Source organism: Catalinimonas alkaloidigena (assembly GCF_029504655.1).
GTDB lineage: Bacteria > Bacteroidota > Bacteroidia > Cytophagales > Cyclobacteriaceae > Catalinimonas > Catalinimonas alkaloidigena.
Window position 1 is genome coordinate 3,349,947 of the sequence record NZ_JAQFIL010000001.1, and the last position, 115,343, is coordinate 3,465,289.

79 protein-coding genes, 1 tRNA gene and 1 pseudogene (2 of these 81 cut by a window edge) are annotated in these 115,343 nt (G+C 41.9%); 30 read left to right on the forward strand and 51 right to left on the reverse strand.

The features are described from left to right. Positions 1 to 1,300: the 3' portion of an IS4 family transposase gene (locus tag OKW21_RS13705; protein WP_277478160.1), read on the forward strand. 50 nt of this gene lie to the left of the window's left edge; only the last 1,300 of its 1,350 coding nucleotides appear in the window; the start codon falls outside the window, past its left edge; its stop codon occupies positions 1,298 to 1,300. Between the two features lie 71 nt (positions 1,301 to 1,371). Here OKW21_RS13705 and pta read toward each other — a convergent pair whose 3' ends face one another. Next, on the reverse strand, positions 1,372 to 3,501 hold the full coding sequence (pta, locus tag OKW21_RS13710) for a phosphate acetyltransferase (protein WP_277480137.1): 2,130 nt from the start codon (positions 3,499 to 3,501) through the stop codon (positions 1,372 to 1,374). Between the two features lie 303 nt (positions 3,502 to 3,804). Between pta and OKW21_RS13715 the strand changes: the two genes are divergently transcribed. Further along, entirely contained in the window at positions 3,805 to 5,199 is a 1,395-nt protein-coding gene (locus tag OKW21_RS13715) for a Gfo/Idh/MocA family protein (protein ID WP_277480138.1), read from the forward strand. 11 nt (positions 5,200 to 5,210) lie between these two features. Further along, the gene (locus tag OKW21_RS13720; RefSeq protein ID WP_277480139.1) at positions 5,211 to 6,539 is read left to right on the forward strand and encodes a Gfo/Idh/MocA family protein; all 1,329 of its coding nucleotides are present in this window, start codon (positions 5,211 to 5,213) and stop codon (positions 6,537 to 6,539) included. Positions 6,540 to 6,634: 95 nt separating this feature from the next. Here the strand turns inward: OKW21_RS13720 and OKW21_RS13725 are convergent, their stop codons facing one another. The 10 genes and pseudogenes from OKW21_RS13725 to OKW21_RS13770 all read right to left on the reverse strand — a co-directional run bounded on the left by OKW21_RS13725 (position 6,635) and on the right by OKW21_RS13770 (position 20,983). Further along, positions 6,635 to 8,629 carry an FG-GAP-like repeat-containing protein gene (locus tag OKW21_RS13725; RefSeq protein ID WP_277480141.1) on the reverse strand — a complete coding sequence of 665 codons (1,995 nt, stop codon included), beginning with the start codon at positions 8,627 to 8,629 and terminating at the stop codon, positions 6,635 to 6,637. A gap of 42 nt (positions 8,630 to 8,671) precedes the next feature. Next, the gene (locus tag OKW21_RS13730) at positions 8,672 to 9,424 is read right to left on the reverse strand and encodes a glucosamine-6-phosphate deaminase (protein ID WP_338130050.1); all 753 of its coding nucleotides are present in this window, start codon (positions 9,422 to 9,424) and stop codon (positions 8,672 to 8,674) included. Positions 9,425 to 9,442: 18 nt separating this feature from the next. Next, positions 9,443 to 10,669, reverse strand: coding sequence for an Nramp family divalent metal transporter (locus OKW21_RS13735; protein ID WP_277480143.1), 1,227 nt, complete (start codon positions 10,667 to 10,669; stop codon positions 9,443 to 9,445). A 66-nt stretch (positions 10,670 to 10,735) separates the two neighbouring features. Then, entirely contained in the window at positions 10,736 to 11,887 is a 1,152-nt protein-coding gene (locus OKW21_RS13740; RefSeq protein ID WP_277480144.1) for an amidohydrolase family protein, read from the reverse strand. 74 nt (positions 11,888 to 11,961) lie between these two features. Continuing rightward, entirely contained in the window at positions 11,962 to 13,272 is a 1,311-nt protein-coding gene (locus OKW21_RS13745; protein ID WP_277480145.1) for an alpha/beta hydrolase family protein, read from the reverse strand. A gap of 138 nt (positions 13,273 to 13,410) precedes the next feature. Then, positions 13,411 to 15,552: an outer membrane protein assembly factor BamB family protein gene (locus tag OKW21_RS13750; protein ID WP_277480146.1), complete on the reverse strand. Its 2,142-nt coding sequence runs from the start codon at positions 15,550 to 15,552 to the stop codon at positions 13,411 to 13,413. A gap of 117 nt (positions 15,553 to 15,669) precedes the next feature. Continuing rightward, positions 15,670 to 16,776: an ISAs1 family transposase gene (locus OKW21_RS13755; protein ID WP_277478228.1), complete on the reverse strand. Its 1,107-nt coding sequence runs from the start codon at positions 16,774 to 16,776 to the stop codon at positions 15,670 to 15,672. A gap of 170 nt (positions 16,777 to 16,946) precedes the next feature. Continuing rightward, a pseudogene (locus tag OKW21_RS13760) lies at positions 16,947 to 18,207 on the reverse strand (asparagine synthetase B). Positions 18,208 to 18,533: 326 nt separating this feature from the next. Next, positions 18,534 to 20,120 (reverse strand): aldehyde dehydrogenase (NADP(+)), encoded by a 1,587-nt coding sequence (locus OKW21_RS13765; protein WP_277480147.1) that lies wholly within the window; start codon positions 20,118 to 20,120, stop codon positions 18,534 to 18,536. A gap of 26 nt (positions 20,121 to 20,146) precedes the next feature. Further along, positions 20,147 to 20,983, reverse strand: coding sequence for a fumarylacetoacetate hydrolase family protein (locus OKW21_RS13770; RefSeq protein ID WP_277480148.1), 837 nt, complete (start codon positions 20,981 to 20,983; stop codon positions 20,147 to 20,149). A gap of 136 nt (positions 20,984 to 21,119) precedes the next feature. Between OKW21_RS13770 and OKW21_RS13775 the strand changes: the two genes are divergently transcribed. Then, positions 21,120 to 22,844 (forward strand): IlvD/Edd family dehydratase, encoded by a 1,725-nt coding sequence (locus tag OKW21_RS13775; RefSeq protein ID WP_277480150.1) that lies wholly within the window; start codon positions 21,120 to 21,122, stop codon positions 22,842 to 22,844. A 77-nt stretch (positions 22,845 to 22,921) separates the two neighbouring features. On the opposite strand, the gene OKW21_RS13780 is transcribed toward OKW21_RS13775, so the two are convergent. Beyond that, positions 22,922 to 26,221 (reverse strand): PAS domain S-box protein, encoded by a 3,300-nt coding sequence (locus OKW21_RS13780; RefSeq protein ID WP_277480151.1) that lies wholly within the window; start codon positions 26,219 to 26,221, stop codon positions 22,922 to 22,924. Positions 26,222 to 26,869: 648 nt separating this feature from the next. On the opposite strand from OKW21_RS13780, the gene OKW21_RS13785 reads away from it, so the two are divergent. The 6 genes from OKW21_RS13785 (at position 26,870) to OKW21_RS13810 (ending at position 38,216) form a co-directional block, all read left to right on the forward strand. Further along, on the forward strand, positions 26,870 to 29,023 hold the full coding sequence (locus OKW21_RS13785) for a hypothetical protein (RefSeq protein ID WP_277480152.1): 2,154 nt from the start codon (positions 26,870 to 26,872) through the stop codon (positions 29,021 to 29,023). A 43-nt stretch (positions 29,024 to 29,066) separates the two neighbouring features. Beyond that, positions 29,067 to 30,257 (forward strand): n-acyl-d-glucosamine 2-epimerase, encoded by a 1,191-nt coding sequence (locus tag OKW21_RS13790; RefSeq protein ID WP_277480154.1) that lies wholly within the window; start codon positions 29,067 to 29,069, stop codon positions 30,255 to 30,257. A 9-nt stretch (positions 30,258 to 30,266) separates the two neighbouring features. Then, positions 30,267 to 31,538 carry a sugar MFS transporter gene (locus OKW21_RS13795; protein ID WP_277480156.1) on the forward strand — a complete coding sequence of 424 codons (1,272 nt, stop codon included), beginning with the start codon at positions 30,267 to 30,269 and terminating at the stop codon, positions 31,536 to 31,538. Positions 31,539 to 31,618: 80 nt separating this feature from the next. Then, positions 31,619 to 34,684: a SusC/RagA family TonB-linked outer membrane protein gene (locus tag OKW21_RS13800; protein WP_277480157.1), complete on the forward strand. Its 3,066-nt coding sequence runs from the start codon at positions 31,619 to 31,621 to the stop codon at positions 34,682 to 34,684. Between the two features lie 4 nt (positions 34,685 to 34,688). Then, a complete protein-coding gene (locus OKW21_RS13805; RefSeq protein WP_277480158.1) occupies positions 34,689 to 36,386 on the forward strand; it encodes a RagB/SusD family nutrient uptake outer membrane protein in 1,698 nt (565 codons plus the stop codon). A 102-nt stretch (positions 36,387 to 36,488) separates the two neighbouring features. Beyond that, positions 36,489 to 38,216, forward strand: coding sequence for an FAD-dependent oxidoreductase (locus OKW21_RS13810; protein WP_338130052.1), 1,728 nt, complete (start codon positions 36,489 to 36,491; stop codon positions 38,214 to 38,216). A gap of 63 nt (positions 38,217 to 38,279) precedes the next feature. Here the strand turns inward: OKW21_RS13810 and OKW21_RS13815 are convergent, their stop codons facing one another. Further along, positions 38,280 to 39,500: an ROK family transcriptional regulator gene (locus tag OKW21_RS13815; protein ID WP_277480159.1), complete on the reverse strand. Its 1,221-nt coding sequence runs from the start codon at positions 39,498 to 39,500 to the stop codon at positions 38,280 to 38,282. 357 nt (positions 39,501 to 39,857) lie between these two features. Here OKW21_RS13815 and OKW21_RS13820 point away from each other — a divergent pair, with 357 nt between their 5' ends. Further along, entirely contained in the window at positions 39,858 to 40,853 is a 996-nt protein-coding gene (locus OKW21_RS13820) for an alpha/beta fold hydrolase (protein WP_277480160.1), read from the forward strand. Here OKW21_RS13820 and ypfJ read toward each other — a convergent pair whose 3' ends face one another. Then, complete coding sequence (gene ypfJ, locus OKW21_RS13825; RefSeq protein ID WP_277480162.1) at positions 40,854 to 41,696, reverse strand: KPN_02809 family neutral zinc metallopeptidase; 843 nt, start codon at positions 41,694 to 41,696, stop codon at positions 40,854 to 40,856. A 120-nt stretch (positions 41,697 to 41,816) separates the two neighbouring features. Next, on the reverse strand, positions 41,817 to 42,713 hold the full coding sequence (locus tag OKW21_RS13830) for an alpha/beta hydrolase (protein ID WP_277480163.1): 897 nt from the start codon (positions 42,711 to 42,713) through the stop codon (positions 41,817 to 41,819). Positions 42,714 to 42,889: 176 nt separating this feature from the next. Between OKW21_RS13830 and OKW21_RS13835 the strand changes: the two genes are divergently transcribed. Next, positions 42,890 to 45,160, forward strand: coding sequence for an aconitate hydratase (locus OKW21_RS13835; RefSeq protein ID WP_277480164.1), 2,271 nt, complete (start codon positions 42,890 to 42,892; stop codon positions 45,158 to 45,160). A 109-nt stretch (positions 45,161 to 45,269) separates the two neighbouring features. Here the strand turns inward: OKW21_RS13835 and scpA are convergent, their stop codons facing one another. Together scpA and OKW21_RS13845 are read right to left on the reverse strand one after the other, a co-directional pair. Then, complete coding sequence (gene scpA, locus OKW21_RS13840; protein ID WP_277480165.1) at positions 45,270 to 47,408, reverse strand: methylmalonyl-CoA mutase; 2,139 nt, start codon at positions 47,406 to 47,408, stop codon at positions 45,270 to 45,272. A gap of 1 nt (position 47,409) precedes the next feature. Next, positions 47,410 to 49,230: a methylmalonyl-CoA mutase family protein gene (locus OKW21_RS13845; protein ID WP_277480166.1), complete on the reverse strand. Its 1,821-nt coding sequence runs from the start codon at positions 49,228 to 49,230 to the stop codon at positions 47,410 to 47,412. A 629-nt stretch (positions 49,231 to 49,859) separates the two neighbouring features. On the opposite strand from OKW21_RS13845, the gene dnaA reads away from it, so the two are divergent. Next, the gene (gene dnaA / locus OKW21_RS13850; protein ID WP_277480168.1) at positions 49,860 to 51,314 is read left to right on the forward strand and encodes a chromosomal replication initiator protein DnaA; all 1,455 of its coding nucleotides are present in this window, start codon (positions 49,860 to 49,862) and stop codon (positions 51,312 to 51,314) included. A gap of 110 nt (positions 51,315 to 51,424) precedes the next feature. On the opposite strand, the gene OKW21_RS13855 is transcribed toward dnaA, so the two are convergent. The 5 genes from OKW21_RS13855 to OKW21_RS13875 all read right to left on the reverse strand — a co-directional run bounded on the left by OKW21_RS13855 (position 51,425) and on the right by OKW21_RS13875 (position 59,429). Further along, positions 51,425 to 52,678 carry a metallophosphoesterase gene (locus tag OKW21_RS13855; RefSeq protein ID WP_277480169.1) on the reverse strand — a complete coding sequence of 418 codons (1,254 nt, stop codon included), beginning with the start codon at positions 52,676 to 52,678 and terminating at the stop codon, positions 51,425 to 51,427. Between the two features lie 75 nt (positions 52,679 to 52,753). Continuing rightward, positions 52,754 to 56,170 (reverse strand): efflux RND transporter permease subunit, encoded by a 3,417-nt coding sequence (locus tag OKW21_RS13860; protein ID WP_277480170.1) that lies wholly within the window; start codon positions 56,168 to 56,170, stop codon positions 52,754 to 52,756. Between the two features lie 17 nt (positions 56,171 to 56,187). After that, the gene (locus OKW21_RS13865) at positions 56,188 to 57,387 is read right to left on the reverse strand and encodes an efflux RND transporter periplasmic adaptor subunit (RefSeq protein ID WP_277480172.1); all 1,200 of its coding nucleotides are present in this window, start codon (positions 57,385 to 57,387) and stop codon (positions 56,188 to 56,190) included. A gap of 22 nt (positions 57,388 to 57,409) precedes the next feature. Further along, the gene (locus OKW21_RS13870; RefSeq protein WP_277480174.1) at positions 57,410 to 58,819 is read right to left on the reverse strand and encodes a TolC family protein; all 1,410 of its coding nucleotides are present in this window, start codon (positions 58,817 to 58,819) and stop codon (positions 57,410 to 57,412) included. Then, positions 58,809 to 59,429 carry a TetR/AcrR family transcriptional regulator gene (locus OKW21_RS13875; protein ID WP_277480175.1) on the reverse strand — a complete coding sequence of 207 codons (621 nt, stop codon included), beginning with the start codon at positions 59,427 to 59,429 and terminating at the stop codon, positions 58,809 to 58,811. The genes OKW21_RS13870 and OKW21_RS13875 overlap by 11 nt, the downstream gene beginning before the upstream one ends. Positions 59,430 to 59,612: 183 nt before the next feature. Between OKW21_RS13875 and OKW21_RS13880 the strand changes: the two genes are divergently transcribed. Then, entirely contained in the window at positions 59,613 to 60,416 is an 804-nt protein-coding gene (locus tag OKW21_RS13880; protein WP_277480176.1) for an alpha/beta fold hydrolase, read from the forward strand. Here OKW21_RS13880 and OKW21_RS13885 read toward each other — a convergent pair whose 3' ends face one another. After that, a complete protein-coding gene (locus tag OKW21_RS13885) occupies positions 60,417 to 61,214 on the reverse strand; it encodes a porin family protein (protein ID WP_277480178.1) in 798 nt (265 codons plus the stop codon). It abuts the gene before it with no gap. 263 nt (positions 61,215 to 61,477) lie between these two features. Between OKW21_RS13885 and OKW21_RS13890 the strand changes: the two genes are divergently transcribed. Beyond that, positions 61,478 to 70,516 carry a T9SS type B sorting domain-containing protein gene (locus tag OKW21_RS13890; protein ID WP_277480180.1) on the forward strand — a complete coding sequence of 3,013 codons (9,039 nt, stop codon included), beginning with the start codon at positions 61,478 to 61,480 and terminating at the stop codon, positions 70,514 to 70,516. Between the two features lie 56 nt (positions 70,517 to 70,572). Beyond that, positions 70,573 to 71,502 (forward strand): PorP/SprF family type IX secretion system membrane protein, encoded by a 930-nt coding sequence (locus OKW21_RS13895; protein WP_277480182.1) that lies wholly within the window; start codon positions 70,573 to 70,575, stop codon positions 71,500 to 71,502. A gap of 3 nt (positions 71,503 to 71,505) precedes the next feature. Here the strand turns inward: OKW21_RS13895 and OKW21_RS13900 are convergent, their stop codons facing one another. From OKW21_RS13900 to OKW21_RS13910, 3 genes are all read right to left on the reverse strand, one after another. Beyond that, positions 71,506 to 72,783 (reverse strand): adenylosuccinate synthase, encoded by a 1,278-nt coding sequence (locus OKW21_RS13900; protein WP_277480184.1) that lies wholly within the window; start codon positions 72,781 to 72,783, stop codon positions 71,506 to 71,508. 90 nt (positions 72,784 to 72,873) lie between these two features. After that, complete coding sequence (locus OKW21_RS13905) at positions 72,874 to 73,374, reverse strand: Fur family transcriptional regulator (protein ID WP_277480185.1); 501 nt, start codon at positions 73,372 to 73,374, stop codon at positions 72,874 to 72,876. An 85-nt stretch (positions 73,375 to 73,459) separates the two neighbouring features. Beyond that, positions 73,460 to 75,688 (reverse strand): RelA/SpoT family protein, encoded by a 2,229-nt coding sequence (locus OKW21_RS13910; RefSeq protein WP_277487683.1) that lies wholly within the window; start codon positions 75,686 to 75,688, stop codon positions 73,460 to 73,462. A gap of 193 nt (positions 75,689 to 75,881) precedes the next feature. Between OKW21_RS13910 and OKW21_RS13915 the strand changes: the two genes are divergently transcribed. From OKW21_RS13915 to OKW21_RS13935, 5 genes are all read left to right on the forward strand, one after another. Further along, positions 75,882 to 75,963: transfer RNA gene (locus tag OKW21_RS13915), tRNA-Leu, on the forward strand. A gap of 89 nt (positions 75,964 to 76,052) precedes the next feature. Further along, complete coding sequence (gene tig, locus OKW21_RS13920) at positions 76,053 to 77,387, forward strand: trigger factor (RefSeq protein WP_277480186.1); 1,335 nt, start codon at positions 76,053 to 76,055, stop codon at positions 77,385 to 77,387. Positions 77,388 to 77,472: 85 nt separating this feature from the next. Then, complete coding sequence (locus OKW21_RS13925) at positions 77,473 to 78,162, forward strand: ClpP family protease (RefSeq protein WP_277480187.1); 690 nt, start codon at positions 77,473 to 77,475, stop codon at positions 78,160 to 78,162. A gap of 87 nt (positions 78,163 to 78,249) precedes the next feature. Continuing rightward, the gene (clpX, locus tag OKW21_RS13930) at positions 78,250 to 79,485 is read left to right on the forward strand and encodes an ATP-dependent Clp protease ATP-binding subunit ClpX (RefSeq protein WP_277480188.1); all 1,236 of its coding nucleotides are present in this window, start codon (positions 78,250 to 78,252) and stop codon (positions 79,483 to 79,485) included. Positions 79,486 to 80,009: 524 nt separating this feature from the next. Continuing rightward, positions 80,010 to 80,666, forward strand: a complete 657-nt coding sequence (locus tag OKW21_RS13935) for a carbohydrate-binding family 9-like protein (protein WP_277480189.1) — start codon at positions 80,010 to 80,012, stop codon at positions 80,664 to 80,666. 10 nt (positions 80,667 to 80,676) lie between these two features. Here OKW21_RS13935 and OKW21_RS13940 read toward each other — a convergent pair whose 3' ends face one another. Both OKW21_RS13940 and trxA read right to left on the reverse strand, forming a co-directional pair. After that, a complete protein-coding gene (locus tag OKW21_RS13940; protein ID WP_277480190.1) occupies positions 80,677 to 81,567 on the reverse strand; it encodes a metallophosphoesterase family protein in 891 nt (296 codons plus the stop codon). A gap of 11 nt (positions 81,568 to 81,578) precedes the next feature. Then, on the reverse strand, positions 81,579 to 82,358 hold the full coding sequence (gene trxA / locus OKW21_RS13945; RefSeq protein ID WP_277480191.1) for a thioredoxin: 780 nt from the start codon (positions 82,356 to 82,358) through the stop codon (positions 81,579 to 81,581). Positions 82,359 to 82,562: 204 nt separating this feature from the next. On the opposite strand from trxA, the gene OKW21_RS13950 reads away from it, so the two are divergent. Then, a complete protein-coding gene (locus tag OKW21_RS13950) occupies positions 82,563 to 83,966 on the forward strand; it encodes a Gfo/Idh/MocA family protein (RefSeq protein WP_277480192.1) in 1,404 nt (467 codons plus the stop codon). Between the two features lie 70 nt (positions 83,967 to 84,036). Here OKW21_RS13950 and OKW21_RS13955 read toward each other — a convergent pair whose 3' ends face one another. From OKW21_RS13955 to OKW21_RS14020, 14 genes are all read right to left on the reverse strand, one after another. Continuing rightward, a complete protein-coding gene (locus OKW21_RS13955) occupies positions 84,037 to 85,134 on the reverse strand; it encodes a Gfo/Idh/MocA family protein (RefSeq protein ID WP_277480193.1) in 1,098 nt (365 codons plus the stop codon). Between the two features lie 63 nt (positions 85,135 to 85,197). Beyond that, entirely contained in the window at positions 85,198 to 85,746 is a 549-nt protein-coding gene (locus tag OKW21_RS13960; RefSeq protein ID WP_277480194.1) for a nitroreductase family protein, read from the reverse strand. Positions 85,747 to 85,841: 95 nt separating this feature from the next. Next, on the reverse strand, positions 85,842 to 86,189 hold the full coding sequence (locus tag OKW21_RS13965) for a translation initiation factor (protein ID WP_277480195.1): 348 nt from the start codon (positions 86,187 to 86,189) through the stop codon (positions 85,842 to 85,844). A 51-nt stretch (positions 86,190 to 86,240) separates the two neighbouring features. Next, complete coding sequence (locus OKW21_RS13970) at positions 86,241 to 86,936, reverse strand: pseudouridine synthase (protein WP_277480197.1); 696 nt, start codon at positions 86,934 to 86,936, stop codon at positions 86,241 to 86,243. A 3-nt stretch (positions 86,937 to 86,939) separates the two neighbouring features. Beyond that, on the reverse strand, positions 86,940 to 88,373 hold the full coding sequence (locus tag OKW21_RS13975; RefSeq protein ID WP_277480198.1) for a pyridoxal phosphate-dependent decarboxylase family protein: 1,434 nt from the start codon (positions 88,371 to 88,373) through the stop codon (positions 86,940 to 86,942). A gap of 54 nt (positions 88,374 to 88,427) precedes the next feature. Next, positions 88,428 to 88,880 (reverse strand): MarR family winged helix-turn-helix transcriptional regulator, encoded by a 453-nt coding sequence (locus OKW21_RS13980; RefSeq protein ID WP_277480200.1) that lies wholly within the window; start codon positions 88,878 to 88,880, stop codon positions 88,428 to 88,430. Continuing rightward, positions 88,870 to 89,361: a glutathione peroxidase gene (locus OKW21_RS13985; RefSeq protein WP_277480201.1), complete on the reverse strand. Its 492-nt coding sequence runs from the start codon at positions 89,359 to 89,361 to the stop codon at positions 88,870 to 88,872. Before OKW21_RS13985 ends, OKW21_RS13980 begins: the two co-directional genes overlap by 11 nt. A 5-nt stretch (positions 89,362 to 89,366) precedes the next feature. After that, positions 89,367 to 89,729 (reverse strand): DoxX family protein, encoded by a 363-nt coding sequence (locus OKW21_RS13990; protein ID WP_277480204.1) that lies wholly within the window; start codon positions 89,727 to 89,729, stop codon positions 89,367 to 89,369. A 154-nt stretch (positions 89,730 to 89,883) separates the two neighbouring features. Next, positions 89,884 to 90,801 carry a bestrophin family protein gene (locus OKW21_RS13995; RefSeq protein WP_277480205.1) on the reverse strand — a complete coding sequence of 306 codons (918 nt, stop codon included), beginning with the start codon at positions 90,799 to 90,801 and terminating at the stop codon, positions 89,884 to 89,886. Between the two features lie 130 nt (positions 90,802 to 90,931). Then, positions 90,932 to 91,723 carry an alpha/beta hydrolase gene (locus tag OKW21_RS14000; protein ID WP_277480206.1) on the reverse strand — a complete coding sequence of 264 codons (792 nt, stop codon included), beginning with the start codon at positions 91,721 to 91,723 and terminating at the stop codon, positions 90,932 to 90,934. A gap of 1,036 nt (positions 91,724 to 92,759) precedes the next feature. Beyond that, on the reverse strand, positions 92,760 to 93,587 hold the full coding sequence (locus OKW21_RS14005; protein WP_277480209.1) for a methyltransferase domain-containing protein: 828 nt from the start codon (positions 93,585 to 93,587) through the stop codon (positions 92,760 to 92,762). Between the two features lie 18 nt (positions 93,588 to 93,605). Continuing rightward, on the reverse strand, positions 93,606 to 94,403 hold the full coding sequence (locus OKW21_RS14010; protein ID WP_277480210.1) for a glycine/sarcosine N-methyltransferase: 798 nt from the start codon (positions 94,401 to 94,403) through the stop codon (positions 93,606 to 93,608). Positions 94,404 to 95,398: 995 nt separating this feature from the next. Beyond that, positions 95,399 to 96,766 carry a M28 family peptidase gene (locus OKW21_RS14015; RefSeq protein ID WP_277480212.1) on the reverse strand — a complete coding sequence of 456 codons (1,368 nt, stop codon included), beginning with the start codon at positions 96,764 to 96,766 and terminating at the stop codon, positions 95,399 to 95,401. Between the two features lie 96 nt (positions 96,767 to 96,862). Then, entirely contained in the window at positions 96,863 to 97,234 is a 372-nt protein-coding gene (locus tag OKW21_RS14020) for a response regulator (RefSeq protein ID WP_277480213.1), read from the reverse strand. A gap of 152 nt (positions 97,235 to 97,386) precedes the next feature. On the opposite strand from OKW21_RS14020, the gene OKW21_RS14025 reads away from it, so the two are divergent. Both OKW21_RS14025 and OKW21_RS14030 read left to right on the forward strand, forming a co-directional pair. Further along, positions 97,387 to 98,904, forward strand: a complete 1,518-nt coding sequence (locus tag OKW21_RS14025; protein ID WP_277480214.1) for a sensor histidine kinase — start codon at positions 97,387 to 97,389, stop codon at positions 98,902 to 98,904. A 143-nt stretch (positions 98,905 to 99,047) separates the two neighbouring features. After that, positions 99,048 to 99,365, forward strand: coding sequence for a DUF3817 domain-containing protein (locus tag OKW21_RS14030; protein WP_277480215.1), 318 nt, complete (start codon positions 99,048 to 99,050; stop codon positions 99,363 to 99,365). 585 nt (positions 99,366 to 99,950) lie between these two features. Here the strand turns inward: OKW21_RS14030 and zwf are convergent. The 5 genes from zwf to OKW21_RS14045 are packed head-to-tail and all read right to left on the reverse strand — an operon-like array spanning position 99,951 to position 104,156. Beyond that, positions 99,951 to 102,245 (reverse strand): glucose-6-phosphate dehydrogenase, encoded by a 2,295-nt coding sequence (zwf, locus tag OKW21_RS14035; protein ID WP_277480216.1) that lies wholly within the window; start codon positions 102,243 to 102,245, stop codon positions 99,951 to 99,953. 20 nt (positions 102,246 to 102,265) lie between these two features. After that, positions 102,266 to 102,511: a hypothetical protein gene (locus OKW21_RS32535; RefSeq protein ID WP_338130054.1), complete on the reverse strand. Its 246-nt coding sequence runs from the start codon at positions 102,509 to 102,511 to the stop codon at positions 102,266 to 102,268. Positions 102,512 to 102,524: 13 nt separating this feature from the next. After that, positions 102,525 to 103,508, reverse strand: coding sequence for an NADP-dependent phosphogluconate dehydrogenase (gene gndA / locus OKW21_RS14040; RefSeq protein ID WP_338130117.1), 984 nt, complete (start codon positions 103,506 to 103,508; stop codon positions 102,525 to 102,527). Between the two features lie 23 nt (positions 103,509 to 103,531). Beyond that, complete coding sequence (locus OKW21_RS32540; RefSeq protein WP_338130055.1) at positions 103,532 to 103,687, reverse strand: NAD(P)-binding domain-containing protein; 156 nt, start codon at positions 103,685 to 103,687, stop codon at positions 103,532 to 103,534. 16 nt (positions 103,688 to 103,703) lie between these two features. Beyond that, positions 103,704 to 104,156, reverse strand: coding sequence for an RpiB/LacA/LacB family sugar-phosphate isomerase (locus OKW21_RS14045; protein ID WP_277480220.1), 453 nt, complete (start codon positions 104,154 to 104,156; stop codon positions 103,704 to 103,706). Between the two features lie 254 nt (positions 104,157 to 104,410). Here OKW21_RS14045 and OKW21_RS14050 point away from each other — a divergent pair, with 254 nt between their 5' ends. Beyond that, positions 104,411 to 104,920 carry a Dps family protein gene (locus tag OKW21_RS14050; protein WP_277480221.1) on the forward strand — a complete coding sequence of 170 codons (510 nt, stop codon included), beginning with the start codon at positions 104,411 to 104,413 and terminating at the stop codon, positions 104,918 to 104,920. Positions 104,921 to 104,998: 78 nt separating this feature from the next. Here the strand turns inward: OKW21_RS14050 and OKW21_RS14055 are convergent, their stop codons facing one another. The 3 genes from OKW21_RS14055 to OKW21_RS14065 form a co-directional block, all read right to left on the reverse strand. Then, positions 104,999 to 107,659 carry a cation-translocating P-type ATPase gene (locus tag OKW21_RS14055; protein WP_277480223.1) on the reverse strand — a complete coding sequence of 887 codons (2,661 nt, stop codon included), beginning with the start codon at positions 107,657 to 107,659 and terminating at the stop codon, positions 104,999 to 105,001. An 87-nt stretch (positions 107,660 to 107,746) separates the two neighbouring features. Then, positions 107,747 to 109,771, reverse strand: coding sequence for a CocE/NonD family hydrolase (locus tag OKW21_RS14060; RefSeq protein WP_277480224.1), 2,025 nt, complete (start codon positions 109,769 to 109,771; stop codon positions 107,747 to 107,749). Positions 109,772 to 109,774: 3 nt separating this feature from the next. After that, positions 109,775 to 111,061: an ATP-grasp domain-containing protein gene (locus OKW21_RS14065; RefSeq protein WP_277480225.1), complete on the reverse strand. Its 1,287-nt coding sequence runs from the start codon at positions 111,059 to 111,061 to the stop codon at positions 109,775 to 109,777. A 213-nt stretch (positions 111,062 to 111,274) separates the two neighbouring features. Here OKW21_RS14065 and OKW21_RS14070 point away from each other — a divergent pair, with 213 nt between their 5' ends. The 4 genes from OKW21_RS14070 (at position 111,275) to OKW21_RS14085 (ending at position 114,002) form a co-directional block, all read left to right on the forward strand. After that, positions 111,275 to 111,958: a peptidoglycan DD-metalloendopeptidase family protein gene (locus OKW21_RS14070; protein WP_277480226.1), complete on the forward strand. Its 684-nt coding sequence runs from the start codon at positions 111,275 to 111,277 to the stop codon at positions 111,956 to 111,958. Between the two features lie 39 nt (positions 111,959 to 111,997). Then, positions 111,998 to 112,603: a J domain-containing protein gene (locus OKW21_RS14075; protein WP_277480227.1), complete on the forward strand. Its 606-nt coding sequence runs from the start codon at positions 111,998 to 112,000 to the stop codon at positions 112,601 to 112,603. Positions 112,604 to 113,109: 506 nt separating this feature from the next. Then, a complete protein-coding gene (locus tag OKW21_RS14080) occupies positions 113,110 to 113,733 on the forward strand; it encodes a deoxynucleoside kinase (RefSeq protein WP_277480228.1) in 624 nt (207 codons plus the stop codon). Beyond that, positions 113,721 to 114,002, forward strand: coding sequence for a hypothetical protein (locus OKW21_RS14085; protein ID WP_277480230.1), 282 nt, complete (start codon positions 113,721 to 113,723; stop codon positions 114,000 to 114,002). The genes OKW21_RS14080 and OKW21_RS14085 overlap by 13 nt, the downstream gene beginning before the upstream one ends. Position 114,003: 1 nt before the next feature. Here OKW21_RS14085 and OKW21_RS14090 read toward each other — a convergent pair whose 3' ends face one another. Further along, positions 114,004 to 114,243 (reverse strand): hypothetical protein, encoded by a 240-nt coding sequence (locus tag OKW21_RS14090; protein WP_277480231.1) that lies wholly within the window; start codon positions 114,241 to 114,243, stop codon positions 114,004 to 114,006. 204 nt (positions 114,244 to 114,447) lie between these two features. Between OKW21_RS14090 and OKW21_RS14095 the strand changes: the two genes are divergently transcribed. Continuing rightward, positions 114,448 to 115,343: the 5' portion of a Tex family protein gene (locus tag OKW21_RS14095; protein WP_277480232.1), read on the forward strand. The gene runs 1,351 nt beyond the window's last position; 896 of the gene's 2,247 nt are visible here — the first part of the coding sequence; the start codon lies at positions 114,448 to 114,450; the stop codon falls past the right edge of the window.

The window sequence follows — 115,343 nt, forward strand, 5'->3', positions numbered from 1 at the left end:
TAAACGCGAGGCAAAGAGTTTGTCACTGATGGCTGATCGTCTTTTAGCTAACCCTGAGCTTTCCTTTAGTAGTGCAGTAGGAGAGAATTTCCGTAAATCAGCCTGGCGGATATTTTCCAAACAGGAAGTAGACGTCAGCTACGGCCACTATAGGCAAACGAGCAAGCGCTGTGCCGACCAGGATGTGGTTTTGGTGAGTCAGGATACAACAGACTTGAATTATGCCAGTCATGTCGCTACTGAAGGTCTGGGCGACTTAGGCGGCAGTCATGTAAATCCAGGGCTTTGCCTGCATACGGCCATGGCTCTGAGTGAGCAGGGAACGGCTTTGGGCCTGGTAGGACAAAAGCTGTGGCCTCCCCAATCCACAGGACGTACAAAGCAGGTGCAGTTTTATCCTTTAGAAGAAAAAGAGAGTTATCGGTGGGTAGAAGCCCTACAGTGGGTGGATCAGCATTTAGCTAAAGCCAAGAAGGTGATCGTAATCTCCGACAGAGAATCTGATTTTTATGAGTACATGACTGCTCGCCGCTCCAAACATGTAGAATTACTCTTCAGGGCACATCATCTCAACCGAAAGGTGCATTATGAGCAAGAAAAGATGCTTCTTAAAGAAGTGGTTTTTCCCAATACTACTAAAGTAGAAGTTTACCTGCCCAGGACCAGCAAGAGAAAAGAGCGTAATGCTAAGCTGCAGGTAAGCTGGGGTAAGATCACATGCCCTGTCCCTACTTATAAAAAAGGAGAAGATATTGACTTATGGGTGGTAGTAGCTCAAGAAACACATACTCCGGCAGGAGAAGAACCGCGCAGCGAACCGCCTCTGCTATGGTATTTACTCACTACCATCAATATAGAAGATCAAGCTGCTGCTTTGCTGATGATAGATTATTACCGGAAACGATGGGTGATTGAACGCTGGCATATGGTGCTGAAGAGTGGTATGCAGATAGAAAAGCTACAGTTTGATACTTTCACACGACTATCTCATGCCATTGCTATGCTCTGTATTGTAGCCTGGCAATTGATCTGGCTTAAGCATCTGGCAGCAGAAAGTGCCCAATTAGCTGCAGAGAAAATATTTGAACCGCTACAAATAGAAGTCTTAGAAAAGCATAGTGGCAGAAAAGAACTCAGTGTACAGCAGGCATTGATCATCATCGCTGCCCTGGCCGGGTTTACGCCTACTAAAAAGCAGCCCTTCCCTGGAGAAAAAACCATGTGGAGAGGGTGGGCCATCTTCTCTCAACTCTGCCATGGATACCTTCTCGCTTCGCAGATAAATTATGAGACAGGATAAGGTTTAAAACTTGCGCTTATTATAAGCCTTAAGTTAAATTAAACTTAAGTCAGTAAGGGTTTAACTGTATCCTATTTCACCTTCTCTTTCTCTTTAGTTGGCACGCTCATCTTTTGCGACTGTATCGCCGTAATGACGACCGTATTCACTATGTCTGCAACTGTACAGCCACGACTTAGGTCATTCACCGGCTTGCGTAAACCCTGCAGTATTGGACCAATGGCAAGTGCTCCGGTTTCTCTTTGTACCGCTTTATAGGTATTATTTCCGGTGTTTAGATCGGGGAAGATCAGTACGCTGGCATTTCCGGCCACTTCAGAATCGGGCATCTTCTTAGTACCGACTTCTTTATCTACCGCGGCATCGTATTGTATGGGACCTTCTACTTTCAGGTCAGGCCTTTTATCCTTCACAATTTTAGTAGCTTTTCTCACCTTCTCTACCTCTTCTCCCTTACCCGATTCACCGGATGAGTAAGACAGCATCGCTACTTTAGGTTCTATGTCAAAAGCCTGACTGGTATCTGCTGAGGATATCGCGATTTCCGCCAGCTGCTCCGCATTTGGGTTGGGATTTATCGCACAGTCGCCGTAGACCAATACCCTGTCTTCCAATGCCATGAAGAACACGGAAGAGACAATGGATACACCGGGCTTGGTTTTGATCAGTTGAAATGCCGGACGAATGGTGTGCTGGGTCGTGTGAGCGGCACCGGAAACCATGCCGTCGGCCAAACCCTCCAGCACCATCATGGTACCAAAGTAAGACACATCTACCAGGGCATCGCGGGCATTGTCACGCGTAGCGCCTTTGCTTTTTCTGATCTCTACATAACGGTCAATAAAGCCTTCCAGATAATCAGATTCCGCCGGATTAATGATAGGCACCTGTTCAGTATCTATTCTGACACCGTGCCGGGCAATTTGATTTTTTACTTCTTCCGGTTTACCCAGGATCGTCAGTTTAACAATATCCTGTTCAATCAGTATTTCTGCGGCTTTGAGTATGCGTTCATCATTACCTTCGGGCAAAACAATATGCTTCTTGGCATCTCTGGCTTTTTGTACCAGATTGTACTGAAACATTTTTGGCGTAATACCCCGGGCACGCACACTGCTGATCTTTTGCTGAAGCGCAGTTGTGTCCACATACTTTTCAAAAAGCTTCTTACTGATGGTGATTTTGGTATGATTATCCGGGGTGATGTAAGATGTCAGTGTACCTAGTTTAGCCACTGTATTGTATGTATTATAGCCTACCGAGAGAATGGGCACCAGGCTGGGAAGCCCATCCAGCAGTCTTTTGATAGACTCTTCGGGTAAGAGTTTGGTGGTCATCAGTATACCGCTGATGGGCGGGTAGTTCTGTGACTGATGGGCTTGCAGCGCACTTAAGATAATATCGCCACGATCTCCCGGTGTGATGACCAGGCAGTTTTCCGTAATGTGCGGAAGATAGTTTTGCAATTGCATGGCCGCCACCGAGTAGCGATACGACTGCTTTTCCATCAGATCTTCTCCATATAGTACATCAGCGTCCAGATGCTCTGCCACTTCCCGAATGGTGGGGCTTTGCAATACTATATTTTCAGGAATCACCGATACCAGCAGCTCTTTGTCCTTGATAGTATTGCGAATCTCCAGCAAAAGTTCATGCGCCAGGGCAGACCTCACACGGTTGATGATCACCCCCAGAATATCACACTCTTTGTCAGCGAACAATTCATAGGTAAGTCTTACCGGACTGATGACTTCCTCCAGTTCACGGTCCATATCCCCTCTTCCCAGTATCAATACCGGACAGCCCAGGTTTTTCGCTATATCCACATTGATGTCAAAATCAAAAGAGGAGCTTTCGTCGCTAAAGTCTGTACCCTCACAAAGCACAAAGTCACACTTTTTCTCCAGCGCTTTGTACTCTTCAATGACCTGGTTTAGCAGTTTGTTGTATTGTCCCTCCAGGATAAGATTTCTTGCTTCTTTGCGGGTAAAAGAAAAAGTCTCTTCGTACGAAATATCCAGGTTAAAGTGGCGAATAAGCAGGTCAATATTTTTATCTCTACCGTTTCTTTTTCCGCTAATAACCGGACGAAATACACCCACCCTTTTGGTCTTGCGCAGCACCATTTCCATGATGCCCAGACATACCAGTGATTTTCCACAATGCGCCTCTGAAGTTGCCAGATAAATTGAGCTTGCCATATTTATGTATAATAAAAAAACTTGTTAACTGTTGTAATAAAGCATTTTACTGAAAAGTGTTTAGCAATATGCCTCTTTGATGAATTACATTCCAAGCAAATATTTAGCGGTCTATAAATCAACTTTATGAAGATGGTTTTTTTAGTGGCTAAATCAATACAATTCTGCATCAAAACTTTTTTTATAAAGTATATTTTCATCCTTAGGCATATACATATATCGCTTAAAAGTGCTTTTTAGGATGAGATTGATTAGATTGAAATATTTCACGATTACTTACAAGCTCCTAAACTTCAACATCTTATGTCAATCAAAAACAGAAGGGAATTTCTCAAACTATCTGCCCTGAGCAGTACATTTTTGGGCTTATCCCCAGCCACAGCATATACAAAGGATAACATCACAGAAAAGCTTAGGGCACTTACCGAAGCTAAAGCCTCAAGCGGCACATCGGTAATGGGACTTAAGGTAGCCCCCATTGAGCAGGTGAAAGTAGCGATCCTAGGATTGGGAAACCGAGGTACAGGCCATATCAGGCAGATGCAGGCAGTCTACCCCAAAGCCAGGATTACAGCTATCTGTGATATCAGGGCGCAGCAGACGGATGCTGCCATGGCTTTTTTGAAAGAGCACAATCAAAAGCCTGAAGTCTTTACGGATACTGAAGATGCCTGGAAAGACATGGTCAAAAGGGATGACATTGACCTGGTACTAATCGCTACCCCCTGGGATCTGCATGTACCCATGTCCGTGTATGCCATGCAGCAGGGCAAGCATGTAGCGCTTGAAGTGCCTGCTGCCACCTCACTGGATGGCTGTTGGGCCTTGGTCAATACCGCTGAAGAAACTCAGCGCAACTGTATGATGCTGGAGAATGTGTGCTACGGTGATGAAGAACTCTGGATATTGAATATGGTATCTCAAGGGGTATTTGGAACGCTCACCTACGGAGAAGCGGCTTACATTCATAATCTGGCAGATAAACTGCTCAATAAAGACGCTTATTATCAGCAATGGAGAGGGCATCAGCACCTCAACAATGACGGAAACCTATACCCTACCCATGGCCTGGGGCCGGTAGCACAATATATGGACATCGGCAGAGGCGACAGCTTTGCACATCTGGTATCCATGAGCAGTATACAGGAAGCATTGCATGAAGAAAGCCTTACGCTGGAAAAAGACAATGTCTTCTACGAGCGTGATGATTTTGCTCACGGAGATATGAATAATTCCCTCATTAAAACCGCTAAAGGCAGAACCATTCTGGTACAGCATGATGTGGTAACGCCCCGTCCCTACAGCAGAATTAATGCCCTGGCAGGTACTAAAGCTTATCATGAAGGCTACCCCAGCCGACTGTCTATTAAAGGGGAAGGACATGAGTGGATATCAGAAGCCCGCTACAATGAGATGAGAGAACGCTACAAGCACCCGATCTGGAATAGCCTGAAAAGCGAAATAGAGAAAAATGGAGGGCATGGAGGTATGGATTTCCTCCAGACATACCGCCTGATAGATTGCCTGAACAAAGGGCTGCCCCTGGATATGGATGTATATGATGGTGTCAACTGGTCGGTGGTGACCCCGCTTTCCAAAGTCTCAGTTGAGCTGGGAAGTGTGCCCGTAAAATTTCCTGATTTTACCAGGGGCAAGTGGAAGGAAAAAAGAAGTTATGGAATCATGACCAACATATAGCGCAAACTAAAATGAAAAGTGATACAAATATGACTAATAGCTATGCTTCCGGTCGTCGTCAATTTATAAAAGCCTCTTCAGCGGCTTTGGGAGGCACACTCTTGTACCAGCTGCCAGTAGAGAGCGGTGCCTATGCGACGGGTGATGATACTTTGAAAATAGCCCTTATTGGCTGTGGCAAACGAGGAGCAGGTGCTGCAGTACAGGCATTGAGTGCCGATGAAAATGTAAAACTGGTGGCTATGGCCGACGCTTTTCGCGACAGGCTGGATGAGACTTACGGTAATCTTAAGAAGATAGGAAATGTCAAAGAGAAAGTAGAAGTACCTGAGGAACATAAATTTGTAGGTTTTGATGCCTACAAAGATGCCATTGCACTCGCGGATGTTGTGCTCCTGGCCACTCCTCCTGCTTTTCGTCCCATGCATTTTGAACAAGCCATCAATGCCGGCAAACATGTTTTTATGGAGAAACCGCTGGCTTCTGATGCGCCCGGTATTCGCAAAATACTGGCTGCCGGAAAGGAAGCTAAAAAGAAAAACCTGAGTGTGGTTGTTGGCTTACAGAATCGCTATGATCCCGTTTACCAGGAATTTGTAGGTCGCCTAAAAGATGGAGCCATTGGTGAGATCATTTCGTCTACCTGCTACTACATGATAGGGCATGTCACATTGTTGCCCCGGCAGGCTGGTCAGTCGGAGATGGAGTATCAGATGCGCAACTGGCGTTATTTCTGTTGGTTATGGGCAGGCTCACCGGCAGGCTTGCAGATACATAATACCGATGTAGTCAATTGGGTGAAAGGCGCTTATCCTGTCAAAGCACAAGGTGTAGGAGGTCGTGCAGCCTATCAAGGACCCGACAAAGGAGATATTTTTGATCACTTTTATATTGAGTATGAATATGCGGATGGCAGTAAACTCCATAGCCAGATACGTACCATTGACGGGACCTATAATCAGGGAGGTTCATTCTTTCAGGGTACAAAAGGCTCAGGTGATATGAAGAAGGGATTAGTAGATATGCAGGGTAAATCTCTCTGGAGGACCAGAGGAATAAAAGAAATTAATCCCTACCAGCAGGAACATGATGAACTGTTTGCCGCGATAAGAAAAGGAAAATCTATCAATGATACGGAATGGGCTGCAAAAAGCAGTATGATGACCATCATGGGACGTATGGCCGCCCATTCAGGCCAAATGATACAGTGGGAGGATGCTATCAACTCAGAGCTGAGCCTGCTCCCTGAAAGATTCGCATGGGATGCTGAGCCTCCCGTGCTACCCGGCCCGGATGGCAATTATCCCATTCCGATTCCCGGACAAACTCAAGTGCTGTAATGACTTTAGCGTATGTGTAGATCAATGTTCAGGGAGGTCTTTTACTCACTCCCTGAATATTCCATGCCTAAACCTTGTCAGTAGTGTACTTCTCTTTACTCATTGTTCAGATAATACAGATGACCATCTTCTGCTCCTATCAGCAATGCTGGTTTACCGTCTTTATCCCAATCTACTATGGTGGGGCTGGTCGTATGTCCCGCCAGTTTTACTCCTGAAAGTGCCCCTTTATTCCTGAAGTTCACCATTCCATCTTCGGTACCTAGATTTTCCATCAAAGAAACATTTAAGCTATTGACCAGTAAGTCTTTATCGTCGTCTCCGTCCCAGTCCGCCACTGCTATTTTTCTCCGGCCACTACTTCCATAAAGATTCACATTAAGCTGTAGTATGCCTGCTGTACTGTCCTTCACTCCATGCTTTGCATCAAAACCTGATCCATTGACACCATAAAAAATTCTTTTGCCGGGTAGCAACAGTAATTCATCTCCTTCTTCAAAGCGTTCAAAAAATACCAGGTAGCCTTCATGATCCAGCATAAGAAGGTCCATCAGCCCATCATCATTCCAGTCGGTGGTCACGGGTGTGGTGCGCCACTGCGTGGAAAGTTGATTACTTTCAGGATTCCACCAGTTCCATTCGGGCTTGGGCGGGTTTTGTTCCCATTTTACTTTAACAGGCTGAGCCTTAGCAAGTACAGGATTGTTACTGCTGCCCACATTCTGATACCAAGCTACTTTTCCCCAGATAGAGTTAACGATAATATCCTTTAAGCCATCACCATCCCAGTCATTTACTGTCAATGTGGTATAACCCCATTTGGCTTCCGCCGGCCCCTGTATAGAGCCATTCTCACCCGCCACGATCCGTATTACTTCCCCTTCAGCTTCCAGTAGTTTTGGTGCATCCCACTGCGGTGGATTTCCCCCATCCAGATTTTCAATAAAACCGATATAACCTGCTGAATTTCCACAGATCAGGTCTTCATCTCCATCATCATCCCAATCTACACTGTAGGGAGTTACCAAAGCTCCAAACTTTACATTTTCTGCCTGCTGCTTGAAGTAATGCGGTGAAGCAAAAACTGGCATATTGTCCTTTGTAGCGCCAGTGTTTTCTACCAAAGCCACCCTGCCATCTTCATCGCCAATGACTAAATCCATATCTCCGTCATTGTCCCAATCCACACCTACGGGAATAATCATCTCCAGGTCCATTTTGATGATGCCTTCGCTATTTGTTAAAATTCTTCCTTCGGCATAAACTGGTTTTACCCTTGTTCCGGTATTTTCAAACCAGCTCAGCTTGTCCAAAAATTCGCCACAGATGAGGTCAAGGTCGCCATCCCCATCAAAGTCATACATATTGGGAGAGGGGGCGCCATATACTTCCAGCGGCTTACCACCGGCTAAGAGCTTACCTCGGTTTTCATATTGCCCCTCTACATTTTCCAGCAGATAGACATAGCCATGTAAAGGTCCATTTGTCCAGTTACCATTTTCATCAAATGCATTGTCCCAGCCGTATTCTTCCCACTCATCAATGCCTACGATGATATCCAGATCCCCATCATTCTCATAGTCGACATACTTCCACTGGTTGAACCTGATCTTATCATGCAGCCCTTCCAGTAACTCAGCATCAAAAAGACTATCTACCTCATTCAGCTTGGCGTCTCTGAAGTTCCGATATTCTATACCCGGGGCCATGACTTTGGGTTCGTCATTTATATATGAGAGTTGTATGTTTTTTACACTGGTCTCTATTTTGACAGGAGGTTTAAAGCTGGTGATTCCCTCATAGGTAGTGCCATCATTTTCAAAAAAATACAAACCCCGGAAGGGAGTGTCTGGGCAGGATACCAGCATATCCATATCCCCATCTTGATCATAATCCATGGGCAAAGGCCAGGCCCATAAGCCTACCCCCAAATCTACATTTAGATCAGGGTTATTGTAAGTTAGCAGTTCTAATTCCACAGTAGATTTTTGTGCATCTTCACTGGATTCTATACTTCCCTGACTGCTGCACGCCATATAAAGAAAAGGCAATGAAAGATGAAGGAGGTAGTGTAGAGGTTTTCTTAGCATTTTGTTTTTTACTTATTATTTCTGATAGGTTGTGTTCATAGTCTATTTTTGACTGCTTGAAAGCAATGAAGCGGATGCAGTGTCCAGGTATAATGTACAATCAGAATGCTTCTGTAAAATTGAAGCAGGGTACATATTGGATACTTCTTTTTCCAGGCAGTTACTGACCGCCACTGCTTTTCGCTGGTCAGGCACGGAACAGATAATGCTTTTGGATTTCATAATCTGCATTACCGACATGCTTATTGCTTTTTTGGGCACATCTTCCAGACTGGCAAACCAGCCTTCGCCCATCTGTTGCCTGCGGCAAGCTTCATCCAGGTCTACAATGATGTAAGGTTCTTTCTCTTCAAAATTCGCAGGAGGATCATTAAAAGCAAGGTGCGCGTTTTCTCCGATACCTACCAATGCCACATCTATAGGATGCTGATTGATAATAGTATTCAGTCTTCTGCACTCTTCCGTTAAGTCTTCTCTGTCTCCATCTATAAAATAAACTGCTTCCAGGGCAGGAACTTTGTCTACAAAACGCTCTCGTAAATACCTCCTGAAACTGGCAGGATGATTTTCCTCCATGCCAGCATATTCATCTAGATGAAACATGACAACTTTTGACCAGTCTATTTCAGTGTTTTCAACCAGATGATGTAAAGTATCAAACTGACTTGCGCCGGTAGCCAAAATGATATTGGCATTCCCCTTTTTCTGAATGGCATACTCAATTTTCTGAGCAGCATTAAGGGCTGCCTTCTTTCCTAATTCGTTTTTAGTCGTAGAAATTTCAATTTTGATCATATTCGTATAGTAGTGTATTTAGAAAAAGTCAATAATAGCGAAATAAGTAGTGATAAAGGCAAAAATGATGACAGCAGCGAGCCCAAGATTCATCTTATGCGAAGCGAGGTTTTGGACCATAACATTTTTTTTATTCAATAAAATAAAAACAGGAATGGCTACTGCCGGTAAAATCGCTGCCTGAAAAGCCTGAGAAAATATAAGTAAAAGAGGAGGACTCTGATCCATAAAAATTGAACCGAACGCAAATAGCAAACCCAGTAGTATCAATATTCTGAACATAGGGGAACGGATATTTCTCGGCCTGCCGCTAAAGTCTGAAATCAGCCAGGGAGCTATCAGTACAATGGGAAAGACAGTGGAAAGCCCGGCACCTACAATGCCCAGAATCAGCAGAAAAGCAGCCAATTTTCCACCCAGAGGCTCAAAGAGACTGATCATCTCAAGTGTGTTATCCAGTTTGAGTCCCATCAGGTGTAAAGTTCCTGCTGACACAGCCATGATAATACCACTTAGGAATAGCATCATTAAAGCAGAAACGAATGCATCTCTTTTCTCGCTTTTCAAATGTTGGATGGTCCAGCCTTTCTCAGCCACTACTGTACTGCGCATAATAAAAACAGCCGCTGAGCAGGTGGTTCCTGCCATGGCTGCCACCAGGCCAAAAGCTCCGGGAGTATCAGGTATGCCGGGAACTATGCCGGCAAGGATTGAGGGAAAAGAGGGCTTTACCATAAAAAAAACCATCATGAAACAGAGCGCCATCAGGATGACGAATATGGTCAGTATTCTTTCAAAAATCTTATATCTCCCAAACCAGAGTAAGAGGTATAACAGCAACACAAAGATCATTATTATCCAGCTGGTATCCAGTAAAAAGCCATTGGTAAGTAACCTTATTCCTTCCTGCACCAGTTCAGCCACTATTCCCATGATGCCTATCAATGCCAGCATTTCTCCGATAATTAAAGTCGTCATGATGTAGAGTGCCAGCAGTTTCCCACCCTTAATCTCTGTTTTGATATTAAAAAGCGCAGTTTTTCCTGATACCAAGGTAAGTTGACCATAGGCTACCATTAAGATATAAGTAAACAGACAGGAAAGGATGAGTGCCCAGAATAAGGTCATGCCATACTCTGCACCTGCCTTGGCCATGGTAGTAACGCTCCCGGTCCCAATGTTATAGCCTATCAAAAATAAGCCCGGCCCTATTGCACTCAGAGCCAACAGGATTTTATGCTTCATTTTTTCTGACATACATTAGTGAGTAGCAGACAGTTTTCTTTTTCATGATGGATTTTTTCGAGCAGCCTATTCATTGAGGATTTCAGGAAACCATTTTACCGCATTATGATAGTATATTTTATCCACCACCTCACGCGGTAATTTTAAGCCTTTGAATTCACCATCAACTTTGGGCACCCGCATCTTTTCATCCGTGGTGAAGAACTTCCAATGCCTGAGCCAGACGGTATGCGCATGCTTTTTTATCCCTTCAGGATCTGTAATTCCATTATTAACGATATCCATGGCAGTACTTCTCAGATCAGTAGCATAGATCAGCCGGTCCTGGTATTTGATAAAGAAGTCTCTTACTTTTTGCCATTCTGTTAAGGTTTGATACTGAACATGGGAAATTCTTTCTGCCATATCTACCGCCATATTTGGAAATTTATCCAGGCGTTTTGCCAACTCATCTACACTCCATTCCAGACTACCCAGATGGGCACCGATAAAATGTAAATCAGGATGCTTTTCCAGCATATGGTCTCTTACCGCAATATAATCTTCATATGAGGGTCGCTCAGGGTGTAAGTACATATGTTCATCAGGATGGGCGGCCGCATAATCTCTGTTGCCTTTCACTGTCATTTCTTCCAGGGGCAACCAGGAATTTCGGTGTTCTCCCAAATGCCCGATTAACGGAATGTTATTATCCGCCAGAAAATCCAGTATAGGATCAAAACGAGGATTGTCAATCATCACCAGTTCTCCATTTTTGTCCTTCAGAAAGAAACCAATATTCTTCCACACCTTCACAGCTATAGCCCCCTTGGCGAAAGAGTCTTGCAGATATGAAATCACCTCATCATGCCAGCCGTCTTCATTGAAGTTTTCTAATGAAAAAGTGGTAGCCCAGGCAATGCGCTCAGGAAATGCGTTGACCTGCTGTACCGCAAAGGCTTGTTGTTCTTCAATAGGTATCCCTGAAGCAGCGTAATAATTTACGGTTAACAAACGAAAATTGTCCTCAGCTGCCTGAGAGAGAATTGCCGTATCGCTATCCATGCTAATGTGCACATGGGCATCTATCTTCTTTACAGATTGAAAATCATTTAGCGAATAGAATTCAGATTCAGTTTTTTCATTTCCCTGGACAGCTTCGCTAGTAGGTGAACAGCTTTGAAATAGTGGTACTGAGATCAACAGACCAAGGTAAAACACCTTAATGATGGATTTCATACTGAAGTTTAGGTTAAGGTTGTAGTAGTAGTTTCTAGGCTATAGTATGATCAGAATGATAAAAAGCAATGGGTTTAATTTTTTAGCCAACGGTCAAACCAATCAAATGCCTCTTCCTGCATTTTAGCGTCAAACTTATGAAGTCCGGGATAATAAGAACATTGATAATGATCGGCAGCATCTGCTTTTTCATATACATCCTTTAATATCTTGTCTGCTTTTTTCATCTCGGGGAGGGTATAGAGTTGATCATCCTCATCATTCAATACCAGGGTCGGAAGAGGAACACGTAGCCCCAAAATCTCGGGAAACTCCAGTTCGTTAGGCAGCAGGGGTACGTAGGTCATCCAGGTATGGGTATAAGATTTGTTCAGTACAAAATCATTCCAGGTCGTCATAAAACCCACACATACCGCGCATTTGATTCTGGGATCAAAGCCTCCTAAAAATACGGTGCGCATGCCGCCTCCTGAAAGACCACCACAGCCAACCTGCTGCTCATCTACATCATCACGTGCACATAATATATCTAGAGCCTTCAGATCTTCTGCCAGAAAGACGGCAGGCCAGGTTGTACCTGCACTAAATAAAGATTTGGCCATGATATGTTCATGTTCACCTGCCCAGCGATTATAGGCTTCAATATGATCAGGCTTTTCAGGGGTTGTGTCATCTAGTCCTTTTCTTAAATGCTCAGGCACATCCTGCATCATCACCCTGCGGCTGGCAAATGGAAAAGCATCCGGTACCAATACCACATATCCCCTTTTGGCGATTTCATTTGCCCAGGCTAAATTTTCGTAATAATGCTGCTGATGATCCTCCATCAGGGGATGCTGCTGATCAGAGGTTCGGGTAATTTTTCTTTTACCAAAATACTTATTCCCCCCATGGTCATGTAGTGCCAGAATTGCGGGCAAGGGGCCTTTTGCATCCTGAGGTTTAAGTAGTATTGCCTCAGTTGGCCTTCCATAAGGCAACTGCCAGCTTAACTCTTCTATCTGTAAACCGTCGTAAGAATATGTCTTGCTAACTTTTACTTCTGGAAGTCCTCCCAGATCTGGCATCGCCAAACGTTCTGTAAACCTTGCTTTGGCAGACTTATGCCACGTTTTCAGCTCAGACCACTCTTTTCTTCTGAATGAAAAAGCGGGCAAATTATTTTGTTGAAGTGAGGCGGCCCAGGGGCCATATAAGCCAATAAGACTGACATCCCCTTCCTCTGCTTTTGATTGTTTGCTTGAATGTTCAGGGTTAATATTTATGGGAATAGAGGATGACATATCTTGTTTTCCAGGGGGTGAAGCAAAACTATTTAGTAGGGTACCTCCGGCTAAGCCGGCTAAACCGCTAATTCTTAAAAATCTTCTGCGATTTTTTTTCATAGGTTGAGTGTATTAGCTTTTAATGAATAGGTTAGTTCTTGACTTGCTTAAAATACAGATTCTAAATTAGAAAAACTGCCTGTAATTGGCACTCAATCAATTTTTTTAGAGCTTCTGTTAGCTTTTTTACTGAACTGATCAGTCGGGAAGCGCAAAGGCGAGAATGTAACCGCTGGGTTCTTCTCTGCCGCCCGTTACTGAAAGAGCAATGTATTGTTTTCCATCCAGCATATAAGTTGCCGGTGTGGCATAGCCCCCTCCGGGCAAAGTATATTCCCAGAGTAGCTCCCCATTCTCTTTGTTGAAAGCCCGGAATTTATTATCGCGCGTAGCGGCAATAAAAACCAGTCCTCCTGCCGTTACCACTGCCCCACCCCAGTTATCGGTACCCGTGGGTGGTTCACCTTCTCTCTGCCATTCAGGAAAGTTTCCCAGAGGAATTTTCCATACATATTCTCCGCTATTAAGGTCAATGGCATTGAGGGTACCCCAGGGTGGTTTGATCGCCGGACTACCATCAGGAGCTTTAAAATAGCTATATGCGGTTACGTTCATATAATTGGCAGTTGAATCATGGTCTTCCACTATCGCTTCTATCTTTTTATCTTTTTGTATGTCAAATAAAAAAGCGATGATTTCTTCTTCTCTACCTTTGATGAGTTCTCCGAAAGCAGGCATTCTACCACTGCCTAACTTAATCTTACTAATTACTTCTTCTCTGCCCATTCTTTCTTTGAGTCCTAGCAAAGATGGAGTACCAGGGGTTTTTCCCTGCCGGTTTTCTCCATGACAGCTTGTACAATAATTCTGATAGAGACTTTGACCAGTTTCATAAACTGTCTGGTTTTGACTTTCTGGATTCTGGCCAACATCCTGAACTTTTGCAATCTCAGGAGATTCATTGCTATTGACATACAAAATTGATGTGCTAGGATCATAAGCAGCACCTCCCCATTCTGAGCCCCCACGTGTACCCGGCATCAGTAATGTTCCCTGTGGATCGGGTGGCGTATAGATGCCTTCAAAACGATAATGCTCAAACATAGTCGTCAGACTATCATGCATTTCCGCTGAGAAATTCGCCAGATCGTTCGCTGATAATTCTTGCTTCGCATAGGGTGCGGGTTTCAGCGGAAAAGGTTGGGTTGGCCAGGCTTCTTCACCAGCTACATATGAAGGAGGGACCGGTCTTTCTTCTACCGGAAACAGGGGTTCACCTGTTTCACGGTCCAGCACAAACAGAAAACCGGTCTTGGTAGTCTGAGCAAGTGCATCAATTTTTTTACCATCCCGTGTAATGCTCACAAGGTTAGGGGGAGCGGGCAGGTCATAATCCCAGAGGTCATGGTGTACCGTCTGAAAGTACCAGACCAAATCACCTGTTTCAGCTTTAAGTGCTACTATGCAGTTACCAAAGAGGTTCTTACCTTTCCGATTAGCCCCATAAAAATCATAAGTAGGCGATCCCAGTGGAACGAACACCATTCCTCTTTCCTGATCCAGGCTCATGCCGCCCCAGTTATTGGCGCCTCCGGTATAGGTCCATGCATCTTCCGGCCAGGTATCATACCCTGTCTCTCCCGGCTGTGGGATTGTATGAAAGGTCCATTCCAGCTTACCATGCCGCATATTGTAAGCCCTGATATGCCCGGGAGCCGCACCATATACTTCAGACACTTCAGAACCTAAAATGATAAGATCTTCGTAGATAATGCCCGGAGAAGTGGGAACCACCCAGGCCTCTTCTCCACGATGCTCTTCAAAGTTAAGATTGACCCTACCCTCATCACCGAAACTTGTAATAAGTTTTCCACTGAGCGCATCAAGCGCAAAAAGCTCGTTACCCGCGGTGAACAATATACGTTTATCCTCTCCATCTTCCCAGTAAGTAACTCCCCGTTTCAGCCCCCCGCCCCGTTCGCCATCAAAGGGATCAAAAGTCCAGACTTTCTCTCCGGAGACTGCATCAATTGCATAGACATAATGGCGGACTGAGGTAGCGTACATGAGCCCTCCGACCACAATGGGATTACATTCATACTTGCCAAACCTTGTTCCCTCCGGTGCGTCTTTCGGACTAAAGGTCCAGGCGGGTTGCAGTTGGTTTACATTTTTCTGATTGATCTGTTCAAGCGAGGAATAGCTACTGCTTTCATGATCACCACGATAAACTTCCCAATTTTGATAGGGTGTATGATGGTATTGACAGGCAAGACAAAAAACACAGATAATGATAATGAGAAAAAAGAGCTTTGTTGAAGGTCGTTTTAATTGAATCATCTATCGGACAATACATTTTTTGTAAAATGTAGCACGATTTAATTCATTTTACAATGTATTGCTGAGCACTTACTTTGAATTGTTATGATTTTTTTAAACCCATCAGGTTAAACGCATTTAATTTTGATTTAATCTCTGGAGGATTCGAATTAGGTAATGGTCATCCCACCCTGCTATTTTCCTTCTGTTCTTAATACTTTCTTTATCTTTGATCTGATGGAGAAGTTGCAAGGCTAGCTTACGGGCGGTAGTCAAATTTTCGGCCGCATTCCCCGATTTAGTTCTGCTACTGTCCTCTCGGAAGATAACATCTAACTTCCAATGAAGCTGGTTTTCGATACTCCAGTGATTTCTGACTAATTGGTTAAACTCTTTAGTAGAGGCTTTCAGGCTACTCAAATAGAAACGTTTCTCTAAGGTCGTTTTGCCATTTTTTTCTCTGTGGGCTTCTATCATTACGATTGACTTTAGGTGCTTCCATGCTGACAAGTCATCAAGTAATTTAAGGTTAGATTCAACATAGCAGTTTCTGCGCTCTATCCTGCCACTGCCAAAATCTACCCACTCATCCACTGGCAAATATATCTTTCTTCTATCCATCCAATCTGTGATCTGCTCATAAATATGCTTATGATCTTTTTTGATGGCTATCAAATAATCTCCACCCTTTTCAACAATCAGGTCGGCATTCTTTACTTGACAGCCTGCCGCATCACTACTCACTAAACAGCCTTCCAGAGCTAAGGACTTCAACAGTTCGGGAATAGCCATTTTTTCATTACTTTTAGTATCTACCTTCTCTTGTCCTAGAACCAGATGCTGTTCAGCCACCCAAGCACTAATAATACAGATGCCACTTTTCTTGAACCCTGCCTTGGCCGTACCTCGGAGCACTTTACCATCCACATTTATTTGGGTGATATGACTGTAAATAAACCTCAACAATTCTTTAGACCAACTATACAAACATTCACCAAAGGCATTTTTGTCCATGTATTTGAACACCCGATTAAAAGTGTCATGAGATGGAATACCATTGGGTAAATCTAAAAACCCCTTTAAGAATGACTCCTTACGTTTCCCATAAGCCTCAATCTCTTCAAAATCGTCAGCCCCGCTTACAATAGCACATAAGGCTATCACTAAAATATCCACCAATTGGTGCTTCTTACGCCGATTTATCCTGAAATCAGGCACACTATCAAAAAACTTTTGCCAATTCATCCGGCAAAGCTACGCTTTACATGTTATTCTTGTACTTTTAATGCGTTTAACCTGTAAACCCATCAACGTAAATGATCGCTATACATCAAAATTGTATATTGTGAACCAGGATGAAAGTGTGGGCTTATGAATTAGGCAACTCCTTAATAGCTATGCTATAGTACTTATCCTCATGTTTTCTGCTTCTTCTTTTTTGCTGCCGGAAACAATACATTGTTGAGTATCAGGCGATAGCCTGGAGAATTGGGATAAAGATTGAGATCGGTGGGGGGGCTCACCAATATTATGCTGATAGTCTTCCGGATCATGTCCGCCATAGAACGTCCAGAATCCCTTGCCGAAAACTCCGTGAAGGTATTTTACTTCCTGATCAACTTTATTTTCTCCCATAATAACGGCTTCAGAGCGAATAAAACTCTTACGGAAGGCGGTGGTCGCTCCCAGAAAGCCTTTAATGTTCCGCTCGTGGTTTTGCGTAAGCATGGTAGGGATGGGATCCCATTTGGCGGAAAACTCAAAAAGCTGGAAATAGTCATTTTCCTGGCCAACACTCCGCTGGCTGATATTGATATCTATATCCGAAAACTCAATTTCCCATGGGCTTTTCACAATGGTAAAGTCCTGGAAGGCAAAGGTTTTACTGTAATCAAGTTTCTCCTGAGCCTTAGGATCAATGCCATCACCATCATATACTTCACCCACGATATCAAGGCCATCTGCCGCAAGTGTAATGTCGTATGTATCTGTAGCCAGACACATGGCAAACATAAAGCCTCCTCCCGATACAAATTCACTGATTTTTTTTGCTACCGCCATTTTCATTTCAGAGACTTTTGTAAACCCATGTTTTCTGGCAGTTTCTTCATATTCCTTTTGTTTCTCCTGATACCAGCTGTACATATGAAAAGCGACATAAAATTTACTGTACTGCCCTGTAAAATCTTCGTGATGCAGGTGAAGCCAATCATACTTAGGAAGTTCACCCATCAGTACTTCGTCATCAAACACGATCTCATAAGGTATTTCAGCATAGTCAAGCGCCAGCATCACAGCATCGTCCCAGGGATTGGCTGTCTTGGGAGAATAAACCGCTATTTTAGGATATTGCTCCAATCGCATAAGGTCCTGATTAGAAGAAGGACTGGCAATGGTATTGGTAATTTGATTAGCTTCAGCATCAGAAATCACTTCATAGCTTATTCCCCTTACTACCAATTCATTCTCTACTAGCTGATCATAAGGACACAAAAAGCTTCCTCCCCTGTAGTTGAGTAACCAGTCTACCGGAAGTTCTTTACTTAATGTCCAGTAAATGATCCCGTATGCCTTAAGATGATTGGCCTGCCTGTGGTCCATGGGGATAAATAGAGAAGAAGCAAAACCCGATAAGGCATTGAAAGCAATTATGCATATTATGATCAGAACCCTCATTTCTCACAATTTTGATAATATTAAACCGAGAAAAGCCTAAAATCTGATCATCCTGAATGATCTAAAAAGCTTCAATGAACTGTTAACCATTGATCATAATGAAACAGGAAATATAGATTTCAAGAATTTCAAGACAAGAATAAGTTAAAAAAAAAGAAGAACTTAATTAAGTATTTTTTAAAAAATTTATCAAGGGATTGAATAATACTTAATGATTAGCCTTAAAAAGTGAAAATATAATAATACATACCTATAAATTACAATTTTAATAAGAATGATAGCTGCCCGGGGAAACAGGCGCGCCATCATTCTTATTAATCCTGAAGTCAGATACTTTCCTGGGTCCTGTTGCCATTCAGGAGACGCCAGATGCCCAGTGGATTATCATCTTTGAGTTCATCCGGCAGAAGAAATTGCGGAAAGCCCTGATAGCTTACTGGGCGACTGAAACGGTTTATAGCCGCTGTACCCACTGAAGTAGTTTTTGAATCGGTAGTTGCGGGAAAAGGTCCACCATGTACCATAGAATGACATACTTCCACACCTGTCGGGAAGCCATTCACAATTAAACGGCCCACTTTACGTTCCAATATCTCCACCAGATCCTGATATTCTTCCAGATCTTCTTCAGTAGCTTGCAATGTAGCCGTAAGATGTCCTTCCAGGCTAACTGCGAGTTTCATGAGTTCACTCTTAGTACCCGCACTTACATGTATGGTAGATGGCCCGAACACTTCTTCAGAAAGATCAGGATTTTTCATAAATGTATTTGCATCTGTCTGAAAAACATGCCCCACGGCCGGAGCACTGACTACTGCGGCTTTGCTCTTGCCCAATATCTTCACCCCATCAATAGCAGTGAATTTGCTGATCCGATCCTCGTATCCATCTTTAATTTTGTCTGTCAACATGGCACCGGTATTAATTTCTTGCAATAGCTCTCCACTTCGGGTGGCAAATTCTTCGCTTTGCTTAGATTTCAAAGAGATTACAACACCAGGATTAGTACAAAACTGCCCCACTCCCAAAGTCACAGAGTTTACCAATCCCTGAGCGATCTGTTCGGATTTCTCTTTTAATGCACCGGGTAGCACAAAAACCGGATTTGTACTTCCCATTTCAGCATACACAGGAATGGGCTCTTCACGTTTGGCTGCGGCGTCAAACAGTGCCTTTCCTCCATTGAAAGAACCTGTAAAGCCTACTGCTTTGATGAGCGGATGGTTTACGATAGCCATTCCCACATAGGGCGTGCGGCCTTGTACCATAGAGAATACTCCTTTAGGTAAATTACATGCCTTAGCTGCCTGCATGATCGCCCTGCCCACCATCTCAGATGTACCAGGATGAGCAGGGTGGGCTTTCACTACTATACTACAGCCTGCTGCCAATGCGGAAGCTGTATCACCTCCGGCCACAGAGAACGCCAGGGGAAAATTACTCGCCCCAAATATGCCTACCGGCCCCAGGGCGATCTGCATCATGCGGAGATCGGGCTTGGGGAGAGGCTGACGGTCTGGAATTGCTGTATCAATGCGTGCGTCAACCCAGGAACCTTCGCGAAGAAGCTCAGCAAACATTTTCAGTTGGTTGACAGTTCGTGCACGCTCACCCTGAAGCCGGCCTTGGGGCAGGCCTGTCTCCTGCTCACACCTTTGCAGTAAATCATCACCCAAAGCCATGATTTCTTCTCCAATTTTATCCAGAAACGCTGCTTTCTTCTTCCCTGAAGCTTTGCGGTAATGTTGAAAAGCCACCTCCGCCTGCTGTATCGCACGTTCAATTTCTTCGTGTGTCGCTTCACAAAAATCAACGGCCAGAGATTCGCCATTAACAGGATTTACGCCCTGAAAACCATCAGATCCTTCTTTTGAAAAATTTCCAGCAATGATATGCTTGCCATTTAGTTGCATAGCTAAATTTTAGTTTGATAAAAAAATTATTGTACAAAGTTCGTCAGTGTGCCAATCGGTTGAGATGTAATACGGATTTCATCACCTGAGGCCAGCGTAAAATCATTGGAAGGAATGATGCCCGTTCCCGTCATCAGAAATACACCTTGGGGAAAGTCACACTCCCTGAACAGAAACTCAACCAGTTCCGTAAACTTTCTCTTGATCTGATCCAGGGCGGTATTATCTTTAAAAACAATTTCACCTTCCCTAAAGATTTCTAGGCTAATTGCTGTTTCATTGGGTATAGGCTCGCTGGGTACATATAAACAGGGGCCCAGAGCAGCACTGCCGGTATAACTTTTGGCTTGTGGCAAGTAGAGCGGATTCTCCCCTTCAATACTCCTGGAGCTCATATCGTTACCCATGGTATAGCCCTGAATCTGACCACTAGAAGCACAGAATAATGTCATCTCCGGCTCCGGAACATCCCAACTAGAATCTCTACGGATACGTACATGATCACGGTTTCCTACAATACGATAATGGGGTGCTTTAAAAAATAGCTCAGGACGTTCGGCATCGTATACCCTATCGTAAAAATCGCCGCCTCCGGCATCTTTTGACTCTTCCATCCTGGCGTCACGGCTGCGATAGTAGGTTACGCCTGCTCCCCATAACTCTTGTGTGCCTACCGGAGGCAGCAAAGTTTCATCCAGAATTTTACTGGCATCCTCAATGGGCTTGTAATCTTTAAGTTCGTCGGTAAGCTGCTGATACAAATGATCACGGTTGATCAGCGCATCAAATGACTTATTTTCATTTTGGTAATATTTACCTTCATGTTCAATAAATATTCCTGATTGGCTGTGATAAATTTTCATGTGTTTAGGTTGCTTAGCGAAAAAAATATAATTGTAATTTAAAAACCTCCGCCCAAATTATCATAATTGTGACGAAAAGTTTAGTTTGTACTCCAACAATATTATACAAATAAAAACCTAGAACTATTTTTTAGACATGTCTGAAAATAAGAAAAAGCTAAGAAGTCAGGAATGGTTTGGCAAAACCGACAAAATGGGATTTATCTACCGCAGCTGGATGCGAAATCAGGGCCTTCCTGATCATGCTTTTGATGGCAGGCCGGTCATCGGTATCTGCAACACCTGGTCTGAATATACTCCCTGTAATGCCCACTTCAGAGAAATTGCCGAACATGTAAAGAGAGGTGTATTTGAAGCCGGAGGCTATCCATTCGAGTTTCCGGTGATGTCTTTGGGGGAAACACTTCTTAAGCCAACCGCGATGTTATTTCGTAATCTTGCCAGCATGGATGCGGAAGAATCAATCCGGGGCAACCCGATGGATGGCGTAATCCTCCTGGCGGGATGTGATAAAACTACCCCCTCTATTCTGATGGGAGCTGCCAGCGTGGACCTTCCTTCTATTGTGATCTCCGGAGGCCCTATGCTTAATGGTAAGTACAAAGGACAGGATATTGGTTCGGGTACATCCGTCTGGCGCTTTACCGACGATGTAAGGGCGGGAAGAATTACCCAGGAAGAATATTACTATGCCGAGAGCTGTATGTCGCGCAGCCGGGGCCACTGCATGACGATGGGAACCGCCTCCACCATGGCTTCTATGGTAGAGGCGCTGGGGATGGGCATGCCCAATAATGCTGCGATCCCCGCCGTGGATGCCCGTCGTAAAGTACTGGCACATATGGCAGGTAGCCGTATTGTAGAAATGGTTAAGGAAGATGTAAAAATTTCTGATATTCTGACACGCAAAGCTTTTGAGAATGCCATAGTTACCAACGCTGCCATCGGAGGCTCCACCAATGCCATCGTGCACTTGCTGGCAATCGCTGGACGGGTGGGTGTAGATCTTAATTTAGATGATTTTGATAAATTGGGCCATGATGTACCTCTCCTGCTCAATCTGATGCCCTCGGGAAAATACCTGATGGAGGACTTCTATTATGCGGGCGGTTTACCTGCAATTATTAAAGAGTTGGGTGATCTTATTCATAAAGATGCCCTAACGGTAAATGGCAAGACCATAGGAGAAAATACCAAAGAAGCGCCCTGCTACGACCGCGAAGTGATCGCTACCCTGGATACGCCCCTTAAAGAGCGTTCCGGAATAGCAGTACTCAAAGGAAACCTGTCTGAGCACGGGGCAGTGATCAAACCTTCAGCAGCAACACCAAAACTCATGAAACACCGGGGCAAAGCTGTAGTTTTTGAGGATATAGAAGATTATCATGCCCGCGTAGATGATCCGGATCTGGAGATTGACGAAAACAGCATTATGGTTCTCAAGGAGGTAGGTCCTCGTGGATATCCCGGTATGCCGGAAGTAGGAAATATGGGACTACCTAAAAAACTCCTGGAAAAAGGAATTGATGATTTAGTACGTATTTCAGATGGGCGGATGAGCGGCACTGCCTTTGGCACTGTGGTGTTACATGTGTCTCCCGAGTCAGCCATAGGAGGAACTTTGGCTTTGGTGCAAAATGGTGACTACATAGAAATAGACGTTGAAGCCAGAAAGCTTCACCTTGAAGTGTCTGATGAAGAACTAGGTAAAAGAAAAGCCAATTGGAAAGCGGTTAATCTAGGCTATGACCGTGGCTATGCCCAACTCTACATCAACCATGTACAGCAGTCACATCTGGGTGCTGACTTTGATTTCCTGAGAGGTAAATCCGGCTCAGAAGTAAAGCGGGATTCACATTAATCGCTGATTTAATTCTGAAAATCACAGGTTGAATAAATATGATTTGTGATTTTCATTTTTTATCTGTTGTTCTACTATCAAGAATTCACCTTGTATTTGGTAAGATTTACCAGGTTTGGTAATTGTATACTTATACTTGTCCCCTCTCCTACTTTTGAGGTTAAGTCAATTGAACCCTGCATTTTATCCAGTGCTTCTTTTACAATGTAAAGTCCAAGACCAGAGCCATTACTACGATTGGTAGCACGATAAAACATGTCGAAAACCAACTTTTGATGCTTGTCGGGAATTCCTATTCCATTGTCCTTGATGGTAATGATGGTGTTTTCATCATTAATTGAGGCAGAGATTTGTACGTGGGGTTTTTCTTGGAAAAAACTATACTTAAATGCATTCGCTATTAAATTATTAAGAACCATTTGCAGGCGCATGCTATCACAAACCAGTTTCCCTTCACCAGAAAGTTTAAATGAACAGTGGGTATTCCTGTAATCATGGCTAAGGCTACTTATGATTTCATCAATCAACTGCCGGAGATTAACTTCATCAGGTTCTACCTTTTTACGCGTGTTACGAGAATAATCCAGTATATCATGGATGAATTTATCTTGCTTAGAAAGGCTCTTTTCCTGCATTTTCATGAATTCCCTGATCTGGTCTTGATCTTCTTCCTGAAGCGCCAGGTCAATCAGTGCCAGGCAGGATGCTACCGGAGAACGTAAATCATGGGAAACACGATAGACAAAATTATCCAACTCCTGATTGGCCTTCTGCAGTTCTTGATTAATCTGCTTTATTTTGGCATTGCTTTCTGACAGTTCCTGATTTGTATCGACATACACTTGATTCTGCTGTGCAATCCGTTCATTTTTCTCTTTAAGCTCCCTTTCTTTCTGTTCAGCGATTTCTTTTGCCTTGATCAGTTCTTTTTCGTATTCTTTCAGTTTGGTAATATCCGTTTGCGTACCCCAGAACCTGGTTAGCCGATTATTTTTATCAATAATACCTACTGTATTATTTGAGAAATGATGAAGATTACCTTCTTTATCCGGCTCTACGGTTTCCTCCTGGGCTACTCTATAACCTGAAAGGATAAACTTTTTTACTGCTGCAACATTCTCCGGAATGTCATCTCCTCCATGAAAGTCTGCCAGGGACATCCCTAACATATCTTCTTCTTTTAAACCATAAACTTTGAGAAACTCTTCATTGCACTCCTCCAGATAGGCATTATGGTAAAGGTGCTTAATTTGTTGGTCAATTGGCATCCGGATATCCATCGGAATTGTAAAGTCAAACCGATATACTCCTTCACTCACTGAATTAATGAATGTTCTGTACCTGAGTTCAGCTTCTTTTAATGCTTTTTCAGTTTTTATCTTATCGGTAATGTCAGTAAAGGTTACAGCAAAATAACCATACTTGGGGCAATATGCTTTGGTTGCAAAGTATCGGTCAAATTCAACAGAATAATCTGTGAATTCAATAGGCTTACCTTCCAAAGCTACTTTTCCAAATTTTTCTATCCAATAGGCTTCAGTGTCTGGCAATAGTTCCTTCACCCTTTTACCCAATACATCTTCTCTTTTTAGGCCTAATACTTTTTCAAAATATGGGTTAATTTCCGTGAAAATGTAGTCTCTTGGTTTTCCATTTTTATCAGTAATAATTTTATTAAGGGCAAATGCCTCGTTCATGTTATCAAATAATTGCCGAAACTTTTTCTCGCTTTCCTTCAGGGAATGCTCAGCTTCTTTTCTTTGGGTAATATCATTAGAAGTGGAAAGAATGTTAATCATTTCTTGTTTATCATTCCTGATCACTCGGGATCTGGTTTGTAACCATATTACTTCTCCTGATTTCTTATAAATCCTATACTCGGCAACAAACTTATCTCTGGATATTTCCGCTCCCTGATTAATCTCCCGCATAATATCTTCCACTATTTTTCTGTCTTCAGGAAGGATATTTTCAAAGGACCCCATTTTGTAATGCTCTTCTACACTAAAGCCTGTTAATTCAGCGATATTAGGAGGGATATAAGTGAAAGCGCCTTGCGCGTTCATCAGAATTACAAAATCAGATGTATTTTCAGCCAGAAAACGATATTTTTCTTCATTCTCCTTAAGGGCGAGCTCAGCTTTTATTCTTTCAGAAATGTCCCTTGATGTAGTCGTAAGGTATTTAGTTTCTCCTGCCTGGTCTGTAATAGCATCTGAAGTAGTTTCAAACCATATATACTTGCCATTTTTACGTCTTATCCTATATTCAGTATCACGTGAACCCTTGCCTTCTAAATTTAGTCTGTGACTATTTTGTCGTATTCTTTCCTGATCATCAGGATGAAATAGACTATATGGATTGGTACCTACAAGCTCTTCCGGATCATACCCTAACAAATTCTTGACCGCCGGAGAAACATAGCGATATGTACCATCAGGTTCATGCAGACAAACCATTTCTGAAGAGTACTCAGTCATAAAGCGATAGTGCTCTTCACTTTCTCTCAGTCGCTTCTCTGTCTCTTTTCTTTTACTGATATCTCTGCCTATGCAGTATATGTACTTTTTCCCACCCTGGATAAATGAAATACCATTGATTTCTAAAGGTATGAGCGTTCCGTTCTTGTGTCTATGTACCGTTTCAAATAATTTGGTTTGGTAACCATCATATTTAGACCAGAATTGAATGAAATTTAACTTGTTGTTATGTACATCACAATCCGTGATATTCGTATTGATACGTTCTTTTTTACTAAAGCCTAACATCTCACAGGCAGTGTTATTTACTTCAAGAATGGTCCCATCTTCCTCCAAGAGGTAAATACCATCAATGCTGTGGTCTACCAGTACTTTATATCTTTCTTCGATCCGATTTAGCCTGTGCTGGCTTTTTCTAAGTTCAAATAACTTAACTACCTGTTTTGCCAACCCCTTCAGTGCACTGATCTGTTTTTTGCTTATTGTTCTGGGCTGATGATCAATTACACACAATGTCCCTAATGGAAATCCTTCAGAACTTATTAGCGTAACTCCTACATAAAAGACAATATGGGGGTCAGCCGTTACTAAAGGATTATCCTTAAACCGTGGGTCTTTTCTGGAATCAGGTACGACGAATATCTCCTCTTTACTTACAATAGCATGTGCACAAAATGAGTGTTCTTTCGGGCTTTGGCAGATGTCAAGTCCATGATGCGATTTGAACCATTGTCTGTTTTGATCAACCAAACTAATCAGAGAGACAGGCATGCCGCATATCTCGGAAGCTATTTGCGTGATAAAATCGTACTCTTCTTCAGCTATGGAATCAAGAATGTGATACGAATAAAGGTTTTTTATCCTTGCATTTTCATTTTCAGAGCCTTTCGTTTTCATTATGTATTGGGAGGTTACGTCAGCCTGTTAAGTAATCCTTTGATCACGGTATAATTGAAAATAATTAAATATATTTAATAATACTGCATAGACTCTCCAGCTAGGCTTATCTTGTATTTAGTATGCTAAATACAAACAAAAAAGTCTTCCAGCAAAAACTGAGAGACATGGCTGAATGTTCCCAATCTAATTTATATTTCATGAAACAGGATTGTAAATTAAGTGGATAATCCTAAATAGTTATAGGGGCAGCTAGCTGCTCTTATCAACCATCAACTTGCTGTTCCTGTTTATATGGTAGCGCTTTCCTATGTTCATGCCCTGCATTTGAGATCATGAGATAGCCACAGCTTTAATGTACTACCCGTACCAGTTCATAGATTTTTAAATAGTACCAGTCTCGAGGCCTCTCCCTTCGGCTCACTGGCTGACTTCCCCCTTAACGTTCCGCATGTATGGCTGGCTTCTTCGTCAAGTTCAGATTCTTTTCAAAAGACCAGATTATGTCCTCTAACTTAAATTCAACATCAAGCTATTTACCTTATATAAATAAAAATATTCACTTACTATAAATTAGTTAATAATATATTTTAATTAATATCTGTTTATTTTTTAAAATAATTATTAAGTTGGTAAAAATTCTTATCTATGCTAATACAACGGCTTTTCCTGATCCTGCTCTGCTACTTTACTTTACAAACCGCAATGGGCGCGGACACATTACCCCTCATATTTTGTGGCAGTCCCGACAATGACCTTTATATGCTACTTGAAAAGGAAGGTGCCAGCATGATTCGCTACAACCATCCTGCCACGGCCATTGCGGCAGCGCCTTCCGGTTCTGCAGTTTTCCTGATAGCTGATGGCTATCCCGAAACAAAAAACGAGCTTACTCCTGCTCTGCTGCAGACTGCTCGCGAAAAGAAGCTAAAAATCTACCTGGAATACCCTGCACAACTGCCTGGCTTCGAACTTCCTCAGCAGCCGGTGGCTACTCAGCTAGAACGGGGCATAGTAAGTAGTGAAGTATTTGGCTCCTCCCTGCCACCTATGACCATTCTTGGGGTAAATGATTGTCATGTACTTCCGATAAAAGTCAGTGACCCACTGATAGTGCTGGGCAAGGTCGCAGGGCTGGACAAGGCCGTATATGGAATAGACGACATCCAAACCTATCCGCTGCTCTTTAAACAGGAGGAGATGTGGGTAGCTATGACACAGCTCAGCAATTTTGTGAAAGGTCGTTTCGCCCCTCATGCAGCCTGGAAGCAGGTTTGGCGTACCATACTCACACAGATGACAGGAAAAAACCTCATTCCTGATGAAGACTGGCCTTCAGAAGTATCTCCCATGTATGGCAAAGACGAAAAGCTTCCTCAGCAGGCCAAAGAGCACAGCATTGCCAAAGGGGTAGAATGGTTCTTCAATGGCCGCTTTTTTGTGCATCCCTCCTGGAAAGAAATGTGGCTGCAATACCAGGGAGACGGCACAGCTCCTTTCGGACCGCCGGTCAGCCAAAACTTACCCAATGGAGATGGTTCGCTGGGATTACTGGAGGGGCATGCCTCCAAAATCTACCATGACGGCTCTCAGCAATACCGCTACTGGATACGAGCTGATGTACAGGGGGAAGGCGCATATGCGCTGGCCGCAGCAGGCAAACTGCTTAACCATCCTACCTATCATGCCTATGCCCGGGAGCTGATCAATTATATTTTTGAGGGCTCCAACCTGCGGGCTGAGGCCAGAGATGAGAAAGGAAGTGCTTCTTATGGACTTATTGGCTGGTCGGTCACTCATCCCTGGGTCTTTTATGGAGACGATAATGCCCGTACCATCCTCGGTATTATGGGTGCCTCAGCCTATATGGATACGAATGAATGGGATCAGGAATTGGCAGAAGCCATCCTGGCCAATTTCAGGACCACAGGAAAGCAGGGATTTAGGGGCAGCCGACTGGAAGAAAAGGATCTGCAACAATATGGATGGAAGCATTTCTGGCAAAGAGACATTACGAACCCTGCTCCTCACTTTGAGTCCTGGATGTGGGCCTGCTACTTATGGTTGTACGACAAAAGTGGCTATGAACCTTTGCTCGCCAAAACAAAGGCCGCCATTGGTGAGATGATGGAGCGTTATCCTGAAGGCTGGCACTGGACCAACGGCATACAGCAGGAAAGAGCCCGCATGATACTGCCCCTCGCCTGGCTGGTAAGAGTAGAAGACACGCCCCTGCACCGGCAGTGGCTGGATAGGATTGTTAGTAAGCTACTGGAAAACCAGGTAGCCAGCGGTGCCATAAGGGAGGAATTAGGGGCAGGAAAAGGTAAGTATGGCAGAACAGCCTCCAACCAGGAATACGGCCTCCATGAAGCCCCTCTGATTTTTGAAAATGGGGATCCGGTGGCTGATATGCTGTATACCAGTAATTTCGCTTTTTTCAGCCTGAATGAAGCTGCTCATGCCACCGGTAATCCTGAGTACCGGCAGGCCGTAGCGAAACTTTCTGACTTTCTGACGAGGATACAGGTAAAGAGCAATACCCACAACGATCTGGATGGCGCCTGGTTCAGGGCCTTTGAGTTTGACCGTTGGGAATACTGGGCTTCCAATGCCGATGCGGGCTGGGGAGCCTGGGGTACCCTTTCCGGCTGGACACAAAGCTGGATTGTAAGTACCCAGGCGCTGACCGTCAGGGAACAGAGCTTCTGGGAACTGACCCGTGCCTCAGAGATTAATGCTCATATGCCCGAAACGCTGGAATTGATGTTTGAAGGCAGCGCTCCACCCAGTTACCGCTAACATTAGTCGCCCATAACAGGACCAAACAACAACCACTTTACTCATGAATGAACAAGCTTATGCCTCATTATATGCTAACACCTTGCTACAGGATGTCATCCCTTTCTGGATGCAGCATTCCGGAGATGCATCGTATGGAGGATACCTCACCTGCCTGGACAGAAAAGGAAAAACCTTTGACACCGATAAATTTATCTGGCTTCAGTGCCGGCAGGTCTGGTGCTTTTCCATGCTCTACAATCGGGTGGAACAAAAACAGGAGTGGCTGGACTTTGCCCTGCAAGGGGCAGAGTTTCTGAAAAAGTTTGGCAGGGATGCTCAGGGCAACTGGTATTTCTCCCTTACCCGAGAAGGCAAACCGCTGGTCCAGCCTTACAACATTTTTTCAGACTGCTTTGCCGCCATGGCATTCGGCCAGTTGTCGCAGGCCACGCAGGATAAAGCCCACAGTGAGATCGCCATCCATACGTATCACAATATCCTGAAAAGGCAGGAAAACCCTAAGGGAAGTTACAACAAAGCTTTTCCCGGCACCCGACCACTACAAAGCTTTGCCCTGCCCATGATAATGTGCAACCTCATCCTAGAGATGGAGCACCTACTGGCACCGGAAGAGGTAGATCGTATTATACAGCATGGCAGTCGAACCGTTATGGACACCTTTTACCAACCGGATAGCGGGCAGATTCTGGAAAATGTAAACGAAGATGGCAGCTTTTCCGATACCTTTGAAGGAAGACTTCTCAATCCCGGTCACGCTCTGGAGGCAATGTGGTTCATCATAGATCTGGCCGCCCGCACTTCCGATCAGCCTCTTATCCGTAAAGCAGTGGACATCAGCCTCAACACACTGGAGTATAGCTGGGACAGACGGTATGGAGGTATATTTTATTTTATGGATATCAAGGGGCATCCTCCTCAGGCACTGGAGTGGGACCAGAAGTTGTGGTGGGTCCACATGGAAACACTGATCAGCCTGCTTAAAGGCTTTCTGCAAACCGGTGATCAGCGGTGCTGGCAGTGGTTTGAGAAAGTACATGATTACTGCTGGACGCATTTTGCTGATCCCGAATACGGAGAATGGTACGGCTATCTTAACCGCCGGGGAGAAGTCCTAATCCCGCAAAAAGGGGGCAAGTGGAAAGGCTGTTTTCATGTACCGCGCGGACTTTATCAATGTTGGCAAACCCTGGATTCCATCGCTGAAAAGTCTTCAACTGTAACTCCTCAATAAAACCACCCTATGGCACAAGCACCAGCACAACAGGTAGTCAGCACAGAAACTACCAACTTTGAAAAGCAAAACTACACCCCTGCCCTGATCACCCTGGCAGTACTATATTTTATGATGGGTTTCATTACCTGTCTGAATGACACCCTGGTCCCTTTTTTCAAAAAAGGCTTTGATCTTACTTATTCCCAATCCTCACTGGTACAATTTTATTTTTTCCTGACCTACGGAGTGATGTCCATTCCGGCTGGGAAACTGGTAGGCCGCATAGGCTACAAGCAGGGAATGGTCTGGGGTTTTTCCGTTGCTGCTTTCGGCGCACTGCTGTTTTTCCCTGCTTCCCTCATGCATCAGTACGTATTATTTCTGGCGGCCTTATTCATTGTAGCGGCTGGCATCGTATTGCTGCAGGTGGCGGCCAACCCCTATATCACGGTACTCGGTCCCGCCCGTACTGCTTCCGCACGCCTTACCCTCATACAGGGTGTAGGCTCCATAGGTACCACCGTTGCTCCTATCTTCGGAGCTTACCTTATTCTTTCTCGCCTCCCCGAATCTGAAGCATCCAGTGAAGCTGTCAAATATCCATACCTGGGCATCACCGCATTACTAGTCTGTATCGCCTTGGTGGTATCCAGGCTCAGACTCCCCGAGATTCGCACTTCCTCTGGAGACAGTGCTGAACATAAACCCCAAAAAAGTAGCAGTATCTTTTCCTTCAGAAACCTGAATTTCGGTATCTGGGCTATCTTTTTTTATGTAGGGGCAGAGGTTTCTATTGGCAGTTTTCTGACTAATTACATTGCCGATGCCCTCATAATCGCAGAAGAGACTGCCAACAGCTATGTAGCTTTTTTCTGGGGAAGTATGCTGATAGGCCGACTGATAGGTGCCTATCTGCTCAAAGCAGTCAGACCGGCCAAGGTACTGACATTTTGTGCTGCACTGGCCATCGCTCTGATAATCATCTCAGTCAGTAGCACCGGCCTTATAGCCGTATGGACCATGATAGCCGTTGGATTGTCCAATTCAGTCATGTTTGCCATCATTTTCTCGCTTTCTGTTCAGGGGCTGGGCAAATATACCACACAGGCTTCGGGGCTGCTGTCAACCGCCATAGTGGGGGGAGCCATTATCTCCCTCAGCCAGGGCCTGGTAAAAGATCATGCCAGCTGGGCTGTATCCTTTATGATACCCCTGGCCTGCTATGTCTACATACTGTTTTATGGCCTCTATGGCTACCAGTCCAAATTCAGAAAAGAGGAGCATGATGTAGCACACTGAAGTACATTGCCTCATACAGCAGGACAAGGCTTTGCCTGTTCTCCATTCAATTTTATCACTAATACAAAACCAAAACTACTATGCAAAAACAACACACGAAAAAATGGCTTTTCAGCCTGTTGATGTCGTGCTTATGCCTAGTTTGGCAACCGCACTATGCCCTTGCCCAACAGCAAAGCATACAGGGCAAGGTGAGCGATGTAAACGGACAAGCCCTACCCGGTGCGACGGTGCTGATCAAAGGTACGCAGAACGGCACCATCACCAATGCTGAAGGACGGTTTCGGCTGAGTACAGCTCAGGATCGGGTTACGCTAGCCATCACTTTCATTGGTTTTGAGACTCAGGAAGTGGAGGCCAGCAGCTCGGAAGAAGTGCAGGTCACCCTTCAGGAATCGTCCAAGCAACTCAATGAAGTAGTGGTAGTGGGCTATGGTACTCAGAAAAAGGTAAACCTGACTGGTGCCGTATCAGTAGTGGAAGGCGAAAAGCTAAGTAAAAGACAGGTCGGCTCCACTTCCCTGGCGTTGCAAGGGTTAGCGCCGGGTGTTACCGTTACCCAGCAGTCGGGCGCTCCCGGAGGAGATGCCGGAACAATCCGTATCCGAGGTATAGGGTCCATCAATGCCGGTCAGAACCCTCTTATATTGGTAGACAATGTGGAGATGAGCCTCAACGCCATTGACCCCAATAACATAGAGAGCATTTCTATCCTGAAAGACGCAGCCGCGGCAGCCATTTACGGCTCCAGGGCAGCCAACGGTGTGGTCCTGATTACCACCAAAAGAGGAAAGGAGGGCATCAGTATCAATTACAACACCTACCTTGCCCAGCAGAAACCTACGAACCTGCCTGAAAAAGTAAATGCACTGGACCACATGAAATTGTGGGATGTAGCTCAGGTCAACAGTGGCTTGCCGCCTGCATTTACTGATCAGATACAGGCTTATGAAAGCCAGGGACCAGATAACTTCACCCGCTTCAATACCGACTGGAAAGACCTGGTACTGACCAATAATGGCCTGATGCATAACCATAACCTGAGTATTTCTGCCGGAACAGAAAAGCTTAAGGTATTTGCATCGGGCAGCTTTCTGGATCAAAATGGTTTGACGGCCAATACGAATTATACCCGGGCGGATATGCGTTTTAATACCGACCTGACCATTACCGATAAACTTTCGGCCAGCATGGACCTGGTATTAAACAGAACCGACCGCAACTGGCCCGGCCAGTTGTCTCCCAATACCATCATCAATCGTATGCTGGGTTACCCTGCCACTGCTCCCGGTCAGTTTGATGGCGGACAGTGGGGTGAGGGCTGGTCCAATACCAATCCTGCGGCGGCGGCAGAAGATGGTGGCTTCAACCGTTTGACAAACGATTCGCGCATCATCAAAGGAACCCTGAACTATCGTCCTTTTGAAGCGCTGGAACTACTGGCCTCCTACAGCTCAGACAACTGGGTTTCTCACAACAAGCGTATGACCAGGCAATATGAGATCTATGAGGCCGACCCGGCCAATAACACCCTCAATATGGCACGCCTGTGGCCCAGCCAGAATGGGCTGGCAGAAAACACTACTGATAACTACCGAAATATTTTCCGTGCTCAGGCCACTTACGATAAATCTTTCGGCCGCCACAATATCACTTTATTGGGCGGCTTCAGTACCGAAGAGTATCAGGCAGAATTCATCCATACTTATCGACAGAATCTGCTTTCTGCCGACAGACCCTATCTTGACAGCGGTGACCCTATCGGACAGGTACTGAGTGGTGGCGCAAGGCGTTATACGATGGTCTCCGCGTTTAGCAGAGTCAACTACAATTACGACGAAAGGTATTTACTGGAGTTGAACGGACGCTGGGACGCTTCATCACGCTTCAGAGAAGAAAACTGGTGGGCGCTTTTTCCCTCCGTTTCAGCAGGCTGGAGAATTTCCGAAGAAGGGTTCTGGCAGGGACTGGATAACATCATCAACGACGCCAAGATCAGGGCATCCTACGGGGCACTGGGTAATCAGAACCTGTCCGACTTTTACCCTACTTACTCTCCCTTTAGCTCAGGACCAGCCTACAACTATTATTTTAATGATGTCATCAATGCCGGCTATGCTTTAACTACTGCGGCTAACCCCAACATCAGGTGGGAGACCTCCAAAAACCTGGATATAGGTGCGGATCTGGGTTTCTTCAATAATCGCCTCAATATCACAGCAGATTACTTTCGTCGTGACATTGAAGACATGCTCATGATCAACCCTATTCCTGACTATGTAGGGTTATCAGCTCCTTACGTCAATGTGGGTTCTATGCGGAATACCGGCTGGGAACTTGCCGCAGGCTGGAGAGATAAGGTGAAGGATTTTTCCTATCAGGTAAATGTGAACGTATCCGACGTAAAGAATGAAGTTCTTGACATAGGAGGCAGCGATATCATTGGAGGGTCAAGAATTATCAGAGAAGGGCATCCTTTGCATTCTTATTACGGCTACGTTGCCGACGGCTTGTTTCAGAGCCAGGAAGAAATAGACAATGCCCCATTTCATTACGGCAATACGGCTCCCGGCGATATTCGCTACCGGGATATCAGCGGTCCTGAAGGTGTTCCCGATGATAAAATAGACAATTTTGACCGAACTATTCTGGGCAATTACTTTCCCCGCTACGAATACAGCATGAACCTGGAAGCGCAATATAAGGGCTTTGACCTGACTCTTTTCTTCCAGGGAGTGGGCAAAAAAGACAATTACATGTCAGGTACTGGTTCTCAGCCCTTCTATTCAAGAAGTTATCAGGGGTCCATGTTTGAGCATCAGAAAGATTACTGGTCGCCGGAAAACCCTGACGCTGCCTACCCTCGCCTTACCAATAATAGTATCACTAATAATTATGTTACCTCATCTTATTGGCTGAAATCAGGAGCTTACCTGCGCCTCAAAAACCTTGTTGTAGGCTATACACTCCCTAAAACACTGACTGAAAAGATGAAACTTGGCTCCGCCAGGATTTATGTCAGCGGCCAGAACCTGCTTACCTGGGATGATTACTTTCCCGGCTTTGACCCTGAGCAGCAGGACACCGCCGGAATTTTTTATCCCATCATGAAGACATATACTGTTGGTCTAAACATTAACTTCTAGAAGTATGAAAAACAACTTAATATTCCTCATAAGCATTTTATTTACACTAGCCCTGATGCCAGGCTGTAAGGACTTTCTGGAAGAAGTTCCACTGGATGCCCCGGCTACCGGGCAGTTTTTTAATAACGAAGCTGAAATGAATGTAGCCCTAAACGGGGTGTACAAATCCATTTACTGGAATTACGGCAATACTGCCTACCAGTCATACATGGACGGATGGACAGACCTCGGCCTGCATCGTGCGGTAGAGTTGGGTGAAGGCAATTTTGATGTTTTTAATAGCCACTCCTCCCTGATCTGGAACAAGGCATATACTTCCATTCAACGGGCCAATACCATGCTGGAGGGCATGGAAAGAGGTAAAGACAATGTGTCTGCCGATGCCTATGAGCGGTTTCGTGCCGAAGTGAAGGGGCTTCGTGCCTATGCTTACTTCTACCTGACTTATATGTTTGGAGATGTTCCCCTGATCACCGAGCCCCTGCATCCTGACGATTTTTATAACCAGACCCGTACGCCCCGGGCAGAGGTGATCAATTTTATCTACAATGAGCTCGACGCTGTGGCGCAGGTACTGGACTGGGCCCCTCAAGACAGAGGACGTATGAGCAAAGCTATTGCGCTGGGGCTTAAGGCAAGAACTGCCCTTTACAACCAGGAATACGCCTTGGCAGCTGAGTCAGCGAAACTGGTAATGGACAATGCCGGACTAAGTCTTAACCCTCATTTTGGAGACCTGTTTACCCGTTCAGGACAGGAGCCTAATGCTGGTAAAGAGATCATGTTTGAAGTATTGTATTCTGATGCCGACCCTTCCAACAACAATTGGCTACCGCTGGGCAGTATATCCAGAGCCGCCGGAGGGCAGTCAGGAAGATTTCCCCAACAGCGCCTGGTAGACATGTTTGAGGCCAATGATGGCAAGAGGATAGATGAGTCTAATGTATATGATCCCGAAAATCCGCGTTTAAACCGCGACCAGCGTCTGAAGTATACAGTAGCCATGCCGGGAGACACTATTTTTATGAACCTGAATACTGTGGTATACGACATCTACCATGACACCACATCCTTCAAAAACCCTGATGGCAGCTGGACTACCAAGTACAATGCTGACTTTGACAACCCTTTTGGTCCAGCCAAGAGCGGTGTAGGGCTACTATGGGCCAAGTACACCATGAACGACGAAAATGCCTTTGCAGCCAGGGTCAATTTCATCCTGATGCGCTATGCGGAAATACTGCTGACCTATGCTGAGGCTAAAATTGAGCTTAACGAACTTGATGCCTCGGTTATTGAAGCCATCGACCAGCTACGCAGAAGAGCCGGGCAGCCAGAGGTAGCTGGTGCCATATATGATGACCAGTATGCTCTCAGGCAGCTGATTCGCAGGGAAAGAGTAGCGGAACTGGCCATGGAAGGTTTTCGCTGGTTTGACATCCGGCGCTGGGACATCGCTGATATCGTCATGCCCCAGCCAGTAGTAGGCATTGCCAAAACACAGGAAACCATGCCGCCTGTCCCTAACTTTACCCTTACCCCTGAGCATAACCTGAACAGTATTCCCAATTATAGCGGACAACTGGACATGCGATTTACCCGGGAAGCTCGTTACTGGTATCCACGTCTGGAACTACTGCCTGTTCCTCAGGCCGAGCGGGACATCAACCCACAGCTCACCCAAAATCCGGGCTGGGAATAAGTAGCAAAATAAGTACTTTACTGTATTTTAGCGTGGCCATTGTGGGGAGCTTATGCTTTTACCAGTAATGGTCACGGCTTGAGTTAATACTATAAAAGCAACATGATGAAAAGAAGAGATTTTATGGGTATGGTAACTGCCGGGGGCGCTGCAGTTGCCTCTGCCCCCTTGTCAGGCCTTGCCGCATCACCCCTGGGGAGATCATCTTACCACCGGGTACAAAAAGGTGAGCAAGCGCTTAAAGCAGATGTGATAATTGCCGGTGGAGGCCTGGGTGGCTGCGCTGCCGCTCTGGCTGCTTTACGTAACGGACTGAGCGTTATCCTCACAGAAGAAACTGACTGGATAGGTGGACAGCTGACGCAGCAGGGAGTTCCTCCCGACGAGCATCAGTGGATTGAAAGTCACGGAGCCACCCAATTGTACCGCGATTTCAGGTCCGCCATCCGCAACTATTACAAACAGCACTACCCACTGACAGAAGAAGCCAGAGCGCGGGAAAACCTGAATCCCGGAGATGGGTCAGTCTCCCGTCTATGTCACGAACCCCGGGTAGCCCTGGCGGTATTAAACAATATGTTTGCCCCATATATCAGCAGCGGAAAGTGTGCGTTGCTCCTAGAACACCAGGTGAAAAAGGCAGAGGTCCAGGGCGACAGGGTACAGGCCCTGCATGCAGTCAGCAAGCGTAGCGATAAAGCAACAGTGCTCACTGCACCATATTTTGTGGATGCTACTGAGTTGGGCGACCTATTGCCACTGACCGGTACCGAGTTTGTGACAGGTGCCGAAGCTAAAAGTGATACCCGTGAGCTGCATGCCTCAGAAACAGCCCGACCCGATAACCACCAGGCTTTTACGGTTTGCTTTGCCATGGATTATGTGCCTGGCTCCGATCAGGTCATTGATAAACCCCGTGAATATAATTTCTGGCGCAATTTTGTGCCGGAAATGACACCTCCCTGGCCGGGCAGGCTGCTGGACCTCACCTACAGCAGTCCCAGCACCCTAAAACCCAAAGCACTGGCCTTCCATCCCGAAGGCGTCTCTTACGGCGATACCCTTAATCTCTGGAATTACCGTAGGATTATCAATCAGCATAACTTCAGACCAGGTTTTTATCCGGGGGATGTAACCATCGTCAACTGGCCACAGAACGATTATGTGCTGGGTAACCTCACGGGTGGAGAGCATAACTTTCACGAAAATTTTGAAAGAGGTAAGCAGCTAAGCCTTTCGCTTTTCTACTGGCTGCAAACGGAAGTACCTCGCGAAGATGGAAAGCAGGGCTGGCCGGGGCTGCGCCTGAGAGGTGACCTGATGGGCACTGAAGATGGCTTGGCCAAGTACCCTTACGTTCGGGAGTCCAGAAGAATCAAAGCTATGTTCAGAATACTGGAAGAACATGTTGGACGTGAAAACCGCGCAATGGTAAGCGGGAAATCACCTGGAAACGTTAGTGCTGCCGACTTTTACGACAGTGTGGGCATAGGGTACTATCACATTGACCTCCATCCCAGCAGCGGTGGTGACAACTATATCGATTTTGGTTCCTTACCCTTCCAGATCCCATTGGGAGCCTTGCTGCCACAACGCATGGAGAATCTACTGCCTGCCAATAAAAATATTGGCACCACCCATATTACCAATGGATGTTATCGCTTGCATCCGGTAGAATGGAGCATTGGGGAAGCTGCTGGACTGCTGGTAGCTCAGGCACTTCGCCAAAAAACGTTACCGAGAGCTATTCGGGAGCAACAAGACAAACTGCAGGACTTTCAGCGATTTGTCAGGGCACAGGGGATAGAAACCCACTGGCCATCTTCCTAAATATCACTGTCGGTATTGTCAGAAATAAAGAAAGAGCCGCAGGACATTTTTCTGTGGCTTTTTTTAGGCAAGTAGTCTTTTCCATACCAGCAGACAGGCGCCGATCACCCCAGCCTGCTCCCCCAGCCTGGACATTTTCAATTCAGTAGCATTATTGAGCATGCTCAGCGAATATTTGTTCATGGCACTCCTGATGGGCAGTCTTATATAATCCTCAGTTTCAGCCAGACTCCCCCCCAGTATCACCAGTTCAGGATTGAATATATTGATTAGGAGGGCTATCCCTTTTCCCAGGTGCTCTCCTATTGTACCCAGCAGTTCAATGGCCAGCACATCATCGTGGTTGGCGGCATCTATGATGTGCTGCAGTTGTACTTCATTGGGAAGAATATTTTTGCGGGTAATGATGGAAGTAGATCCTTCGGTGAGCCGCTCCCTGAACATGCGGATCAGGGCAGAGCCTGATGCCTCAGTTTCCAGGCAACCTTTTTTGCCGCAATGGCAAATGATTTCGTTGTCAAAAAGAGGAATATGGCCAATCTCTCCGGAAAAACCTGACTTACCATAATACAACTCACCGTTAATCAAAATACCCATCCCTATGCCATAGTCAAGGTTCAGGAACAATACATCTTTCTCACCTTTCACATTACCTACACAAAATTCGCCATAGGCCATGGCCCGGGAGTCATTTTCTATAAACACACGTATGCCTACTTTCGCTTCTATGATACGGCTTAGGGGTTCTTCATTAAAGTAAAAAAAACTGTAGCTATATCCGGTAGCATAGTTGATACGTCCTGTGAGGTTCACTCCTACCCCCAGGATCTTGTCTTTGGGCACTGAAAGCTCACTGATAAACCGGTTGATGATCTGGCAAAGGCTTTCCAACGACTCCTGATTGTTTTTGAGCTGATAGGGCATGCCTGTTTCAACCTTGATCAGGTTTTTCTGTAAATCAGATACTCCGATATTGATATGGTTGTGTTTAACGTCTACGCCAATAAAAAAAGCTGAGTTTGGTACCAGACCATACAGATTGGGCTTACGTCCGCCAGTAGATTCTACTTTGCCATAATCCTGCACCAGTCCATCCTGTATCAGATCATTGATCAGCGTGGTAACTTTAGGAATGCTTAAATTGAGTTCTTTGCAGAGGTCAGAAATGGTAGCGTTGCCCACATTAGAAAAGTATCCCAGCACTATCTTCTTTAGATTCACATTTTTGTAGGCTACTCCGCTAACATTATCACTATTCAGTTCTTCCAGAAAAGGTTTATCCATAGAGGGTTTTCATTTCACTTTGCCCCTAAATATAAGCGATTTATCAGCAAATGGGCAGATGTTTTGTAAGTATCCATGATTAAGGCAGCAACTTCAGAGTGATGAACTGCATTGCCTGTCAGGGGTCGCCCATGCCATCGCTGAACTTTTGATGACTGTCTGAAGTGGGAAGGTAGACCGCTATATTTCTTATGAGAACATAGCACACATATTACTTTTGAAGCTGCCTTCAGCTAACAAATGGTGGTTTAGAATTCTAAACAATTCCCTGTGATTTTCAGAAATACACAGTATCCCGAATCACAGGAAAAAACTTAACCATTCCATGCATCTGTTGTTATTATGGAAAACTGAACTATGATACGTAAATTACTTTTTCTTCTATTATTCTTTTTACCTTTTTTATCTCTTCATGCACAGGATGTAAAACCTCTGGGCATTGCCCTGGAAAACTATGACTATCCTTTTCCTGTGAATTATATACAATTGGAACTTCAGGATGAAAGCCTGAAAATGGCTTATATGGATGTACAAGCTGAAGAAGCCAATGGTAAGACCGTAATGCTGATGCATGGCAAAAACTTCTGCGGAGCCTACTGGAGACAAGCCGCTCAGGATTTAAGTGAAGCCGGTTTCAGGGTCATCATTCCCGATCAGATTGGTTTTGGCAAGTCCTCCAAACCAGTAGATCTGCAGTATACTTTTCATCTGTTAGCACAAAACACCAAAAAGCTTCTGGATAGTCTGGGCATAGAAAATATTTCTGTTCTGGGTCACTCAATGGGCGGTATGGTAGCCACCCGCTTTGTGTTGATGTATCCTGAGATGGTAGATAAGTTGATTTTAGAAAACCCCATCGGATTGGAAGACTGGAAAGTAAAAGTACCTTATCATGCTGTGGATTACTGGTATGAACAGGAGCTTAAAAAGAATTACGAAAGTATCAAAAAGTATCAGCTAGAAAGCTACTATGATGGTAAGTGGGATCCTGCATATGATCAGTGGGTGAATATTCTGGCAGGCTGGACGCTCAGCCCTATGTATCCACAGGTAGCATGGAATGCCGCTTTGACATATGACATGATATTTACTCAACCTGTCGTGTATGAATTTGAGCATGTGCAAGCGCCAACTTTATTGATAATCGGACAAAGAGACCGTACTGCTTTGGGTAAAAACTGGGTAAGTGAGGAAGTGCGTGAAACGCTGGGCGATTATCCTGCGCTGGGAAAGGCAACCGCAGAAAAAATACCAGATGCCGAGTTGGTAGAATTGGATAATGTCGGTCACCTTCCCCACATTGAAGCCTATGAAAGGTTCATAGCACCTCTCCTATCATTTCTCAAGGATTAACTAAAGATTTGGAGCATTAAAAGTATCTCCCTGTGAGATGTCACCTGTTTCGTAGCCTTTTTTAAACCAGCGCATACGTTGTGCTGAAGTACCATGTGTAAATGCGTCGGGAACGACATGGCCCTGAGACTGCTTCTGGAGCCTGTCATCACCAATGGCGTTGGCAGCACGCAAGGCTTCTTCTATATCACCCTGCTCCAGAATATCATACATCTGATCGGCATGATGCGCCCATAGACCAGCAAAAAAGTCTGCCTGCAATTCCAGCCGAACAGAAAGTCTGTTGTATTCCGCTTCACCTAGCTGTCCACGCTGAGCCTGCACTTCTTTACTGATACCCAATAAGTTCTGAACATGATGCCCAACTTCATGAGCCACTACGTAAGCCATAGCAAAATCCCCCCCTGCTCCCAGCCTTTGACTAAGTGTTTTTTGAAAACTTAAATCTATATACACCTGCTGGTCTGCCGGACAATAAAATGGTCCGGTGGCTGCCTGAGCATAGCCACAGGCTGACTGGTCTGAGCCTGAGAAAAGCACCAGAGTAGGTTCCTGATACTGCCTTCCCTGTTGTTGGAAAACCTTGCTCCACACGTCTTCGGTATCAGCTAATACGACCGTAACAAACTCAGCCAAGGCGTCTTCTTCAGCACCAGTGGATTGGGTAGTGGTAGTAGTCTGCTGAGTAGCTACATTAAGTAAATCTGATGGGTCACCACCAAATAACATGACCAATACGATAAGTACCACAGTTCCCAAACCTCCACCAACAGCTATAGATTTACCCCGACCACCACGTCTGTCATCAACGTTAGTGCTCTGTCTTCTGCCTTTCCAGCGCATAATTTTCAGTTTAGATTGATTATGAAAGATAACCAATTCTGAAGCAATTGTTCTAGGCATTTTCAAGATTGCTCCACAAAAAATTCAACACCATACAGCTAGTGATTCCAAAGGCTCAATTTATTGGAAAAGTGGATCGGGCCGAAAACTGGCAGCACCTTTCAGGTAGCCCAAAGACTGAAGAAATAAATCTGTTTTGTATAGTGTATCCATAAAATATTTTCCCTCTTCTCGGTTCAGGTTAAAAAACCCGTGACTAGCTGCTTCATATTGAAATATTTGTAGGGGGACCAAGAGTGCGTCAAACTTTGCTGATAAAGAATAAATATTGCTTATGGGTACGGTAGTATCATCTTTCCCGTGAAAAATTTGAGTAGGAGGCATATTATTCTGCATCCTATGATAGGGAGATAAGTTAAGTGTATCTTTTCCTACTGCTTTAGCACCAAATCCTGCTGAAGTCGTGTTAACGACCGGGTTGAAAAGCAAGAGCGCATCCGGCATTGGACTTATGCTGGTATTGTCTTGCGGATCATCAAAATCTTCTAATGTTGCCGTACTCAAAGCCAGATGTCCCCCGGCTGATCCTCCTCCGGCAGCCAGTCTGCTGGTGTCTATTCCCAACTCATCAGCATGCATTTTTACATACCGCATAGCAGAGCGTGCATCCATTACAGCCTCCTGGGGTGTGGTTGCATGCACATTCCGAATACGGTAATCCGGCGTAATTGCTATTATTCCTCTGGAAGCCAGATATTTGCTTTGGGGAGCGAAATGCGTACGGCTCCCGCCAACCCATCCTCCGCCGAAGAAAAATACGACAGCAGGCAATTTGTGATCTGATTTATCCTCAGGATAGTAAATATCCATAGAGAGTTCAGCCTGAGGAGTTGTCTTATATATTACATTTTTGATGCGGTAGTGGGTGGTGTCAAGTGCTTGGGCGTGAGTTTGAAAACTCATCATTAGTACTACTAGTGAAAGGATTATTCGCATAGCCAGATTATTGAAACTCATCCTAAATAAGGTTAAAAATTTTACTATTTCCCAATTTGAGGCTAACTTACCGCAGTATATGAAATTCAGTGATTTCATAATAAAAATGTACATTAGATAGTACTTTTTCTTATTAATGATCACGATTTTTTAGATTAGTTTTTCATTTTCTCAAATTACTAAAAACCTTCACAAGCATGGCTTTTGACATTGACATGATCAAAGACGTGTACGCCCGTATGGGTGACCGTATTGATAAAGCACGTAAAATTGTAGGTCGTCCCCTGACCTTCACTGAAAAAATATTGTACGCCCACTTATACAAAGGCGATCCAACTGAAGCTTATGGCAGAGGCAAAGACTATGTTGACTTTCAGCCCGACCGGGTGGCTATGCAGGATGCTACAGCGCAAATGGCACTGCTTCAGTTTATGCAGGCGGGAAAAGATAAAGCCGCTGTTCCTTCTACCGTTCACTGCGATCACCTCATCCAAGCCAAAGTAGGCGCAATGCAGGACCTTAAAACAGCGGTAGAAACCAATAAGGAAGTATACGATTTCCTTTCTTCAGTTTCCAACAAATATGGAATCGGATTCTGGAAGCCGGGCGCAGGCATTATCCACCAGGTAGTACTAGAAAATTATGCTTTTCCCGGAGGTATGATGATTGGTACCGACTCTCATACGCCTAATGCCGGTGGTCTGGGAATGATCGCCATAGGTGTAGGTGGTGCTGATGCTGTAGACGTAATGGCGGGTATGCCCTGGGAGCTTAAATTCCCTAAACTGATCGGCGTAAAGCTTACCGGGAAAATGAGTGGCTGGACTTCCGCCAAGGATGTGATCCTGAAAGTTGCCGGCATCCTGACGGTTAAAGGTGGAACCGGAGCCATTGTGGAATATTTTGGTGATGGCGCTGATGGACTGTCTTGTACCGGTAAAGGAACAATCTGTAATATGGGGGCTGAGATTGGCGCGACCACTTCACTTTTCCATTACAGTAGCAAGATGAAAGAGTATCTGGAAGCTACTGACCGTGCTGATATCGCTGCTGAGGTAGAAAAAGTTGCTGACCATCTTCGTGCCGATCCCGAGGTATTTGAAGCTCCTGAAAAATATTATGATCAGGTAATTGAAATTGATCTGAACGAGCTTGAACCTCACGTAAATGGTCCTTTCACGCCTGATTTGGCGTGGCCGATTTCTAAACTGGCTGAAGCTGTGAAAAAGCATGAATGGCCTGAAGAAATTGAAGTAGGCCTGATCGGTTCCTGTACAAACTCTTCCTATGAAGACTTGACCAGAGCAGCTTCTATCGCCCAGCAGGCAATTGACAAAAATATTAAAGCCAAGTCAGAATACACCATAACGCCTGGTTCTGAAATGGTCCGCTTTACCGCCGACAGGGATGGCTTGTTAAATACTTTTGATCAGATGGGGGGCGTGGTACTCGCCAATGCCTGTGGTCCATGTATAGGACAGTGGGCTCGTCATTCAGATGATCCTGACAAGAAAAACACCATTGTTACCTCTTTTAACAGAAACTTCGCCAAGCGTAATGATGGTAACCCGAATACCCATTCATTTGTAGCTTCTCCTGAGTTGACAACGGCTTTAGCCCTTGCGGGTAGTTTGTCTTTCAATCCTTTAAAAGACACGCTTAAAAATGAAGCCGGTGAAGATGTTATGCTGGATGAACCTAAAGGGATTGAATTGCCTACCAAGGGATTTGCGGTTGAGGATGCCGGTTATCAGGAGCCTGCTAAAGATGGTAGCGGTTTGGAGGTTGTCGTAAAACCTGACTCAGACCGTCTTCAAATACTGACTCCTTTTGAGCCCTGGGAAGGTAATAACATTACGGGAATGAAGCTCCTGCTGAAAGCTTTTGGTAAATGTACTACCGACCATATTTCAATGGCAGGCCCGTGGTTGCGATATCGTGGTCATCTGGATAACATTTCCAATAACTGCTTTATTGGTGCGATCAATGCATATAACAAAGAAGCCAATAAAGTAAAAAGTCAAATCACGGGTGAATATGATGAGGTACCAGCTACTGCCAGAGGGTACAAGGCCAAAGGTATACCAACCATAGTTGTAGGTGACGATAATTACGGAGAAGGTTCTTCACGTGAGCATGCAGCGATGGAACCTCGTCACCTGGGTGTAAAAGTGGTACTGGTAAAATCATTTGCCCGTATCCATGAGACCAACCTTAAGAAACAGGGCATGCTGGCTCTGACTTTTGATAATCCGGCCGATTATGATAAGATACAGGAAGATGATACTATTGAGACTGTTGATCTTGATCAGTTCGCTCCTGACAAACAGGTAACCCTTAAGCTGATACATTCGGATGGTTCTGAAGACCTGATCAAAACGAACCACACTTACAATGAAAATCAGATAGAGTGGTTCAAATCCGGCTCCGCCCTGAACCTGATCAGAAAGCTGGAAGGTAAATCCTAAATAGCAAACTGTATGATATGAAACTCCACTCAGCAATGGGTGGAGTTTTTTTTGCTTCAACATGGTATTCGGGGCATATTCTGCACAATTAATGCTACAACGCCCAATCTTAAGACTTGTTCAAAGCCCTCAAAATTTCCTGAGCTGCTTTGGCGATCACAGTGCCCGGACCAAATATTTTCAACACGCCTGCATCATACAAAAATTCATAGTCGTTGGGTGGGATCACACCTCCGGCAATGATTTCAATATCCTCTCTACCAATCTTTTTTAACTCTTCTATCAGCTCTGGAATTAAAGTTTTGTGCCCACCTGCTAAGCTGGAAATACCGATCAAATGCACATCATTTTCAGCCGCTTGCCTGGCTACTTCCTCCGGAGTCTGAAATAATGGGCCTATATCTACATCAAAACCTAGGTCTGCAAAACTTGTAGCGATTACTTTAGCCCCCCTGTCATGTCCATCCTGTCCCATTTTTGCGACCATAATTCTGGGGCGACGCCCTTCTTCTTTAGCAAAGGCATCGGATAGTTTTCTAGCTTCTGAGAAATCCTGATTATTTGACACAGCTTTAGCGTATACTCCTGAAATGGTATTAATTGTTGCCTGGTAACGGCCAAAAGCCTTTTCCATGGCATCTGAAATCTCTCCTAAGGTAGCTCTTTTTCTGGCTGCTTCCACAGCCAGCGAAAGCAGATTACCTTCTTTGGTTTCTGCACATTTAGTTAAATCAGCAAGAGCCTGTTCAACATCCTTAGTATTCCTCCTGGTTCTGACTTCTTTCAAGCTCGCCACTTGTGCGGCTTTCACCCGGGTATTGTCTACCTCTCTCAGTTCAAAAGATTGATCTTCACCATGAGCATTTTCTATCCTGAAAAGATTCACACCTACAATGGATTCCTGTCCAGAATCAATATAAGCTTGTTTGCGTGCAGCCGCTTCCTCTATGCGCATCTTAGGCACGCCCTGCTCAATAGCCCTGGCCATTCCCCCCAACTCTTCCACTTCATGAATCAAGGTAAGTGCCCTTCGGCACAACGCATCAGTGAGATATTCTACATAGTAAGAACCTCCCCAGGGGTCTACGATATGGGTAATATCAATTTCTTCCTGTAAGAACAATTGCGTATTACGGGCAATGCGAGCAGAAAACTCTGTCGGTAAGGCGATGGCTTCGTCCAGTGAATTGGTATGTAAAGATTGGGTCCCCCCAAAAACTGCAGCCATCGCTTCTATGCAAGTTCTTGTTACATTGTTAAAAGGATCTTGCTCGGTAAGGCTATAGCCCGAAGTCTGACTATGGGCACGCAGAGCAAGAGATTTTGGGTTTTTAGGGTTAAATCCCTGCATGAGTTTAGCCCAAAGCAAGCGCCCGGCACGTAGCTTGGCGATTTCCATAAAATGATGCATACCAATACCCCAGAAGAAAGATAAACGGGGTGCAAATTCATCAACTTTCAAACCTGCATTCAGACCAGCTCTTACATATTCCAGGCCATCGGCCAGGGTATATGCGAGTTCGAGGTCGGCGGGAGCCCCGGCTTCATGCATATGATAACCGCTGATACTTATAGAATTGAATCGAGGCATATTCTGAGCAGTATAACTAAATAAATCAGCAATGATATGTAAGGAAGGCGCAGGTGGATAGATGTACGTATTACGCACCATAAATTCCTTCAGTATATCATTCTGGATTGTACCACTCAGCTGTTCTGTCTTTACCCCCTCTTCTTCGGCAGCTACAATAAAAAAAGCCATGACAGGAATTACTGCGCCATTCATCGTCATGGATACAGACATTTTATCTAAAGGAATCTGATCAAAGAGAACCTTCATATCTTCTACTGTATCAATAGCTACACCTGCCTTTCCTACATCACCCGCTACTCTGGGATGATCAGAATCGTACCCTCTATGCGTAGCCAGGTCAAAAGCTACGGATAAGCCTTTTTGTCCCGCAGCCAGGTTTTTACGATAAAACATATTGGATTCTTCAGCAGTAGAAAAACCCGCGTACTGCCTTATTGTCCAGGGACGAGAAGCATACATACTGGCATAAGGTCCACGTAGATAAGGTGGTAATCCTGCGACGAACTCCGTATGCTCTGCTTTTTTGATATCTCCCTTATTGTGTAATGAGAATATATCTATCTTCTCAGGTGAACTCCACCTTTTTTCACGTCTACTGAAATCAGGAGATGAAGTCTGCTTTGAAAACTTATGTTTGAAAAAATCTGGTTTCATTCTATAAAAATTTAATGCGCTTTAAAAAATTTTCTGCAAGCTCAGGCACATGTATTCCTTTATAAATGAACCCAAAAACTCCATACTCCTGGCGCCTTTTGGCTATCATCTCCGGTAAGCCTGCCAACAAGAAAGGCAGAGAATAATGCTTTGTGATCTGGAACAATTTTTCTGCAGTAAGAGAAGCATACGTAGTATCATCACTCACCAAAACTATCGCATCAAATTTTTTCAGCATATTTAGAGGATGCTCCATACTAAGCAATGTGCCCGAAAGTTCCTCAGAATTTATTCCTATTGCATGTAAAAAATCCTGAACAAAAGAACCTCTTACATTAATGGTAGCAGCGTTTGCCTTTTCATCTATGGACAATACACCAACCTTAGGTCTGGATTTGCCCTCAGCTACCTTCTTATCTACCTGAAATCTGATATTTTCAATGACAGCCGGTAAATTTATGTTTTCAATTACCTGATCAGTATTCATTGTCTGAGGGGGAAACTGGGCAGTTGATTTGCTACCCTTCATACTGAGATCAGCATAACGGTTAGAGCCTACGAAAATTTTTCTTTGTTCACTGACTTCCTGTCTTAGTTTAGCGGCATTTTTCCCGATATCATTTTGAAATTTACCTTTTTCAAAAGCGGCCATAAACCCACCTTCCTGTTCAATTTCCAAAAAATACTGCCAGGCTTTCTCAGCGATCTGTCTACTCAACTCATCCAACGCATAAGAACCATCTACGGGGTTTTGAACGAGCTCCATATGAGCTTCATGCTTTAGGATATGTGAGACATTTCTGGCTATACGCCGGGAGAAAGAATCTTCGGAAGAATTTTGCAGATCGTGTGGCTTGATAGCAACCTGATTACATCCTCCTAAAACAGCGGCCATGGCTTCAGATGTATTCCTCAGCATATTCGCGTAAATATCATAAGAAGATTTATTATAAGTTGATGAGAGGGCACGTAATGAAATCTTTTCCTGTAAGTCAAGCCCATAACATTTGGCCAGCTGATGCAAAAGATAACGAGTAGCTCTGTACCTGGCTATATCTACCAGATATGCTGAGCGAGTACCTAATGTCACTTCAAGATTACTAAAAAGTTGTTGCGCAGAATGCCCCTGGTCGGTGAGCTGATCAATATACTCGGCTACCAAATTGCATGTCAGAGCAACCTCTTGTATCACCGTTGCTCCGCAGTTTGAAAAGTGCCATGCATTAACACCTAATTTTTTTACCCCCGGTAAATTTCGCTTCAACAAGGCAGATAACTGCTCAATTCCTCGCTCCGTTTTCACCTTTTGAGTATAGTAGTTTTCTATTGCGTTCAGATATATGCTTCCTCGCATATTCTCAGGAAAGTACAATTTTTCTAATGCGCTATTTGATAAAAATCCCCAACAAATAGTTACACCATCAAGGAGAATATTTTCCAATAAAATGGAAGAATTTAAGTCTGATGACCAAGAGCTACAATCAAAATAAATAGACTCAGCACCTTGCTCAAGCATTTGCAATGCGAACTGATTAGCTTGTAGTATAGTCAACTGATCGTTCAGGAAAATGACTTCCTGAAATTCCCATGGCTTTGGGGTGTAAGCTTTGTGATGAATTTCAAATAAATCAAGATTATTTGCTTGATTAACTTCATCAGTATAGAAAGGATACATCTTGATTCCTTCTGCACTTTTCCCTTGCATAAGTTTATCAAAATCCTTACCTGTTAAATCAGTAGATGCCTGCTTGATCCATGAATCTTTATTTGCTTTTGCAAATGAAGTAAAAAGAGGGGAATCGTTATGGTAAAGTGATGACATGCAAAAAGTTAGGTAAAAAGTTAGAATAAATGAACCGAATTTAAAGATATGATAGAGTTTTATATCGCCTAAAAAACAAGTTAAAAAAGATTAAAAATCTTACATAATTAGGTCAAATTAAATATGAAAATACTAATATTTTATGATAATTATTGAATTGAAATTAAACTAAATTGCGTAATAAATTGATTGAATATGCAACTAATTTTTTATGCATTTTTTAATGGTATTTTGAAACAGCACGTCTACATAATTTCGTGAAAAAAATTTTAAAAAAAAATCATTCATTTGATCCTATACCTTCAATAGTAAATTGTAAATAACTGATTTATAATGTATTATACCTATCTACTTCAAGTAAAATATCATAAAATACAATATAACTATTACAATATTACATTATATAAATTTGTTATTGGATATGGGGATTTCAATTGCATTTTAGATTAAGTTTAGTGTCAAGAAAATGAGTGTTTTTTTGTTTTCTATTTTTTTTTCATTTTTACCAACCCTCGCAAGTTAATTCTCTAGTTAAGAACCTAATTTGTGAACATCAGTCAAACGAATTTCCGGCATAAATTTATAAATGCCACAAATTGATTATGCTTATGAGCCCTAACCCTATGCTGATGCAAAAAGATCATCAAATCATCTGGAACAACTGTTTACAGATCATTAGGGATAATGTTGGCGAGCAAAGTTTTAAGACGTGGTTTGCACCCATTAAGCCGTTACGCTTAGTCAATAAAACACTTACTTTACAAGTACCCAGTCAGTTCTTTTATGAATGGTTGGAAGAACATTATGTTTATTTGTTGAGAAAAGCCATTGACTCTGAAATTGGTTTAGATGGACAGCTTGAATATTCTGTGATTGTTGATCAGAACAGTCAAAAGAATAGGTCTTTATCAGTCAACACACCTAATACAAATACAAGCGAATCTCCAAACTCAAGAAATTTTGTAAAGAACAGGGCAGGTAGAAAACTTGCTACTCAACAAGATCGTGAATACGACGGTCCTTTTTCATTTCAGAACATTGAAAGCCTAAAGAGAGAATCTCATTTAAATGCAAAATATGATTTTGACTCTTATATAGAAGGTGACTGTAACAGACTCGCCAGATCGGCTGGATATGCTGTGGCTATGAAGCCCGGCAATACAGCTTTTAATCCATTGATGTTATATGGTGGTGTTGGCCTTGGCAAGACACATTTAGTTCAAGCCATAGGGAATGAGATCAAGAAAAGCTACGAAAATAAATTTATTCTGTATGTGTCTTCAGAAAAATTTACATCACAGTTTATAGAGGCTCTAAAAAATAATAATGTTCAGAAGTTTACCAACTTCTATCTTCAGGTAGAGGTGTTGATCATAGATGATATTCAATTCTTATCCGGAAAAGAAAAAACACAGGAAATATTCTTCCATATATTCAATCATTTACACCAGTCAGGCAAACAGATCATAATGACCAGTGACTGCCCTCCCAGAGATCTTCATGGGCTCACTGAAAGACTCATTTCCAGATTTAAGTGGGGGTTAACTGCTGATTTACAAACTCCGGATTTTGAGACAAGGATAGCAATCATACAACGTAAGATGCAGAATGATGGCATGTTTATTCCTGACAATGTTGTGGAGTATGTAGCTTATAATGTAGATACCAATGTTAGGGAGCTAGAAGGCATCCTGGTTTCGCTGATTGCGCATGCATCACTTAATGAAAGAAATATTGATCTGGAGCTAACCAAACAGATCTTAAAAAATATTATACAAAATTCTGAGCCTGAACTCAATGTAGACCAGATCCAGAAAACTACTTCCAAACAATTTAATATCACACTTGAAGATCTTAAATCTAAAACCAGGAAGAAAGAAGTGGTAGTGGCTCGTCAAGTAGCAATGTATTTATCTAAAGAATATACAAAGCATTCACTAAAAGTAATCGGTTATCATTTTGGTGGAAGAGATCATGCTACTGTAATTCATGCAGTGAAATGCGTACAGGAGATGATTGATAAAAATTCCATGATAGCAGAAGAAATCAGAAGCATAAAGACCAAGTTGAAAATTAAGAAGTGATTTTTTCTCAATGCACTTCTTAGTTTTTGTTCTCAGTAATTCCGGACAATAAGACTAACTCTCAGGGTAATGGCAAACTTCAAGCAGGTTTCGGTCAGCCATATTGTACCTTATGCTTTCTTTAATTCCATAATGGTGATTTCCGGTAATATTCCTATTCTCCCAGGAAACACTAAATAACCATATCCCCGATTTACGTACAGGTATTGTTCTTTCTCTTGATATAAACCAGCCCATTGTTTATAGCGGTATTGAACCGGGCTCCATTTGAAATCCCCTATCTCAATGCCAAATTGCATACCATGTGTATGTCCTGCAAACATGATATCAATATCTGTATACGATTGTCGAACCTGCGCATCCCAGTGACTTGGATCATGTGAAAGCAATAGCTTTACAGGAGCATCTTCGGTTCCTTTATATGCCTGATCCAGGTGACCATACTGTGTAAATCCACCCGTTCCCCAATTTTCTATTCCCAGTATAGCAATTTTATCACTCCCCTGCTGTATAAAGCGGTTTTCATTCATCAACAGGTCCCAACCCATTTGTTGATGTACCTGAATTAGGTTTTGTAGATTTTTCCTTTTCGCTTCAGCAGATTGCCAGTTGGTGTAGTCACCATAATCATGGTTTCCTAAGGTAGAGTATACCCCAAGTGGCGCTTTAACTTTACTGAAAATATTTTGATATTCTTTAACTTCATTAGCCGTATCATTAACTAAATCGCCAGTAAAAAAAACTAAATCAGGTTTCTCAGCCAATAGCATGTCTATTCCTCCTTCAACCGCCGTTTTATTGAAAAAACTGCCTGAATGAATATCGGAAATTTGTGCGAGTCTTATTCCATCAAAACTGGAAGGCAGATTTTTAAGGTAAACCGTATTCCTTCTTATTCTATAATTGTGAGCCCCTGAGATGATACCATAACTCATCGTTAAAGCTGGTACAGCAGTAACTATAAGGGAGGATTTCACTAAAAAGTCAGATCTAGAAATACCATCGTTATGCGTAGTAGCCGCCTCAGCGGTAGAGGGGGTAAATTGTGTCCAAACCCAGCGTACTGCTCTACCCACATCATCTATCAGCAGAAAAACCACACCAAAGATTTTGGAAAAGTAGTTGACAAAAATAAAAGAGAAGATGATCGTACGCATTTCTCTGCCCATTTCCGTCTTACCTCCTAAGTTGTAGTATAGCATTCCGCTTATGCTAATCAGGGTAATTGCCCAGTAAAGCACATAAATCACTTTTCTCCAGCTGCCTGATAATTCATCAATTACAGAACGAATAGCCTGAAAGACATACCAATCCATCATAAAGAAAAGAACTGCAACAATAGATACAAATGTCATTCTATTCATAAGGCTAATACTTTATTGATAAAAATAAACCCACCTATTTTTATAGATGGGTTTGGACCATTTTTATTGTTTAGGCTATGAAACTTTAGCCACCTTTCGTTTATCAAAAGCTTTCATTTTTAACTTATCAACCAGTAAATACATTACCGGTACAACTACCAGGGTAAGGAAAGTAGCGAAGACGAGTCCAAATATTACGGTCCATGCCATAGGCCCCCAGAAGTCAGCATTGAATCCACCGTAATAAATTTGTGGGTCAAAATCTGAAAGCAAAGTGAAGAAATTGATATTTAAGCCAATCGCTAATGGTATGAGTCCTAACACAGTAGTAATAGCTGTGAGTAACACCGGACGTAAACGTACTCTTCCCCCATCTATAATACTGCTTACAATTTCGTGATAAGGTAGCACCTCATCTTCCTTGACGCCTAATTCTGCTCTTCTTCTTTCTCTGATCAAATTAGTGTAGTCTATCAATACAATTGCATTATTTACTACTACACCTGCCAAAGAAATAATACCTATACCAGTCATGATCACTACGAAGCTCATATCAAATACTACCAATCCCAGAAACACCCCGATCGTACTTAAAAGAACGGATGCCATGATGATGAAAGGGGTTGTGACTGAGTTAAACTGAGCTACAATGATCAGGAAGATGGTCATTACCGCAATCAAAAGTGCTCGGATCAAAAACTGGCTTGACTCCTCCTGCTCCTGCTGCTCACCGGTAAAACTAACTTCATAACCTGCCGGAATATCCATTTCATTGATCAACTCCTGAATCTGCTGATTTATTTCTGTGGCATTGTATCCATCCAGTACATTGGAAAAAATAGTAATGACACGATCAGTATCTTTTCTTTTAACAGAACCATAAGTAGATGAGTATTCAACGTCCGCAACTGCAGAAATGGGGATCTGCTTAAGATTACCAAATTTGTCACGAAAAGTAACTTTCTGATTTATCAAAGCATCCACATCATAGCGGTAATCATCACTGAGTCGTAAGTTGATTGGATAATCATCTTCTCCATCTTTGTATTTAGACACTTCATTACCAAAGAGGGCCGTCCTTAATTCGGTAGCAATGGTAGATGTTGACAGGCCAAATCTTCGGGCTTTTTCCCGGTCTATGTCTACTAACAACTCAGGTTTACCAGTCTCAAGGTCAGTTTTTAGTTCTTCTATCCCTCCAATGTTCGCATTTTCAATGTTGGCCCTTATCTGATCTACCAGCGTTATAAGCTTATCATATTGCTCACCTTTCACCTCAATGTTAATTGGTTTTCCTACCGGAGGGCCAACCGGATTTTTATCTACAGAAACCTGAGCACCTGGATACTCTCCTATGGCATCTCTCATTTGTTCCATCAATTTCGTTGTGGAAACTCCTTTACGGAGTTCATAATCTACAAACGAAACAGTGACTTTGGATTTATGGGGTGTGTTGCCCGGACTAGGTCCTTGTGATGGATCGCTGGCACCTTCTCCCACCTGAGAAATTACCGATTCAACCACATAATTATACTCATCCAAAACCGCAAAAACTTTATCTTCTACGCTTTCTGTCAGCTCATTGGTTATGTCTATATCTGTTCCAATGGGTCTTTCAATAAAAATATTTACGTAGTCCGGATCACTACTCGGGAAGAACTCAACCTTTGGCTGTTTCCAACCTACTAACATGATAGAGAACACCAAAAGGCCGACAGTACCAAAAAAGATAAAAAAAGGATGCAGGCCACGTAAAGCAAAATTCACTGTTCTGGAATAGTACTTCTCAAGACGAGTCAGAAACACATTCTGGAACCAATCAATGGCGGGAGAAAGTAAGTAAAGGTTAAACGGTATTAGTAATGCACCGAGCATTAAAAGATTTGCTATAGTAAAATTACTAACGATATAAAACACGATAGCAATAGTGGCTAATGATGCTGCTACAATCCACAACCTTCTTCTTTTCTTTCTGTCAGGATTTGTTTTTAGCTTCATGAACATAGATGTAAGCACCGGATTGATAACCAGCGCCACAAAAAGTGATGAAGATAAAACTACAATCAATGTAATGGGAAGAAAGCGCATGAACTCACCAATCAATCCACTCCAGAAAGCAAGCGGTAAAAATGCCGCCAGCGTAGTTGCCGTAGAAGTAATAATTGGTAAAGCTACCTCTCCCACTCCTTCTTTAGCAGCCCGAATCGAAGAATATCCTTCTTCCATCAACCTGTAAATGTTTTCAACCACTACAATTCCATTATCAACCAGCATACCTAAGGCAAGTATCAGTGCAAAAAGTACCATCAGGTTAATGGAAATGCCGAAGAAATTGAGGAGCATAAAAGACATCAACATTGAAAGTGGTATAGCTATACCTACAAAAAGTGCGTTTCTTAGATTCATAAAAAACGCCAGCACTAATACGACTAAGATTACCCCCGAGATGATGCTGTTTTCTAGATTATTTAATTGTATACGGGTGTATTTTGACTGATCATTTGTAATGACAATATCAAGGGCCTCAGGAAATCGTACTTCTTCCGCCTTCGCTATGATTTCCTTTATTTTATCGGAAGCGTCAATCACATTGGCACCGTTTCTTTTCACCACATCCAATGTCACTACCGGATCACCATTACTCCTAGCGTAACTACTTCTTTCTTCGTAAGTATCTTCTACGTTTGCTACATTTTTGAGGTATACAACCTCATTATCTTCGTTTTTAATTACAACATCACCTATTTGAGATACATTGTCAAACTCGCCTATCACACGCAGAGACCTGCGAAACTCACCTGCCTTAAGGTTTCCTCCAGAAATAGTTACGTTTTCAGCGGCGATTGCATTCTGAATATCTGAAAATGATACTTCTAGAGATTCCATTTTATATGGGTCTGCCTCTATGCGAATCTCTCTTTCTAATGCACCGCTGATATTTGCTTCCTGTATTTCTCTGAGCCCCTCTATTTCATCCTGAAGATATTCTGCGTATTGCTTCAGCTCATCCAGACTATATTCACCAGAAATATTAATGAACATGATTGGTAAGTCTGATAGATTGACCTCAAATACATTTGGGTCTTGATCCAGATCATTAGGAAGCTCGCTTTTTGCCTGATCAACTGCGTCTTTTACATCTTGTAAAGCCCGGGATATATCAATATCCGGTGAAAACTCCACAATTACAGTTGAGTAATCTTGTATAGAAGTAGAGGATACATTGTCCAGGCCATTGATGCCCTTAATTTCTTTCTCTATAGGGCGTGTTATGAGGTTTTCAATGTCTACTGGTGAGTTGCCTGGATAAGGAGTACCGACATATATTGTTGGAATTACAACTTCAGGGAAGTTTTCCTTCGGCATACTGATGTAGGATATGACACCCATCACTATAATAATGAAGGATAATATAATAACACTTGTCCGGTTGTTGATGGATAATGAGCTTAAACCGAACTCCCGTATAAGTTGATTTTTATTTTGATCCATGAATACTATTATTTGAATTATTCAGTACTTGGAGAGCTTGCATTCAAAGACTGGATACTACTGCCACCATCAGTTCTTACCATTACTCCTTCGGCGACATTTCTGAAACCCTGGTCAATCAGCCGTTCATCCCCAGAGAGCCCTGATTCCACCATGGTCTGGTTCTGATAAGTTTTCCCGATAGTGATATGTTTTTTCTGAGCTACTAGTCCCTCTCCATTTTCTACTGATGAGGCCACATAGACAAAGTCACCCTGATTATCATTTTGAATCAGGTTGGTAGGAATTATATTAGCATTTTGTTGTTCAAAATCTTTAAGTCTTAGTTCAGCAAGCATGTTAGGCCTGAGTGAAGATTCATCACCAGGGATTTTCACTTCAATAGAATAAGTGCGGTTATTCTGATTGATTACCTGACCAACTGAGCTAATAGTAGTATACGTAGTTTTGTCTAAGGTAGGGAAATGGACCTCAACAGAATCCCCTTTCTCAAACTGTCCAAGATATGCTTCAGAAATATTGGCTTTGATAAACATATTGCTAAGGCTTACCAGGCGTAACATAGGAACACCTGGCTGTGCCATTTCTCCTTCTTTCACGAATACTTCATCAACCGTACCTGAAAATGGAGCGAGTATAATATAGTTACTAAGCTGTGCATTCAAACTTGCCAGCTTACGTTCTAAGGATTCTTTAGCATTCTTCGCTTCTAAATACTGAAACTCAGTACCAATGTTCTGCTCCCACAGATTTGCTTGTCTGTCAAAGCGAGTTTCAGCCAATTCCAATGAAGTTTTTATTTCATCTATGTTTGTTCTGATGGTCTCAGCGTCCTGTGTAATCAGCACCTCACCTTTACGAACACTTTTTCCTTCAGTAGCAGGTACCTTGACTACCATAGCTGGTACCTGAGCGCTAACTGTAACATTGCGGCGAGATGTTACTTCTCCTCTTACTTCTACATAATGCTTAAATGTAGTTTCTCTGATAGGAATAGTAGTTACCAATGTGGCATTTCTATCAGTTGAAGAGACAAATGTAGGATCATTGGAAGCAATATCTTCTTCCAAAGATTTTACTTTTGATTCTAATGCTTGAATCTGACTCTTATAGTCTTGGATCTGTTGTTTCTTAGCTTCCAGGTCTCCTGTTTCATTACTACATCCGTAAACACTCAGAATCAGTACAGTAATTATTAGGGCTCTTACTTTATTCATTTCAATAATTCTTAAAACTATTTTAGTTTGATTCAGGGTCTTCAATTAAAACTCCCAATGCTTTTTGTAAATCTACTTTAGCGATCAAAGCATCATACATAGCGCTATAGTAATTGGTTTCAGCTTGTTCAAGTGCATATTGGGCATCAGTTACTTCTAAATTAGAACCTACACCTTCTTGATATTTTATTTTTGTAACTCTGAATACTTCTTCAGCCAACTCCAGATTTTCACGCTGTACCTCCAAATTTTCAACATTATTTTCCAGTTCAACCCTAGCCTGAATAATTTCCAGGTCAATGCTGTTCATAAGCAAATTTCTTGAGTTTTGGAGCTGTTGTAGCTGAAGCTTATTTCTCTGTATCCGGTTATATTTCAAAAAACCATCAAAAATGGGTATGCTTAGATTGATTCCCCATGAGCCCAATTCATTCCAGCGGCTCAAATCAGAAAGACGCCCCAGATTATCAGCTCCATTATTGTAACCAAAATTAGCATTGGCAGTAAGCTTAGGTAGGTATTGGGTACGGTTATTTTTTATATCCAACTCTACTAATTCCTTATTTTGTTGAAGCTGTGAAAACTCAAACCTGTCTTCGTATTGAAACTCGCTTTCATCTTCCACTGACCAGTTTTCTTCTATATCTTTTATTGTTTCAGACAATTCAATCTCAGTATCTATAGGCATTCCCATTTGAAATTTAAGTGTCAGTAAGCTAACTTCAGTGGAACGAATAGCATTGTTGTATTGCGTTTTGGCATTGTTGTATTGCACTTTAATACGGTCTACATCAATTTTTTCAGCAAACCCATTTTCAAACATGAGAGTGGTCTCGTTTAACAATGAATCCAGTCGCTGATAGTTACTTTCTAGATCAGCCGTTCTTTCTTTAGTCACTAAGGCAGTATAATATGCTTTTGAAACCTGCTCAGCAATATTGCTCTTGGTCAGGAGGTAATCCTTTCTGGTAAGTTCTGCAAATGCTCTGGCTGCTTTCAAACCTACAAAATAAGAACCATCAAAAATCATCTGACTGGCATTGATTGTGGCATTGGATTGATGCTGAATACCAAACCTTAAAGCCACTTCTTCATCGGAAGGTGTTTGTCCTCCATTGCCACCCCCTCCTCCAATGAAGTCTCCCGCTCCGGCTGGAAGATAAACTGTGGGTACTGCAAAATTATTTGTGTAAACAACAGAAGCATCAATTTGTGGTAGCCCCTGGGCTTTGGTAACACCTACATCAGCTTTGGCAATCTGAATATCAAGTAATGCATTTTGAATATTTTCACTATTCACAAAAGCATATTCCAGACAATCTTCCAGGCTCATTGCTTCGGTCATAGTAGTGGTATCTGACTCCTGTGCTGGAAGTTGGAATACAATAACAATGAATAATACTGCTAAAACAGTAGAAAATTTACTTTTCATTAGAGTTCTTTTTTTCCTGATAAAGATATAAAGTGTCCAAACCTTTTCTTGTCAAAATCCCATGTACGAAATGATCAAACAATTGATTTTGTACCATCTTAAAATTGAACTTATCCCTCGGAAATAAATCTGCGTCATAAGCCATTTGCATCTCTTCTAACCGTAGCAGAGATAAAACTTCAACATCTATCTCACTCCTGATAAAACCTTCTTCTATTCCGCGATTAAGGGTATCTATTAATGAAAACAAAAAAACATTTTCCTTGAATCTGAGGTATATCTCCCAAGCGTTTCTATGGTACCTTTGCAGGTCAAAAAGTACGGAAGGATTCACGCTTTGACCATGTTCACGAATATATTTGGATAGAAGTATCAACTCATGAATAACATCATTGGCTTCTGTTTTAATCCGGTTGATCTGCTCACCTTCTCTTTCCATTACCCTTTCAGTAACAAGGCAAACAATTTCATCCTTATCTCTAAAATGTTGGTAGATTGTTTTCTTGGATATCGCTAGCTTTTTAGAAATGTCATCCATAGTGACACTTCTTACTCCATAAGCTAAAAAAAGGCCTTCTGCTACTTGTGCAATTTGTTCTTTACTCTCCACTTCTATTCTTAAAATAACTATCGGTGCGCTGTCACTATGGAAACTGAAGTGTTTTTCTTAGTTTCTATGATCGCTAACGATTCGTGAAAGGAGGAGGTTTTCTTTTCTGCGCCTTTTTTTAAAAAAATTTCTGTTCTTTAGCAAACTTTCAAAATTTGAGTTATCATATACCTTTTTTTAGCATTGGAAAGTAAGTTTATCAATTATAAGGGAGCTACTTTACATTATCTGAAGTATGGCAATGGAAGTAAAGCTCTCATCTGTTTTCATGGATATGGCCAGGATGCTTCCGTTTTCCAGCCACTTGTTAAAAGATTAGGAACAGAATACACACTATTTTCATTTGATTTATTCTTTCACGGAAAAAGTGAATGGAAGAATTGTGAAACTCCTTTATCAGCAGACATTCTGGTCAGTGCTTTGCAGAAGCTTACCGTTCAGGAAAATGTAAGTGATATCAATTTATGTGGATATAGTTTGGGAGGAAAGGTGGTAATGAGTATTCTTAAAAATTCAAAAATAAAAATCAATAAGCTATTACTGATTGCCCCGGATGGGATACAAACTAACTTTTGGTATGACTTAGCTACTTACCCTTACTGGGCAAGAAAAATCTTTAAGCATACCATTTACCATCCATTCTGGTTCTATATCACCATCAACGCCTTAGAAAAAATGGCCCTTCTGGATAAGGGTGTAGTAAAATTCGCAAAATCCCAGATGAATAATGTTAGCAACAGAAAAAAAGTATATTCTACATGGCTTACATACAGAAAGCTCAGACCAACGCCTGAATCTTTAGCAAATAAAATCAATGAGGAAGAAATTCAGCTAGTAATGTACCTTGGAAAATATGATAGAATCATTACTCAGCAAAGTGTGGAACCTCTGCTAAAACGATTAAATCAATTTGAGTTATTTATGCTCAATACAGGTCATAACAATCTGATCAAAGAAGTGGCGAAGGATGAGCTGTTTGTGTTTTGATCACTTCTTTTTATTGCTGATCGTCTTTCCTTTTGTGCTCATCGTGAGTAAGTCAAAGTCAATTAAATAGGCACAGGAAAAACTGAAAACATGGTTTGAATAGTTCAGGTCATCGTCAAAACCAAGTATATCAATGTACTGAGTTTCGAGCCTGGCCATATTGGTATGACCGAAAGTATACCTGAAATCCAACATGAGACGATGCTTCTGGATGGGTAACAAACCACCAAAACCTACATCAATTCCTAATAAAAACCGATTTGGATGAGTAACCACCATTATATTTTCATCAGCTTGATTTTGATCAAAAGTAATGGTGTAATGAAGCTCCTCCAGATTATATTCCGCTAACTCTCCGGTTCGTAACACTCCTTTACCTCCTAACCAATAAGAAACGTTTGGCCCTGCGTTAAAGTAAAATTGGTTAAACCCTAAGCTATGAGATACTCTAATCAAAACAGGGAGTGAAATAAAGTCGTATTTTTCCTGGTTAAAATCAGCTGTTTCAATTCCCTTCAAGCGCTTAGTTACTTGATTATAGAGCAATTCCGTTTGTAAAGAAAAAAGCTCGCTTACCTTTACATTGCTTACCAATCCTGCATGATAGCCAAGTCCAAAATTGCTATTGAATTGGTCATAGTACTCCTTATTATCATACAAAGCGCGGCTCACCTGCACCCCTGCCTTAGGACCAAGCCTTAGTATTTGTGCATGGGCATAGTTCAGTAGGGCTGAGAGAAAAAATAGTAAAATTACTACGTAAGCATTAATCTTCATCGGAAAGTATGAGTATTTCACGTTTTCTATGTACGATAATTATACCACTCTACATTTGATTTCCTCTTTCCATCAGGTCTTTATTACATAAGCTGAAAAAGGAGTAATTATATTATTCAAATTTATATTAGATAAATACAATTATTCATCAGATAAGGATACTTCTAATACATTGTAATATTCTAATAATTAATTGGCTTAAAATTATCTTATATATCCCTTTCTTTACATATACTATTGTATCGAGTGAGTAGGTATGCTCTTTACTTAAATACCTGACCCTTATGAAACACTTATACAAATACTTAAGCATAATATTTTTTCTATTTTCATTGACTGCCCAAGCACAAGTGGAAATTTGTGGAGATGGAATAGATAATGATGGTAATGGATTTGCAGATTGCCTTGATCTTGAAGCAAAATGCTATTTGACAGATCCGAACTGTGGAATTGAATCTGATTGTGGAAATGGTGTAGATGATGATGGTGATGGCTTTGTAGATTATTATGATGGCGACTGTCTTGATGATCCAGATAATCCAAACGATTATATCACCATTAAACCTGATTGTGAGGCTCAGCCTGTAGGTAATGTCTTTGAAATAGAGCCCGCCTGGGATTCTGATATCCTTACAAGTGCCGCCTTAGGCATGCCTAGTGTGGCTGATTTAGACCAGGATGGATACCCAGAGGTAATTAGTATGAATAGTGAAACCGGCTGGCTCTATATTTTAGACGGGCGGACAGGTGTTACCCTCAACCAAATTAGAATTAAAAACGGAAGTGTATTTGCTTATCCTGCCGTAGGAGATGTTGACGGAGATGGATTTGGAGAAATATTTACGATTGATCTGAATGGTGTTATCCGAGTTTATGAACATGACCTCACATTGAAATGGACGCAGACCAGCAGCTTTACAGGATTTGGTAGGCCATTAGCCCTGGCGGATTTTAACCATGATGGAAGCGCTGAATTGTATACTGTCAACGAAGTCTGGGATGCAGAAACCGGCACACTACTCATTAAAGGAAGTCATGGTAGCAGCATGTATCCTTCGGCAAATAACTGGTATACTGAGCTCAATGCAGTCCCTGTAGCAGTAGAAATTATACCTTCATCACCTGGTTTAGAATTGGTAGTAGGTCACATTATTTATACTGTAAATATTACTAATACCGGAGGAACTGCGGGAAATAGCCTTACTGAAGCTATGAATATGGATGATGCGGGTAACAAACCAGCCGGCTATGCCGGATATCATCCTGCCGACGCTGACTGGGGCAACCAAAATTATAGCCAAACTGCTGTAGTAGACTATAATCTGGATGGAAGTCTGGATGTAATCATGGGAGGCGCTAACGGAGGACATGATGGTCCGACCACTGCTTTCTTTTGGGATATCGCCAATGATGTAGTGAAGACTTATACTGTTTTAAGGCCAGGCAATACGATTCCTGGATTAATCAAAGGCACATTTTCGGATGTCAATGGTAACAATTGTGATAATGGAGACCTCTGCTATTGGGAGAGAGGCTTAGGTAATATTAATATCGCGAACATAGACGATGATGCTGAACCTGAGGCTACTTTTATGTCTGGTTCTTCATTATTTGCACTGGATAATGACTTTACTGAAAAGTGGGCCAATCATGATGATTTCTGGGAATCTTCTTCGGGTGTAACCGGTACTACGGTATTTGACTTTGACGGTGATGGATCATCTGAAATCGTTTATAGAGACGAAATAAACCTATATATCGTAGATGGAACTACAGGTGTCCCATTAAATTTATTGAACGGGACTTATTGTAGTTCCCAAACTCAAGGAGACTATCCAATTGTTGCAGATGTGGATGGAGATGGGGAAACCGAGATTATCGTTTCATGTGGAGAAGAAGAAAATACTTTTGGTTCATCACCAGCCACAAGTGGTACAAGGACAAACGGATTTATCCGTGCTTATAAAGCTGCCGGAGGAAACTATTGGGTTCCTTCTCGTGCCCTTTGGAATCAGACCAATTATTTCAATGTCAATATTAACGATAACTTAAGTATACCAAAGGTTCAGCAGGCTCACCATCTTAATTTTTCCCAGATTTGTAATGATCCTTCTGCCCCAGCATCTTTTTCTCTCAATAAATTTTTGAACCAATCTCCAAGGATTAGTTTCTGTGGCCAATTGACATTCCCTTCACCAAAACTGGATTTCGCAGATGATGGAGTGGTAATCACTCCACCAGTTTGCCCTGATAATCAGTTTGAGGTTAGAGTAGTTTTTGAAAACAATGGTAGTCAGGCAGTAAATAAACCTGTACCTATTACATTTTATGGTGCTAATCCTACAAGCTCTTATAGCAATACGGATGACAGCCCTTATCTGGAAACTGTTGATATAAACGTACCCGGTGGAATTGCAATTGGACAAAAGGTAGATACAACGATTATGGTAAATGCCCTTAGAGGCGCGTTTACACTTTTTGTGTCGCTAAATGATATTGGTCAAATTGATAGTACTGGGGCTCCTATGACCAATGAAGACTTCTATCCACTTACAAAATTAAATGGAAGCATTCGTGAATGTGATGATACTCCTACAATAGTGAGCAAAGCAGTGAATCCCCTCCCTTTTCCAATTAAAGCAGTAAAAGTTAGAGATAATAGAACCTGTCCCGGTGAAGTAAACTTTAATAATGGTGAGCTGCAAGTATTAGCTCCGGATGACACACCCTTTCCGGCATCCAGCTATGCTTTTACCTGGACTGACATTCATACCGGACAGCTTGTAGGAAGCGACGCAATACTTAGTGGTTTAGATTCAGGTACTTATAGAATAGTCGTAGAAAATACTGATTACGGGTGTTTTGGTAACGCAGATACTATAAGAGTTGAGAAGTTTGAAGGCTGGCCGGACACACAAGTCATCACTTTGGAAGAACTACAGCCAGTTTCCAGTTGTACACCTGGTACCGCCGATGGTGAAGCTAGAGTCCTGATAGATAATAATCCGGTGGATGAAACCCAATATGATGTTGAGTGGGCAGTTGAAGAGCAAGATAACATAGATTTAGCCATCGGAGATACTGCTACTAACCTTAAGCCATTACTCTACAAAGTTACTGTAACCAACAAACTTACGGGCTGCTCAGATAGCGAAACTATTGACATGACCTTGGATTTGCCAGAAATGGATCAGCCTGAGGCAACTGATAATACCAACTGTTTAACACCTAATGGTAGTGTTGCAGCTAAACTTCCTAGCGGAAGTACAGCAAGTCTATCTGATTATGAATATATGCTCATCCAACTGAGCCCTGCTCAAGACACCATATTTAACGGCAGCAAACATGTCTTTGAAGATTTGCCCAAAGGAATCTATGAACTAAGAGCATATAACCCAGGCACAGACTGCGGAAGATACAGCAACGGAATTGAAGTAGAAATTGATGATGACTTGCCTATTAATAGTATCACAGCTGATGTAGCTAGTGTTCAGTCTGCATGTAACGCTCCATATAACGGTCAGCTCACCATAACCTCTGATACCATTGAGTATGATTTTACCTGGTATCAAGGCACTATTACCTCAGGACCATCTGCTGTCATTGTAAGTAATACTGCCCTGACTCCTGATACATTGAGCACAACACTCACTGATCAATATACGGTTGTTGCTACCCACATGATAACAAGATGTACCGCTTCATTGGTAGTTACTCTGGATGAAAAAATCATTTTGCCTATAGCAGAAATTTCAAACTTCACGGTTACAGATCAAACCAAATGTTCACCCGATGGAAGTATACAGTCAGTAGTCGCCAATCCGGAAGCAGGAGCTACTTATGTGTATACTTTACTCCAGGGTAGTACCGAATTAGCCAGCAACAATAGTGGGTTGTTTGAAAACCTGGAAGCCGGTCAATATGTAATCAGTATTGAAAATGAAGCTACAGGCTGTGTCTCCATTCCTTCTGATAAAATAGATGTAGGTGAAAATATACCCGCTTTTCCTGCTTATAATATCACTGATTTAGCTGTAACCAACTGTAACAGCAGCAAGCCGGATGGTTCGCTCACGCTGGACTTTAGTGGAGGCAATGACGATTATGATTTCTATTGGTATGTAGGGGTAGATACATCTACACCTGTCAGCCCTCAGCCATCCGTAGCTAATAGTTTAACTAATATTGCTGCTGGTGATTATAAAGTACGAGTAACCAGCGATTCTACTGGTTGTGAGACACTAATTTCTTTAGTGCTGAATGACAATTCTGCTGACTATATGGATCAAATTTCAGCGCAAGTACTTCAAGATCAGCAATACTGTGTAGGTTATAGTGGTAAGGCAAGAGCCAATTTAGTAGCACCTTCGGGTGCAGCAGCCGATACAAGTTTATATACTTTCTATTGGTATGCAGGCAGCAAAAATAATGTTGAAAATAATTCCGCCCCATTAATTAGTGGAGAGAATAATGCAACTATTAAAGGACTGGATGCTGGCACTTATTCCGTGAGAGCTGTAAAAAATGATGGCTCAGGCTGTCACGCTTTAGACACAGCACAAGTGATAATAAATGATGTTAGTGTAAGCCAATATACTGATATTGCGGTGACTATAGTTGAGCAAAGTTCATGTAACTCTAATGATCCTAATGGCTCGTTAATAGGAAATGTTGGAGGGAATAATTCTGATTACACTTTTACATGGAAGTGGGTAGATGGAGGTATTGATAAAGACATTAATTCAACCAATATATCTACAGCCAATATTTCAGATAATGAAATTACAGGCCTGCCGGTAGGCACCTATAAGTTAATAGTTGAGAATAACATCACAGGCTGTTCTGGTTTTCAAGTTGTAACCCTAAATGACAACATTATCCAGGGCAACGAAATACGTTTAACATTAGCAAGTACTGAAGTTTCTTCTTGTACATCTCCTGATGGAGTTGCAGAAGTTACCAATATTGATCTTTCAGAAGATAATGGCGCTACATTTACGATAGCGGATGATCTTAGTAACTATACGTTTGAATGGTATGAAGGAAATAGCACATCTGCTTCAGATTTAATAGATCCAGCGACTCACCCTTCTGCAAATACTGCTAGACTTCAAAATGTAGAGCCTGGAGTATACACCGTTATAGCTAACAATATTGATTCTGAATGTGCCTCAGTATCATATTCAGTAGAAGTAGAAAGTGAAACGCAAAACAACATTAGTTTCACTGTAAGCTTTGATGAACAAGATGACTGTATAAATCCTAATGGAGGAATACATATCACTGCAGTTACAGGTGGATCAGGTACTTATACTTACCAATGGCATACTGGTAGTACTGATGAATATCCTCTTGTTGGAGAAACGAATGCTTCACTAGAGAACGTAAGAACTAGCAAGTACATGTTAAGAATTACTGATCAGGTGAGTGGATGCTATAAGGATGAAGTAATCTCTTTACCGGCAGCAGCTGGTATTACTCCAGTTCCTCCTGCAAATTTAAGTCAGGTTGAGCATGTGAACGCTTGTGTCCCAAAAAATACTGGAAGGCTTGTAGGTGAAGTTGACCCTACATTATTATCTGATCCTAGCAGCTTATTCTTCGGCTATAATGACAGTGATTTCTACTATTACTGGTTTGAAGGTGAAAACCCTAAATATATCAACCCTAGTGCTGATCCTATAGATGATATTAGCAATTTTGATATCATAACCTCTCAACCGACAACTGGTAATAATCAAGCTGAAATTACTGGTCTGGAACCTGGTTTCTATACAGTGATAGTTGTTGATGCATCAAGTGGAAGTCCCGATGGCTGTCGTTCAGAACCTACCACATTTGAGGTAAAATCTATTTCTCAAGCACCAGTAGCTACCGTAATCACAACTCCTGATATATACTGTGTAGGAGACAATGGTACTGCTGATATAACAATTGAGAAAAAGAATGGAGATTCTACACCTTATGATGGTTACTCAATTGTAAGTTCAACCTTAGATGGAAATCCATATACTGCACCGGCATTATCCATAACACAGAATGATGATTTTGGAACTGATCAAACATCTATTCTACTAACAGATTTAAGTCTCGGAAGCTATAGTTTTACCTTTAGAGATAACGAAACTAAATGTGATACTACCATTACATTTGATATAGGTATTAATACTGATATTCCAATCCTCTCCAATGATAATGTTCAATTAGTGAGTCATAAAACATCTTGCAATCCTAATAATGGAGAAGCTGAAGTAATAATTTCTGCTAGTGGAGACGGAATTACCAATTTGTCAGAATATACCTTCTATTGGCATGAAACAGAAGCTACAACAAACTCTGATATAACGGATGCCGCAGTTTATGTTCAAACTGGAGAACAGGCAACTGGCTTGGATGTAGGGGTCTACTATGTGTATGCTATAAATAATACGACAGGTTGTGCTTCTTCATTTCAAACCATTGAAATCAAAGATAAGGTGCCTGCTACTGTAATTGAGCTTGTATCCAATACCCCTGATCGTAATTGTGATACTGCCACGCCGGGAAGCGGCTTGATCAGTATCCGCATCTATGATGAGGATAACAGTGGAAACGTAACTTATCCAGCTGGTGGCTATGATGTCTTATGGGAAGATGAGAATGGTGTAGATGTTACCGCACAAGCAGCCCCCAATGATGGCGATACGAATGGCGGAACGCAGCCTGCGACCACTACCTTAGCAAATCTTTCTGCTGGTGAATATACTGTTTCGGTTATTAACCCTGAGACCCAATGTAAAACAGTTTTAGCAAGGTATACAATTGATTCTGATCCATATTTACCAGAGTTCACTGCAGTTAGTGCTAATATTACTCATAGTACTACTTGTGATGGTAATGGTGAAGTAGTTATTTCCGAAATCAGAGAAAATGGTAATTACATCACAGATTTCACTAATTATAGCTTTGAGTGGTATGAAAGTGATGGAACTACACCAATAACTGATGATTTAGGAAGTACAATTATAGGGAATACTATAACAGGTTTGTCAGCAGACACACTCTATGTTTATGTTACTAATACCACTACAGGTAATTGTACTTCAAATAGTCTGCAAGTAATTATTGAAAATGAGAGTACCCCACCATTGATTTATCAAGAGGAATTATTGCCCTTCATCAGCTGCACAGGCGTTAATGAAGGTGTCATTGAAGTAGCGGGCGAAGAAAGTGATCCGGCAAATGTTCCAGCTTTGGGATATAGATATGAGTGGGCTATGGCTGACGGTTCTCCTATGCCAACTGATGCGGTTTACAATGCCGACAGTAGCAGGGTGAGTAATCTTCAAAATGGCTCTTATCAGGTACTGATGACTAATAAGTCAACAGGTTGTCAAATTTCGGAAACTTATGATATTAGACTAAGACAGGTAACGCCGATACTATTAATGGCTAAACTAGCCGACCAAACTTTCTGCTATGGAAATGGTGAAGCTGAAGTTTCAGAAGTCAGAATGATGGGTAGTACCCTTAATCCTAATGACTTCCGGTTCATCTGGTACGAGAGCGATCTCACAACTGTAATTGCTACTCCCACTTATGGACTGAATGTAAATGCAATGCATGCAGACAGCCTGGTAGCAGGCATTTATTATGTAGTGGCTGAAAATATCCATACCGGTTGTACGGCTTTACCAGTTCAGTTTGAAATTGAAGATAACTCAGAACCTATAATTGTATCGCTGGACGACATTTCAGATCCAATTATAGCATGTGACCCATCAAATTTTCCGGAAGGAGAAATTGAAATAGAAGTCCGAAATAGCACTTCAGTAATTACCAGTTGGTATTCAGGAAATAGTGTTACTAATCCTGCTGATAGTATCCCCGGCTTCAACAACTCACTTGAAATTGAAAATCTGGTTCCTGGTCAATATACCGTATGGGTCATGGATACCTTGACAGGCTGTAGTACCACACGTACCTATACCATTGAAGGCATAGAAGTTCCGCTCATGGTCAATACTTCTTCTACCAATTATAGCAGTTGTATTCAACCGGATGGAACGATTGCCGCTAATATCAATGGCGGAAGTGGTGATTATATCATCAATTGGTTTAGCGGTACTGGTAATGACCTTCAACCCATTGCTTCAGCCAACAATAGTACATTAATAGAAGGTTTGACGAATGGTATTTATACTGTTGTTGTACAAGACAGACGCGAACCATACTGCCAGGAATCACGGGCAGAAATCGTAGTAGAAGATAGTAGAGGGGAGGAAATCATGGTCGTTGTTAATAATGATTTCCAAATGACAAACTGTGATGACAATCTTCCCAATGGACAGCTTAGTGCAGTAGTAAATGGAGAACTTTCACGCTACAATTTCTTCTGGTATAATGGTACTGATACTAACACTAAGCCTATCGCTACCGGTCCGGTAATCGCTGAGCTTGCATCTGGGCAATTTACACTTCTGGCTCGTGATAAAGTTACCGGATGTATCAGTATGCCTTTCACAGGAGAAGTAATTGCTGTAACTGATACTACTATTATTCCTGCCCCTGTCGTAAGCAGTACTCCTGTTACACGTTGTGATTCACCAAACGGAACAGCCACAGCTATACTAGACAGCACCTTTGTTGAGCCAGATGTGGATTATAGATATAGCTGGTATGATACTGAAGGAGAACTAGTCTTTAGCAGCATAAGATCAAATACCGCCAACTTCCTGAGTGCAGGTGAATATACTGTCATAGTTAGTAATGTACTAACAGGCTGTAGCGCTGAAACAGCAACCGTAAGTGTTGGAGAAGACATTTATGTGCCTGAATTTGAAGTTATCAGCACCCCTTCAATCTGTTCTCAGCCTAACGGAACCATCCGTTTAGAGTTTGTAGAACCTATAAAGATTGTAGATGTAGAATGGATAACACCAGACGGTTATGAATCTGGCTTTATCCTGAATAATCAGCCCGCAGGATTCTATGAAGTTACTATTACTGACGATAAAGGCTGTAAACATACCAAAACGGCTGAGATAAAGTCTCAAATTCATGTCTATAATGGGGTATCTCCTAACGGAGACGGTAAAAACGATAAGTTCATGATCAGCTGTATTGAGCAGTATCATGAAAATGTAGTAAGAATTTATAACAGAGCAGGTGCCATAGTATATGAAGACTTCAAATACGATAATGAAAGCGTTTATTTTGAAGGATATGGAAATCGAGGATTATATATCGGAGGAGATGAATTACCTGAAGGTACTTATTACTATATCGTTGATAAGAAAAACGGTGATGAACCTGTTTCGGGTTATCTAGAATTACTGAGATAGTAAGTATGTGATTGGGGGCAAGGAAGAATTGCCCCTAAAAATCAAACCATGAAAGTATGTTAAAATTTTACACACACAGATACTTAATAATACTGATCATTGGAATTTTTGTATTGCTACAGCATTCACTTATTGCGCAGCAAAGACCAATATTTTCTCAGTATATGTTTAATGGATTGGTACTAAATCCGGCTTATGCTGGCAATCAACCTCAGCTCAGTGTAAGCTTACTGCATAGAGATCAATGGGTAAATGTGGATGGGGCTCCTAAAACAAGTAGCTTCATAGCCCATTCTGCTCTAAAAAACAGACCGGTAGGTTTAGGTCTTTTAGTTTCCAGAGATAAAATAGGTGTACATGATGATTACAGCATTTATGGTAGTTATGCTTATAAACTAAATATTGGTGTAGGTACGCTTTCGCTAGGTTTGCAGGCCGGATTCAATTATATGGTCTCAGATTTTACTAAGTTATCTACATTTAACCCTGATGATCCCTTGTTTTACGGAACAGTTACCCGTTTTAGCCCAAACTTTGGTACGGGAGCTTTTTTTAGTAATAAAACTTCTTATGCGGGAATATCAATTCCATATCTCATTAATAATAAAGTTTATGACAAAGAAGACGTGATCTCTGAGGCCAGGGAGGCTCGATATTATTTTGTGACCGGAGGGCATGTCTTTCATGTATCTCCCGGTTTAAAAATAAAACCCTCCGGACTCATTAGAGTACAGGAGGGTCAACCCATAGGTGTGGATATCAATACAAATGTTTTTTTACAAGAAATTTTAAATGTAGGTGCCTCCTATCGTAGCGGGGACTCCATCATCTTGCTATTTGAAATGCTATTGAATAAAAATCTCAGTGTTGGTTATGCATATGATCATACACTTTCTCGTATTCGTAATTACACTGATGGCACCCACGAGTTTATGTTAACTTTCCGCCGTCCATTAGGAAAAGGGCCATGCCACGCTTATTTCTAATGGTCAATCATTTTCACGAATAATAGTTTGGTTTCTGTTAGGCCCAGTGGATATCAAATTGATAGATACACCAACTTCATCTTCCACATATTTAATGTATTTCATCAACTCGTAAGGAAGTTCATCAAAATGTCTGGCATCAGCGAGTGAAGTATTCCAACCTTTAAATGATTTATACACAGGCTTAATTTCACCATCGCATATGTCAAAAGGCAGATGATCGGTTACTTCACCATTTTCCAATTCATAATGCGTGCACACTTTTATTTCCTCAAAACTATTCAATACATCGGCCTTCATCATAAATAGTTCGGTAGCACCATTAATCATTACCGCATATTTTAAGGCTGGAAGGTCCAACCAACCGCAACGTCTTGGCCTGCCGGTAGTGGCTCCGAATTCATTTCCATTTTTTCTTAAAGTCTCTCCTGTTACATCATTCAATTCTGTAGGAAAAGGGCCGGAACCAACTCGGGTACAGTAGGCTTTAAATATTCCCAGTACACTTCCGATATTTTTTGGAGCAACGCCTAAACCTGTACATGCACCAGATGCGATAGTAGTGGAGCTGGTTACAAATGGATAACTACCAAAGTCAACATCTAATAAAGAACCTTGAGCTCCTTCTGCCAGGACAGTGACACTTTCATTGATTTTTTGATTAATCAAATATTCACTATCAACTATGTTATAAGTTTTCAAGAGCTCAACACCTTCAAAAAACTCTGCCTCCAGCGTAGACATATCCTCAACCGCATCAAAATAAGAAAGCTTTCTCTTATGTTCATCAACCAGTTTATGATATCTCTCATTAAAATTATCAGAAAGTATATCACCTACCCTGAGTCCATGACGGCCAATTTTATCCTGATATGCAGGGCCTATGCCTTTTAAAGTTGATCCTATTTTGTCTTTACCTTTTGCTTTTTCATAAGCTGCATCTAAGAGCCTATGCGAAGGAAGGATGATCTGAGCTTTTTTAGAAATGAACAGGTTCTTGGTGAGATCAAGGTTAAAGGATTTCAGCCCTTCTATTTCTTTCTTAAAAATAATAGGATCCAATACCACTCCATTCCCAATGATATTGATAATATCCTGACGAAATATTCCTGAAGGAATTTGATGTAGAACATGCTTAATATTGTCAAATTCTAAAGTATGCCCAGCGTTTGGACCACCCTGGAACCTGGCAACCACCTTGTATTTCGGGGCCAGATAATCTACAATTTTGCCTTTTCCTTCATCTCCCCATTGGAGTCCTAGCAGTACGTCAACTTTCATTAGTTATAATTTCATGATACATTAAAAAAGGTGTCAACAATTGCTGTCAACACCAAAGTTAAGGCTAAAGTAATATAAAATCAGTGAAGATTAACGAGATTTTTCAGCATTCGCTACATCACTTCCCTCTTCAGGCTTATTTACACAATTATCTTTATTGCAGCTTCCATAAAGAATTAGTGAATGATGTTCAACTTTATAATCCAGTAGCTCTCCTACCATTTTTTGAATATTATAGATTCGAGGATCGCAAAATTCAACTACCTTATTACAATCAGTACAAATGAGATGGTCATGCTGTTTGTAGCCATAGTTTTTTTCATACTGAGCGAGATTTTTTCCAAACTGATGTTTACTTACCAGATCACATTCTACCAAAATGTCTAGGGTGTTATAAACCGTAGCTCGACTCACCCGGTAGTTTTTATTTTTCATACTGATGTAAAGGGATTCTACATCAAAATGTCCATCTCTGGAATAAATTTCTTCCAGTATCGCGAAGCGCTCAGGTGTTTTGCGATAACTTTTTTCTTCCAGATAATTAACGAATGTATCTTTTACTTTTTGAAATATGTCTTGGTTGAGTGCCATAAAAGAATTGCTCCTTGGTTACAAATATAGAATTTCTCAGACGTTTAGTAAGTAAACTTTCAATATTCTTTATTTGATACTCGCTTTAGTCAGAATCAAATCGTGTTACTTTCACTACGCCACTTACTTTCTCCAGTTTCTTGATCAACGTATCAAGGTGAGATTTATCATGTACGTATAACATGATGTTGCCTTCAAAGATTCCTCCCTCAGTATCTATTGAAAGCGAACGCATATTTACTTTCAGTTCAGCAGAAATAACCTTCGTAATATCATTGATAAGGCCAAGTCTGTCTGTTCCTATAACTTTTAAGCCGGATAAATACGCTAGTTCTTTACGAGGCATCCATTTAGCTTGTACAATGCGATAGCCATAATTTGCCATCAGTTCTGGGGCGTTAGGACAATTAGTTCTATGTATCTTAATACCTTCATTAACTGTCACAAATCCAAAAACATCATCTCCAGGAATCGGATTACAGCACTTGGCTAATTTATAATCCAGAATATCCATGTCATCCCCGATCAAAAGAAGGTCTTGCGACTCACCTTTTAATTTGGAAACTGTACGTGAAAACGACTTGGCATCTGAAATCCTTCCTTTGGTAGACACACTCTGTTCATCCAGCTCATCTTTAAATTTCTTAATTGATGTAGCAGGTATTAGCCCCTCTCCCACCTGATAATAAAGGTCCAGAGGAGTTTTTACTTTAAAATAACTGGTCAGTTTCTCCAGTATCTCGCTGTTCAGCTCAACTTTCATCTGCTTCAGCTTCCGCTTAACTATTTCTTTTCCCTCTGAGGCGGCAGATTTTTTTTCTTCTTTTAGAATTTCTTTGATCTTTGACTTTGCCTTGGAACTCACTGCGAACCTTAGCCAGTCCTGATTGGGCTTTTGCTTATTTGAAGTTAATATTTCAACCTGATCACCATTGGAGAGTATATAATTTATGGGTACGAGTTTTTGATTTACCTTAGCTCCCAGACATTTGGCTCCAATCTCTGTGTGAATATCAAAAGCGAAATCCAGGGCGGTGGCACCCCGTGGCAGTGTCCTGAGTTCTCCTTTTGGAGTAAATACAAATACTTCTTCATTGAAAAAGTTGGAACGAAAATCATCTACAAATTCAACAGCAGATTCATTGTTTTCACTCTTTGCCTGCTCCAGTATCTCTCTTACCTTAGAAATCCAATCTTCCAGTCCTGACTGCCGATGTGCACTACTTGGCATATCTTTATATTTCCAGTGAGCCGCATACCCTTTTTCAGCGATCTCATCCATTCTTTTGGTCCTGATCTGCACCTCTACCCACTGCCCACCTGGACTCATCACCGTGGTATGTAATGACTCATATCCATTTGACTTGGGAGTACTGATCCAGTCTCTCAGCCGTTCGGGATTTGGATTATAAAAATCTGTGATGACGGAATAGATTTTCCAACATGCTGCTTTTTCTTCATCTAACACAACATCAAGGATGATACGGATAGCAAAAAGGTCATATACCTCATGAAAAGGTATATTTTTTTTCTGCATCTTATTCCAGATAGAGTAAATCGATTTAGGGCGTCCTTTGATGACAAAATCAAAGCCTTGTTTATTGAGCTCTTTCTGTATCGGATCAATAAATTTTTTAATAAACCTCCTTCTGGCATCTTTAGTAGTGCTTATCGCATTGGCGATTTCTCGATACTTTTCAGGCTGTGTAAACTTCAGATTCAAATCCTCAAGCTCTGATTTTATCGCATAAAGCCCCAGGCGATGTGCCAGAGGAGCATATAAGTAGATAGTTTCAGATGCAATCTTAAGCTGCTTGTTTTTGGGCATACTGTCCAGTGTACGCATGTTATGTAAGCGGTCAGCCAGCTTGATGAGAATAACGCGTACATCATCCGAGAGTGTGAGAAGCATCTTACGAAAATTCTCTGCTTGCTGAGAACTTCCGTATTCAAACACACCTGAAATTTTAGTAAGACCATCAATAATCCGGGCTACTTTACCTCCGAACTCATGCTCAATATCTTCAAGCTCTATTTCTGTATCTTCTACCACATCATGAAGCAAAGCACAGATAATTGAGGTAGTACCAAGCCCTATTTCATTGATACAGATTTCTGCTACTGCCAGTGGATGGTATATATAAGGCTCCCCGGATTTTCGGCGCATATCCTGATGGGCCTCCATGGAAGTGTTAAAAGCTTTTTTGATCAGCTTAGCGTCTCCATCCTTAAGGTAAGGCTTTGCTTGCCTGAGCAGTCGGCGATATCTTCTTAAGATTTCTTTTTTCTCTTCCTCGGTATTTACTACCAACATAGAATCTTGCGCCATACAGCACCAAAGGTTTAATTAATTGAATCGGCAATATATGAATGTAAAAAAAGTATTCAATATCATAACACCATCCAAAACCTTAATAGTTGGTGTGAAAGAATAAAGAATAAAAAAAATCGGATTGATGTTGATAAACTGATTAATTGATTTAAATTTGCAATCTCTTTTCCGAAAGGCGGATATGGCGGAATTGGTAGACGCACTAGACTTAGGATCTAGCGCCGCAAGGCGTGGGGGTTCGACTCCCTCTATCCGCACAAAAGTAAAACCCTCTTCTCAGAATTCATGAAATTTGTGGAACTGAGGTTGAGGGTTTTTAGTTTTTTAATTTAAAATTTCTTCGGCTTTGGATATCACACTTGACAAGAAAAGCAATACACAAGCTTCTATTAAAATTAATTTAAAGGAGGAAGATTATCAACCTCAGATAGAAGAAAAAGTAAAGGAGTACCGTAAAAAAGCTAACCTAAAAGGTTTCCGTCCTGGAAAGGTACCCCCGGCGATCATCAAAAAAATGTACGGCAAAGGCATCAAAGTAGAAGAGATCAACCAGCTCATTTCTCAGTCTTTGCCAAAATACATCAAAGATCAGGATTTGAATTTAGTAGGTGAACCCTTGCCTAATTATGAAAATGCTGAAAACATTGACTGGGAAAACCAGAAAGATTTTGAGTTTACTTATGATGTCGGCTTCGTAAATGAATTTGAGTACGACGTTTCTGATAAACTTAAAATCACCAAATACAAACTCCAATTAGGTGATAAGGAGATTGATGAAACCATTGAAAATCTAAGAGAGCAATTCAATGACACTGAAAATGTGGATGTAGTAGGTGAAGGTGATATTGTCAATGGTAAAGTAATTGGTAATGACATTGAAAACGAAACTTCAATAGACCTTAAACAACTGGATGAAAAGCAGTCCAAAGTCTTCATTGGTGCAAAAAAAGGAGATGATGTTGTTTTTGATATTCGTGAAACGCATCCCGAAGACTCTGAAGTAGCTACTCTTTTAGCTAAAACTCCAGAAGAAGTTGCTGAAGTTAAAGGGGAGTTTACTTTCAACATAGAATCTATCCTGCATAGAAAGCCAGGTGAACTTAACCAGGAGTTCTTTGACAAAGTATTTGGGAAAGATGCGGTCAAGACAGAAGAAGAATTTCGTGAGAAGGTGAAAGAAACGATGCAGGAGAATTATGATCGTGAAACTGACAACCTGCTGATGCTTGATATCCGGAATACCTTAGTGGATAATACTGAATTTGAGATTCCTGAGGAATTCCTGAAAAGATGGTTATTAGAAAAAAACGAAGGAAATATTACTCAGGAGCAGATTGACAAAGAGTTTGAGGATTATGTACGTGACCTTCGCTGGAATTTGATTGTTAATAAAATTTCAGAAGACAAAGAAATTAAGGTAGAGCATGATGATGTGAAAGAAAAAGCTCGTGAGATGATAGAAGCACAGTTGGGGCAATCTGGCTTGCTGGGACAATTGGGTGATAACCTTGACCCCTTTGTTGATAATTACCTGCAAGGTGAAAATGGTAATAACTACATGCAGGTATTTAATCAGGCCCGAACAGAGAAGATATTTGACTTCATTAAGGAAAATGCTACACTTGAAGAGAAAAAAATTACAGTAGATGACTTTAAAGAAGAAGTGGATAAAAGACAATAACTCATCCGTACAATTTTCGTTGTCAAAAAGAGTCTTTAAATTAAGGACTCTTTTTTATTTTTAAACATCATTAACAAACCATCATATGATTAACAAAGACGAATTTCGCAAGTTTGCTGTGAAAGGACAGAACATCAGCGGAAATACTTTTGATCAATACACTGAACGTGTAGAAAACATGACCCGGGCTGTCATTGAAGAACGCCCTACTAACTTCCGTGAAATTGATGTTTTTTCTCGCCTGATCATGGACAGAATTATTTTTTTAGGCATGCAGGTAGAAGAAAATATCGCTAATATCATTACAGCACAGCTTCTTTTTCTGGAATCTGTTGACCCGAAAAAAGATATTTTACTGTATGTAAACAGCCCTGGAGGCTCAGTTTATGCCGGTCTGGGAATATACGATACCATGCAATATGTAAATCCTGATGTTGCCACTATTTGTACGGGTATGGCTGCTTCTATGGGAGCGGTGCTACTGGCTGGAGGTGCAAAAGACAAGCGATCTGCCCTTCCCCATGCTCGTATCATGATTCACCAGCCTAGCGGAGGTATGCAGGGAAAATCCAGAGATATGGAAGTAACACTGAGACAAATGCAGGAACTACGTAAAGATCTTTACAATATATTATCTTCCCACTCCGGTCAGCCTTACGAGAAAATTGAAAAAGATTCTGACCTTGACTTCTGGATGCGTCCTTCTGAAGCCAAAGAATACGGTATCATTGACGAAGTTCTGGACAGAAATAGTGCTCGCAAAAAGGAAAATTAATTAGTAGGCAGAACTAGTATGAGTGACAGTTCGTTTCTAAACAAACTGTCACTATTTTTATTGTATTAACGAAAGTAACAACGTAATATGCCACAACAAGTAACTTGTTCATTTTGTGGAAGAAATAAAAAAGATGTAGACCTGATGATATCAGGTATTAACGCTCACATCTGTAATTACTGTATCAATCAGGCGCAACAGATTCTGGACGAAGAATTGAAGGTCAAGAGTAAAGGTAAGTCTCCGGAGTTTAACCTCATGAAGCCCATTGATATAAAAAAATATCTGGACCAATATGTGGTCGGTCAGGAAGAAGCTAAAAAAGTAATCTCTGTTGCCGTATACAATCACTACAAAAGATTGATGCAAAAGCAGGATGAGGAAGAGATAGCCATAGAAAAGTCTAATATTATCATGGCAGGGGAAACCGGTACAGGTAAAACCTATCTCGCCAGAAATCTTGCCCGTATTTTACAAGTTCCTTTCTGTATTGCTGATGCTACGGTACTTACCGAGGCGGGTTATGTGGGCGAAGATGTAGAAAGCATTTTGACCAGATTGCTACAGGCAGCTGATTACGATGTGGAATCGGCGGAAAGAGGCATCGTATATATAGATGAGATCGATAAAATCGCCAGAAAATCAGACAATCCCTCTATTACACGTGACGTAAGTGGTGAAGGTGTTCAACAAGCACTGCTCAAACTTCTGGAAGGTACGCAGGTTAATGTTCCTCCGCAGGGAGGCAGAAAGCACCCTGACCAGAAAATGATCTCCATCAATACTGAAAATATCCTCTTTATTTGTGGGGGAGCTTTTGATGGCATTTCTAGAATGATAGCTAACCGATTGAATACCAAACCTTTAGGATTCTCAGGCAGCAGTGTAAACATCTCTGATCAACACATTGATAAAGATAACCTTCTGCAATATATCACTGCACTTGACCTTCGTCACTTTGGCCTGATACCTGAACTTATAGGTCGTTTGCCAGTGATCACACATCTTGATCCATTAGGCAAAGAAACGCTTAAAATGATCCTCACTGAGCCTAAAAATGCTCTAACGAAACAGTATAAAAAACTCTTCAACATGGAAAATATAGAAGTTTCATTTGAGGAAACTGCCTTGGAATATATTGTGGAAAAAGCGATGGAGTTTAAGCTAGGAGCCAGAGGTTTACGCTCTATTTGTGAAGCAATAATTACGGATGCGATGTTTGAGCTACCTTCGCAAAAAGACATAAAAGCTTTTACAATTGACAGAAATTATGCACAGGAGAAATTTGAAAAATCTAAGTTTAAGCGTCTTTCTGCTGCCTAAATAACAACCCTTTAGAAATTTTAATCTTTCCCGTGCCTGTTTAGGCCCGGGATTTTTTTATTTTTCACCATTAATTTAATGAAAGCAATATTTCATATTACTCAAATAATATCTTCAGTCTTTTACCCATGTTTTGTTTCCTATTTGTCAAAAAAAGCTTAAATTAAGTGACATTATCAACCTTTGACCACTAACATGTTGACAGCTTATCAAGCAAAACCTCCTGTGTCCGGCCTTTATACATTTTTATCTTATTGTCAACATCTCGCTATTTCTATATTTCATTTACTTCATAAGAGGTTTATACTGCGGTTTAGTCAGTTGATTAACCCTCATTACTCAAAGTATTTTTTTCTGTGTATAAACCAGACCAGTATTACCAATAGACTTTAACTGTTTGCTTCTTCATTAATTTCAAAAAAAGGTGTGGCTTTTAGCCTACCTTTTTTTTTATCTTGAAAAAAAACTAAATGCAGCGTTTAACTTTCTTATTAATCATTCTATCAACTTTTCCCTTAATCTGTATGAGTCAGAATACTACTTTATATATATCCAAGGTTACAGATTTTTCTGTCGATGGAGCCGGTAATGCTTCTCAGTGGAAAGATATATCATGGGTAAAACTTCCATTGCGACATGGAGAAGGTCAGGACATGCTTACTCAGGCAAAAGTAGTGTATTCTGAAACTGGAATTTATTTTTTAATTCAATGTGAAGATAATCAGCTTACCGCCACACTTACCGAAGACTTTGCCAACCTGTTTAATGAAGATGTGGTGGAAGTCTTTCTATGGACAGAGGAAGCAATGCCTATTTATTTTGAGTATGAGCTGTCCCCGCTGGATTATGAACTTCCTATACTTATTCCCAGAACTAGTGATGATTTTTATGGCTGGAGACCCTGGCATTATGAAGGGGATAGACGTACCCAACATGCTACTTCAGTACAGGGAGGAAAAAAAGAAAGCATGGCAAATGTGGAAGGTTGGACTGCAGAGTTCTTCATTCCTTATACCCTACTTAAGCCTCTCGGCAATGTTCCCCCCAAGAAAGGCACTCAATGGAGAGCCAATATGTATAGAATAGATTACGATTCAGATCAACCTCTATACTGGCAATGGCAACCTACCAGTGGAAGTTTCCATGAATATAAAAAGTTCGGGACTTTCATCTTTGAGTGACAAAACGACTTTAAGCTTTCCATTTCAATTCGGAAAGCTTGGCATTTTCACCCATATTTCCCCCTATTGCCTGTAAACTAAGCTTTACGCCTTTTTCATCAAAAACTGCATCTACCCAACCAATAGGTTGATCGTCTTTAAAATTGTAGCCTACAGCGGGGAGATTAACCAGATAGATATTTTCTTTTTTTTCTATATGATAGCGATGTGAGTGCCCATAAAAGATTGCTTTGACCTTTTGATAAGGGCGAATAATTTCAAACATACGGTTGGCGTCCAGCAGATCGGTGTCTCCATCACCTAAAGTATGGTGTACGAATAAAACTGTAGGTTTATTATCTGAAGTTTTCAGATAGCTTGTAAGCCATTTTCTTTGGGACTCTCCTAATAAACCTGCCACCTTATTTACATAGAGTAGTGAATCCAGTATGATTATTCTTACCGGATCACTTTCAATGATACTTACATGTTTTCCTTCAAGCTTTGCTGTTTCATTATCAGGAAATACATTAAAAAAAGGTTCTCTATCATCGTGATTTCCCAAACCCATGTGGATGGGAAAATTATTAGCCAACGGCCTAAGTAAGTTTTTTACTGTTTGGTAGTCTCCTACTTTTCCTTCCAGTCGTGCTACATCTCCATTGATAATCAACCCTTCATGCTTAAAATTTCTCAGCTGATCTACCACCTTTTGAAGGTTTTGATAAGGGAAAAAGCCTCGGTATTCATTTAATTTGTCCTCAGCTATGTGTGTATCCGAAAGTAATGCGAAATGAAGTTCTCTTTTAGGTGTTGAAGCATGAGTAAACAATGCGCTACCTACCGTAGCAGCGCCAACCAATGTGGCACTTTGCCTGATAAAAGTCTTTCTGGAGATGGGGTTGAAAAAAAAGCCCGGCATAATTTAAAAATTTAATAAAGAGCCATGTTAAACTGACGACGATAATTCTTGGTAATAGGATGGTGTTCACCCAGCATCAGAAATAAAGCGACCGAAGCACGACGGGGGAGTTCATTACAATAATTTTTATCTATCATAGTAGCCTCAATTAATGACTTGATAGTTGCTTCGTAATTATATTGCTTTAAAGCTTCCTGAGCTGACTTTATTTTCTCGGCTAATTTGGGACTAGCTTCTTCCTGACAAGTCATCACCTCGGCCAGACTCTTAACTTGCTTTGAGAGCTCGTATAATGTATGGTTTTCAGGAAGTTTTACCTCTGCTCTCTCTGGATGCGTACCTAATGATGATGCTGCTAACCAAAGTTGGGCTTCCTGCATAGCAGGCTGCTCAATTACAAATTTTTCAAGTCCTCTTACTGCTTCAGCATGTTGATAGGTAAAAAGAGCATCTACCAATTTGGTTAGTTGATTATTCTGCTCATCGGGAAGGTTCTCAGCCAGCCATTTCTCAATTTGATGCTTAGGTAGTACACCGGTAAACTCAGCCTTTACCTCTCCCATATAAAACATTTTCACAGCTGGGATTCCACGAATTTTATATCTAGCGGAAATTTCCTGTTGCTCATCGGTATTTACCTTAACCAGTTCCCACTTACCCCCTGCCTCTTTTGCTAACCCTTCAATGACAGGACCCAAAGTCTGGCATGGCCCGCACCAGGGAGCCCAGAAATCTACGACCACAGGTACCTGCTGACTCCTCATCAAAACACTTTCCTCAAAGTTTGTCATCTTCTCTTCTTCTATAATTTTGTTTTCGTAACTATTAAATTTTCAAACCCTGTATACTCCTCAGAGGGTATCTACTTATTAATTGAAATTGGGTTACTCAGTAAATAGGCCCAAAATTAAAAATGGCTTCTAATTCAGTGTAATTTATTTTAAATTCAGGACAATGTTGAAAAGTTTAAATTACATTTTTTATTAACACAATTCATGATGAAAAAACAACCTAAGCAAAAAGGTAAAGCAATGCAAAGGAGAGATTTTTTGAAAGGCTCTGCCATGTCAGCAGCGTCATTCATGATCGTTCCCCGCCATGTCATTGGAGGTAAAGGATACAAAGCGCCCAGTGACACGGTAAATGTTGCCGCCATCGGAGCCGGGGGTATGGGTGCTTCTAACATGAGCCGCCTGACCAGTCAAAATATCGTTGCGCTGGCTGACTGCGACCACAATTGGGTAAGAGAGTCTGTCTCCAGAGATAGTCGTGCTGACTTGAGAGCAGCATATGAAAAGGCAAAATGGTATAAGGATTTTCGTGAGATGCTGGAAAACCAGAAAGATATTGATGCAGTGGTGATCGCCACACCTGATCATGTCCATGCTGCTGCGGCTAATATGGCTATGAAAATGGGCAAACATGTTTACGTACAAAAACCTCTAACATACACTGTGCATGAGGCACGTACGCTCCGAAAAACTGCTCAGGAAACCGGCGTAGTAACCCAAATGGGAAACCAGGGACACTCCAGCGATGATGCACGCCGTATCAACGAATGGATACAGGCAGGTGCCATAGGCCCGGTACGTAAGGTACATGTCTGGACTAACCGTCCTATCTGGCCACAGGGTATTGACCGTCCTGAAGGCAAGGCAAAAGTTCCAAAAGACCTGGCCTGGGATATTTTCCTTGGCCCTGCTCCTTATGTGGAGTATAGCCCTGAGTATCATCCATTTGCCTGGAGAGGCTGGACAGATTATGGTGTAGGAGCCTTGGGCGACATGGGAGCTCACCTGATTGACCACCCTTACTGGGCTTTAGGGCTTGATTACCCCGACACCGTAGAAGCTTCTTCAACTCCCTGGGGAGGAGAAGATGACAGCAAAGTTTCTTATCCACTGGCCACCACCGTGCATTATACCTTCCCTGCCCGCGGTATGTATCCCGAAGTAGAGATGCACTGGTATGATGGAGGATTGATGCCTTCCCGCCCCTCAGTATTACCTGATGAGGTAAAACTGGACAGAGGAGGTGGGGTTATCTTTGAAGGTGAGAAAGGTATACTGATGCACGAAACTTATGGTTCAAACCCTCAGATGTATCCTCAATCCTTGATGCAGGAGTATGCTGATGTTCCCCAGACTTATGAGAGAATAGAAGGTGGGCGCGACGCGCATGAGATGAACTGGATAAGAGCGATATTAGGTGAAGAAAAAGCATGCAGCCCGTTTGAGTATGCGGCACCGCTTACTGAAACTATGTTACTGGGTGTTGTGGCCCTACACACTCCAGGCGAAACACTACGTTATGATGGTAAGAAAATGGAGTTTACCAATAAGCCTGAAGCTAACAAACACCTGAGTCGTGATTATCGTGATGGCTGGACTTTAAGTTAATTCATATCAACGCAATTAATGCCTTACTTCTACGATTTTGAAGTAAGGCATTACTATTTAAACCCTTTCATTATCGTAGATAAATCGTACTTCCAGATGAAGCCGATAATTTAGCGGCATCCAATATCTCAACTACGATTAGGTTGTTTTCCAAAGAAGAAAGATCAGAAGGTTTGACTATCACTTCTTTACGCACAACCGCTGATAAATATTCAAAAGGATCTTGAAAGGGAAAGGCTGAATCCTCAACCTTAAACTCCTCCTCAGGTTCTCCATCTTTTCTGATTTTCATATCTTCCGCATTCAAGGCATATATATAGCCTGTCTTACCATAAACTGACATATCTTTTCTACTAAAAGGCCAGTTCCAGGAAGCCTGAATAATACCCTGCGATTGTGGATAAGTTACTATAATAGTCGCCTCATCGTCCACCCGGGGATAAATTTCCGGCTTAATTTGTTGTACTACCGCACTTATGCTTTCCGGTCTTTGTCCCTTCATCAGCCAGGTAATGAGGTTAGCACCATAACAACCAAAATCAACCAATGCCCCTCCCCCATTCTTTTCAGGGTCAGTCAGCCAGCTTAGAAACTCACCGCTCACTCCGATTTCTTTGGGACCTTTGTGGCCATCCCTCACTACAACTTTGCGCAGTTCTCCGATAGAGTTTTTATCATGCACTTCAGCGTACACTCTATGATTAGAAGGATACCAGGTGGTTTCATAGTTGGTGATTACTTCTATATCATACTGATGGGCAAGTTTGGCGATTTCACGGGCATCTCCCATATTCGTAGCCAGTGGCTTTTCCACCATTACATCTATGTTTTTTGGAGCGCAGGCCTGAACAACGGCCAGGTGGTTACTTATTTCATTGAATGCTGTAACTGCTTCCGGCTCAGTTGCTTCCAGCATGCTCTCAATATCCGGATAAACAATATCCATGCTAAACCCATACTGATCGGCATAGCGTCGGGCCAATGCGCGATTAGGCTCAGCGATACCTACTATATTGACTTCTCCTTCTTTAGCCTGACGTAAAATCCAGTGTACATGATCATGTACCAAACCTGCAACACCAATTTTCACACTGGTTTTATCTTGCGCAGTAAGAGGCATTGAAATTATACATAGGAGTAGGCTGCTGATGATAACTATTCTTCTCATGCCTGTAAATATAAGGGAATTGCCGTACTCAACAAGAGAAGTAAGAAGTAGCTAATACTGTTCTTATAGTTGCCAGATTCCCTTAAAAGCTATTTCTTCAACAGCTTTTCTTTCTTTGTTAGGCCTGTCACTGTTTCCCAGATAACCCATAGCCATCATAACGATAGGTTCGTACCCTTCGGGAATGTTAAGCACTTCAACAGCTTTTTGGGGCATAAAGCCAGCCATCTGATGCATATATAGATCTTCTTCAGTAGCCTTTAATGTCATAAAACTTACGGCTGCACCCGTATCGTACCAGGCATGGCGATTAACTTTGCCGTTAGAAGAAAAGGTTTTTTTAGCGACTCCTACTATGAGAACTGGAGCATCTTCCGCCCATCTCTGATTGAACTCATTTAAACATGAGAGAAGTCTTTGGTACTCCTCCGTTTGACTTTTCGTGGCATAAATAAATCGCCAGGGCTGTTCATTATAGCTTGAAGGCGCTAAACGAGCTGCCTCAAATATTTTTTTCAAAGTACTTTCATCCACGCTTTCATTTGAAAATGATCTGGGACTGTATCTTTTCTCCAGCAAAGTGGATAAAGTACCTGTAGTTGTATTTTCCATAGTCCAGTTTATTAAATGTTATAAACAAATGTTGTATATACAATTACGGTATTGGAAACAAATTGTTTAACAACTACTTACCAGGTATCACCGATTCAACCTCCAGACTTCTTAGCTTTATAGCCTTCTTTATGCAGCACATCCATCACTTTGTCACGCACATCTCCCTGTATTAATACTTCTCCGTCTTTGGCTGAGCCACCTACTCCACATTTAGATTTAAGCAGTTTACCCAGTTCTTTTAGATCTTCAGCGGTGCCGACAAAACCTGTGATCAGTGTCACCTGTTTACCCCCTCTTGACTTGCGATCCAGCATTACGCGCAGATCCTGATCTGCTGGAGAAAGTGTCTCCTCTTCCTGTGCTTCATTATAATCGTAATCAAAGTTCTGGTTGGTGGAATAAACCACCCCTTCCCTGTTTTTCTTGTTCTTTTTGCTCATAGTAGATCTATTTTTTTAGATTGAAAATTTAAAAAAAATTCAATTCATTGTTCATTTATCAAAACTTGATTGCCAATGCATCAAATCCATCATTCGTTGAAACTCGGATTGAAGGCCGGCCCGTATTAAAACAGCATTATTTTTTATCGGGTGCGTAAACTCAAGTTGGTAAGCATGTAATAGCATCGTGTCCATTTGCCAGCGCTCTTTAAAAAATCTATTCTGCTTGTTACATCCATGGGGCCTGTCTCCAATAATAGGATGGCGGATATGGCTCAAATGTTTACGAATCTGATGCATTCTTCCGGTTTTAGGTTGTACGTTTAACAAAGAGTAGCGTGCTGTCAGGTATCTGCCGAAGGGAATATCCAGTTCTGCTCTGCTTACAGTACTAAATTCAGTGTAAGCTTCCTGCAGCTTGCCATTTTCTTTTCGCAGCGGATAATCAATTTCCACTGCATCTTCAGTATAGCCCCTTACAATTGCCAGATACCGCTTTCTAACCAGATTATGGGCAAACAATTCCTGCGTTTTTTTATGTGTGACTTCATCTAAAGCAAAAAGCAACACACCTCCTGTTTTACGGTCGAGCCGATGCACCGGATACACGGTTTGCTCTATCTGGTCACGTAACATTTGTAAGGCAAATTCTGTGGCGTCTTTAGCAATTCGTGATCTGTGAACCAGCAATCCGTGTGGTTTGTTGATAGCTAAGAAATGCTCATCCCGATAGATGATTTCCAGCATTATTTAAGGCGTATGTATCTTTCTTGCAGTATCCTGAATGATCTTCCAGGATTCCATCACATGATTTCGCGCCACGCTGCTTTGCCCGATTACCATTCTGATGAGGAACCGCCCGTCTACTTTGGTATGGGTAAGGTAAAGCTTTCCTGATGCATTGAGCTGTTCCATAAGTTGTTGATTAATGTCATTCAATTGTTTTTGACCCAAAATATCTTGGGGTTGATAATAAAACGCCAATAAATTCATGCGTTGTACTTTCAGCACAAAATCACTTTGTTGCCTAATTAATGCTCCCAATTCCTCGGTCAGACTGATATGTTGTTTGATGGTCTCCTGTAAACCATTTATGCCGAAGCTCCGCAGTACAAACCATACCTTTAAAGCCCTGAACCTTCTTCCTAAGGGTATTCCCCAATCTCTATAATCGTTAACTTTTCCACGGCTGGAAGTTTTAAGGTATTCTGGCAAAATAGAAAATGTATTAACCAGGGCTTCGGGATCACGGACAAAATAAGCGGAACAGTCAAAATGAGTCATCAGCCATTTGTGGGGGTTAAAAACAAAGCTGTCTACTCCTTCTATGCCTTGTAAATAATGCTGGTATTCAGGAAGGATAAAAGCAGATCCTGCATAGGCGGCATCTACGTGCAGCCAGATATCAAACGCCTTGCAAATTACTGCTATTTCATCAAGGTCATCAAAAGCCAGGGTACCGGTGGTCCCTAACGCGGCGACCACACATAGAGGTTGGTAATCATCTTTCAGGTCTTTTTCAATTGCCAGCTTAAGCAGATCTGTCCTCATACGTTGCGCTTCATCAACCGGTATTTTGACCAGGTTCTCCCTGCCCAGGCCCATGATTTTCACACCTTTCTCTACCGAAGAATGGGTTTCAGCAGAGCAGTATACCCGCATTTTTTTGAGGTGTTGAATCCCTTTTTCGTTACTTTCAGAAGTGGTTTTCTTTTCCCGTGCTGTAAGCATGGCGCATAGCGTAGCAGTTGAGGCAGTGTCTTGTATTACGCCTGAAAATGCTTTAGGTAAACCTAAGATATCTCTCAACCAAAGCATGACTTTCTCCTCCAGCTCGGCCGCTGCCGGAGAAGTTTCCCATATCATACACTGCGCTCCCAGCGCGGACATAAGCATTTCGCCTAGCATAGATGGAAAGCTTGCGTTTGCAGGAAAGTAAGCATAGAAATTAGGACTCTGCCAGTGGGTAACACCCGGCAGGATGATCTTTTGAAAATCGGCGAAGATTTGCTCCATAGGCTCACCCTGCTCAGGGGCTGATGGAGGAAGCTGATTGTAAATCTCACCCGGCTGTACCTGAGACTTTACCGGATACTTTTCTATCTCCTGGTAGAAATCCGCTATCCAGTCAACCATCCGGTGCGCATGTTTCCTAAATTCTTCAGCAGAGTGCATTTTTTCCATTTCACTTAAGCCTTCAAAGATCATAAAATATGCAAAGATCACCAGTTTTCTAACTTACTTTGTGTTCTCAAAGATATTTAAAAGTTTGTACAAGGTAGCTTTAAACTGTAGCGTTTCAGTTTCACTCATAGCTTCAGCATGCACCTCATCAAAGATTTGTTGAGGGATACAAACTGCTTTTTGCTGCAAAGCGCTCCCTTTTGGAGTGAGGCTCACTTCCACGCGTCGCTCATCAGTTGTTGAACGATTTCTTTGGACCAACGCCTTCTTTTCCATTCTTTTCAGTAAGGGCGTCAGGGTGTTGGTTTCTAATAAAAGTGAACCGCTAAGCTCAGTCACACTTTTCTGCCCTTCCTTCCAGAGTATGAGAAGCACCAAATATTGAGGATATGTGATATCCAGTTGATTTAACAAAGGTGTATATAGTTTCGTAACCATCCTGGATACCGCATAGAGGGGAAAACAGATCTGATTCTCCAGCCATAAAGCTTCCGGACTAGTTTTCATTACGGAAGGTTTTGCGTAAGTATTTATCAATTTTCTCCGGTTTATCTGTTGGCCCAAAGCGTTTGACCGGCTTCCCCTTACTATCAATCAAAAATTTTGTGAAATTCCATTTGATTCTGCCTCCCAACAATCCACTCAACTGGCTTTTCAGGTATTTGAAGATAGGATGAGCGTTTTTGCCGTTCACATCTACTTTAGAGAACATCGGAAAGCTAACGCCATAATTCAGGCGGCAGCCTTCTTCAATGGATTTGGCATCACCGGGTTCCTGATTTGCAAACTGATTGGAGGGAAAGCCCAGCACTACCAGTCCTTTATCTTTATAATTCTGATAGAGTTTTTCAAGCCCGTCAAACTGTGGTGCTAATCCGCATTTGCTAGCCGTATTCACCACCAAAACTGTCTTATCCTGAAAGTCACGCATATTGACTTTCTTACCCTGCAGATCCACTGCTTCAAATTCATAAAATCTGGATTTCATCTTCATTATTTTTTAGATCTTTCAATTAATATTTTCAATGCACCACTTGACCATAATGCCCATAAAATCAATAGCAATTGAAAAAACAAACGGAGCAACCTCGCCCGGTCAGTATCCAGTCCAAAAGCGTCAGTTCCATTGATATACTGGGCAATATTTCCGGGAAAAATGAGTACATAGAAGATGGCTAAAGCTATTCCCACCCACACCTTTGCCTTAACCCAGAATACCATGCCCAATCCAAGTATAAATTCAACAATACCCGAGAGGATGACTACTACATCTTTACTCAGAGGTATCCAGTCGGGGACCTGCGCCTGAAACTCCGCACGCTGAAATGTCAAATGTCCGAAGGCGGCAAACAGCATAAACGGCCCCAGGACGATTCTTGCTATTTTTGGAAAGTATTCGTTGAAGTGTTTTTAGCTAACAAGCTATGTTTTTATGGTTATGTCGTGCGCGATATAAACGCATAAACTATAATTATGTTTTTAAACACTATGCCTTCCCATAATAAAGCGATCAGGTTACATACTCATGGTTAACCGGCTGAATGGGCTGCGGCAATTTTTCCTCACCCATCATTTCCAGCAGATTAATTTCAATAGTCCGGGTGATCTGATCCAGGGGAATACCAGATGGTATGGGATCAAATGGATTCAGTAAAGATAAACCAATAAGATGGGTGGAATGAAAAACAAAACCGATCAGCCAGCCCAGTAAGATTGACCATGCCCCTACCAATTGGGTACAAACGAAGGTGATCAGGATCACGAATATCCATATGAAGAGGCGGGTAAAATAGTGATAAGAAGTAGGAAATACAGTGTTCTTTATACGTTCGGATTTCCCCATACTATCACATAGCCTGACAATCAATTTATTCATTTCCATAAAGCGAAAACCATCAATGATCGCTTGCTGCTCCAGTTTTTCAAGATCCCGGGACTGTAGCTCCAGAATCGCGTTATGGATATTGGACTGCCCTGCTACCAATTGTATCTCTTCCTCCTCTAAGAATTTCTGATAAGTGGTATTATCAGTATCTTTACGAAGATTGGATTTTAGCGCGTACAGAAACGCCAAGTGCCTCCTGATCATAAGACTTTGTCTTTGTGACAATGTTGTTTGTTCAGCGCTGGTATTTAATCCACAATAATACAGCAATCCTCTGGCCCAGGAGCGGGAGTCATTCACCAGTTCACCCCAGATTTTACGCGCCTCCCACCAGCGATCGTATGCCTGATTATTATTAAAACCAATAAAAAATGCTAATGCGGTACCTAGTAGCGTAGGTATAATGGTAGGAAGTTCAAAATAATCTCTCAGCACGTACTCCTCAAAAATATAGGCAAGTGTACAGGATAATAATAGAAACAAGTCTGTTTTCCAGGTAAGTTTTAATATACGCCCGAGTTGAATGTTACGCGAGATGATCATAGCTTGGTCTCAATAAATGGTTTAGTTTCCTAAAAATATCATTATCCTCTCCCAAAAAAAAATGATGTAGTCAGGTCAAAGTCTCTATCGCTTCAAATGTATAGCATGCTGATTCTTAGCAAGCACATATTCACTTCAGCACCTCACTTATTTTCTTAAAATAAGCTCTGCTGCTGATCAGATCATTATGACCGTAACCCTCCAAAACACTCAGCTTTATACTTTCCTTCGCTGCTTTCAAAGCGCTGGCATGGACGGGAGGAATCAGTTGATCATCTTCTCCATGAAAGATATACATCGGACAATTCACTTCATCCAGATAATGCAGTGATTCCAGTTTGTATCTGATGATAAAGGCAGGCACTATGGGCACTTTCTCTCGTATCAACTGCTTCAGACTGGCATAAGGGGAATTGAGTATCAGCTTGTGAGGCCTGTTATGAGCAGCAAGTTGTATGGCAATCCCGCTACCCATGGATGTACCGGACAAAACGAGATTACTTTCTCCATACCTTTTTTTCAGGTCATCATATACAAATTGGGCATCCCGGATGAGCTGGGCTTCACTGCTGATGTTACCATCGCTTTTTCCGTAACCTCTGTAGTCCAGGTACAATACATCATAGCCATTTCTTAAGAATACGTCTGCTCCCTCTCCCCAGCTGTTGATGGCTCCGCCGTTTCCATGTAAGTAGTATACCACTCCCCTGCTGTTTTTCGTGCTAAAGAGTACGGAATTCAATACTACTCCATCCTCTACCTCATAGTTGAGTTCTGCAAAGGGGTAAGGAAATAAGAAAGCATAATCGCTGGAAAGTTGCTCAGGAAAAAATAAGAGCTTTTCCTGAAATGCATATAAGAAACCACATGCCACACTGTAAGCTACAACTACTATTAATAAAACTGAGAACAAGTTCTTCATTATTTTAAGTCATAAACGTCCTGCTATAATAGTGTTTGCGTTACGCAAAAAAAACTATGCAGCCTATGAAGTCTTTTCTGCCATATTTTGAATGATATATTTCGTTTTTCGTCTGTAAGACACCCAGGATATATATACATATTTATAAAGCTCTTATTATCAATTAATTATAAAACTAAAAATTCTCGCTTCGTCACTGAAGCGTAAATATAATGTCAAATCTGAGACTTGATTTCATTGCAATAACTTCAGTCTGAGACTGAAGCCAGTTGTGGTTTTGTGAGACACTGACCGTGGGGTGAGAAATAAATTTTCCGTAAAAGCTATTGGATCAAGAATTGTCTGCCTTTAAGTAGCAGCGATCATAAGCCGTGCTTCAGCATGCTTGTACCGTCTGCCCGTAAAGCATGCCAGACTGGTTTTTGAAGGCCAGAGATGCATTTTGTAGCAATTTCAGGCCGCAGGCGTTCTCATAACTGATACCAGCGGTTTACTGAACCAGATCTATAGCTTTTATGGTAAAATAGATGGTTTCAGAAATATGGCTAATTACAATGTTAGTCCGTAAGAACTGGCACAGGCCCAAGCGATAGCATAGACGCAAACTGCCCGTCAGCAAGAGGTACTGAGCAAAGGTGATACCCAGGATGCTACGCATAAGCGGAATGCTAAACTGAAAGTGAAACTGGATCACGCAGTTCAGAAAGGGGATCCACAATACCCTGGCTTACAAGCATTTATCCATACTTTAAAAGATACCGAAGCGTGAGCTTTACTACTCCTGTATTTTTAGGAGCAGCAAACTTTATATGGTGCACTAAATCAAAAAGTTTCCTCCTGAAGGACAGTCTTCTGCACTTTATGTATTTATATTTCAACACCCCCTGGTCTGTGTCCCACTGTACTGTTTGCCCTATATTGAATTACTGATTTGCTCAGCTATAATAGGCCAGTGAGGCAAAGAATTTGGTAGGTTGGCACAAAAAAAGCGTCCGCCATAGCGAACGCTTTTGATCGTTTAAACTATAGGTTGAGGCTAAAACTTCTTGAATTTCATGATGCCCCAGTTCAGGTAGCCCTGGTTCCCGGCTTCCACCCAGTGCTTAAGGCCCTGCTGCATATTGTCCGCATATTCTTTAGAGACATTTTCTATCACTTTATCATAGTGCGTTTGCAGTCCTTTCAGCACATTGGAATAATGGTTCACCAGTTGCTCAGGCATGTCAATGGTTCTCATTTCCATCAGTCCCAACTGGTCGGCAAACTCTCTGTACTTGGCCATAGAGCCCATTTCTTCCAGATGAATTCGTTTGAGTACGGCATCCAGCACCCCTTCCGGACAGTCATCCGCCTGCATAGGGTCAGTAAAAATGAAAATACCACCGGGCTTGAGTACCCGTGAAGCCTCCTGAAATACTTTGTACTTTTGATTGCTATGCAATATGGCATCCTGCGACCAGACTACATCGTACTTGGCATCTTCAAAAGGCAGGTCTTCAAAGTTACCTTCTATCACATTGATCAGATGGTCTAAGCCCTGCTTACGGTTCTTCTCTACATTACGCTGATTTTCGGTCGTACTCAGGTTGAGGCAGTCTACATGGCACCCGTACTTATCCGCAAGATAGCGGGCAGCACCGCCATAGCCGGCACCCAAATCTAATATTCTGTCAGCTTCACCAACATGATTGATTTCTTCTGCCATTTGCACGACAGTCTCACGGGAAGCTTCCTTGATGGTGTTACTACCATCATAAATGCCTATGTGTATATCTTCTCCTCCCCATACCGTATGATAGAATTCATCGGCATCCTGGCTGTTATAATACTCTTTGGTTATCTCAACGAGTTTATTTTCATCCATAATTTAAAAAAATGGTATTTATGGGTTATAAGATTTCTCTGCTACATGTATAAAAAAGTCAGGCTCTTCAGACTGATAGGTCTCCTGGAAATCACCGTAGGTAGTTACCTTCTGAAATCCTACTTCGCAGAGTAAGTTACGCACATAATTTTTTCTTAGAGGGAACATGTTCAAATGATATGATGACTTATCGGGAAACTCGTAGCGGAAACGTGCCAAACCCTCATCAATATGTTCAGGCTCTGCTTTCACATTCTCACCTGCGTAGTAGTAAGTATGCTTGCTGGAGAATCCTTGATCCAGTATAGAATCATAGTTTCTCTGGTCTATGATTAGTATACCGTCATGCTTGAGGGCAGAATAGAATTCGGCCAGAGTTTTACGACGGTCGTTCTCGTCAAACAGGTGCGTAAAAGAGTTCCCCAGGCAGATCACGGCATCGTAGCGACCATAAAGGTCACGGTTGAGCCAGCGCCAGTCAGCATGCACTGTTCTGATGATATGTCCATGTTTTTGAGCATTGTCAAAAGCTTTGGCAAGCATTACAGGACTTCCGTCCACGCTCACTACATCAAAACCTGCGTTTAACAATTGCACAGAATGATAGCCGGTTCCCGTGGCGGCATCCAATACTTTTTTCTTTTTGTAATCCTGTAGTACTTTGATGAAAAAATCATTCTCACCTTTGGCGCGGGCATCCCAGTCAATCAATTGATCCCACTTCTCTACAAAACTATGGACATACTCCATTTGGTAATGATCTGTTTCTCTTACCTCAATAGGATTTTCTCCGTAGTGCTGTTTAGTTTGCGTCATTCTGGTAAATGAATTTTAGTTTAAATAAGTCCCTAAATATAGTAAATTATATCTATAGGATGTAAAAAAAGACGTCCCCACTTAATTTAATAAGCTGAATTGCAATGAGATTAATAATATTTTGTAAATAAAAAATAAAGAATGAACAATATATTAATAGATAAAATTAAGTTTCTCTTTAGAGTAAAGGCAGATAATGTACGGCTTGAAAAAATATATTTAATATATAGTACCATATATTGAAGTGTATATCCGTGCAAAATGTTTATGATATAAAACATAAAAAAAAGCACCACTCAAAGATGCTTTTTACTCGCAGAGGAAGAAAAGTTAAAAAAATCCCATGCATTGAGTCAAAAAAATAATAATCCCCTGCTTTTCCAAAGATACAATACGCTTATGAAGAGGATGTGAAGTCAGTATTATCTGTATGTTACCCTTTAAACTGAGAGTTTCTAAAGTCATAGAGGTAGGCAGGACAAAATGTAGTAGCACTTAAGCCAGCATATCTTTGGTTTGAGCGACATACACAGTTCTGCTGATGCGGTTGTTTTAGATTAACTGGCCAATGGCAGTAAGCTTAAGCTTTCCCACTTTAGTTATTATCATAATTCTGAATTTAATCATCTGAAAGTCCTGCCTGGTACTGCTAATTCATCTCTCGCCAGGAAATGGTTTCGCTCAGTCCTGCTAAGAAGCTTCAGCATTGCGCCAAGATTATTTGCTTTGCAGCTCTGTCCCATTCGTTACCCTCTAGAGTTTGCTGAAATCAGCAGCATGCGTTAACTGGATGATCGCAGCAGTAAAGTGTATATGATCTTAATGAGCTTTGACTTCACCGCTAAAGCTAATATTTTGTGCTAGGATGTATGGAAGTGTACCTGGCTAGTAAAAGCATAGTAACTGTCCCTTCTTCACAGTCGTTGGAGCGTTTTGCAAATGAGATACGTCTGATGAAGAAAAGTTAAATGCAGCTGATGAATTTTATGCATGCACTAGCGGATCAGGTCTGAAGGAAATGATACAACAGATTCATTACCATCCTCACCTACCGCAGCCACTCCAAAGTAGTAATTGTCAATCACAATATTTTCTAAGGTGTATTCATCTACTTTTCCTACAAAGCGGCTGTTTTGCCACTGAGGTGCGGTAGTTTCTCTCCAGTAGATTTTATAACCTGCCAGGCTGGGGTCATCAGACATTTGCCAGGCCAATGTGGTGGATGGCTGAACCACACCCCCGATTTTGACACTGTCCGGTGCAGGAGGTGCCCAGCCTAAACCGGCAAGTGATATTGCATTGACAGCCGTTAGTTTTTTAGCGTACTCAAAATTCACGCCTTCAATCACGTCTCCGTATTCAATTCCGTTTTCAGTCCGTATGTCCTGATGCTGCCGATTATAGTTTTCATGGGCTTCCATAATACGGATACCGGCAATGCCAAGGTCGTTGAATGGACGGTGGTGCCCTCCCCTCCCGAACCTATCCAGGCGATAGATCATCATAGGGTTCATCATGGGCATATAGGTTTCTGTCTGTCGGTGTACATAGCGGGCCAGTTGACGGGAGATGCCATCTACTTCTCCTCCGGTAAAACGACGGAAACGTCTCTCCTCCTCGGTTTCGCCAGGGGGTACCGGCTCTGAAAAGATGCGAAAGCTACGATTGTCAACCACTCCATCTATGCCTTCAATATTCCCAATCATATCATTATTTAGCACGCCGATTATTCCCCAGTCTTCACGCTGCGCATATTCTGCCAGTCCTTTGCCACCAAAGAGTCCCTGCTCTTCGCCCGATAAGCCAACATAAACGATGGAGTTAGGAAACTCGTACTGCGATAGTACGCGTGCGGCTTCAATAGCTCCTGCCATACCTGATGCATTGTCGTTGGCTCCGGGCGCATCAATTTCATAATTAGTAGAGTTGGAGGCCCGGGAGTCAATATCACCCGACATGATCACGTATTGGTTGGGATGAACCTTACCTCTCTGAATAGCTACCACATTTACGATCCAGGCATCTTTAGGTACACGGCTCGTCATGCCTTCTTCCACAAAATCCTGCTGATAGAATACCTCCAGGCAGCCACCACAATCTTCAGAAATCCTGTCAAATTCAGCTTTGACCCATCGGCGGGCAGCACCTATTCCCCTCGTGTCTGACACTGTATCGGAAAAAGTGTTTCGTGTACCAAAGCCGGCCAGCCGGCGAATATCTTGCTCAATGCGTTCAGCAGATACATTTTCAATGATATCGTACATGCGCATATCTACAGCCGGAGGAGCGGTAAGTTGAGCTTGGGCAACTAATGATGCAGGTATGGCTAAAAGTGATGAAAGAAATGTAAATATTTTGATCATCTTATGATGTTTGGTTAGGATATAAAAGATCAGCTGGTTTGTAGAATATAAACGGCAAAACGCAAGGCTACTTTCTTACATTAAGTAGTTGGTGCGTTAAAGAGTCTCAAGCTTGTTTTTGTTCAACGGTTTGATCAGATACTTTTCATATCCAAGCTTTGCCAATCTTTTTCTGTCTTTAGGATTTTCAGAGGTTGTTAACACCACAATCTTAACGGATGAACGAATATCTTCACTGAGATGCTGGAACTTTTCCAAAAAATCAAAGCCATCAAAAACTGGCATTTTTAGATCCAACAAAATCAGATCAGGCCTTGTTTTACTATCGTTCAGATACGGAAATACTTCTTCTGCATCTGTAAATGGTTGCACATCAGTTGCAAAACCTAATTCTTCAATTAAGTTTTGGTTTATGAAACAGGCAACATCGTCATCGTCAACCAGGAATATTTTTTGATATTTAGCCATCAGGCAGCATTAAATTAGATGTCCAGACAATATTAATTTAATTTTTTGTGCCAAGTAAATGTTATGGCTAATTTTAATAATTATAATTAATTAAATATTTATAGAACAATTCTATGGAGGGCTCACCGTTTTTTTCTTTTGACTCGGCATTTATGCCTCATGGTCATTGCTATTATTGGGAGCCATTTATTCTCTGGTCACAGGCTATCACAAACTCCATCATCGCACTGGCGTATTTTGCCATACCCATCAGCCTGGTACAAATCGTAAGGAGACGGAATGACTTCAGGTACACATGGATGTTGGTGCTTTTTGCCATTTTTATTCTTGGATGTGGGGCTACCCATGTTATGGATGTTATCAATATCTGGACCCCATTTTATTATACCGATGTCATCATCCGCATGATCACCGCGCTGGCTTCAATAGGCACAGCTATCATTTTCATCCTTATTACCCCCAAGCTCATCCTAATTCCTAGTGCTGAGAAATGGAAAGCCGTGAATCTGGAGTTGTCTAATTATACAAACAACCTTGAAAATGAGGTAGAACTTCGAACTGCTGAACTCACAGAAAACATTGCTACCATGAATTTCTTAACCGACACTATACCTCAAATGGTATGGACGGCCAATAAAAATGGTGAGTTGGATTACTATAATAAGAATTGGTATGCCTATACTGGCCTTAGTGAAAAAGAAAGTATGGCATATGGCTGGCAGACAGTGATTCATCCTGACGAAAAGCAGGCCCTTACTGAGCGATGGAACTATTCAGTTAAAACATCAGAGAACTTTCAATTTGAGTTTAGAATAAAAAATGCCAGAGATGGCTCTTACCGTTGGCACCTGGGTAGAGCGCACCCCATGCGGGATGAAAATAATGAAGTGCTTAAATGGTTTGGTACTGCCACTGACATTCATGATCAGAAAGAGAAAAGTGATGAAGTCAGAAAAGTTAATAAAGAACTTGATCAGTTTATTTACACTGCTTCTCATGACCTCAAAGCACCGGTCGCTAATTTGGAAGGCTTAATGCAATTGGTTGAACAACGCTGTGACAAAGAGAACCAAGAGGAAAATCGCACGCTCTACGCTATGATGAACAAGCAGGTAAACAGGCTCAAATTGATCATTCATGATCTATCTGATGTGGGCCAAATTAAAAAAGCCAGCAGAGATGATTTTGAGAATGTTAACCTGAGGACAATGGTTAATGACTTTGTTCAAAGTAATGTGGATAAAATCGACGAAAGCGAGACCAGCATCCAGCTTGACCTAAATGAGGAGGTAATCTATTTTTCACCACAGCATCTTCAGATTATCCTTTTTAACTTATTGGATAATGCCATTAAATACACCAAGTACGCCAATAAATCACAAATCAAAGTCACTACTGCTATTGACGACGGGTATTGGGTGATGAAGGTAGAAGACAATGGAATTGGAATCAATGAAGAACATCAGCTCAAAATATTTGATATGTTTCAGCGCTTCAGCCACCACAAAGACGGTACCGGCATGGGTCTATATATCGTAAAAACAACAGTAGAGAAATACAAAGGCTGTGTTAGTGTAGAAAGTGAAGCAGGGCAAGGAAGTACATTTATTGTTTCTCTCCCTGCCCCTTTACTGAAAGCTGAAAATCAGTACAAAAACAATGGCAAATAACCAATATAATTGATATCCTGATTTCGGGTAGTGCTAATATTAAAAAGCGACACTAAAGCAGGTAAATATTGCATAAAAGTGGGAACCTAAAGAGCAAATTTGAGGTATAATGGAGAGATGAATATCAATCTAAACCCCACAATATGCCTCAGGTAAAAGCTCACAAAAATCTGATTGGACAATTACGAACCGCAGCGATTCTGGAAGGAATTTCATATCTATTATTATTGGGTATTACCATGCCCTTAAAATACCTTGCCGATATGCCTGAACCCAATATGATAGTAGGTTATGCCCATGGCCTGCTTTTTATTTGGTATGTAGGCTTGGTAGTATTGGTAGCTTATCGTTATCGCTGGAATTTCAAATCCACGGCCATCGCATTGGCTGCTTCTCTCATTCCAGCAGCAACCTTTTATGTGGAAGCAAAAATGCTGAAGGATAAGAGTCTTACTACCTAAGCTTATTTTAGACGAACAAATCCATAAATGCACCTAACTTTAGGTAATTACTAGATTTGGCTTCATGTAAGCTAAACCTTCTACCTGTTTCTATTCATAAGCTTACTCACCACAGTGGACAGCACATAGTCAAAAGGTGACAAGCTGATTTTTATGGTGAGTAAGGTTGAGACATTATACTTATCGCACTTTACTTGCAGTTAGCATGCCTGAGTAGCTTTTCTCCCAGCTCTCCACCACAGGAGCATGACCTATACCTGTTACTTTTGCATCCCATCGGCAGTGAGTGTAAGGAAAATGTAAGTTTATGCTTCACCTCACAGGAGGTCATGCATAAGTGCTGATAATTCTACTTCATTTTCTTCTGTAAAGTATGTTCAGACATATATACTATTAAAAGAAGCCGTCTCAAAATGCAATCTACTGTCAAACTGGCCTATGTTGCAAGAGAGTTGAGCAGCATAGGATACCCCCTAGCTGGCGAGACATGCATCTTATCTCTTATTGTTGTACCTGTTCAATAGAAAAACTGCATCACTTTCTTCAACATGAGAAATGAGATTAGAGAAAGCCTTTTTACTGAGCTTAGCTTATGCTTTTGTTCAGCTTTGAGGCAGCCAGGTGATCTATGTACCAATGCAATTCACCATCTTCAGGCTTAATCAGTTGTGCGGGGTATTCTTCAGGATTATAGACTCCCTCCAATACTTCATGCAAGGCATCCGCTTTCTTCTCTCCAAAAGCCAGAAAAGCAACACACTCAGCCTGATTGATCAACTGAGGCATCAGGCTGATACGATAGGTATCCAGTTTTTCTACCCACAATTCTTTAACCCAGGTCATAGACTTATGCGAGAATGCTACGTGAGGAAAAAGCGAAGCAGTATGTCCATCATCTCCCATACCTAACAGGATCAGGTCAAAGCGAGGAGACCTGCCCTGGAAAAACTCCTGCAGGGTCTCTTCATACTGTAAGGCAGCGATATCAGCACGGAACTCACCATGAATAGGAAATATATGTTCTTTTGGCACCGGCACATGATCTAAGAGGGCCTTGTGTGCCATGCCGGCATTACTGTCTTTATCATGTATGGGGACAGGCCGTTCATCACCCCAAAATACATAGGTTTTGTTCCAGGGCACCTGATTCACGAAAGGTACTTTGGACAGCAAACTGTACAGCGCTTTGGGAGAACTACCTCCTGTTAGGCATACTACAAAACGGCCGTATTTCTCTACAGCCTCACAGCTCTTCCTCACAAATAACTCGGCTGCGCTATAACTCAGATCATCCGTATTTTCGTAAACATGCAAATTAAGGATACCCTTCTTTGGAAACTGCTCATTCTCCTCTATCACTGTTTCTTTGACATTGGTAGCTTTGGGGTTGATCCACTCATGTTCTTCCCGTTTCAGTAGATCATCGGCTTCCTGAGGCCCCCAGCTTCCTGAAGCATACTTGGGTAAAGCCTGCTTACCATTTTCTTTCCACTTATCCAGTATTGGCATCACTACTTTCCAGGCTTCTTCTACCTGGTCGGCACGCATAAAAAGCGCGGCATTACCTTCAATCGCATCCAGCAGGAGTGCTTCATAAGCTTCGGGCGGTTCAGCATCATAAAAGGTCTGATAATCAAATACCATCTCCACCGGGTTCAGGATTTGATGAATTCCCGGACGCTTGGCCTGAAACCGAATGGTAATGCCCATATCCGGCTGTATGTTGATGATGATACGGTTTGGTTCTCTTACTGCCTGATGGTCGTAAGCAAATGCCCGGTGAGGTGGTTTACGAAGCTGAATGGTGATGACCGAGCATTTATCCGCCATACGTTTTCCTGTCCTTACGTATATAGGGACATCCTGCCACCTCCAGTTATCAATATAAAATTTGAGTGCGGTATAGGTTTCAGTGGTAGAATCCTGGCTGACGCCTTCTTCCTCAGTATAACCTTTTACCTTTTTACCCCTGATCCAGCCCTTATCGTACTGAGCTCTCACGGCATGCTTATCTACCTCTTCAGGCTCCAGAATACGGATGGCTTTCAACACATCTACTTTTTTGTTGCGGATTTCATCAGCGTCCAGATTAATAGGAGGTTCCATCGCGATCATGGATACCAATTGGAGTACGTGATTCTGTACCATATCGCGCAATGCCCCTGATTCCTCGTAGTAACTACCTCTGCTTTCCACGCCCACTGTTTCAGCCACTGTAATCTGTACATGATCTATGTAATTACGATTCCAGAGGGGTTCAAAAATGGTGTTGGCAAAACGGAAAGTGAGAATGTTTTGTACAGTTTCTTTGCCAAGGTAATGGTCAATCCGGAATATCTGCTTCTCGTCGTACAAGTCAGTTAAGAGTTTGTTAAGCTGTCTTGCGCTTTTCAGGTCATGGCCAAAAGGTTTTTCTATGACAATACGCGAGCATTCCAGATCATGACAGGCTTGTGTACTTGCCAGATTGGTAGCTATGGTCGCGAAGAGCTGTGGTGCAACAGATAAGTAAAAAAGGCGGTTGGCCTTGACATTCCAGCTTTGCTCCAGTTCAGCTATTTTGGTGTCTAGCTGCTGAAAGGACTCTTTTTTCTTCACGTCCATAATGAAGTATTCAATATGCTCAGCGAAGATATTCCATACTGCCTGGTCAGCAATTTCCCTCCTTGAGAACTCAGCTACTTCCTTGCGGAGCATCTCACGATACTCTTCATTAGAGTATTCAGTACGTCCCAGTCCTATCACACTAAACTGATCGGGCAGGTAACTGTCCAGGAAGAGGTTAAATAAGGCAGGAATGAGTTTTCTTTTATTAAGATCGCCGCTCCCTCCGAAAATGATCAACACGGTAGGAGCCAGCTTTGCTTTGCTAAATTCCATAGGTCAGGTTTAAAGGTTAATTACGCGCCCCAGGAAGTATGAAAAGTACCTTCACGGTCAATTCTTTCATAGGTATGCGCACCAAAATAATCACGCTGAGCCTGGATAAGGTTAGAAGCCAGGCGTCCGCTTCTATAACTATCAAAGTAAGCAATGGAAGCTGAAAAAGCCGCCAGAGGAATACCCAGTTGAATGCCCAGTCCTACGACTGTACGTGCACCTTCAGCATTGGCATTAAGTTTTTCGGCAATCGGGGGAGCAATCATCAGGTTGGCCAGATTATGGTTTAGTTCGAAACGCCTCCATAAACTGCTCTAACATCTTGGCCCTGATGATACAACCTCCTCGCCAGATTCTGGCAACATCTGCGAGCTTAAGGCCAAAGTTCATTTCGTCTGACGCTTTTTTTAGCATAGCAAACCCCTGTGCATAGGTAATGAGGATCGCAAAATACAAAGCATCATGTACCTGCTGAATAAGCTGCTCCTGTTCTACCTCAAACTGAAACGCAGGGCCAGTGAGTAATTTTTCAGCTTCTACCCTCTCATTTTTCAAGGCAGACTGAAAGCGCATCGTTACCGCTGAATCAATGCTAGGGATGCCCACGCCCAGATCCATCGCACTCTGAGAGGTCCATTTACCAGTCCCCTTTTGTTTGGCGCTATCCAAAATACTATTGATCAGCATCTCTCCTTCCAAGAGATCATCCTTTTGCTTGAAAATATCGGCAGTGATTTCTACCAAAAATGACTGTAGATCACCTTTGTTCCATTCATCAAACGCAAGGTGGAGCTGGTTTTCATTGAGTCCTCCCACACGATGCAGAATAGCGTAGGACTCAGCTAACAACTGCATGATACCGTATTCAATACCATTGTGCACCATTTTCACATAATGACCCGCGGCTCCCTTCCCCAAGAAGGTAACACAGGCTTCACCCTCAACTTTAGCTGCAGCAGCCTCAAGTATATCCTTGGCGGGAGCATACGCCTCCACCTTTCCACCCGGCATCAGGCTGGGGCCCAATCTCGCCCCTTTTTCTCCACCGGAAACCCCCATACCCAGATAGTGCAAACCATCCTTTTCAAGCTGTTCCATGCGCCTTTGGGTATCATTATAATGAGAGTTACCGCCGTCAATGATAATATCTCCTTGGGACAAATGAGGCTTTATGCTTTCTATTACTGTATCTACTACTTTACCGGCGGGTACAAGCAACATCAGCTTTCGGGGTATTTTGAGGCTTTCAATAAATTCGCTCAGGTCTGAAGTAGCATGAACATTATTTACAGATTTTTTGCCTGATTGAGCGCGTCTACTTTGGCTTTATCTAGATCATAACCGATCACTTCAAAGCCATGATCAGCGACATTTAGTATAAAATTTCTTCCCATTACTCCCAGGCCAATCATTCCAAAGTCACAATTTGCTTTTTCGTCCATAGTTTGTGTATAGTACTTAAGGTTTGTATTTGATTTCGATATTTTTAAGCTTATTCAATCGTCTTTCATGTCTACCTTCACCGGAATAAGTGGCTTTTAGAAAAGTGTTCACTAGCTCTTCCGCATAGGTATCACCTATGACACGAGCACCGAGGCAGATAATATTCATATCGTCGTGCTCTACCCCCTGATGCGCAGAGTAGCTTTCATTGATGAGAGCAGCACGTACCCCTGGCACTTTGTTGGCAACGATGCATGCCCCAATGCCACTACCACAGATTGCGACTCCCCTTTCAATTTCTCCATTACTTACTGCTTTAGCAAGAGGATATACAAAATCAGGGTAATCATCAGCAGCATTATAAACACCTGCTCCGTAATCCCGGATCGTGTAATGATTCTGCAAAATTGCTTTTAGCTTTTCCTTAAGTGCAAAACCACCGTGGTCAGCCGCAATACCGATTTTCATCTGTCTAAAAGTTAGGTTAAAAACGTTTACCGCCTATGCCTGTAAATAAATACAAAAGAAATTTACAGGCAGAATTTAGTATGTCAAACGGAAATAACCGGCTAAAGATGAGATTAAATCCTTTAAAGGACAATCTGAATACATCACCTTTAATTTCATATCATCAAGCTGCCTTAGAAAAGGTTCAAATAAGAAAAAACCTTTAACAATTGACCTTCAATATCGTTTTGACTAGTAGAAACAAAAAATTAATTATGGAAAAGTTAGTAAATAAAAAACCAAACACTAAAAGCGCTCCCAGCATAGGACTATCAGAGGATAACCGTGCAGGTGCTGCTGAGATTTTGAACCATATTCTGGCTAACGAATCAGTCTTGTATACTAAAACCAGAAATTTTCATTGGAATGTAACCGGTCCGTTATTCTATAGCTTACATAATTTACTGGAAGAGCAGTATCAGCAACTGGCTACCAGCATAGACGAAATCGCCGAGCGCTCTCGTCAGATGGGCTTCAGGGCAATCGGCAGCATGCAGGAATTTCTGGACCTGGCCAGCCTCAAAGAGTCTAAAGATGAAAAGTTAAGTGATACTGAAATGGTAGCCCGGCTGGTTAAAGATCATGAAAGCCTGATTGAAAGCATGAGAGTAGACATTGAAAAGTTAGAAGATGAGCTACAGGATGCAGGTAATGCCGACTTTGTAACTGCACTCTTGCAGGAGCATGAAAAAATGGCATGGATGCTAAGATCTCTTCTCAAGTAAATAGTTAACATAAGCCGGATTTGAATCCGGCTTATTTATTTCTCCCCTTCCCTTCTCTTTATAAGTTACCTGCAATACTTAGAATTTCTTTGTGGCACTTTTGATGATCTGTATTATCACCACAGGTATGATACTTCCGAGAGCGATGAGTATCCAGTTTCTTGCTTCCATAGGCTGTAAGGAAAGCAAATCTCTCACATAAGGAATACTGTAGGCTACAGCAAGTACTGTAGCACAGAGGGCTACCGCCATCCATACATACTTGTTTCTGGTAATCTGGTTTTTAAAAACAGGTTCCTCGGGATCGCGCATATTCAAGGTATGCAATAACTCAGCCACTGCCAGACTGAAAAACGCAACATTGTTAGCTACTTCAAAAGATTGATCCCAAACATAATAGGCATAGAAGAATGCAGCAGAGACACCTAGTGCCAGTATAGAGCCAAAAAGAATAATTGTCTGCCAGCTCTTTTTGTTGATGATTGGCTCTTCGGGGTCTTTAGGAGGGTTGTCCATTACCCCTGATCTACCTTCACCTATACCAATGGCTAAAGCTGGAAATACATCGGTCAGAATGTTTAGAAACAATAGCTGGAGCGGTAGAAGCGAAAGCTTAGCTATCGCAAAAGTAGAGGCAGCAATAATGATTATTTCGCTCAGATGGTATGATAGCTGGTAAATAATGAACTTACGTATGTTGCTGAAGATAATTCTCCCTTCTCGTATCGCCCTTACGATGGATGGAAAAGAATCATCTTTCAATACCATATCGGCTACTTCCTTGGCTACCTGAGTTCCGCGCATACCCATCGCTATTCCGATGTCTGCTTTTTTAAGGGCGGGGGCATCGTTGACCCCATCACCTGTCATAGCCACTATTTTACTCTGCTCCTGATACTTTTCAATCAGGGTAAGTTTTTGTTCTGGTGAGACTCTTGAGAATACTTGTACATCACTCAGATCCTTACTCTCTTCGCTTTCATCTAATTCTTTACCTCTCAACGCTTTGGGTTCATCATTCTCTACAAGACTTACTTCCTGCGCGATTTTCTTGGCGGTTTCCGGATGGTCACCTGTAACCATAACGACTTCAATACCTGCTTTTTTACAGGTTTCAATCGCATCTTTTACGTCACCCTGAGGAGGATCAATAAATCCGATAAGTCCTACAAAAGTCAGCTCATGCAAAAAATCTTCATCTTCTGCCCCCTGAGGCTTTTGATCACTTTCTTTATAAGCAAATGCCAGTGACCTTAACCCATCTTTGGCCAGTTCATCAAACTTTTCAAGCCATTCCTGCTTATCGTCCTCGCTTAGTTCCTGAGATTCATCATCTTTAAGTATGTGGGAACATTCTTCCAGTAAAGCTTTGGCTGCTCCTTTTCCTGCGGTGAAATAGCCCTTATCGGATTGATAAATGGTACCCATCATTTTAGTTTCGGAGTTGAAAGGATCTTCCGCCACTCTTTCCCATGAACGTAGCTCCTCCAACCTTTCCTGATCATATGCACGGGCAAATTTCAGCAAGGCAATTTCAAGAGGGTCGCCTTCACTCTCTTCTCCCTCAGGATCATATTCAGCATTATTACAGAGCACTGAAATGGTAAAGAGTTTTCTGATCAATTCATTCTCCTCCTGCTCCATTTTTACCTGTTCATCTCCCTCCCACTCCAACAGTATTTTCTCTTCATCCAGATAGAGGGTATTAACGGTTAGGCGATTTTCTGTAAGAGTTCCGGTTTTATCAGTAAAAATAGTATTGGTCTCTCCCAATGCTTCCACAGCTGAAAGCTGCTTTACTATCACTTCATGTCTTGCCAGCCGAATCATCCCTCTCGCCAGGGCAATACTTGCCACTATAGGTAAGCCCTCTGGTATTGCTGCAATTGCCCATGCGATCGCTGTCTGAATAATGGTATAGGTATCGCGATCGGTAATAAAACCTACTCCGGCCAGTATTGCGGCCAATCCCAGCACTACCCAAATTAATCGCTGGGACAGCTTGTTTAATTTTTTGTCCAGCGGTACCTTTTCTCCACTGGCGGAGCTCACTATATCAGAGATATTACCGATCTCGGTGTGCATGCCGGTAGCGGTTACGACCGCCTTGGCTTTTCCTCTGGTTACGGAAGTTCCTTTAAAGGCCATATTTTTCCGCTCCGCGATCTCGGCATCTTCTTCTACTTTTTCAGTATTTTTATCTACCGGAACTGACTCGCCGGTAAGCGCTGACTCATTGAGCTGTAATTCCGAAACTTCTACCAGACGCGCATCTGCAGCCACCACCTGGCCGGCATCAAGCACAAGTATATCACCCGGAACCAGATGCTCAGCATCTATAGTCTGCTCTTCGCCATCTCGTAGCACTTCAGCTTCAACCTTATCCATTTCCTTAAGCGCGTTCATAGACTTTTGGGCCTGCATTTCCATCCAAAATCCTATGGCTGTATTGATGAGGAGCACTACTACGATAAAAATACCTTCCGGGAGGTCACCAAATATGAAAGAAAGTGCAGCGGCAGCAGCAAGCAGGTATACCACTGGTGTATTAACCTGCTCAAGAATGATTTTCCAGGGACTTTTCTTTTTTCGCTTTTCCAACTGGTTTGGACCAAAATGCTCTAACCTTCGTTTAGCTTCATCTGATGAGAGCCCTTTCTCTACCTTCGTTTCAAGCTGTTCAAGTATGCTATCCTGCTTTTCAGTAAATGGTTTTTCAATTGAAACATCCTCTATCATGTCATTTATTGTTTAAGCTTAAAAAAATCTGCATTGTAGGAGTAAAAAATGTATTTCCAGTCAAACGGAAACGCCTGATGCATGCACTCAAACTAAATTTCTTGGGATTTTGCGCTTCCAGGTTTCAGTAAATATTCTCCTTTCCCCTTCGTATGCATCTAGTTCTGCGTAGAGTTTAAAATAATCTCTGTCTGAGGTGAGAATAGTTCTGGCATGCGTACTGATTTCCCAATCCTGCCTTTTCATCGATTTTTTCCAAACAACTTCTCCTTTAAGGGTATTCAGTTGGTCATTTCTTACATAGTAATTCTCCTTATTGTAATTGCTGACTTCAAGGTCCAGTTCTTCAATACGATATGTCCCCTGATCCTTCAGCACTTCCAGCGTAGAGCCATCTTCTATGAGGTCACGCACGACATTCCACGCCTGACTGCCTGACTTGATCACTTCTGCTCCACTCCTGGGACTAGCACCTATGGGCGGACCAAAAGCATTCTGAATTTCTTTCCTTTCTTTTTTCACGGGTAGTATCAACTTACTCTCATCTGTAAACACCTGTAGTTTAGTAAGTTCAGGAGATGGCCAGGCCAATGGCCAGTAGGATGTAGATACGGACACTCTTAACTGGTGACCGGCAGGAAAAATATGACCAATTTCGTTGAGTTGAACCCTAACTTTATACTTTTTGTCTGGCTCCAGAGGTTCGGGAAATTCGTGACTATTGTGATGAGTTAGGTTAAACAAACCATAAGTCACGCGTGTCACTTTATGATCGTCTCGCACATCTGATAATCGCACTGCGATCATAGCCTGTGGCTTGTCTACCGAGACTGTAAACTCTACTGAAGGAGCTCCTAATATTTCTAAGTCATTCACCAATGGCGGGCTGTTGAAGACCAATGCTCCTCCATCTTCTTCCCGCTGGTCACTCGGCAGATCAGGAGGGGCGCTGTAAGAACACCACTTTCCGGCAAACAGTCCTAGGCGAAGCGGTGAGCTTACCCAAAGAGCTTTCGGATCTTCCACCTGCACCACTGATTCATGTTGAAGTTTGCCCGCTTTGAGCACCCAATCTTCCTCCTGAATGGCAGGGGAAGGCCATTCTTCTAATCCTGTCCAATAGCCAGGTCGCTCTTCATAATCAGTAGTGGGGGGTACACTTTTCTGTACCCAGGCTTTAAGCATTGGCTCATTTTGTATGCCAGTGTCTTTATTGCTGAGCCACTGATCCCACCAGCGTACACATTCTTGTAAAAAACCGATAGCCGGCCCCGGCTTACCATTGTGCGGATAACGATGGCTCCAGGGCCCCACCAACCCCATACGAGGCACATTCAGGTTTTTTAAGAGGCGAAAAACACTATTGGAATAGCCATCAGCCCAGCCGCTTACCGCCATCACCGGGCATTGTATGTCATCATAATTTTCACACACCGAGCCATGCTTCCAGTATTCATCTCTGTGCTGATGTTCAAGCCAGTTTTCCAGCCAGTGTCCGCTCTTTTCTAACCTCTGCAGCCATAATTCCTTCCAGCGCTCACCTACCAGCACTGGGTCCGGTGGCAGACTATTTCTGCCAAACATGACGGAAGCCCATGACAGATTATCCCCCAAAAGACAGCCCCCCATATAATGTACATCATCAGCATAGCGATCATCAGTGGAGCAGACAGTAATCACAGCTTTAAGTGCTTCCGGGCGTCGTGCAGCGATTTGTAATCCGTTAAATCCTCCCCATGATATCCCAATCATACCCACTTTTCCATTGCACCAGGGCTGTTTTGCCAACCATTCAATAATCCTTTCTCCATCTTCAAGCTCCTGCTCCAGGTATTCATCTTTAATCACACCTTCGGAATCGCCACTCCCTCTGATGTCTACTCTAATTCCGGCATAGCCGTATCCGGCAAAGAAGCGATGGTTAATTTCATCACCAGTTCGGGTATGGTCTCTTTTGCGGTAAGGAATATACTCTAGAATCGCGGGCACAGGCTCTTGCCTGGCTTTTTCTGGAATCCACATTCGTGCTGCTAACCTAGTTCCATCGGGCATTACAATCCATTCATTTTCAATCTCTTTTACCCGATGCGGTAAGTCATCCACATAGTCCATACATTATAGTTTTTTTATTTTCACATGCATCAATTCCACTATCTCCCGGTATTTTTGTTCAAGCTCCTCACGTGTCTGAGCACCAGTGAAGATAAAAGCAAGCAAATAGCTGTAGTTATCCTGACCCGGTAATTCAGACAGCTTTTGTCCCTCTTCTACCTGTAACTTGATATGGGTATCCGGATACTGTTGATAAATACGTTCTATATCATCCTGATCCGGCAGACGCTCTACAATTCCGTCTTCAAATACACGATAGTGAAACTTGGCGGAATAATTATACTGTCCTTCCTTATCCTTATAATCAGGTTGTTCTCCCAAAGCAAGCTTTACCAAAAGCTGATGATTTGAGCTACCCTTTACTTTGGCATATAGATCACTGTGAGACTGTGACATGCGAGGGTTAATTTCCAGCAGACAAATCTGATCTTTATCTTCATCGTAGAAATACTCAATATTAAAAGTGGAGTCCTCATAGCCAATATGCTTCATTACTTTTGCAGACACCTCATGTAATCTACGCTGTACTTTTTCTGGAAGCTCACTGGGAAGCTTATAGTAAAAGAAAGAAGGAACTTCCTCGTAATTGATTGAGTCTACAATACCATAGGTTTTCACTTCACTATTTTGAACATAGCCAGATACAGTACACTGATGTCCTCCAATAAGACTTTCGGCAATACAATAATTTCCATTGATATGCTGAATATCAGCAGGCATGTTTAGCTTCTCCATCAAAAGATTAAAGGGTTCGCCAAAATCCTTGATTTTTTCACGAATCTTTGGCAATGCTTCCTCCAATATCTCTTCATTTTCCACTTTAAACCCCAATTGTGATGCATAAGCTTTGATCGGCTTGATCCAGAATGGTGTTTTCAGATTAATATCTTCTATTTTGTTTACAGTAAAAGGATCAACAGCTTCAAAATCAGGGATGTGATCAGGGATTGACTTTTCCTGTTCCAGGCGGCTCCAGTATTTATGCTCACATTTGAAACCACTTTCCAGTGAAGGACCTCTAAGCCCATACTCTTCAGTCAATAAAAAAGCGATCAATGTTGCAGGAAAATCATAAAAGGATATGATAGCATCAATAGAGCCTTCAAAGTTATTGAGTTGATCTCTGGCTTGCTCCATAAATTTACGCACATCAGGTTTTACTTCCTTTTGCTGTATTTCATTGATATGAAAAAGAGGGATGAAATTATATTGATCTGCATGCTCAATAGATTTAAGTTCACCCATGTTGAATTCGTCTGATCCGACGATAAAAATATTCTTTCTGTCCATAGTTTAAAAAATTGAGTCTCGCTATGTAAACTGCCTTAATCCGTACGATTGTTTAATCTAATTTCGCACTGGTAAAATCAACTCATAGTCATTAAGGTAGAAAGTACTAATATTGGGTTTTGAAGCATAAGTATCTCTTTATCTGACAAGACAGTCTTTTTTACTTAATTGCTCATCGCTCATCAACAATGACTAATGCATAAACGAAGCTGGATGAAAACAAATAAAGCACATATAACAAAGCTGATTGAGAAATACCAAACCTCCTTTTATCCCTTAATTCCTGGGCTACAGAAAAAAGATCTGATGAGTCTGGACTTTTCAGAAGGCAGTCCTTATCTCAGGGAAATTGACCTCAAAGACACACTCGCATTTAACCATCTTGTTTTTGATGAAGTACTGAAAGATAAAATAGGAATCGGTGGTTTTTTTGAAGACAGAATTATATATCGGAGAAGTGCGCACTATGATGGAAAAGAGGCTCGTAGTATACATTTGGGATTAGACATCTGGGCAAAAGCTGGCACCAAGCTTTATAGCCCACTATCCGGCAAAATTCACAGCCTTCAGGACAATCAGGGTTTTGGTAACTATGGGCCTACACTTATACTTGAACACCAGATGGAAGATGCAACTTTTTATATACTTTATGGTCATTTGCATAGGGAAATACTGGAAAGCTGGAAGGTAGGAGACCAGGTTGATCAAGCCCAGTATCTGGGCGATATTGGTGACTTTCCTGAAAATGGAGACTGGCCACCCCATTTGCATTGGCAGGTCATGACTGATATGTTAGGTAACACTGGAGATTTTCCTGGTGTGGCAGCACCATCTGATCGCAATTATTATTTGCAATTTTGTATAAATCCTCACTATATTCTAAGACTTTCTGATTGAAAATGCCATTTCAACCTATTTGATAAAGATTCAAGGCACTTGGAACGATATTACCAAATATTAGAAATCCCAGTAGGATCATCTCAGCATGAGATTAAAAAAGCTTACCGTAAGTTAGCAATGCGATTTCATCCTGACAAAAATGATGGTAAAGATATAGGTCAACGTTTTATTCAGATTACTGAAGCGTACGAGATTCTTATCGGTGTTCGCAAGGCACCTGCTTCAAGAATTTTCTCCCCCCAGTATCAGCAACATGCCTACAACAGAAGGCCTTATAATTTTAGAAGGCAGTCTTATCGTGAAATGTGGGAAGAAGAAAGGCTTAGAAGAAAGAGAGATGCACGAAGAAACGCTAAAGAGCACGCCAAAAGACGGTATGAAAACTTCAAAAAAAATAACGAAGCATTTAAAAAAAGCTGGTACTACAAACCCACATATTACCTTATTCACACCATTCAAGTGCTTGGTTGGACTTTTGGCTTGTTCTTACTCTTGTCACCATTGTTCGCTGCTTTGTATTTTCATTTTAATGACAGTCAATGGTGGAAATGCCTCGTTTGCCTTCCATTGATATTGGCTGGTATCCTTTGTATTGAGCATACAAAGAGGCTGATGAGAGAAGCGGAGCCTTTCTTCAGTTAACACAACTTTTTATGCCGAAAAAATGTATATACATTATATGTATTGGTATCTAATATGATTTCCCTTAGCTATCTGTTTCAGGAATCAATTTAGTTTTCATGGAGAGGCCTACTTTACTAAAAAATGATATTAGCGATTTGGAAATTACTGATTTGCTGTAAAGTACAAGAATGAACAAAGGTGGATCACATATAAACAATTACGCTTTGAAGTCTATTTTATACATGTAATAAATATTTTAAAATCCAAAGCTTCACCTTTAACCTTTTCTTCTGATAGTACTATTAATACAAGCAGATTTATAATCTTTTTAGATAATATATAATATTAATAAAAGTGTTAGTTCTTTGATTATTTGTTAATGATTGTATCATTTCTTTAATATGATCAGAAAAACCAGGGTTAATTTTTAATAAACACTGTTTATTACAAACGTTTTATACAATGTTGGAAATTGACTTTGATGTTTAAGATTTATTATTAGATTTGAATAAGATGAACTCAAGATGTTGATAGCTGTAGCAGGTAACATTGGTACCGGAAAGACGACATTGGTTAGGAAATTAGCTGATTATTTTGGCTATCAGGCTGAGTACGAAGCCATACACGAGAATCCGTACTTATCTCTTTTCTATCGGGACATGGAACGTTGGGCATTTCCGCTACAGGTTTATTTCCTTGGTCATCGTTTTCGACAGGGGTTAAGTTTAAATGATCGTGAATCTGGTGTAATCTTGGATAGAACAATTTATGAAGATGCAAATGTGTTTGCTAAAAATTTGTATCGCTCTAACTATTTGAGCCAGGTTGATTACGAAAATTATTTAAGCCTTTACCAATCAATGGTAGGGTTAATCCCTAAACCGGATATCCTGGTTTACTTGAAGGGTAAGCCTAAAAATTTGAAATACAGAATTAGTCACAGAAGTGAGGGTGGCATAAGAAGTTTTGAACGAGAAATCTCATTGGCTTATTTAAAGAATCTGGACCTATGCTATGCTTCATGGATAAGTAATTATACATATTCCACTACCCTTACTATTGATATTGACACAATTGATTTAGCTAAAGATGAACATTTTGAAACACTAGTAAAAAACATTCAAAATCAAAAAAGATGCGTCACTTAGAAGATTTTTATGTGAAAAATACAATGGGAGACTCTAAAATTTACTACAGATTAAAACCCATTATATTTCCAGAAAACGAATTCACCTATTTAGGTACAGAAATACTTACCAAAGAAGGAGAAGGTAATATAGAAAACCACGAGCTTACTTACCGTGACATTTTACAAATGTACGAAGATGGTTTTTATACCATAGAGCGAGAGGAGTTCGAAAGAGTACAAGCCATGGTGAGTGAAGAAACAGAAAAGGAGCATATACTTGAAGATTAAACTATAAGTTTTCTTCACGTTCTTCTGTGTTTGTTTTCTGTAAAAGTTTTTCCCACCCCCATATTTGTTCAGCAGAGGTATCACGATACTTTTCAGTGAGCTTGCGTAATACATCTGCTCTGTCGCTTAGTTTTCGAGCCTGTTTCTCTGCAACATCTATTTTTTTCTCGATTTCCCCGTCAAATTTTTCGTCTTGGTCATCCAGCATAGCCTTGACTTTTACTTTTGTTAAAGTTAACAACTCCCTTATAATTTTTTTGTATTTTGTTACAAGAAATTTCTTGCTAAAAATTTAGAGTTTTTAATCAATTCACATTTTTCCTTTGCTATAATTTTTTATAAAAGTCAAGATTTAATAAGTAAGCTTCTTTTCTATTTTTGCTTCCCGAAAATGACGTGAAATTCACTTTGATCGTTCTAATATTATTATTTAAAAGCTCAACACATGCAGCAGCATATTTCAAAAATTGCCGAAGAGTTACAAATCAAGGCTTCACAAGTGTCCGCAACCATCAAGCTACTTGATGAGGGCGCTACTGTTCCTTTTATCTCTCGTTACCGAAAAGAAATGACTGGAAGCTTAGACGAAGTTGCCGTTACTAACATAAGAGATCGGGTGACACAACTTAGAGAGCTGGACAAACGCAGAGAAAGTATTCTTAAATCAATAGAGGAGCAGGGAAAGCTGACTAGCGAGCTGACGGATAAAATTAATGCCGCTGAGAACATGGCCCGCTTGGAAGATTTATACCTACCTTATAAACCAAAAAGAAGAACTAAAGCAACCATAGCCAAAGAAAAAGGGCTTGAACCTTTAGCAACTTTAATCTTCGAGCAGGAAAAAGCAAACTTAGCTGAAGAAGCAAGAAAATATATAGATGCTGAAAAAGAAGTTAACAATGAAGAAGAAGCGCTTCAGGGGGCGCGTGATATAATCGCGGAATGGATAAATGAAGATCAGGAAGCTCGCGCGAACATGCGAGATTTATTCATGAAAAAAGCAACTTTCCAGTGTAAAGTAATTAGTGGAAAAGAAGAAGAAGGGCAAAAGTATAAGGACTATTTTGAATGGGAAGAACCGGTTAAAACAGCCCCTTCACATCGTGTTCTGGCAATGAGAAGAGGCGAGAAGGAAATGATCCTTATGCTTAATATCACACCCCCGGAGGAAGAAGCTTTGCAATTGCTGAAAAAATCTTTTGTAAAAGGTAATTCACCGCTCTCAGAGCAAGTAGAATTGGCTACCAAAGACAGTTACAAGCGCCTACTCAAACCTTCCATAGAAACAGATATAAGACTGTCAACCAAGAAAAAAGCCGATGAAGAAGCAATCCATGTTTT

Excerpts from the sequence above, each read along its gene's own strand:
- pta (WP_277480137.1), bottom strand. The coding sequence starts at position 3,501 with ATGGCAAGCTCAATTTATCTGGCAACTTCAGAGGCGCATTGTGGAAAA.
- OKW21_RS13715 (WP_277480138.1), top strand. The coding sequence starts at position 3,805 with ATGTCAATCAAAAACAGAAGGGAATTTCTCAAACTATCTGCCCTGAGC.
- OKW21_RS13720 (WP_277480139.1), top strand. The coding sequence starts at position 5,211 with ATGAAAAGTGATACAAATATGACTAATAGCTATGCTTCCGGTCGTCGT.
- OKW21_RS13725 (WP_277480141.1), bottom strand. The coding sequence starts at position 8,629 with ATGCTAAGAAAACCTCTACACTACCTCCTTCATCTTTCATTGCCTTTT.
- OKW21_RS13730 (WP_338130050.1), bottom strand. The coding sequence starts at position 9,424 with ATGATCAAAATTGAAATTTCTACGACTAAAAACGAATTAGGAAAGAAG.
- OKW21_RS13735 (WP_277480143.1), bottom strand. The coding sequence starts at position 10,669 with ATGAAGCATAAAATCCTGTTGGCTCTGAGTGCAATAGGGCCGGGCTTA.
- OKW21_RS13740 (WP_277480144.1), bottom strand. The coding sequence starts at position 11,887 with ATGAAATCCATCATTAAGGTGTTTTACCTTGGTCTGTTGATCTCAGTA.
- OKW21_RS13745 (WP_277480145.1), bottom strand. The coding sequence starts at position 13,272 with ATGAAAAAAAATCGCAGAAGATTTTTAAGAATTAGCGGTTTAGCCGGC.
- OKW21_RS13750 (WP_277480146.1), bottom strand. The coding sequence starts at position 15,552 with ATGATTCAATTAAAACGACCTTCAACAAAGCTCTTTTTTCTCATTATC.
- OKW21_RS13755 (WP_277478228.1), bottom strand. The coding sequence starts at position 16,776 with ATGAATTGGCAAAAGTTTTTTGATAGTGTGCCTGATTTCAGGATAAAT.
- OKW21_RS13765 (WP_277480147.1), bottom strand. The coding sequence starts at position 20,120 with ATGCAACTAAATGGCAAGCATATCATTGCTGGAAATTTTTCAAAAGAA.
- OKW21_RS13770 (WP_277480148.1), bottom strand. The coding sequence starts at position 20,983 with ATGAAAATTTATCACAGCCAATCAGGAATATTTATTGAACATGAAGGT.
- OKW21_RS13775 (WP_277480150.1), top strand. The coding sequence starts at position 21,120 with ATGTCTGAAAATAAGAAAAAGCTAAGAAGTCAGGAATGGTTTGGCAAA.
- OKW21_RS13780 (WP_277480151.1), bottom strand. The coding sequence starts at position 26,221 with ATGAAAACGAAAGGCTCTGAAAATGAAAATGCAAGGATAAAAAACCTT.
- OKW21_RS13785 (WP_277480152.1), top strand. The coding sequence starts at position 26,870 with ATGCTAATACAACGGCTTTTCCTGATCCTGCTCTGCTACTTTACTTTA.
- OKW21_RS13790 (WP_277480154.1), top strand. The coding sequence starts at position 29,067 with ATGAATGAACAAGCTTATGCCTCATTATATGCTAACACCTTGCTACAG.
- OKW21_RS13795 (WP_277480156.1), top strand. The coding sequence starts at position 30,267 with ATGGCACAAGCACCAGCACAACAGGTAGTCAGCACAGAAACTACCAAC.
- OKW21_RS13800 (WP_277480157.1), top strand. The coding sequence starts at position 31,619 with ATGCAAAAACAACACACGAAAAAATGGCTTTTCAGCCTGTTGATGTCG.
- OKW21_RS13805 (WP_277480158.1), top strand. The coding sequence starts at position 34,689 with ATGAAAAACAACTTAATATTCCTCATAAGCATTTTATTTACACTAGCC.
- OKW21_RS13810 (WP_338130052.1), top strand. The coding sequence starts at position 36,489 with ATGATGAAAAGAAGAGATTTTATGGGTATGGTAACTGCCGGGGGCGCT.
- OKW21_RS13815 (WP_277480159.1), bottom strand. The coding sequence starts at position 39,500 with ATGGATAAACCTTTTCTGGAAGAACTGAATAGTGATAATGTTAGCGGA.
- OKW21_RS13820 (WP_277480160.1), top strand. The coding sequence starts at position 39,858 with ATGATACGTAAATTACTTTTTCTTCTATTATTCTTTTTACCTTTTTTA.
- ypfJ (WP_277480162.1), bottom strand. The coding sequence starts at position 41,696 with ATGCGCTGGAAAGGCAGAAGACAGAGCACTAACGTTGATGACAGACGT.
- OKW21_RS13830 (WP_277480163.1), bottom strand. The coding sequence starts at position 42,713 with ATGAGTTTCAATAATCTGGCTATGCGAATAATCCTTTCACTAGTAGTA.
- OKW21_RS13835 (WP_277480164.1), top strand. The coding sequence starts at position 42,890 with ATGGCTTTTGACATTGACATGATCAAAGACGTGTACGCCCGTATGGGT.
- scpA (WP_277480165.1), bottom strand. The coding sequence starts at position 47,408 with ATGAAACCAGATTTTTTCAAACATAAGTTTTCAAAGCAGACTTCATCT.
- OKW21_RS13845 (WP_277480166.1), bottom strand. The coding sequence starts at position 49,230 with ATGTCATCACTTTACCATAACGATTCCCCTCTTTTTACTTCATTTGCA.
- dnaA (WP_277480168.1), top strand. The coding sequence starts at position 49,860 with ATGCAAAAAGATCATCAAATCATCTGGAACAACTGTTTACAGATCATT.
- OKW21_RS13855 (WP_277480169.1), bottom strand. The coding sequence starts at position 52,678 with ATGAATAGAATGACATTTGTATCTATTGTTGCAGTTCTTTTCTTTATG.
- OKW21_RS13860 (WP_277480170.1), bottom strand. The coding sequence starts at position 56,170 with ATGGATCAAAATAAAAATCAACTTATACGGGAGTTCGGTTTAAGCTCA.
- OKW21_RS13865 (WP_277480172.1), bottom strand. The coding sequence starts at position 57,387 with ATGAATAAAGTAAGAGCCCTAATAATTACTGTACTGATTCTGAGTGTT.
- OKW21_RS13870 (WP_277480174.1), bottom strand. The coding sequence starts at position 58,819 with ATGAAAAGTAAATTTTCTACTGTTTTAGCAGTATTATTCATTGTTATT.
- OKW21_RS13890 (WP_277480180.1), top strand. The coding sequence starts at position 61,478 with ATGAAACACTTATACAAATACTTAAGCATAATATTTTTTCTATTTTCA.
- OKW21_RS13895 (WP_277480182.1), top strand. The coding sequence starts at position 70,573 with ATGTTAAAATTTTACACACACAGATACTTAATAATACTGATCATTGGA.
- OKW21_RS13900 (WP_277480184.1), bottom strand. The coding sequence starts at position 72,783 with ATGAAAGTTGACGTACTGCTAGGACTCCAATGGGGAGATGAAGGAAAA.
- OKW21_RS13905 (WP_277480185.1), bottom strand. The coding sequence starts at position 73,374 with ATGGCACTCAACCAAGACATATTTCAAAAAGTAAAAGATACATTCGTT.
- OKW21_RS13910 (WP_277487683.1), bottom strand. The coding sequence starts at position 75,688 with ATGTTGGTAGTAAATACCGAGGAAGAGAAAAAAGAAATCTTAAGAAGA.
- OKW21_RS13925 (WP_277480187.1), top strand. The coding sequence starts at position 77,473 with ATGATTAACAAAGACGAATTTCGCAAGTTTGCTGTGAAAGGACAGAAC.
- clpX (WP_277480188.1), top strand. The coding sequence starts at position 78,250 with ATGCCACAACAAGTAACTTGTTCATTTTGTGGAAGAAATAAAAAAGAT.
- OKW21_RS13935 (WP_277480189.1), top strand. The coding sequence starts at position 80,010 with ATGAGTCAGAATACTACTTTATATATATCCAAGGTTACAGATTTTTCT.
- OKW21_RS13940 (WP_277480190.1), bottom strand. The coding sequence starts at position 81,567 with ATGCCGGGCTTTTTTTTCAACCCCATCTCCAGAAAGACTTTTATCAGG.
- trxA (WP_277480191.1), bottom strand. The coding sequence starts at position 82,358 with ATGACAAACTTTGAGGAAAGTGTTTTGATGAGGAGTCAGCAGGTACCT.
- OKW21_RS13950 (WP_277480192.1), top strand. The coding sequence starts at position 82,563 with ATGATGAAAAAACAACCTAAGCAAAAAGGTAAAGCAATGCAAAGGAGA.
- OKW21_RS13955 (WP_277480193.1), bottom strand. The coding sequence starts at position 85,134 with ATGAGAAGAATAGTTATCATCAGCAGCCTACTCCTATGTATAATTTCA.
- OKW21_RS13960 (WP_277480194.1), bottom strand. The coding sequence starts at position 85,746 with ATGGAAAATACAACTACAGGTACTTTATCCACTTTGCTGGAGAAAAGA.
- OKW21_RS13965 (WP_277480195.1), bottom strand. The coding sequence starts at position 86,189 with ATGAGCAAAAAGAACAAGAAAAACAGGGAAGGGGTGGTTTATTCCACC.
- OKW21_RS13970 (WP_277480197.1), bottom strand. The coding sequence starts at position 86,936 with ATGCTGGAAATCATCTATCGGGATGAGCATTTCTTAGCTATCAACAAA.
- OKW21_RS13975 (WP_277480198.1), bottom strand. The coding sequence starts at position 88,373 with ATGGAAAAAATGCACTCTGCTGAAGAATTTAGGAAACATGCGCACCGG.
- OKW21_RS13980 (WP_277480200.1), bottom strand. The coding sequence starts at position 88,880 with ATGAAAACTAGTCCGGAAGCTTTATGGCTGGAGAATCAGATCTGTTTT.
- OKW21_RS13985 (WP_277480201.1), bottom strand. The coding sequence starts at position 89,361 with ATGAAATCCAGATTTTATGAATTTGAAGCAGTGGATCTGCAGGGTAAG.
- OKW21_RS13990 (WP_277480204.1), bottom strand. The coding sequence starts at position 89,729 with ATGCTGTTTGCCGCCTTCGGACATTTGACATTTCAGCGTGCGGAGTTT.
- OKW21_RS13995 (WP_277480205.1), bottom strand. The coding sequence starts at position 90,801 with ATGATCATCTCGCGTAACATTCAACTCGGGCGTATATTAAAACTTACC.
- OKW21_RS14000 (WP_277480206.1), bottom strand. The coding sequence starts at position 91,723 with ATGAAGAACTTGTTCTCAGTTTTATTAATAGTAGTTGTAGCTTACAGT.
- OKW21_RS14005 (WP_277480209.1), bottom strand. The coding sequence starts at position 93,587 with ATGGATGAAAATAAACTCGTTGAGATAACCAAAGAGTATTATAACAGC.
- OKW21_RS14010 (WP_277480210.1), bottom strand. The coding sequence starts at position 94,403 with ATGACGCAAACTAAACAGCACTACGGAGAAAATCCTATTGAGGTAAGA.
- OKW21_RS14015 (WP_277480212.1), bottom strand. The coding sequence starts at position 96,766 with ATGATCAAAATATTTACATTTCTTTCATCACTTTTAGCCATACCTGCA.
- OKW21_RS14020 (WP_277480213.1), bottom strand. The coding sequence starts at position 97,234 with ATGGCTAAATATCAAAAAATATTCCTGGTTGACGATGACGATGTTGCC.
- OKW21_RS14025 (WP_277480214.1), top strand. The coding sequence starts at position 97,387 with ATGCCTCATGGTCATTGCTATTATTGGGAGCCATTTATTCTCTGGTCA.
- OKW21_RS14030 (WP_277480215.1), top strand. The coding sequence starts at position 99,048 with ATGCCTCAGGTAAAAGCTCACAAAAATCTGATTGGACAATTACGAACC.
- zwf (WP_277480216.1), bottom strand. The coding sequence starts at position 102,245 with ATGGAATTTAGCAAAGCAAAGCTGGCTCCTACCGTGTTGATCATTTTC.
- OKW21_RS32535 (WP_338130054.1), bottom strand. The coding sequence starts at position 102,511 with ATGATTGCTCCCCCGATTGCCGAAAAACTTAATGCCAATGCTGAAGGT.
- OKW21_RS32540 (WP_338130055.1), bottom strand. The coding sequence starts at position 103,687 with ATGGACGAAAAAGCAAATTGTGACTTTGGAATGATTGGCCTGGGAGTA.
- OKW21_RS14045 (WP_277480220.1), bottom strand. The coding sequence starts at position 104,156 with ATGAAAATCGGTATTGCGGCTGACCACGGTGGTTTTGCACTTAAGGAA.
- OKW21_RS14050 (WP_277480221.1), top strand. The coding sequence starts at position 104,411 with ATGGAAAAGTTAGTAAATAAAAAACCAAACACTAAAAGCGCTCCCAGC.
- OKW21_RS14055 (WP_277480223.1), bottom strand. The coding sequence starts at position 107,659 with ATGATAGAGGATGTTTCAATTGAAAAACCATTTACTGAAAAGCAGGAT.
- OKW21_RS14060 (WP_277480224.1), bottom strand. The coding sequence starts at position 109,771 with ATGGACTATGTGGATGACTTACCGCATCGGGTAAAAGAGATTGAAAAT.
- OKW21_RS14065 (WP_277480225.1), bottom strand. The coding sequence starts at position 111,061 with ATGGACAGAAAGAATATTTTTATCGTCGGATCAGACGAATTCAACATG.
- OKW21_RS14070 (WP_277480226.1), top strand. The coding sequence starts at position 111,275 with ATGAAAACAAATAAAGCACATATAACAAAGCTGATTGAGAAATACCAA.
- OKW21_RS14080 (WP_277480228.1), top strand. The coding sequence starts at position 113,110 with ATGTTGATAGCTGTAGCAGGTAACATTGGTACCGGAAAGACGACATTG.
- OKW21_RS14085 (WP_277480230.1), top strand. The coding sequence starts at position 113,721 with ATGCGTCACTTAGAAGATTTTTATGTGAAAAATACAATGGGAGACTCT.